Genomic DNA, 115343 nt, shown 5'->3' with positions numbered 1-115343 from the left:
TCATATCGGCAAAGGCCCGGCAGAACACGAGGCCCGAAAATGGCAGGACCGCAACAAACATGTAGGCCTTGCGGACCTCCCCGGTGACCGAATCCGTCACCGGCAGCGTATCGCCGGCCCAGTCCACCAAGAGCGCCCGGCCCGGATCGTGGTGAAGCGTCGCTACGACATCATTGGTGGCCGCAAACTCCGTGAAAAGCTGGCAAAACCTTGAATACCCGTACTTCTTCCCCTGCCCCGAGGGCACACCCAGATACATCCGCCACGCCTGCTGCAAGGTGAAATGCTTGTTGCTCTTCATCGACTTCAACGCCTGCGCGAAATCAGGCTGATCAAAGGAACCCGAGACCGTCCGGCGACCATCGGGAAACAACTCTGCCCATTGAGCCTCGCCCATCGAGGCAGCCTGCGCGGCCGTCAAGCCCTTGGCTGCCACGGTCTTCTTCACCGCCGAGATATCCCGGCGTGAACACCCCACCAAGCCCACAATCTCGTCGTAGCTACGGCCCTCGAACACCAAAGCCATAATCGCCTTGTAGCTCGCCATCAATGCCTCCTCCATCAGAAACCGGCAGCACCCAACGTGCCGCGGTTCCGTCAGAGGAACACGCAAAAACGACCGCAGTACCAACTACCGGGAAAAGCGGTACCAACTCCGTGGACTGCCCGTACCAACTACGGCTATCCGCCACGGTGGCTACGCCGGGCTGTATACGAGCATCGACGTCTCCCCGGGCGGATACGTAAGTTGCAAATTATCGAGCTCTGGAGCTTCGTGGCGATCGTCTGCTGCGTCCTTGTTTCCTTAGTCTTCGACCTTTCTGTGCCAGCTACAAACCTCCTGATAGTCCTTCCGCTGGTGGTGCTCTTGTCTGCCGTTTTCGGCATTGGCCTGCTGACCTGGAGGAATCATGAACACGCTGCAGAGATCTGGGCCGAAAACGTTCGAGGTCGAGGACTGGAAGAGGCAGGTTTTGGATGGTTTGCCGACACTGGGACGATACGCGGCCTCGGCGCGGGAAAATCGATATTTACGGCAATTATGCTTACGGGTTTAGTGGTTCAGGCTTTCTCTCATTGGACATAGGGCCAGCGCGAAGGAAATCCTGGTCCAATCCTTGCCGGTCATTCTGCGGCATCCTCACGCCAACTGGCAGCGAACAGGTTTAGCAGGTTCTCCGTGACGCGCATGAGTTCTTCCCCCGAGTCGATCGTCAGCTTGCCGCGTACTGACCAGGAGTCATGGAACGAGGGATCCTGAAGGGTGAAGGACAGCTCAATGTGGCTCCCGGTGTGGGCAGCCTCCAGCAGTAGATCACCTTCAAGGGATTTGTAGGCTCTGGTCCCGCTCCAGCCTTGCCAATGCCCGGCAAGGTCGGTGAAGAAGCCGCAAAGGTCAGCGAATCCAAGCTCGTAGTGGGCGGTGACCTCCCGACGTGCTCGAAGGTTCTCTAATTCCACGGACACGGACATGCTGAGCAATTCGCCGTCGGGTCCGCGTTGCACATCTCCGAACGTGAGCCGCTCCCGGCGCCCTATCTCAACCATGCCTGTTTCCCTCACCCCAACGGACCGTTCGGCCGCGCACCCCGCTTCAGCTCGGCAATCCGCAGCCGAAGGAAAACAATTGTCAGGACCAGAGTGTAAATTGCCAGGCCGGCTACCACGATCATGATGACTGCATAAATGGTGCTGAAAATGCCGAAAAACGGTGCCGGATTCATGGCTACCCCCAATAGTCGTTGCCCCTACGCTACGCGAGCCAGGCTGGCGCCGAACCTAGTCGTCCTCGTGGTACAGACGATTGGGTGTCTCGAAACCACTTCGCCTCGAAAGACTAGCGATGCAAGACAACTCAAGACCCGGTTGAGCGACACCAAGCGGTCACAAAACGCCGCCACGAAGCGCTGAACTCCACAGAAGTGCACTGCATGATGCCGTCGCGGCCGGTGGAGGACCGGCTTGCGGGCGCGATGATTTACCGCCATGACACTCGACCAGATCCGGCAGATTGGCCCTGACCGGAGTCGGGGCCAATCGCTCCGTCTCTAGGCCTATGCTGCCATGTGGGGTGCGCCGGCATCTCGGGCAATTCCAAAACCCGCGCGGAAAAGGGGTGCCTCAGTGTCGAACGGGACGTCCTCGCGGGACTTCTCTACAGCCTCCATGGATGAGGGGATGTCGAAAGGCAGGGTCCCGGTAAGTGACGTGCGCCCTGTGAACGCCTTGATTATGACGTGGTCGCTCGCTCCGAATTCGCCGAGGACGGTGGCGCCGAGCTCGAGGAGCGGGCCGAGGATGGCTGGCCGCTCGAGGAACACGGACACATAGAGGGGGGCTTGAGCGGCATAATTGCGCAGTCTGTCGAGTGTGCTCTGAGGGAAGGCTAGCGTGCCGCCGTGGAAGTACTCGGCGACAACGGATCCGCGGCCGACTTCGAAGGGTGCTTCGAGGCGAACGATGATCGCCTCGGCGTCTCCGACATGGGGAGTCATCGTGAGGCCTGACGGGTCTTGAATGCCCTCGACGTAGACCCTGGAGCCCTCGGGCAGGATGCCTGCCTCGTCGGTGAGCAGCACTATGGACTTGCTCTGCGCGGCGGTACCTTTCTCGAAATAGACTGGCGCGCCGCACGTGGTGCGCGCACGATCGATGTCGACATGACGTTTCTCGAACACGCCAAGCTGGAACTTTTCGCGGAGTAGCCGTCGCACTGACTGGTCGATGCGCTCCTCGGTCACCGCGCCGCTGTCGACGAGCTCCTCGATAAGGGCAGGGTTCCGGTCACCGCCGAACTGGTCGACGCCGACGTCGATGGCGATCCGGGCCCGCTCGACGGGAGACAGGTGCCCCAGGCCCCAACCATTCGGTCCAAAGGTGAGATCGCCCATCCGCTCACTCTCGAGCAGGTTCCAGTCGGTCACGACGATGCCGTCGAAATGAAGGCGCTTGCGGAGGATGTCTCGTACGACCGGGGCGTTGAACGCAAACCCGACTTCATCCCATTCTGTGCCGACGGGCTTGCCGTAGTATGTCATCACCTGGGTGGCTCCTGCGGCGAAGGCCTTCTCGAACGGCTGGATGTGCAGTTCTTGCATGCCACCGGGATACACCTGCTCTGGGTACCGCGAGTCGTGCGCGTCATCGCCGCGCAACTGTGGACCGCCTCCGGGGAAGTGCTTCACGACTGCAGCGACAGCCTCGGGGCCCAACGTTGGCCCACCGCGGAGTCCCTCGATGAAGGCGACTGTCAGTTCGGCGACGCGGGCAGGGTCTTCTCCGAATGTGCCGAACCCGCGCGACCAGCGCGGTTCGCTGAAGATATCCGCCATCGGTCCGAGGTACACACGTATGCCCATCGCCAGGAACTCGCGGCGGATGATGTCGGCATACTCTCGCGCCGTGTCCGTGTCCGTGCCCGCGATCGCTGCGATACCGGTCGTCTCGGGCCAGCGGGAGAGACTGTCGAGCGACTGCCCGGTGAAAGGATTGCTCCGGAATCCGTGGCGCGGATCGGACGACAGGGTGATGGGGATGCCGAGCCTGGTGCTCGCCGCGAGATCCTGGAGGGTGTTGTGCCATCCGGCGACTCCCGCACTGTCCCCACCGCCAAGCACGTTGAAGTGGTTGATTCCGCGTTCCACCACGTTGAGCTCGGCGTCTCGGAGCGCGTCCGCGTCGGTGAGCGAGTCGCCTCCCGGTTCGGTGGTGGGATGAAACATTAGGCCCGCCTTTTCGGCGATCGTCATCCGCGGGAGGAGGTCATCGATACGGCGCTCAAGGGGTTGAGTGGGGTCGAGATAGTCATTCATGGAAGTTTCCTAAAGAGAGGGTTGCGCAGCGCGAACCGCGCGATATCGGTGTGAGTTGAGGAGATCAGCGGGTGGCGCGTATGCCGACGAGCGGGACGATTCCCAGGAGTGTGAGCGCGCCGCCGAACAGGACCAGAGCGACGTAGTTCGACGTGCCGCCGCCGACGCTGAGGATCACGGGGGCGATGAACGGGATGATCGAGAACGGCAGGGTGATCGCGATGTTGACCACGCCGAGGTTCCTGGCTGCCGCCAGCTTGTCTCGCATCGCCGCGATGCCAAGCGCGATATAGGTGCCCAACATGAGGCCGGCCGCGACGCCGGAGACGAGCGTCACGCCGATGAGAAATTGAACAACGGTGGACGAGGTGGCGATGATGACCATGCCCGCCGCGCCAATCAAAGCGGCGAAGATCATGACTGGCTTTCGCCGACCGAGCCGGTCTCCTACCCAACCGCCGAGCGGCCCGACAACGAACGCGACGACCCCGGGGATCACGTAGGAGAGTGTGATCGCCCCACCGATCTGGTCCTCCGGTACCGCGATCATGTCTTGTAGCAAATAGACCGTGTATGTGGATACCACGCCCCACGCGGCGAACATGAGGAAGAGGGCAAGCAGCAACCATGCGAAGTCAGGCTCGCGTCGCGGGTTGATGAAGAACGATCCGAAGAATTCCTTCACGCCGAACGGCGGCAGCGGCTCGGCCGCGGGAGCATCATCATTGAAAACCGCGAGCAGCGCTACGCCGAACACAAGCCCCACCGCCACCGGCAAACCAATCTGCGCCAGGATGCTCGTTGGGAACGCCTGGATGAAGAAGATTCCGATCACCAGAGACGCTGCGGACGCTGCCCCGGAGAGCGAGCCAATGAATCCTTGCTGCGATTCGGGCACTCGGTCAGCGACGATGGCGAGAATGGCGGCGATCGCGGCATTGACGAACGCCTGCATCAGGATCCATCCCAGCAGCAGCATCGGGAACGTATCCGAGAAGCCGATGACCGCCGCGCCGACCGTGGTGCCAAGCAAGCCAATCGCGATCCAGGGCCGCCGGCGGCCGAAACGGCTGCGCGTACGGTCCGAAAGGCGCCCGAAGAAGGGATTGGCAAGGACGGCAGTCAGCGTCCCGACTCCGGCGGCAATCGAATAGCTGGTGGTCTTTCCGTCGGGATCGATCTCCGAAATCCGCAACGCCAGCGTCACGGAGGCCGGCAGGTTGATCGCCATCCAGATGCCGAACATCGCCAGCGCGTAGATGGCTATGAAGCCTGGACTGACTGGCCTAAGAGTGTTGGGGCCGACAGTGGCCGGGGTCGTGGTGGACATGAGTTCCTCGTCGTTGAGTTTGATCAGTGGAAATTGATCATCGTTTCCGGTAACGTTTCCGGAAACGATACCGCTAAGATATCGAAGAGAAATGCCACGGTCAAGAGGCAACCTTTGGGGAGGCAGTAATGACACAGCGGGTGACGCTAACCGACGTTTCCCGAGCAGCGGGCGTCGGTATCGCGACAGTGTCGCGCGCCATGGGCGATCATCCCGACGTCAGTACGGCGACGCGCGACCGGATCCGTACGATCGCCCAAGAGCTCGGCTATCGCCCGTCGGTCGCAGCGCGCGCATTGCGTCGAGGCGGCTTCCACGCCATCAGCGTGATCGTGCCGGACAACCAGTGGGGCTGGTGGGAGCCGGTCGCACACGCCTGCATCGAGACGGCCGCCGCCGCCGGCTACCAGGTGCTCGTTCATCCTGTCGGTGGAGCCGAGGGAGCGCTGGCCGACGCCATCACCGGGCTGTCGAACGTGCCGACCGAAGGTGTGATCGTCATCAGCGTTCCTGATCAAAAGTCTGTCCGGGACGCGTGCGATCGCATCGGCATACCCGGGGTCGCGATTGACGACTCGAGCGTCGACATCTACTTCCCATCAATCTCGGCGGCGAACTATGCCGGCGCACGCGAGGTGGCCGAACACCTGGTCGCGATAGGGCGTTCCCGCATCGTCTTCGTCCGCCCGCGACTCAGCGGGGGCGCGTCTGTCTGGGGCGATTCCTTCTATGTCCAGGAGCGTGAGAAGGCATACCGCGATGTGCTCGTCTCTGCGGGAATCTCGATCGACGAGCACCTCATCATCGATACAGAGTTCGACGAGTCAGCATCCGGTTGTCCAGAACTCGGCGAGCTCCTGGACCGCGAAAGCAGCGTCGATGCCGTCTTCTGTGCATTCGACCAACTCGCCCCGACCGTGCTGCGCGAACTGGCCACACGCGGTCGCCGCGTCCCCGACGACATCGCCGTCGCCGGCTTTGACGACGAGCGAACCGCCGTCCTCGTGACACCACAGCTGACCACTGCGCGGCAACCGTACGCCCAAATGGGCCGCACCGCGGCCGAACTACTCCTGCAGTCATTGTCCGAAACGCCCCCGGCGATCCAGCGCTACGAGTTCCCTACGCAACTCATCGTGCGAGCCTCTACCCGCACCCACCCGTCCTAGCCCCACAGGAGACCGGCAAGCGGGCATTTGCCTGCACGCGAAGGCGGCGTCCGCTGCATTCGCCCCACGCACCCCCCAGCTTCTGCAGCGATCATGAACCTCCCAAGACGCGTATACCCGGTAAGTGCGTGTCCAGCCCGTAGTTTGGTGAGGATGGTTGCCTGTTCGAGCCAGGCCAGGTCCGGGAGGCCCACCGCTCTACGGGAGCGATCGAGGCCTCTGTCTCATCCTGACTTCAGGCGCTCAATGGGCATGCCCGTCCTGCTCAACAGCCGCCCCGGTGAGGGATCCTCTTCGGACCGCGAACGCACGCGCCACCGAGACTTGTGCAGAGGACTTCGGACCGTCGCTGCAGGCGCGTCTTCGGAAAATGACACCAGCAGGCTGCCTCAGCCGGTTGAGTCAGGGCTTGCCGGCCACCCAGGCAGCAGCCTCGGCCAGTGACGGGTGCTGCCACTGGAAGCCGGCTGCTTCCAGGGCCACCGGTTCCATCCGCTGGCTGGGAAGGATGAGTTCATCGGCCAGCTGACCCAGGACCAGGCGCAGGGCCGGCGACGGTACGCGGAAAAATGCCGGCCGGTGGAGCGCGGATGCCAAGGCGCCCACCAACGCGTTGACGTCAGCGCTTTCGGGGGCGCAGACGTTGACCGGTCCGTGGAGCCCGGAGTCAGCGAGGAACATAAATGCTGCGGCGACGTCCGGAAGAGTGATCCACGGCCAGTACTGCCGGCCGTGGCCGAGTGGACCGCCCACCCCGAGGCGAAGCAGCGGCAGCAGCCGGCCCAGCGCGCCGCCTGTGGGGCTGAGAACAACACCGGTGCGTGGTGTGACCACGCGGACGCCGGCCGGCGCCCGATGGGCGGCGGCCTCCCACTCGACGCAGATACGTGACAGAACACCCGAGCCCGGCGACGCGTTCTCCCGGAGCTGGGCGGACCCGGAATCGCCGTAGTACCCGGACGCCGACTGGCTGATAAACGTGCGCGGCGGGTCGTCAAGCGTGGCCATGGCCGCGGTCAGGGTGCCGGTGGCTGCCAAGCGCGAAGTCATCAGCTCGTCGATCCGTCGTCTGGTCCAGGGCCTGTCCCCGATCCCGGCACCGGAGAGGTTGACCACTGCGTCCGCGCCGGCCAGCGCCGCCGGATCAAGGCGGCGCGCTGCGGGGTCCCAGCGGATTTCGGCCGCGGACGTGGGCTCGCGTCGGACGAGAGTGGTCACGTCATGGCCGGCCTCTCGCAGCGTTGCGGACAAATGGGTCCCGATCAGCCCTGAGGCCCCGGCAATGACGATGTGCATGATCCATCTCACCACGGCCCGCACGCCGTCGGTACCTCCCCGGGACCGTACCGGGAGTTGACTATGATCGAACGATGACTTCTTCGAGCTACTTCCGGTTTCCGCATGTCCACGGCGATCTGGTCACGTTTGTGGCAGAGGACGACGTGTGGATCGCGCCGCTCAGCGGCGGCCGCGCCTGGCGGGTTTCGTCACTGCAGCTGCCCGCCCGCAATCCGCGGTTTACGCCTGACGGCAAACGGCTGGTCTGGACCGTCGTCCAGGGAACCGCCCCGGAAGTGGTCTCGGCGGAGGTGGACGGCGGTGGCTACCGGCAACTGACGTATTTCGGCCACGCCACAACCAAGGTCAAAGGCTTCACGGCAGCCGGCGATGCAGTAGTGACCAGCGCGTTCCGCCAGGCTGAAAGCCGGCATACCTACGCTTACAGCGTCCCGGTCGACGGCGGGTCGGCCGAGGAGCTCCCCTTCGGACCGGTCGAATCCGTGGCCTTTGGTCCGGAAGTGGGGGACGAGCGGCCGGTTGTCCTGGCCAGTGTGCTCTCCCGTGAACCGGCCTGGTGGAAGCGGTACCGCGGCGGTACCGCGGGCAAGCTCTGGATTGACGCCGACGGAAACGGGGAGTTCGAGCGCCTCGTTCCCCACCTCGGCGGAAACCTCGCAGATCCGATGTGGGTGGACGGGCGCATCGCGTTCCTGTCAGACCACGAGGGCTACGGAAACCTGTACTCGGTGCTGCCCGGCGGCGGCGATCTTCGACGGCACACCGACCACGAGGACTTCTACGTCCGGCACGCGTCCACCGACGGCGGGCGGGTCATCTTCGAATCCGCCGGTGAGCTCTGGATCCTGCACGATCTGTCCTCTGCCGCGGTACGGCTGGACATCTCGCTGGGTTCCGCGTCGCAATCGCGTCGACCGGGCCTGCTGAAAATCTCCAAACATCTGGGCACGGTGGTGCCGGATGACAGCGGCTCCGCCAGCGCAGTGGAGGCCCATGGCACCCTTCACTGGCTCCGTCACCAGGACGGCCCCTCCCGTATCGTCGAGGCCACCCCGGGTGTCCGGGCACGGCTCCCCAGGCCGCTCGACGGCGGCCGTCTGGCTTACGTCGCCGATCACGACGGCGTGGAGGCGATCTACATCAAGGAGATTGCCGCGCAGGTCCCCGACACCGTGGTCCCTGCCGTCACGGCAGCCCCGGCTGCCGTACCCGCTGCAGCAGCCCGGGACCAGTCGGAAGCGCCACTGCCGCGTCCGGTTCCCGCGGCGGCATCGTCCGCACCGGTGATTGCCGACGTCGTTGTTCCGGTGCCCGATGACTCCCGGGCCGATGACTCCCCGGCCGACGCCGCCCACGGCCCGTCGGAAGCCGCCGCCAACGCAGGACCGTCCGGCCTGCCGACCCGCATCGCCTTCCCGACGCCGTCACGCGCCAGCGCCCTGGAAGCGAGCCCCGATGGCCGGTGGCTTGCGGTGGGTACCTCCTTCGGGGATGTCTTTGTGGCGGACACAACCACCGGTGTGCTTTCCCTCGTCACCAGCATCGGCGAGGGCAGCATCGCGGAACTCGCGTGGTCTCCTGACTCCCAGTGGCTTGCCTGGTCCGAACCTGTCACCTCGTTCGGCTCCCGGAGCCGGCTCCGGCTGGCTAATGCCGCGGACCTGGCGGGCGGCATCGTCGAGGTCACGGACGGCCGTTTCTGCGACGGGTCCCCAAGCTTCACGCCGGACGGTAAGTTCCTGGCCTTCCTGTCCAACCGCAGCTTTGATCCGGTGTACGACGGCCACTCGTTCGACCTGTCCTTCCCCAGCCCCATCAAGCCGTACCTGGTGGCACTGGCTGCCACGACGCCGTCGCCGTTTGGCCCCGAAGTTGACCTGTCCCCTGCCGCAAACACGGACAGCGCGGACACCACGGACGCAGACACCGCGGCAGGTCCCGCGGTCCACGTGGATCCGGCCGGGCTGGCCCACCGTGTCATCGGCGTTCCGGTGCCCCAGGGCAACTACACGTCACTCACGTCAACGGAGGGTGCACTGCTATGGCTGGACTGGGCCCTGGCAGGCGTCACCGGCGACGGCAAAGCCAGCCAGGAAGACAAGGACGCCCGCCCGAGCCTGGTCCGGTTCGACCTGGCCCGCCGTAAGTCCGCCACGCTGGTGGAATCCCTGGACAGCTACCGGCTCTCGGGCGATGGCAAGAAAGTAGTGCTGGTCAACGACAAGCAGGTCAGCGTGGTTCCTTCTGCTGCCAAAGCCGATGAGGAATCCGGCCAGCTGGTCAAGGTGGACCTGGGCCGCATCCGCGTGATGATGGATCCCCTCAGCGTCTGGGGCCAGGCGTTCGACGAAGCCTGGCGCCTGCAGCGCGATTTCTTCTGGGCCGAAGACATGGCAGGACAGGACTGGGAATCGATCCATAAGCGGTACCGTCCGATCGTTGACCGGTTGGGGTCCCACGACGACCTGGTGGACCTGCTCTGGGAGCTGCACGGGGAACTGGGCACCTCGCACGCCTACGTCCGGCCCGCAGCCGTCACGGAAAACGGCAGCAACGGCCAGGGACGGCTTGGCGCAGACTTCACGTTCACACCGGCAGGCTGGGAGATCACCCGCATCCTGGCCGGCGAATCCTCGGACCCGCTGGCCACCTCCCCGCTGACCCGGCCCGGCGCCGCCGCCATGGCCGGGGACGTCGTACTGGCCATCGACGGTGTGCCGCTGTCCGCCACGGTGAGCCCCGCGATGCAGCTGGTGGGCGCCGCCGGACGGGCTGTGGAGCTGACATTACGCAACGGAGCCGGGCATGGAGTCGAGGCAGGGGAGCAGCGGAGGATCGCTGTGATCCCGGTCAAGGACGAGGAGCGACTGCGCTACCAGGAGTGGGTGGCCGCGAACCGCGGGATCGTCCGGGAGGCCTCCGGCGGCCGCTTCGGGTATTTGCACATCCCGGACATGATGGCCAACGGCTGGGCGCAGCTGCACCGCGACCTGGACACCGAAACTGCCCTGGACGGGCTCATCGTGGATGTCCGCCGGAACCGTGGCGGACACACGTCCCAGCTGGTGGCGGAGCTGATTGGCCGGAAGGTCACCGGCTGGAGCATGCCCCGCGGCGAACGTCCGCGGACCTACCCGCACCACGCGCCGCGGGGTCCGGTGATCATCCTCGCCGATGAATTTGCCGGGTCCGACGGCGACATCATCACCCAGGTCTCCAAACTGCGGGGGATCGGCCCGGTGGTCGGCACGCGCACGTGGGGCGGTGTGGTGGGGATCGACAACAGGTTCTCCCTGGCCGACGGTACCGGCGTGACCCAGCCGCGGTACGCCACCTGGTTCGGTGGTGGCGTGGGCTGGTCCGTGGAAAACTACGGCGTGGATCCCGACATCGAAGTGCTTTACCCGCCCCACGCTTATGCCGCCGGCAGGGACCCCCAGCTGGAATACGGGATCGGTGCGCTCAAGGAAATGATCCAGGAGCTGCCCACGGACAAGCCCCCGGTCCGTGAAGGCTACCGTCGCCTGAAGCCGGCGCCGCTTCCGGCCCGCCGGCACGGCGACTAAGGCCGGCCCGGCGCCACAGAACAAAGAAGGCCCTGCCCCTCCCGGTTAGTCCGGGCGGGGCAGGGCCTGCTCTGTCTCAGGAGCGGTCAGCGTCCATAGCGAACGCGGAAGCCGCCGGAGCAGATTAGGATTCCAGGGACGCGTCCAGGGTGATCGCGATGCTGGCCAGCGCGCCGGAAACCGGGCAGCCGGTCTTGGCCTCGCCGGCGATCCGCTGGAACTCCTCTTCGGAGACGCCGGGGATCTTGGCGGACATGGTCAGGTGGCTCCCGGTGATGCCGGTGCCGGGGACGAACGTCACGTCGGCTTTGGTGTTGACTTCGTCTGGAGCATGTCCGGCCTGGGCGAGCATGTTGCTGAACGCCATTGAGAAGCAGCTCGCGTGTGCTGCGGCGATCAGTTCTTCCGGGCTGGTCTTGCCCTCGGCCGCTTCGGTGCGTGCCTTCCAGGTGACCTCAAATGTGCCCAGGCCGGAGCTGTCCAGCGTGGTCTGACCCGACCCCGTCATCAGGTCGCCGTTCCATACTGTGTGCGCGGTGCGTGTTGCTGCCATGTCCACTCCTCAAAGTCGGTTCGAACCGGGACCGGCCGTTGCCTGGCCCCGCCGGTTCCAATCCTAGGGATTGAGCGGCGGCCGTGCACAGGGTGTCCGCTCTCAGTGGATTGTGACTACGCAGCCCAGCCGCCTGGCGGCTGCGTGGCGGTCACCGCTTGGCCGTTAAACAGCGACGGCGCCGCACCCACAGAGGGGGAGCGGCGCCGTCGTGAGTGGTTCAGCCGGCGTTCAGTTCCACAGCGTGGCGATGGCCACGTTAAGCAGTGCAAGTCCGCCAACTCCGTGGGCCAGGCCCTTGCTGATGTCTTCGCCCTTTTTGTATTTGCGGCGGCCGATGAAAGCCAGCACGCCGACGGCCAGTGCAATCGCGAACTTGATGCCCAGCTTGAAGTAATTCGCGTCCATGTCCAGGGACGGGATCAGGCCCATCAGCACAATGCCGGTGATGAGCTGAAGAGCTGCGCCGTCGAACTGCCGGGGGTGGACCGTGGGGGTTTTCATGTTCCCGATCCAGATTCCGACGATCATAGCGGCGCCGACGATGTGCAAGAAGACCACGATGTTGTACACGATAATCATGCGACCAGTCTACGCAGGGGTTCTACATCATGTAGTAAGGCCGGCCGCAGAGTTTCTGTGTCGGCGGAGACAGCGCTGCGCCTTAAACCGCGACGGCGGTGCACGCCTTCCGGTGGTTTCCCACCGGCACGTGCACCGCCGTCGTGCGGTTCTGGCCTGGGGTTAGAGTCCCAGGTCGGCCTCGAAGGCGCCTTCTTCAAGGCGGGCCTTCAGGGTCTGGAGGAAGCGGCCCGCATCCGCGCCGTCCACCAGGCGGTGGTCGTACGTGAGGGACAGGTACATCATGGAGCGGATGGCGATCGAGTCGTCACCGTTCTCATCGGCCACCACCACGGGGCGCTTGACGATCGCGCCGGTGCCCAGGATGCCGACCTGAGGCTGGTTGATGATCGGGGTGTCGAACAGGGCGCCGACCGAACCGATGTTGGTGATGCTGAACGTTCCGCCGGACAGTTCGTCCGGGCCGATCTTGCCGTCGCGGGTGCGCCCGGCAACGTCGGCGATCTTGGCGGCCAGTCCGGCCAGGTTCAGGTTGCCGGCATCGGAGATGACCGGAACCAGGAGGCCCTTGTCGGTGTCCACTGCGATCGCCAGGTGTTCGGCGTTGTGGTACGTGATCTCCTGCTTGTCCTCGTCGTACGCAGCGTTGAGCTTGGGGTGCTGCTTGAGGGCCTCGGCCACGGCCTTGGCGATAAACGGCAGGAAGGTGAGCTTGACGCCGTTCTGGGCCAGGAAGGAGTTCTTGGCCTTCAGGCGGAGCTTGGCCACCTTGGTCATGTCCACTTCGTGCACCTGTGTGAGCTGCGTGGAGATTTCGAGGGATTCGCGCATACGGCGGGCGATGACCTGGCGGATGCGGGGTGCCTTCTGCGTGGTGCCACGCAGCGAGGAGGCAGCCGGGCCCGCCGGAGCGGCGGACGGCTTGGCCGGTGCTGCTGCAGCGGGAGCGGCCTTGGCTTCCGCAGCGGCGAGGACGTCCTGCTTGCGGATGCGCCCACCGACGCCGGTGCCGGACAGTGATGCGACGTCCACGCCGTGCTGGTTGGCCAGCTTCCGGACCAGGGGAGTCACGTAGCCGGACTCGCCGCCGGCAGCAGGCTCGGCTGCGGGTGCCGGGGCTGAAACGGGTGCCGGTGCTGCTGCGGCAGGTGCCGCCGGAGCAGGCTCTGCCTTGGGTGCTTCGGGTGCCGGTGCCGCTGCGGGCGCCGGTGCGGCAGGCGCGGCGGCGGGTGCCGGCGCTGCTGCTGGTGACGGTGCGGAGGCTGCAGGGGCTGCCGCGCCGGAGCCGATGACGGCGAGGACGGCGCCAACTTCGGCGGTTTCGTCTTCGTTGACACGGATTTCCTGCAGCGTTCCCGCGACGGGGGACGGGATTTCGGTGTCAACCTTGTCCGTGGATACCTCGAGTAGCGGTTCGTCCACTGCAACGGTGTCGCCCACGGCCTTCAGCCAGCGGGTGACGGTTCCTTCGGTGACGCTTTCGCCCAGTGCCGGGAGGGTGACGTCGTGGCTTTCGCCGTCCGAAGCGGCGGATGCTGCCGCTGCGGGAGCTTCCGCAGCCGGTGCTTCTGCGGCCGGGGCCTCTTCAGCCGGCGCCTCTGCAGCCGGTGCGGCGGGGGCTTCCACGGCCGGTGCTGCTGCTTCGGGGGCTGCGCCGCCGCCGGAGCCGTCGCCGATACGGACCAGGGGAGCGCCTACTTCGGCGGTCTCGTCTTCGGCTACGAGGATTTCCTCGATGATGCCGGCAATCGGAGAGGGGATTTCGGTGTCTACTTTGTCGGTGGAAACCTCGAGCAGCGGTTCGTCCACCTCTACCCGGTCACCTACCTGCTTGAGCCAGCGGGTGACGGTTCCTTCGGTGACGCTCTCACCGAGGGCGGGCAAGTTAACGGATTCAGACATGTCGTCCCCGTTCTCCTTATTGATCTTTTGTGCGGATGATGGCTGGCTTGTTCGAGCTTAGTGCACCCGGCGGGTCACGCCGGGTGCACCAAGCCCTGTTGTCTTGCTGTGCTGCTGGCTGTAATTAGCCGTGAAGCGGGCGACCGGCCAGGGCCATTGCGGCCTCGCCGAGTGCCTCGTTCTGCGTCGGGTGCGCGTGGATGAGTCCGGCAACATCTTCCGGGTAGGCTTCCCAGTTGACGATCAGCTGGGCTTCGCCGATCTGCTCGCCGACGCGGGTGCCGATCATGTGGACGCCAACAACCGGGCCGTCTTTTTCGCGGACGAACTTGATGATGCCGCCCGTGCCCAGAATGGCGCTCTTGCCGTTTCCGGCCAGGTTGTATTCCGTGCTTTCAACCCTGTCTTCGCCGAACTTCTCCTTGGCGGCTTTCTCGGAGTATCCCACCGAGGCAATCTCGGGATCGCAGAAGGTGACCTTGGGGACGTTGATGTCGTCGACAACCACGGGCTTCATGCCGGCGATTTCTTCGGCGACGAAGATGCCCTGCTGGAATCCGCGGTGTGCCAGCTGCACGCCGGGAACGATGTCGCCGACGGCGTAGACGTTGCCGACGCCGGTGTGGAGGCGTTCGTTGGTGATGACAAAGCCGCGGTCAATGGTGACGCCCGCTTCTTCGAATCCCAGGCCCGCCGTGGACGGTCCGCGTCCGACAGCCACGAGCAGAAGGTCCGCTTCGAACGTCTTGCCGTCCACCAGGGTGACCTTGACGCCGTCGTTGTCCTGCTCGACGCCCTGGAAGAAGGTGCCGGTGTTGAACTTGATGCCGCGCTTCTTGAAGGTGCGCTCCAGGACCTTGATGATCGAAGCGTCTTCGTTGGGAACCAGGGAAGGCAGGCCCTCAACGATGGTGACGTCCACGCCGAAGGACTTCCATACTGAAGCGAATTCGACGCCGATGACGCCGCCGCCCAGGACGATGACGCTCTTGGGCACGTAGTCCATCTTCAGGGCTTCGTCAGAGGTGATCACGCGGCCGCCGATTTCCAGGCCCGGAAGGGAGCGGGAGTAGGAGCCGGTGGCGAGGACGATGTTCTTGCCCTTGTAGGCCGTGCCGTTCACGGTGATGGTGTCCGGGGCGGTGAGCTTGCCTTCGCCCTCAATGACGGTGATGCCCTTGCCCTTGATCAGACCCTGCAGGCCCTTAAACTTACCGGCAATGATGCCGTCCTTGTAGGCGTTCACGGCGGTCATGTCGATGGACTGGAACTCCACGTTCACGCCGTACTTGGCGCCGTCGCGGGCGTGGTCGGCAACTTCTGCGGAGTGCAGCAAGGCCTTGGTGGGGATACAGCCGTTGTGCAGGCAGGTGCCGCCCAGTTTGGCCTTCTCAACCAGACCAACGGTCAAGCCAAGCTGTACGGCACGCAGGGCTGTGGCGTATCCGCCGCTGCCGCCACCTAGTACCAGGATGTCGAATTCTTGCGCAGTTGCCTGATCGGCCACTTAGACGCTCCCTCGCGTGAACGATGACGCGATCGTGCGCATCATCTGGTCTTGGAACTTGTACTGCCGTGATTATGTCAGCAGGCAGGTTCTCGTGCATTTGTGACTACCGGGGTTCACCTTAGCGAACCCCTCATCCATGCTCCACCTTGGCGCCGCCTTTGTGGGGCGCTTGTGTCGAGTGTCACGCGGCCATGTGGCCAACGGATCACGGCCGGTTCTGCGGTCGCAGGTCAAGCGGCCGCGTGACAACTCAAGAGCACAGGTCAGGGTTCCCCCGGGGTCAGGCGGCAGCCGCCAGGATGTCCTCCACGTAGGCAACCAGTGTGCGGACCGTGCAGCCCGTGCCCTGCTTGTGGGTGTAGCCGTAAGGGCTTCCGTTGTTAAAGGAGGGGCCGGCGATGTCGATGTGCGCCCAGGGGATCTGCTCCCCGTCTTTGCCCTTGCCCACAAACTCGCGCAGGAAAACAGCCGCGGTCATCATGCCGCCGTGGCGCTCACCGATATTGGCTAGGTCGGCCACCTGGGAGTCGATGCTCGGGCGCAGTTCTTCCGGCAGCGGCATCGGCCACACCAGTTCGCCCGCACGGTCGGCGGCGGCCTTGAGCGGTCCGGTGACACTGTCAGAGCCCATCACGCCGGCGGTCCTGTTGCCGAGGGCGATGAGCTGCGCACCGGTGAGGGTGGCGACGTCGATGATGGCGTCAGGGTATTCGAGGCTCGCCGCGACGATGCCGTCTGCCATGACCAGGCGGCCCTCGGCATCGGTGTTCAGCACCTCAACGGTTTTGCCGCCGAACATGGTAAGAACATCCGCCGGCCGCGAGGCCGCACCGGAGGGCATGTTTTCTGCGATGCAGAGCCAGGCGGTCGCCTTCACCGGCAGGCCAAGTCCCGCGATGGCCAGGACAGTATTAAGGACGACGGCGGCGCCCGCCATATCGCTCTTCATGTCACCCATGCCAAGGGCCGGCTTGATCGAAATTCCGCCGGTGTCGAACGTGATGCCTTTGCCGACCAGGGCGATTTTTGCGGTGGCCTTTGCGGGGGCGTATTCGACCTTCACCAGGCGGGGCTGTCGCGTGGACCCCTTGCCCACGCCCATGATGCCGCCGAAGCCTTCTTTTTCGAGGCGCTTTTCGTCCCAGACCGTGACCTTAACAGGCAGGCCCTTGGACAGTTCCTTGGCGGCCTCGGCGAAGGATTCGGGGTAGAGGTGGCTGGGCGGCTGGTTGACAAGGGACCGCGTGGCGTTGACGGCTTTGCCGATCAGGCCTGCCCGCGTCAGGGCAGAGCGCAGCGCATCATTGGCGGTAACGTCCGTATAGATCACTGCGTTGCGGACCGGATCCTTCAGCCCGTCGTTGGACGACCGGTACTCGGTGAACGCATAGGCTCCCAGGGCGGCACCTTCGGCGACTGCCGCGACGTCGGCGACTCCCGCCGTCGGGAGCGCGAGGACAACGGTGGGCAGGCCGCTGAGCTGGCGGACGGCGGAACCCGCGGCACGCCGCAGGGCCTCTTCGGTCAGCGGGCGGCCCGCGGCCACCTTGCCGACGCCGGCGAGGACCAGGACCCCCGAACCCGTTTCCGGCAGGCCGGGCAGCCGGACCACCTGGTCAGCGGCGCCGGTGACACCCAGGACCTTCAGGGAGTCTGTGAGCGCTTCAGCCGATTTTGCGGTCAGCGGATTCTCAAGCAGGACGGGGCCGTCCGATCCCTGCCCCACGCCGATGACAACGGCGTCACTGGGGGTCCTCTTCAGGTCCTTGGCGAGGGTACTAAGGTTGATTTCAGTATTCTTGACCACGGGGTAAGTCCTCAATTCTCGAAAAGGCTGTTCGCGCTGGTATGGATGTCAGGCGCTCGGCCATGGAAATCCGGCGGCCGTCCGATCGGGACGTCGCCGGGGTGCCGGTAAACCCGTCCGGCGGGCCATTCACGATCGTAGCCGCTGCGGGCCGCGGCAGCGGAATCTCCTGAGACCTGCGCCACACCCGCTGGCGGAATTCAGGGGTGCCTGGCCGCGTTGTACAAGATATTCACCCGACTCCTTGAAAGGACGACGCCGTGCTTGAACGGATTTCCGGTTCCCTGCTGGACCCCGATGCGCTCTATGCGAGCAACATCGAGCTGTTCCACAGCCCGGCGCTCCGCGGGCTGAACCTGGTGATGGGTTTCACCGGCTTTGCCGATGCCGGCCACGTGGTGAGGCAGATCAATGCGGAGCTCCTGGACACCCTCGACGCCGTGCCGGTTGCTGTGTTTGACGCCGACCAGCTCATCGACTACCGGTCGCGGAGGCCCCACATCTCCTTCGTGGAGGATCATCTGCAGGACTATCAGGAGCCGAAGCTGGCGCTGTACAAGCTGACGGACGGGCTCGGCAGCCCCTTCCTGCTGCTGGCCGGTTTTGAACCCGACCTTCAATGGGAGCGGTTCGCACGCGCCGTCGTCGGCATTGTGGAAAAGCTGGACGTGAACCTCGTGACCTGGATCCATTCCATTCCCATGCCGGTGCCGCACACGCGCCCGGTGGGTGTGACAGTCCACGGCAACCGTCCGGAACTGATCGAGGGCATTTCGGTCTGGAAGCCCACCGTTGACGTTCCGGCGGCCGTAGGGCACATTCTGGAGCTGCGGCTGATGGAAGCCGGGCGCAATGTTGCCGGCTACGTGATCCACGTTCCGCACTACCTCGCTGAGGCGGAATACCCGCCGGCCGCCGTGGCCGGACTCGAATTCCTCGGTGCCGCGACGTCCCTGATGTTGCCGGCGGACCGGCTCCGCGAAGCGGGCCGGGAAGTGGGCCGCCAGATCGCCGAGCAGGTGGCCGCCTCCGAAGATGTCCAGCAGGTGGTCACCCGGCTGGAGGAGCGGTACGACGAGAAGGCCGAGGGCACCGTCCGGCGTTCCCTCCTGGCCGATGAAAATGACGAACTGCCCAACGGGGACGAGCTGGGCGCGGCAGTGGAGGCTTACCTGGCCCGCGAGAACCCGCACCCGTAGCCGGCCCCACGGCGTCCGCCTGGCAGACGCTTGCCGTGGTCCGGGCAGCAGCCCGGGCATAATGAGGGGGTGACTGCATCCCGAGCCTGGCTGATCTGGACCATCGGCATCTTCGCCTACCTTGTGGCCGTCTCCCAGCGCACGTCATTCGGTGTGGTGGGACTTGAGGCCACCGAGCGGTTCCATGCCGGTGCGTCGGCCATCTCCTTCTTTACGGTGCTGCAATTGCTGGTCTACGCCGGCCTGCAGATCCCCGTGGGCCTGCTGGTGGACAGATTCGGCTCGCGCGCCATGATCGCCGGTGGAGCCGTCCTGATGGGTCTTGGCCAGCTCCAGTTGGCCTTCGCCGACACCATCCCCGGCGGTGTGGCGGGGCGGGTTCTGGTGGGCGCCGGGGACGCCATGACCTTTATTTCCGTGATCCGCCTGATTCCGTTGTGGTTCGCGCCGGCCAGGGTTCCCTTGGTCACCCAGCTGACGGGCATGTCAGGCCAGCTGGGGCAGCTGTTCAGTGTGCTGCCTTTCGCCTTTGTCTTGCATTCCTTTGGCTGGACCTCCGGTTTCCTGATGCTGGCGGGAATGGCGGGCGTGGCGGTTGTCCTGGTGCTGGTGCTCTTGAAGGACCACCCGCCCGGTGCGCCCGCGCCGCAGGCGCAGCAGGGGTTGAAAGCCACGGGCGCCTCGCTCGCGCGGGCCTGGCGCCAGCCGGGTACCCGGCTGGGGATGTGGAGCCACTTCACCATCCAGTTCAGCGGCACCGTCTTCGCCATGACCTGGGGATATCCGTTCCTGATCTCGGGGCAGGGCCTGGATGCCGGAACCGTGGCCGGCCTCATGACCTTGTACGTTGCAGCGGCGATGGCGGTGGGCCCCTTCATTGGGCAGTTCGTCTCCCGTCACCCGCTTCGCCGGTCAACGATGGTCCTGCTCATCGCCGGCGCCACGGCCGCTGCCTGGGCCGCGGTGCTGCTGATGCCTGGCCGTTCCCCGCTATGGCTGCTGGCGTGCCTGGTGGTCGTCCTGGCCATCGGGGGGCCAGGATCGATGATCGGGTTTGATTTCGCGCGCACGTTCAATCCGGCGCACAGGATCGGTACCGCAACGGGCATCGTGAATGTGGGTGGCTTCATCGCGGCCCTCGTGGCCATCTTCCTGATCGGCCTGGTGCTGGACGTCCTGCTGGCCATCGGCTATTCCGGCGGTGTCCTGTACGGGCTTGAACCGTTCCGGATCGCACTCAGCGTTCAGTTCCTGCTGCTGGGCTTTGGCGCCGCCATGACGATTGCCTGTCGGCGCAAAGTGCGGCGCCAGATGGCAGCGCAGGGTGTTGTGGTGCCGCCGCTCCTTCGGGCCATGGCGCAGCAGCGGCGGGCGAACCTGGCCCAGCGTCGCCAGCCTTCCGAGTCCAAGGACCGCGCGGGCAAAGACTGACACCTTTCCTGCACAGGCAGGTTATTCACATACGGTATGTTGGCGCTTCACCGCGGCTCGCGCTGCGCCAAAGCTGGAACCATGAAACCTTCAGAACACCTGACCGTCCGAGGCCCTGAAGACATCCTCGGGTTCATTCCGCATTCCCTGGGCTACTGGCCGGCCGACAGCCTGGTTGCGATGACCCTGCAGGGGAACCGGCTGGGAGCGACCCTGAGGCTGGATCTTCCAGGCCCGGAAACGCTCGCGGACCCGCGGGACTACGCCCGCACCGTGCGTGACTATCTCCAGGCTGACGAGAATGCCGACGCCGCCCTGCTGGCCTGTTTCACCAACGACGGCTGGATGGAACCCCCTGGAACCTACCGCGGGCTACTGGACGCCTTGCAGTCGGAACTGGGGGACGCGGGGATGCCGGTGCGGGACGCCTGGTATGTCGGCGACGCCTTCTGGCGTGATGCTTTTTGCACTGATCCGTCCTGCTGCCCCTCGCCGGGCCGGTCGGTTCAGGCGATCCGGGACAGCATGCTAAATGCCGAGATGGTCTTCCGCGGCAGCAGCGTCGGGCCCGCGCCGGAAGACCGGGGTCCCGCGCCCGCAGCAATGTCGGCGGAGTCCAGGGCCCGGCTGCGTGCAGCCGAGGCGGCGTGGACGGTCCCGCTGGATGTCCGCCGGGGCAGCAGGGCCCAGTTCGACGCGCTCCTGGACTCGTGGGAACCGCTGTTCCTTTCCGGCCAGTGTCCGGCCGACCCCCTCATCCAGGGCTTCTTCCGCGCATCACTCCGTGTACCTTCCTGGCGGGATGCGGTCCTGGTGATGGCTGCCGCGGGCAGGGCTGCCGCGTGTGCCGGTGCGGACCAGTTTGGGATCTTCGACGCCACATGCCAGCTGGCGCCAGTGCGGCCGCGGGGCGCTGGTGTCCTGGGAACCGGGTCCGGCACCGCGGTTGTCACGCCTGGTCCGGTCCCGGGCGCCGAGCCACCGGTGCCGGGCTACGGCGAGATCTTGCTGGGCCTGGAGCCGCCCTTGCCGGACTGGACCAGCATGAACAACCTGGACCGTGTCCTGGAGCTGTTGGCTGCCGGGGGAGGACAGGCAGCGGCAGCGGCGCTGTCTGGACGAGGCTGGATTTCGTGGTGCCGCGGACGTGGCTCGTATGCTGCAGCGCATCTGGGGCAGGCGCTTGACGAGGAACCTGGATACCGGCTGGCCGAACTCCTGCTCGAACTTGTCCAGCGTGGCACGCTCTGTGGCTGGGCTGCGCGCAAGGAAGCCGCCTGGCGTAAATTCGAACCGGATGCCGCCTGATCAGTAGCAGCCATACCAGTGGGGGACCGGGGGTGGGGCAGCCTTTAGGTCGGGTTTGGGAAAACCGTGAGACAATGGTTGCCGAGACCCGGTTGGGTCCGTGAATCAAGTGCATGTGATGAAGCCCAGTCGGGAACATTATGGCCGCCCCGGCAGTTCTACTTGTAGACTCTGCCGGCCGTGGTTGCACCTGATATTCATCACGGACTTGACAGGGTCATAGTGGTGTTGCCCGTATGGTGATTCCACAGACCGCCGCTAGAAAGGTTTTCTGTGACCCCGTCTTCCGCGAAGAAGGATCCCGCCGCCCAGGACGATTTGTCCCCTGAGGCGAAGCAGGCTGCAACTAACGCCAAGCGAGCAGCGACGCGGGCAGCCAACAAAGCCATTAAGGATGCCTCCGGTGACACCGGGTTGGACGGCAAGCCTGAGCCCAAGAAGCGCGGGCCCAAGCCCGGTGCCAAAGCCGCTGCTGAAGCAGCCGGAAAATCTGCGCGTGGCGACGATGATGAGGACGTTGAGGAGGACCTCGACGACATCAACATCGCTGATGACAGCGAGATCAACGCCGCCAAGGCCGCCTCAGCAGCAACGGGCAAGGGCTTTGTCTACTCGGATGCCGATGACGACGACGCCCCTGTCCAGCAGGTGATGTCGGCCGGCGCTACGGCTGACCCCGTCAAGGACTACCTCAAGCAGATCGGTAAGGTTGCGCTGCTCAATGCCGAGCAGGAAGTCGACCTCGCGCTCCGGATCGAAGCCGGACTCTTCGCCGAAGAGAAAATCAACGCCGACGACGGCTCGATGGACCCCAAGTTCAAGCGCGAACTTGAGTTCGTCATCCACGACGGCAAGCGCGCCAAGAACCACCTGCTCGAAGCCAACCTCCGCCTCGTGGTGTCGCTGGCCAAGCGCTACACCGGCCGCGGCATGCTGTTCCTGGACCTTATCCAGGAAGGCAACCTGGGCCTGATCCGTGCTGTCGAGAAGTTCGACTACACCAAGGGCTTCAAGTTCTCCACGTACGCCACGTGGTGGATCCGCCAGGCCATTACCCGCGCCATGGCAGACCAGGCCCGCACCATCCGCATCCCGGTGCACATGGTTGAAGTCATCAACAAGCTGGCCCGCGTGCAGCGCCAGATGCTTCAGGACCTGGGCCGCGAACCCACGCCCGAAGAGCTGGCCCTCGAACTGGACATGACTCCGGAGAAGGTCGTCGAGGTCCAGAAGTACGGCCGCGAACCGATCTCCCTGCACACCCCGCTGGGTGAAGACGGTGACTCCGAGTTCGGCGACCTTATCGAGGATTCCGAGGCTGTGGTTCCCGCCGATGCCGTGAGCTTCACGCTCCTGCAGGAACAGCTGCACTCCGTCCTGGACACCCTGTCCGAGCGCGAAGCCGGCGTGGTGGCCATGCGTTTCGGCCTGACCGACGGCCAGCCGAAGACTTTAGACGAAATCGGCAAGGTCTACGGTGTTACGCGTGAGCGCATCCGCCAGATCGAATCCAAGACCATGTCCAAGCTCCGCCACCCGTCACGGTCGCAGGTGCTGCGGGACTACCTGGACTAGATCAGGACGCAGGCAGCGCGGGTCCCCTTCCGCCCGTCATCTTCGGATCGATGGGTGGAAGGGGACCCGCGTTTTCCTGTCTGGGGCTTCATAGCAAGAGATAACGACAAAAGAGGACCCCTCCGGCTGGAGGGGTCCTCTTCGAGGTGCATCAGGTTGTGGTGCGCCTGATCAGTCGACGGACACGGGAGCCTTCTCGTGAAGCCTGCCCGTCTCGTCGTGCCAGTCTGAGCTCAACGGCCTCAGCGTAGCCTCGATTGCACGGGCATGGTGGCCGCAGAACAGCAGCTCACCGCCGGAGGACTCGAGTACAACGCGGACATATGCTTGAGCCCCGCAACGATCGCACCGGTCCAGTGCGTTGAGTGTGCGGTCTGCCACTGCTGTTGTCATGTCGGCCTCCTTAGTAGATCTGTATGTCTATATAACCAGTATTCGTACCAATCCCATCGCAAGGACGGGTCAAGTTCGCTGTCCGCGTAGCCACAAGAATGGATCAAGCCCGACGGTTTCGGTCACGGAAAGATAACGAGTGGCCTTGCCCACAGCCCGGAGGAAGTGTGGCAGCCCTCTGTCTGCCGCCGCGCCGACTAGGCTTGATGGAGCGCCCGCAGCGCCAGCTGTTCCGTCACTGAAGGAGTTCACAACCCGTGGCACCAAGTTCTGATTACACCGCCCGGCACCTTTCTGTCCTGGAGGGCCTCGAGGCCGTCCGCAAGCGCCCCGGCATGTACATCGGTTCCACCGATTCGCGCGGGCTGATGCACTGCTTGTGGGAGATCATCGACAACTCGGTGGACGAAGCGCTTGCCGGATTTGGCCACGACATCAAGATCATCCTGCACGCGGACAACTCGGTGGAAATCCACGACGACGGCCGCGGCATCCCCGTGGACATGGAACCCAAGACGGGACTCACCGGCGTCGAGGTGGTCTTCACCAAGCTCCATGCGGGCGGCAAATTCGGCGGCGGGTCCTACACGGCCTCCGGCGGCCTGCACGGCGTGGGCGCCTCCGTGGTGAACGCCCTGTCTGCGCGCCTGGACGTTGAAGTGGACCGCGGCAGCAAGACCTACAAAATGTCGTTCCGGCGCGGCGAGCCTGGGCGCTTCAAGGACCAGGGATCCAAGCTGGACCCGTCGGCGGTGTTTGCGCCGTTTGTGGACGGCTCGGTGCTCGATGTGGTGGGCAAGGCGAAGCGTGGTGTGACCGGGACCCGGATCCGCTACTGGGCGGACCGCCAGATTTTCACGCCGGACGCCAAATTCTCCTACGACGAACTGGCCGCACGGGCACGACAGACCTCTTTCCTGGTACCGGGACTCAAGCTCACCGTCCGCGATGAGCGCAGGCTGCCCGGAACCCCCGGTGAGGCAGCCGGCCACGAAGAGGTGTTCCACCACGACGGCGGCCTGTCCGAGTTCGTCGAGTTCCTCGCCGCCGATCCCGCCGTCACCGACGTCTGGCGGCTGCACGGCTCGGGAAAATTCAAGGAAACCGTGCCGGTACTCGACGAACGCGGCCACAGCCAGCTCGCCGAGGTTGAACGTGACTGCGAAGTGGACGTGGCTCTCCGGTGGGGCATCGGCTATGACAGCACCGTCCGCAGCTTCGTCAACATCATCGCCACGCCCAAAGGCGGAACCCACCAGTCGGGCTTCGAGCAGGCGCTGGTCAAGACGTTCCGGAAAGCAGTGGAGGCCAACGCCCGCAAGCTGAAAGCCGGCAACGACAAGATCGAGAAGGATGACATCTTCGCCGGCCTGACAGCTGTCCTGACGGTCCGGCTGGCCGAACCGCAGTTCGAAGGCCAGACGAAGGAAATCCTGGGCACCTCCGCCGTCCGCGCCATCGTCTCGAAGGTGGTGGAGCAGGAGATCACCGCGAAGCTGAATTCAGCCAACCGGAACGACAAAGCCCACTCCGCGCTGCTCCTGGAAAAGATCGTCAGCGAGATGAAGTCCAGGATTTCCGCTCGCGTGCACAAGGAAACCCAGCGGCGCAAGAATGCTCTGGAAACCTCGTCCATGCCTACCAAGCTTGCCGACTGCCGGACGGACGACGTCGACCGTTCCGAACTCTTCATCGTGGAAGGCGACTCCGCACTGGGAACCGCCAAGCTGGCGCGGTCCTCGGACTTCCAGGCACTGCTGCCCATCCGCGGCAAGATCCTGAACGTGCAGAAGGCGTCCGTGGGGGACATGCTGTCCAACACGGAGTGCGCCGCGCTGATCCAGGTAGTGGGCGCGGGATCCGGACGCAGCTTCGACATCAACGCGGCCCGGTACGGCAAAGTCATTCTCATGACCGACGCCGACGTCGACGGCGCCCACATCCGGACCCTGCTGCTGACACTCTTCTTCCGGTACATGCGCCCTATGATCGACGCCGGACGGGTCTATGCTGCCGTGCCGCCGCTGCACCGGGTGGAGGTCATCAACGCCGGGCAGAAAGCCAACGACATGATCTACACCTACTCGGAGGCGGAACTCCATGTGCTCCTGGCCCGGCTGGCCAAGGAAGGCAAGCGCTACAAGGAACCGATCCAGCGGTACAAGGGCCTGGGCGAGATGGACGCCGGACAGCTTGCCGAGACCACCATGGACCCGCGGCACCGGACACTGCGCAAGGTGGGGATCGAGAACGCCAAGCACGCGGAGGACACGTTCGACCTGCTGATGGGGTCCGATGTTGCCCCCCGCAAGGACTTCATCATCGCCGGCGCCTCCAGCCTGGACCGGGAGCGGATCGACGCCTGACGTCCTGTGACGGCCAGGCGGTCGTCGGCACAGCCCATGCCGGGGTTCAGTCCAGACGGCGGTCCCATCCACGACGGCGGTCCCATCCACGACGGCGGTCCCATCCACGACGGCGGTTCAGCCCAGCAGGCCCGGCACGATCAGCAGGGCGGTGGGCACGGCCAGGAGCAGGGCGCAGCCGGCAAGCACCATCCCGCGGGCAGCGGCAGACAGCTGCGGCTCAGGGGACAGCAGCCGGCTGACCCGGGAAATGGTGGTCCGGGCAGAACCTGAGACGGCGCCGGTGGGCGCCTCAAGCCCGTCCAGGGCAAGGCCGGGGTGCGCGGACGGTATGGCGGCGGCCGCCATGCTTCCCGCCATCCCCGCCGTCATACTTCCGGTGGGTCCGCTGGCCACAATGGCGATCGCCTTGATCAGCGTGGCCTTGCTTTCCGACTTCAGCGCGACGTCGTCCGCCAGCATTTCGATGAGCGAGTTCACCGCTTCCTGAGCGAGGCGGGTGGTGGGCAGCCAGGGGAGCGCCTGGCGCCACGCCGCAAACGCCCAGAGCAGGAGATGGTGGCGCTGGTTGAGGTGGGCATTCTCGTGGCTCAGGACGGCCCGCAACTCAGCCGGCTCCAGCGCGGCCATCAGGCCGTCCGAGAGTACCGTGACGGAGCGGGCCCCGCCGGGCAGGCAATAGGCGACGGGTGAATCGTGGCTGATGACCACCGTGCGGGCCGCGTCGATGGACGGGGCGGCTAACAGGGCCAGGAGTTCCCGGTGCCGACGCCGCTGCCGTTCGATCTTGTAGTAGGTCAGCAAGAGGGTGAAGACCAGGTGGGCGGTGAGCAGCGCCGCGGCGGACAGGGCGAACAGATGCCAGAAGCCCAAGGCCGTGGTGGGCGCGTTGAACAGGACCATATCCGCCAGCCCGCGAAGCCCGGAGATGAGGTTGTCACCGATCGGTTCGAGCCCGTAGACCAGCATGGCGCCGATCATGGACAGCCCACCCGCAAGTGCTATTGCCTGCCACAGCAGCATGGCCGTGAACGGAGACCGGGCAGGCCACGAGGCACGGGAAAGAAGGATAGGCACTGGCCACGCCAGGACTATCGCCAGGACCGCCAGCAGGTACGAGGTCCAGAACATGGTCCGCTAGATGTGGCCAAGCAGTTTGCGCAGTGTTTCCGCTTCACTGTCCGTCACGGAGCCGATGAACCGTGCCAGCACGGCTTCACGGTCAGGCGCCGAGCCCAGCACTTCGTGCATCAGCTCCGCCGTGTGGTCTTCCCTGCTGGAAACGGCCTGGTAGCGGTGCGGCCGCGTACCGCGTTCCCGCTCCACAAGGCCCTTCTTCTCAAGCCGTGAGAGGACGGTCAGGACCGTGGTGACGGCGAGCTCCTTGCCCTCATGCCCGGCCGCATCCCCTTTTGCCTCGGTGGTTGTTGCCAGTCTGTCGCGCAGGGTATTCGCGGTGGCTGCTTCGTGGCCCGCCCAGAGCAGATCCATCACTGCCCGTTCCAGTTCGCCAAGACTTGCCATTGCGATACATCCTTCGATTTCCCCGCACCGGGCCGTCGAGGACCGCGGTGACTGCACCAGCGCTACATATACAAAAACAAATTTACCTGTTTTTCGCCTGAGTTTCTACGTACGGTAGAACACTCGGCGCGCCGCGGCCTTGTGGGCGCCACTTCCACATGGAACTGTTGGTTTACAGTGCCCGCCGCATTGTTCTACACTCTGTAGAAGTCAAAGTTCTACGAAACGTAGAAAAGTTGCACCGCCAACCCGAGGGACTGCTGTGGAAGCTCTGGAAATCGCACGCTGGCAATTCGGCATCACCACCGTCTACCACTTCATGATGGTGCCGCTCACCATCGGACTGGGCCTGGTGGTGGCCGTGATGCAGACGCTCTGGCACCGCACCGGCAAGGCCGAATACCTCCGGATGACCAAGTTCTGGGGCAAGCTCTTCCTGATCAACTTCATCATGGGCGTGGCCACCGGCATTGTGCAGGAGTTCCAGTTCGGCATGGCCTGGAGCGAGTACAGCCGGTTTGTCGGAGACGTGTTCGGGGCGCCGCTGGCCCTGGAATCGCTGCTGGCCTTCTTCGTTGAGTCCACGTTCCTGGGCCTGTGGATCTTCGGCTGGAAGCAGCTGAAGCCGGGCATCCACCTGGCCTGCCTCTGGGTTGCAGTGGTGGGATCGGTGTTCTCCGCGTACTTCATCATTGTGGCCAACAGCTGGATGCAGCATCCGGTGGGCGCGGAGATCATTGACGGCCGGCCGGTCATGACGGACGCCTGGGCCGTGTTCACCAACAACACCGCCCTGGTGGCCTTTCCGCACACCCTGATGGGAGCCCTGGCCGTTGCCGGCGGCTTCCTCCTCGGCATTGCCTGGTACCACCTCTGGCGCAGGCGCACCGACGGTATCGACACCATCGGCGCCGACGGGAAGGTGATTCCCGGCGAAGCAGCCATCCCCGGCCGTGACCGGACCGATTACAAAGTGTGGATCCGCTCGTTGCGGATCGGGGCCGTCGTCGCCATGATCTCCTTCGCCGGCACCGCCCTGACCGGCGACCTGCAGGGCAAGCTGATGTTTGAGCAGCAGCCCATGAAGATGGCCGCGGCTGAAGCCGCCTGCCACGACGGCACCGGCTTTTCCGTGCTCAGCGTCGGGAACCTTGGCTCCAAGAACTGCGACGAGATTGTGGCCCTGATCGAGGTCCCGGGCATCCTGTCTTTCCTCGCCAAGGGCGATTTCACTACCGAAGTCAAGGGCGTCAATAGCCTCCTGGACCAGTACAAGGCCGACTACGGAACCCACCTCCCCGACAGCCCGATCTACGGCGAGCGGGCCGGCCAGGAGATCGAGTACGTCCCGGTCATGGAAGTCACCTACTGGGGCTTCCGGATGATGATCGGCTTCGGCGGCCTCGCGGCACTGGCGGCGCTCATCGCGCTCTGGGTGACGCGGAAGGGCACCGTGCCCGCGTCGCGGTGGCTGATGCGCCTGGCGGTGCTCGGCATCCTGGCCCCGTTCGGCGCCAACGCGGCCGGCTGGATCTTCACCGAGATGGGCCGGCAGCCGTTTGTGGTGGCCCCCAACCCGGACCTGAACGGCATCGACCAGGTGTTTATGTTCACCGCCGCGGCCGTCTCACCCGGAGTCTCCGCCGGTGAACTGCTGACGTCACTGATCGTCCTGACCGCCGTCTATGCCGCGCTGCTGGTGGTGGAGGTCAAGCTCCTGGTCAAGTTCATCCGGGGCGGCGTGGTATCCGCCATGCCGGAACTTGCACACACCCCCGCCGACGAAAACCGGGACGCCAGCAAGGGCCCCGGCACCGGCAAGCCTGCCGACGACGTCCTGGCATTCGCCTACTAAGAAGAGCAGAGGATACTCGAGCATGGAACTGCTTCCCACCATCTGGTTCATCGTCATCGCGGTGCTTTGGACCGGCTACCTCTTCCTTGAAGGCTTTGACCTCGGCGTCGGAATGCTGATGAAGCTGTTCGCGCGGAACAACACTGAGCGCCGGGTGCTGCTGAACACCGTCGGCCCGGTCTGGGACGGCAACGAGGTGTGGCTGATTACGGCCGGGGCCGCAACGTTTGCGGCCTTCCCGCTGTGGTACGCCTCGCTGTTTTCCGCCCTCTACCTCCCCCTGCTGGTGGTGCTGGTTGCCCTTATCTTCCGTGCCGTGGCGTTCGAATACCGCGGCAAGGGCGACACCGACACATGGCGCGCGCGCTGGGACTGGGCCATCGCCCTGGGCTCCTTTTTTGCCGCCTTCGGTGTCGGCGCCGCCCTGGCCCTGACCACCACCGGCCTGCCGCTGAACGCGAACGGTGACCGCGTCGGCGGTCCGTTCGCCTGGTTCAGCGGTTACGCCGTGCTGGGCGGGCTGGCGGTAGTGGGGTTCTCCCTGCTGCACGCGCTGGCGTTCCTTGCGTTGAAGACCGACGGCGACATCCGCCACCGTGCGCGCCGCTGGTTCGTCCGGCTGCTTCCGGTCCTGCTGCTGCCCCTGGCCGGCTGGGCACTTATCCTCCAGTTTTTGGAAGGCAAGCCGTGGACCTGGGCGGCGGTGATCGTGGCCGTGGTGGCCGCAGCAGCGGCGTGGCTCCTGGTGCGTCGGGGATCCGAAGGCAGGGCGTTTATGGCGATGGGAGTCTTCCTCGTCCTCGGGAGCGCGTCAATCTTCGGCGCAGTGTTCCCGGTGGTGCTGCCCTCCACCCTGGACCCGGCGTTTGACCTCACCATCGCCAACGCGTCGTCGTCCGATTACACGCTCGGGCTCATGAGCGTGGTGGCAGCCGTTGGCCTGCCCCTGGTGATCACTTACCAGGCGTGGACCTACTGGGTATTCCGGCGCAGGGTCAGCGCGTCCCAGATCCCCGCAGCCCACAGCTTCCTGCCGGCCATTGCCGTCCGGGCCTTCACCGCGAAGGGCTGACCGGCACGTGCGCCCGGACTTTCCGGCCGGACCGGCCACCCGTTCCGCCATCTACTGGCTTGGCCTGCTGGCGGCGCTAAAGGCGCTGTCGCTTGTTCTGATGGGGCAGGCCGTGGCTGCCATGCTGGCCGGCTTGGCCACCGGGAATGCGTCCTGGCCCGAGCAGTTGCCCTGGGGCTTGGCGGGCGTCGTCCTGAGGTCCGCCACCGTGTGGGCCCAGGGCATCGCCGCGCACCGCGCAGCGCTGGGCATCAAGGAGGAACTCCGCTCCGAACTGCTGGCCCGGGCCCTGCGGAACGGTGCGCGCAGCACCGGCCCGGCCGACGGCGGACTGGCCGTGCTGGCTACGCGCGGGTTGGACGCGCTGGACAGCTACTACACACAGTTTCTTCCCGCGCTGGTGAACTGTGCCGCGATCCCGTTGCTGCTCGGGGCGCGCATCCTGTTCACGGACTGGGTCAGCGCGGTGGTGATTGTCCTGACGGTTCCGCTGGTCCCGCTGTTTATGGTGCTGATCGGCCGGTACACCGAGGACCATGTCCGTGAGGCCCAGGAAACCCTGACCCGGCTGTCCGCCCACATGCTGGAGCTGGCCAAGGGCCTGCCCGTCCTGGTGGGACTGGGCCGTGCCACCGCGCAGCGCAAGGCCCTCGAGGAGATCTCGGAGGAATACCGCGCCAGGACCATGGGGACACTGCGAACCGCGTTCCTGTCAGCACTGGCTCTGGAACTCATCGCCACGATTTCCGTCGCAGTGGTTGCCGTGTTCATCGGCGTCCGCCTGGTGCACGGCGACATGCCGCTTGAGGCCGGCCTCCTGGCGCTGATTCTTGCGCCGGACTGCTACCTGCCGCTGCGCGAGCTGGGCACCGCCCACCACGCCAGTGATGACGGCCGGGCGGCCCTGGCCGAGACCAGGAAGGTCACTGAAGCACCCGAGCCGCAGCCGCTGCCCGCACAGGGACGCGAAGCTGCCGCGTCCGACGGCGGCAGCCGGGGTTCCGTGCCCGGGTCCGGGGGAGTGACGGTCACCGATCTCAGTGTCACGTACTCCGGACGGTCCGCTCCCGCCGTCGGGCCCTTAAGCTTCACTGCCCCGCACGGGCTGATCACCGCCCTGGACGGTCCCAGCGGCGCCGGCAAAAGCACCATCCTGGGCGTGCTGGCCGGGACCATCGGGGACGGCGGCGGAACCACAGTTTCCGGCAGCCTCTCCGGCCTGGCACGCAACGCGATCGCCTGGGTCCCGCAGCACCCGGTCATGGTGGCGGACTCCGTGCTCGAGGAGGTCATGCTGTACCTCGGTGGCGGAAGGGGCCCAGATACTCCGGCAGCGGCCGCGGATTGTCTGGCCGCTGCGGCTGCCGGGCACCTCGCCGGCCACCATCCGGCCGAACTTAGCCCGGGTGAGCTGCGGCGCGTTGCGCTGGCGCGCGGCCTGGCCCGAATCAGGTCCGGTGCCACTGTTCTGCTTCTCGACGAGCCCACCGCACACCTTGACGGCGTGTCGGCTGCGCTCGTGCAGGACTCGATCCGTGCGCTCCGGGGCCAGGTCACCGTCATCCTGGTGGCCCACGACCAGCAGACCCGCGAGCTGGCTGACCACCTGGTGCCTGTTTCCGCCCACGGCATCACGGCGCCCTCCGACGGAGCTGGGCTGTCCGGGGCCGGGCATGACGGCGCCGCCGTGGCCGTTGTGGAGGACGGACAGGCCCGGGAAACTGCACGGACCCGTCCGGCGAGGACGCAGACGCCCGCTGCCGGGGGTTCCCGGCCAGGCGGGACTTTCCGCCTCCTCACTGGCCTGCTGTCACCGGTGTCCGGGCGCTTCACCGGCGCCGCCGTGGTTGGCACTTTTGCCGCCCTTTTCGCCGTTGCCCTGTCAGGCCTCTCCGGCTGGCTCATCATCAGGGCCAGCGAACAGCCGCCCATCCTGTACCTGCTCACTGCCATCGTCGGTGTGCGGTTCTTCGGGATCGGGCGCGCCGTCCTGCGCTACTGGGAACGGCTCCTGCTGCATGACGCCGTCTTCGGCGCCCTCACCCGCCTGCGCGGCCGGCTCTGGGAATCACTGAGCCGCAAGGCACTCTCCCTCCGGCGGCTCCTGCAGGGCGGCAACGTCCTGGGTACGGTGATTGACGACGTCGACACCGTCCGGGACCTGCTGCCGCGGGTTGTCCTCCCGCCCGCCACGGCGCTCGCAGTGGCCGGTTCGGCGCTGGTGGCAACCGCCCTCGTGGCGCCGGCCGCGTTGCCGGCCGTTGCCTTGGCAGCAGCTGTCAGCCTGTTCGTGGCGCCGGCCGCCGCCCTGTGGGGGGACCGCCGCTCGGCCACAGCGGAACAAAGCCTGCGGGCAGGCGTCCTGCGGCGCACGTCCGCTGCGCTGGATGCCCGGGCGGAGCTGCACGCGAACGGCATCGCTACAACCGTCCTGGACGCGCTGCGCGCCGAGGACCGCCTGGCCACACGGGCATCGCAGCGTTCCGCCTGGGCCGAAGGCCTCGGCCAGGCCATCACCGTCGCCGCCTGCGGCACAGCCGCCTTGGCTGCTGCCGTGCTGACCGCACCCCAGGTGCTGGCAGTAACCATGGAGCCCGCCACGGCCGCGGTTGTTGTCCTGCTGCAGCTTGCACTCGTGGAACCGTACGCGGCGATGACGACGGCGGTGCGCCAGTACCCGGCGCTTCGCAGCGTTATGCGCCGGGTCGCGGAGTCAGGGGTGCTGGATGGCGGCGCCACGGAAACCGGGGCCGGCGACGGCCTGCATGCTGTCCCCGCCCGTTCCGGTGCCGCCGCGGGGGTTGAACTGGAAGGCGTCGGGGCGGCCTGGCCCGGCGGGGAACCCGTGTTCTCCGGGGTCTCCGCAACGGCCGGACCCGGCACGTGGCTGGTGGTCACCGGACCGTCCGGCGCGGGGAAGTCCACGCTGCTTGCTGTCCTGCTGGGATTCCTGCCGGCCGCCACGGGCCGGGCAAGGGTGACCGGGACGGTTGCCTGGTGCCCGCAGGAGGCGCACCTGTTCGATTCGACGCTGCGGGGCAACTTGATGCTGGGCGTCGGTGCGCCGCCTACCACTGATGCGCCGCCTACCACTGATGCGCCTGCCGCCGGCGAAGCCGAGCTGGGAGCCGCGTTGGCCGCCGTCGGCCTCAGCGCCCTGGTGTCGCGGCTGCCGGCCGGGCTGGACACCCGGATCGGGCCGGGCGGTTCCTTCCTCAGCGGCGGCGAGCGGCAACGGCTGGCCGTGGCGCGGACCCTGCTGACGGGGGCCGAGGTTATCCTGCTCGACGAGCCCACGGCTCATCTGGACGCACAGTCGGGACGGGAAATGCTGGCAGACCTCCGCGCCGGCCTGAAAGACCGCACAGTGGTCATGGTCACCCACAATCCGGCCGACATCCAGCCGGATGACGCCAGGCTGGAGCTCTTTGCGGTGTCCCGGACGGGCACGGCTGCTTCGCTGGTGGGTTGAGTCCCCTCAGCCGTCCACATCGTGGAGGTGATGGACGACGTCGTGCAGGAAGTACTGGCCCAGCGTCAGGACCGTGAATTCGGAACCGTTGCTGCGCAGGCCCCGCCGTCCCCACTCTGACTCCCGGACGCCGGCGAAGGACTCGGTAATCTGCTTGCCCTCGGCCGTCAGTTCGGCGCTGACCACGGCGGGATCGGTATTGGCGTAATCCTTGTCGACTGCCGTTTGGTCCTGGTCCCAGTTCTCAAACCGGGCGCCGTCGGCGTCGAGCATAAGGTTCAGCCGCTGGTCGAACAGCGTGAAGACGTCGCGGACGTGGCAGGCATATTCCAGCGCTGACCACGTCCTGTCATCCGGGCGTTCTGCAACGTCAGGCCGGCGGAGGACGGCCCGCCAGCGCGGGAGCATGTTTTCCACGCTGCCCGGCACCGTGGCCGGTGTGACGGTTGACGCGTCGAAGGAGCACTCGGGGCACGGCCGGGAGAGGACCCAGGTCCAGTCCTTTTCATCAGGAATGATAGGCATGGCAGCAGTCTAGGACGGATCGCTCCAGGCCATGGCCGGACCCACCGCGTCCACTGCCTGGGACAGCGGAATCCCCGAACCGTCCCGCCGGCCGTGCTCCTGCGGCAGCGACCGGGCAATACCGGCGAGCGATGAGGCCTTCGCGGGTCCGTGCCCGGCCCACGCCAGCAGCAGCGTGTCTTCGCCCTTGAGGAACCTGTGGGCGCGAACGCCGGCTGTTGCACGGCCCTTGGCAGGGTATTCGGCGAAGGCCGTCACTTTCGCCGCACCCGGAGCGGTGCCCGGCAGTGCGCCGTTCGTGCCGGCAATGGTGACCACCACGGCGTCGTCGTCGGCGGCGGTGACCGCCCCGAAGAACAGCACCTGGTCCCCGGCGCCGAGCTTGATACCCACCATGCCGCCGGCCGTCCTGCCCTGGGCCCGGACGTTGGCGGCGCTGAAACGGAGCAATTGAGCCTCACGGGTCAGGAACACCAGATCGGTCTCCTCAGACCCGGCCGGCGCCACACCCACCACCTCGTCTTTGTCCTTGAGCGCAATGACTTCCCAGTCCTCGCGGTTCAGGGGGTAATCGGGCTGGACCCGCTTGACCACACCCTGGGCGGTGCCGATGGCCAGGACTTCATCCAGCGGGGCGAACGCCACCAGCGCTTCACCCTTCAGCAGCGTGAGGAAGTCCTTGGCCGGAACACCGCCGGCCAGGTTGGGCAGGCCGGACATCGGCGGCAGCACCGGCATGTCCATGACCTGAAGCCGCAGCATCCGGCCCTGTGAGGTGACCGCCGCTATTTCCCCGCGGGCCGAGGTCTTGACCACTGAACGGAAAACGTCGTGCTTGGCCCGCGGCCCGGACTCGGCGAGGGGCTCCTGGTTGGACGTGCGCGCGATCTGGCCCGACGCCGTCAGGATGGCCCAGCAGGGATCGTCCGAGATCTCCAGGGCGAGCGGCGCGGCCTGGCCTTTGCCGTTGGGGGCGGCCGCCAGGGCTGCGGCCACGGTGGGGGAGACGGCCTCGGATTCGAGCAGGACCGTCCGCCGCGGCGTGCCGTATTTTTCGGCGATTTCGCCGAGTTCGGAGGACACAAGTCCGCGCAACCGCTCCTCGGAGCCGAGGATGGCTTCCAGTTCCGCGATCTCGCGGCGCAGCTCCTCCTGCTCCTTTTCAAGCTCGATCCGGGAGTACTTGGTCAGCTGCCGCAGCCGCAGTTCCAGGATGTAGTTGGCCTGGATCTCGGAAAGATCGTAGATGGACATCAGCCGGACCCTGGCCGCCGCCACCTCATCCGAGGAGCGGATGATCTGGATGACCTCATCGATGTCCACGATGGCGATCAGGAGGCCCTCCACCAGGTGCAGGCGGTCCTTCTTTTTACCCAGCCGGAACGACGTCCGCCGGCGCACCACATCGATCCGGTGCTCCACGTACACGGAAAGCAGCTTTACCAGGCCGAGGGTCTGCGGCTGGCCGTCCACCAGCGTCACGTTGTTGATGCCGAAGGAATCCTCCATCGGCGAGTAGCGGTAGAGCTGCTGGAGCACGGCGTTCGGGTTGAACCCGTTTTTCAGCTCGATGACCAGGCGCAGGCCATGCTGGCGGTCCGTCAGGTCAACGATGTCACTGATCCCGGTCAGTTTCTTGCCATTGACGGCGTCCTTGATCTTCTCGATCACCTTTTCGGGGCCCACCATGTAGGGAAGCTCGGTGACCACCAGGCCGGTGCGCCGGGCCGAGAGCTGCTCGATCTCCACCTTCGCCCGGGTCTTGAAGGAACCGCGTCCGGTGGCGTAGGCGTCCCGGATGCCGTCCAGGCCTACGATCCGGCCGCCTGTTGGCAGGTCCGGCCCCGGTACAAAGCGCATGAGGTCATCGAGGGTCGCGTCCGGGTGGGCGATCAGGTGCCGCGCGGCGGAGATGACCTCCACCAGGTTATGCGGGGCCATGTTCGTGGCCATCCCGACGGCGATGCCCGTGGCGCCGTTGACCAGCAGGTTGGGGAACGCGGCCGGGAGGACATCCGGCTGGGTCAGCTGGTTGTCGTAGTTGGGGACAAAGTCCACCACGTCTTCGTCGAGGTGGTCGGTCAGCGTCAGGGCTGCTGCCGCGAGCCTCGCCTCCGTGTACCGGGGGGCCGCCGGACCGTCGTCGAGGGAGCCGAAGTTGCCGTGGCCGTCAATCAGCGGCAGGCGCAGCGAGAAGTCCTGGGCCATCCGCACCATGGCGTCATAGATGGCGGTATCGCCGTGGGGGTGGAGCTTGCCCATGACCTCGCCCACCACACGGGCGCTCTTGACGTGGCCGCGGTCCGGACGCAGGCCCATCTCACTCATCATGTACAGGATCCGGCGCTGGACCGGCTTGAGCCCGTCCCGGGCATCAGGCAGGGCCCTGGAGTAGATCACCGAATACGCATACTCCAGGAAGGAGCCTTCCATCTCGGACGTGACATCGATGTCCACGATGTTCTCGACGAAATCCTGGGGTGCGTCCCCGGCAGGGGCTGGGCTTTGGCGGCGGGCCATAGGGCTGGTGGATCCTTCTGGGTTACGGGTGGTGCTGTGGTCTGGGCGCAGGTGTGGAGGATAACTCCGGGCACACGGCCTGCGCCGTCAGTTTGTGGTTAGGCTAAGCCTATGGTGGATCAGCCCGGGGACGGCGAATATCCGGAACATTGGGAAGCCGATGTCGTGCTCCGTGACGGCGGCACAGCCCATCTGAGGCCCATCCACCCCAGCGATGCGGACGCGGTCCAGGCTTTCCACACCGGGCAATCGCAGAACTCAATCTACATGCGCTTCTTCGCATTCAAGGCCCGGCTGTCCAGCAAGGAGCTCAAGCGCTTCACCGAAGTGGACTACAAGGACCGGGTTGCCCTAGTGATCACCTTCGGCGGCGAAATCCTGGGAATCGGCCGCTACGACAGGCTGGATGACCCCCTCGAAGCCGAAGTTGCGTTTAACATCGCCGACGCCCACCAGGGCCGGGGCATCGGCTCAATCCTGCTCGAACACCTTGCCACGGCCGCCCACGAAAACGGGATCCGCCGCTTCAGCGCCGAAGTGCTGCCGGAAAACCGCAAAATGCTGATGGTGTTCGCCGACGCCGGCTACGACGTCAAACGCCATTTCGACGACGGCGTGGTGAGCCTGGAGTTCAACATCGACCCCACCGAAAAGTCCCGGGCGGTGATGGAGTCACGCGAGCACCGTGCCGAGGCGAGGAGCGTCCGGGACCTGCTGGCGCCGTCGTCCATTGCAGTCATCGGCGCGAGCCGCAAGTGGGGAACCGTGGGGTACCAGCTGCTGGAACACATCATTGAAGGCGGTTTTTCCGGGCACGTCTACGCCATCAACCCGGAGGCGCTGGAGCTTGCCGGAATGCTGTCCTTCGGCCGGATTTCCGAGGTCCCGGAGCCGGTGGGGCTGGCCGTGATCGCCGTCCCGTACGAGGAAGTGGCCACCGTGGTTGACCAGTGCGCCGCGGCCGGGGTCAAGGGGCTGGTGATTGCCTCCGCGGGCTTCGCGGACGACGGCGAACGCGGCCTCACCCGCCAGCGGAACCTGGTCCGCAAGGCCCGGGCCAATGGCATGAGGGTGATCGGTCCCGCATCCCTGGGGATCGTGAATACCCATCCCGACGTGAAACTGAACGCCTCCATGGCGCCCTCACTGCCGCGGCGCGGGGGCCTGGGCCTGTTCAGCCAGTCGGCGGCGATCGGTGTTTCCCTCTACGCGGCGTCACACCGCCGCAGGCTGGGCCTGTCCACGTTCCTGTCGGCGGGCAACCGTGCGGACGTCTCCGGCAACGACATGATGCAGTTCTGGGAGGACGACGCCGATACCGCCGCGGTGGGCCTCTACCTGGAGTCGATCGGGAATCCCCGAAAATTCTCCCGGATCGCCCGGCGGCTCGCCCGCACCAAGCCCGTGGTGGTGGCCAAATCGGAAACCATGGGCCTGCGGCTGCCGCCTGGCCACGCCGTCCGGACCACCCAGGCGCCCGCCGGTGCACTGGACGCCATGATGCGCCAGGCCGGCGTCATCCGGGTAGAGACCATCGAACAGCTGATGGACATCACCCAGATAGTGTCCGGCCAGCCGCTCCCGGCGGGCCCAGGGCTGGCCATCTTCAGCAACTCCCTCGCGCTGGGCAAAGTGGTGGCGGACAGCGCCGAGGCCCACGGCCTGACCGTGGATGGCATCATCACCGACGTGGATCTCGACGCCGGCATGTCCCTGGCGCTGCCGGCCCTCCGCAGCAGTCTCCAGGACACCCTCGCGTCCGACGCCGTCCATGCCGTGGTGGCCGCGCTGCTGCCGGTGCGCGGCCTGACGGTGGACCACATCGCCGAGGTACTGGCCGAATGCTCGGCCGCCGCCGGAAAGCCGGTAGTCGCGGCCTTCACCGGCATCCTTGACCCCTCCATCTACGTGGAGGGCATGGTGGGGGCCCAACAGCGGACAGTGCCGTGCTTCTCGAACGCCGGTGCGGCTGTGGCGGCGCTCGCCGCCGTCGTGCGCTACGCGGAATGGGTGGCGCGGGACCCCGGCCACTTTGTCCAACCTGACGGCTGCGATCCGGAAGGCGCACGGATCCTGCTGGATCAGCTTCTGCGCAATGTCCACGGGGAGCAGCTCAAGACCCTCGATCCTGGGTCCGCGGCAGAGCTGCTGGCGCACTACGGCATTGCGGTGCTCCCGTCCGCCGGTTTCGACTCAGAGGACGAGGCCGTTGCTGCCGCCGACAGGCTGGGCTGGCCGGTCGCGCTGAAAACCACCGACCCGGCGCTCCGCCACCGCCTGGACCTGGGCGGAGTCCGCCTCGACGTCGAGGATCCGGATTCCCTGCGCCGCAACATCGTGCAGATGCGGCGCTCACTGGCACCCTACGGTTCGCCGGCCCTGGAGGTGCAGTCCATGGCCCCGATGGGGCAGGCATGCACGTTCCGGGCCATTGAGGATCCGCTGCTGGGGCCGGTGGTCTCCTTCGGGCTCGCCGGGGACGCGGTCAACCTGCTGGATGACTGGGCACACCGCGTTCCTCCGCTGTCCGCGGCCGACGTGAAAGACTTCATCCGCGGGCCCCGGGCCGCCCGCAAACTCTTCGGCTACCAGGGCCTTCCCGCCGTGGACATTGAAGCCCTCGAGGAAGTCGCCGGGCGGTTGGCCTGGATGAAGGACAACCATCCGGAAATAGCCCTGGTGGAATTCAACCCGGTCCTCTGCGGAACCCTGGGCGTGTCCATCCTGGCCGCAGATATCCGGATCGGCAACGCAGCCCAGCGCACTGACAGTGCCCGCCGGGCCATGCTGGGCTGACCGCGGTTAGCATGTCCCCGGCCGATCTGTGAAAATGGGGGAATGAGCTCACAGCCTTCCCCGTCGACGCCTTCCACTTCCGGCAGTGACAACCAGGCAACCCGCCCCCACAGCTCACACAGCCACACACCGCAGGGCCAGAGCCTGGACGGTGCGCTCCAGAAAGCGGGCTTCTACCCGCGCCTGGTGGCCGACGTCGTTGACGACGCCCTGGACGGCCGCGAATGCGTGGCCCACCTGGTGCACCTGGAAACCCATTTTGACCGGGCCGAAGTCCGCCGCCACATCACCGTGCTGGTCCTGACCTCGGACATGCTGGTGATCACCCACGTGGACGACCAGCAGCTCGACGACGCCGGCGAACAGATCGTGGCCCAGATTTCCACCGAATCCGTGCCCGTCGCGCAGATCCGCTCCGTAGTCCTGAGCTACATGTACTCCCAGCCGCAGGACTACAAGCCCTCGGATCCGGTCCGGGAAGTCACCCTCGCCATTGCCTGGTCCGGCGGCCAGCGGCTGGACATGGGGCCCGCCAGCTGCGGAGACCCGCAATGCGAGGCAGACCACGGCTACAGCGGCACCATTGCCCAGGAGGACATCGTCCTGCGGATCAGCGCCGAAGCCGACGGTCCGCAGGCCGTCCAGGACGCCAAACTCTTTGCCCGCGCCCTGCGGGCCGTGAACACCGGCTCCACGGCTCCCGTGCCGCACGCCGGCCAGACGCTCCAGCCCCGTCCCCGGACGGGTGTGTTCGGCAACCGGCTCAGCCGCGGGCACCAGCAGCGCTGAGATGCCGGACCAAGGGAAAGCAACAGTCTCCTCAGCCACTTCCGCGGCGGTTTCCCAAGGGGCCGCCCCGCAGCTGAGCATGCCGCCCGCGCCGGCCTTTGGCCGGCGGTCCATCGGGGATGTCCTCACCAGCGCGGCGGCCAGCCTCGGAGTAGAGGGTTTCACGAACTCCCTGGGCCTTCCGCCGGCATCGCGCGTCTGCGTGGTCCTGGCCGACGGCCTGGGCCGGAACCTGCTCAAACAGAAGTCTGCCCACACACCCTTCCTGCGCTCCGTGATGCAGTCCGGGCAGGGGGAAGTTCCCGTCTGGCTGGACTCCACGTTCCCCTCAACCACGGCCGCTGCCCTGGCCAGCTTCGGCACAGGACTCCCGCCCGGCCAGCACGGAATGGTGGGCTACGACGTCCTGGACCCGGACCAGGACAAAGTCGTCAACATGCTCGGCAACTGGGATGCCAAGGTGGACCCTGCTGAGTGGCAGCCGTTCCCTACCGTCCTCGAACGGGCCGCCGAATCAGTTAGTGTGACCACGGTCAGCCTGCCGCAGTTCGGCAACTCGCCCATGACGCAGGCGGCCCTCCGCGGCGGGAATTTCGTCTCTGCCGTGACGGCCCACGCGCGCACAGAAGCCGCCGCCGAAGCCATGGACACCACCGGCCGCTCCCTGATGTACTTCTACGTCAACGACCTGGATAAGGCCGGCCACCGGCACGGTTGCCAGTCCGAACAGTGGGAACACCAGCTCGAAGAGCTCGACGCAACCGTCAAACGGCTCAACGCGTCGCTCCCGGCCGGGACCACGGTCCTGCTCACCGCGGACCACGGGATGCTCGACGTCCCGGAACAGCAGCGGATCGACTTCGCCGCGGACGCGTCGCTTGTTGACGGCGTGCGGCATACGGCGGGGGAGCCCCGGATGGTCCATCTCTACCTTGAGGATGCGGCAGACGCCGCGGGCCGGGAGCGCTTGCTCGGCGCGTGGCGTGCCCGCTTCGGCGACAGGATCTGGGCCTTTACCCGGGAAGATGCCATCGCCGCCGGACTGTTCGGGACACTGCGCCCGGCCGTCGGGCCCCGGATTGGCGACATCATGATTGCAGCGCGGGACGCGCTGGCCCTCTACGACACCCGTCGCGGGCGCCCAGCCGCCATGGAGGTGGTGGGCCAGCATGGCTCGCTGACCAAAGCGGAACGCGAAGTTCCGCTGCTGTGCTTTAAGGCCGAAGGCAAGCCACGGCGACGCTGAGGCGTCAGTCCCGCTTGGTCCCGAAGACGATCTCGTCCCAGCTGGGAACGGTGGACCGCTTCGGTTTTGCGGGCTGCCGTTCAGGCTGGTCCGCGTCATGGTCGTGGTGCTGGCCCGATCCTGCGTCGTCGGTGCCGGCCGCGTAGGCCGCCCGGCGCGGGCTGCCGCCGCCCAGCAGTTCGTCCAGGCCCACGTTCGGCGCGGGACGCCCCGGAGCTGTCTCGCCGGGGGCACCCTGCGCTGCGGGACGAAGCGGGGACGCCACAATGGTGACTTCCCTCGTGTCGGTGCTGACGCCGTCGTGCAGTTTCAGGACGTCGTCATCCTCGGAGTCCCGGTGTGGCGGGATGAGGCTCAGCCGGGACAGCATTGACGGCCGAGCGTCACGCTTGCGGGTGAGGGGATCGGCGGCCGCGGCAGGCGCGGCGTCGTCCTGCGCGGTGGACTCGGCAGGTGCTGCCTCGCGCGTTTCGGGCTCCCGGTACTTCTGTTCCCTGGAATCCGGTTCAGGGACCACCTCAGAGGGACGTGGATGGGCAGCGGGCACGCCGTGGGTCAGCAGCAGTGCCAGGGCGTCGTCCGCGTCTTCGTCGACACCCAGACGCTGGCCGCGGCGTGAACGGAGCATATCCAGGAGACCGTCAGATTCCCTGGCCTGCGGGACGGCCTGCGGGCCGGTCGAATTTCGGGCGGCCGCTGCTTCCGCGTCGGTTTCAAAGTCAAACGGGCGGTCCGAGACGGCAGTGAGACGGCGGGCCGGAACGGGACCGTCCAGCGGTTCCAGCTCACTGAGCTGCTGGGCCCAGCGGTTGGCGTTCTGCAACGATTTGCGGACCGGGCTGAAGGTCCACTGCGCAGGCGGCTCTTCCCCGATGCCGGAGGTGCCGTCCTTTTTGGCTTCAAAACGGGCCACCACGGTCCAGTTGCCGTCCTGGCGCCGCCACGAATCCCACTCCACGGTGGAAGGTTCAATCCCGTGGGCTGAGAGCCGGTGGATGACCATGTCGTGGAGGGAAGCCGGGTGGTCGCCGAAGATGGAGCGGTACGTGTCATGACCGGGGGAAGGCGAAGCCACTTCCACCTTCCGCGCCTGTTGCGCTACGTACTCCCGCTCGGCAAGGACAGGGCCCTCATACCGCTCGACTTTTGCGAGGGGAAGCCCGGAAAGCTCAGCCACCTCCGCCGCGGTGGCACCGCTGCGGATCCGTGACTGGATGTCCCGCGGGGACATGGCAATGGGCGCAGCCGCGGAAGCCGTCTTCGCCGAAGACCGGCTGGCCGTTCGCAGTGCTTCATCGATCGGCAGCTGGAACATCTCGCCGCCGGCACCGCTCAACAGGAGATGCTCCCCGTCGTCGTGTACGCCTACAAGCCGTAGATCCTGCATACAAATCCTCCACCCTGGCATTACTATCAATCGAAACTCTGCCACTCACCGGCACCCTTTTGGGTTAGGAGCAAGGGCGCGCCGCGATATTCCGGCACTTTCGGACGCCGGTGCGGTCAGCAGCGGGGGTTTGCGCATTGCCAGCGGACCGCACCTGCGCGGAAGTCTGGATATTGCCGCGTGCATGCGGAAGGATGAGCCCACTCCGGGCACAAACATGGGGTGTCCGGCGTTATCAAGGGTGTCACCCGCTGACCGGAAAGGAACGGAGTCAAGCCGAGATGGCCACCGACTACGATGCGCCGCGAAAATCCGAAGAAGACCTCACCGAGGATTCGCTGGAAGATCTGAAAACGCGGCGATCAGATAACCCGACGGCCGCGGTTGATGTGGACGAAAGCGACCTCGCCGCAGGCTACGAGCTTCCCGGGGCGGACCTGTCCGGCGAGGAACTGCTGGTTCTGGTGGTGCCTCCACAAGCGGACGAGTTTACGTGTTCCTCGTGCTTCCTGGTCCGGCACCGTTCGCAGATTGCGCGGGAAAGGAACGGCCACTTCTACTGCAAGGAGTGCGAGGGCTGAACGGCTATTCCCCTATTTTCCCGAAAGCGCGGCAGCGAGTTCCTCGGGCCGCCTGGACGACGTCAGCCAATAGGGGGTCCGGTCAGACGGGTCCGTGATTTCGATCCGCACCACTGGGTCGATCCAGCCACGGATGCACAGGTAGGCGAGGCCATTGAGCCGGGTCCCCCGCTGGGCCGTGGCGTCCTTGCCGTGGAACGCTGCCGCGTCGCCGACGAAGCGGCGCTCAATGGTGGCGCGTCCTACCGTCAAGGCGTCGCTGGTGACCAGGATCGTCGGAGTGGACAGCACGAGCAGGACAGCCATGATCGTGAACAGGACGCCCGCCGCCGTATAGCCCGCAACCATGCTTATCGGGGCGAAAACGAGGATCCCGGCACCGGAGATCCCCGCCGCGATGATCCAGATCCAGACGTTCGGCCACAGCCTCTCCCGGAAAACTGGCGGGGTGCCGGCGGAGGGGGCGTCAGGGACGGGCGCGGTGGAGCTGGATTCGGGCATGCCACCAGCTTTCCACCTTTGGCTGGCTATTTCATCTTGGGTTCATCCGGCCCTGGCCTGCGGCGTCCCGTTGAATCTAGGACGGAACTGCGGCTGGGCGTTAGAGTGAGTGACTGTGACTGACGAACTTGCCACTGTTGAAACCGTTCCTGACAATGGGCTGGCCGGCTCCGCACCGGATGCCGCCGCAGCCTACGGGGCGCCGACGCTGCAGGTGCAGCTGAAAATGCTCGATGCCGGGCTGGAGGCACCTTCCTATGCCCACCCCGGCGATGCGGGGGCTGACCTGCGGACCCGGGAAGATGTGGTCCTGGCGCCGGGGGAGCGGAAGCTGGTGGCGACCGGTGTTTCCATCGCGCTGCCGGACGGGTTTGTAGCCCTGATCCACCCGCGCTCCGGCCTGGCCACGAAGCACGGGCTGACCATCGTCAATGCGCCGGGCACCGTGGATGCCGGTTACCGCGGGGAAATTTCCGTGACCCTGCTCAACACTGATTCCAGCAACGCCATCGAGCTGCGGCGCGGCGATAGAATTGCACAGATGGTGATCCAGCGGGTGGAATACGCCCAGTTTGTCCCTGTCAATGAATTGAGTGAATCGGTGCGGGGAGCCGGCGGATTCGGATCCACCGGCGGCTTCACCTCACCAAACGCCTGACACCCGCCGACGGCGGCAACTAATGCTGGTTGCCCGCGGCAGTAAGACTTCCGACGGAACTTCCGGGCCGGCGAGTCACTTTCACAACTAAGGAGACAGTCCCCATGGTTTTTGGGCTCGGCAGGAAATCGAAGAAGGACCAATCGGCCGACCCCGACGAATCCCAGGCAACGGCAGAAACAACGGATTCCGCTGACGACGCCACGGCGGACGCCGGGCGTCGGGTCTCGGGCCCCTTTGATGTTTCCGAGGTCTCCAGCCGCGAGGGATATGTTGACCTCGGTGCGCTCCTTATTTCCCCGAGCGAGGGGCTCCAGCTCCGGCTCGAAGTTGAGGAAGCCACCCAGCGCGTGGTCGCTGTGACCATGGACCTGAACGGCTCCAGCCTTCAGCTGCAGGCCTTTGCTGCTCCCAAGACCGAGGGACTGTGGGACGAGATCCGCGAACAGATCGGCCAGTCCGTAGGAAGCCAGGGCGGACAGGTTGAAGAAGTCCAGGGTGGCTTCGGAACCGAACTGATCGCCAAACTGCCCGCCGGTGCACAGGACGGCAGCCAGGGCTACCGGGTGGCGCGCTTCATAGGCATCGACGGGCCGCGTTGGTTCCTGCGCGGCGTCCTGGGCGGCGCGGCAGCGATGGAGCGCGAGGCTGCGGCACCGCTTGAGTCCCTTTTCCGCAAGATTGTGGTCATCCGGGGCGACAGCCCCATGCCGCCCCGGGACCTGCTTCAGCTGCGGCTGCCCAAGGATGCCAGCGTCACCCCGCCGCCAGGTGCCCCCGAATTCCATGCCCCCGAGTTCAAGGGCCCCGAACGTGGTCCGGAAACCACCCAGATTGGCTGATTCCCGCCAAGGTCCCCCGGACTCCTCCCCGGACGCGTGGATGCCGGTCAGCCGGCTGCCGGAACGGGGGAGGGTGGTGTGCCAGGGGCACATCGAATCGGTCACCTACATGCCCGCGGACCGGAACGCGGCATTCACCGCCATCGTCTCGGACCCCGACATTCGCGAGACGGGCGCCAAACCGGCACAGGGAACGGGTGGCCGCCTGCGTGTGGTCTGGCTGGGGCGGCGCAGGGTGCCGGGCATCGAGGCCGGGACCGTCGTCCGCCTTGAGGGCATGCTGTCCCAAAGCCAAGGCCTGCCCACCATGTTCAATCCACGCTATGAAATACTTTCCCGCCAGGAGAACGAATGACCTCGCCCCAGCAGCCCGAGCCGTCCAAACAGCCCGAGCCGTCCGCGGTGAAGGGACTTGCTGAGGGCTATGCAGCCAAAGCCGGCCTGCACCGCACCCATGACGGCCGGATCGATGTCCTCAAGAGCGCCGGAGGAATCCAGGGCATCGCCGAGAGCATTGTGCCCGGCCTGGTCTTCCTGATCGCCTTTACCATCACGCGGGACCTGACGCCGTCGCTGGTGGCCGCGCTGGCCTCCGCCGCGGTGTTTACGGTGGTCCGCCTCGTCCAGCGGCGCCCGCTGACCCAGGCCCTCGCCGGCGTGGTGGGGGTGGGAATCTCGGCCTGGCTCGCGAACACTACGGGCAAGGCCGAGGACTTCTACCTGCCGGGCTTTTTCACGAACACCGCCTACATCCTCGCCATGGTGATCTCCATCGCGATCAAGTGGCCGGTGGCCGGCCTGCTGTTCGGGATCATCCGCAACGAAGGGCTGGACTGGCGCAAGGATCCCGCGCGGCTTAAGGCTTACCGCCTGGGCACGTGGATCATCGTGGCGGTCCTGGTACTTCGGCTGATCGTTCAGGTTCCCCTGTACCTGATGGGCGAGGACGGACTCGCCGCACTGGCCACGACCCGCCTGATCATGGGGGCGCCGCTCTATATCCTCGGCGTCTGGATCGCGTGGCTTGTCACCCGGCCGGTACCGGCGGACGCCGACGCCCCGACGTCGGATCAGCCGCCGAAGCCGTCGTCCTCCGGCGCCTGAGTTTCGGCAGGCTGCACGCCTTCGGGCTCATGGGAGGCCTCCTCCGGCTCCTCCGCTGATTCGGGCGACAGCAGCGCACGCAACTGATCCTCGGCCGCGATAGTGGTGACGAAAAACAACTCGTCCCCGCCATCAATGACGTCATCCCGGCTGGGAGTGATGGGTGCGTGGTCCCGGAGGATTGCCACCAGCGTGGCGTCCTCGGGCCACTGGATGTCGCCCACCGTCAGGCCAATGACGTGCGAATCGTGCGGCACCGTGAACTCCACCAGCGAAGCGACGCCGGTCTGCAGCGTCAGGAGCCGGACCAGGTCACCGATCTCCACCGCTTCCTCCACCAGCGCGGTCATCAGCTGGGGGGTGTTGACGGCAACGTCCACGCCCCAGGAGTCGTTGAACATCCAGTCGTTCTTGGGGTTGTTGACCCGGCCCACCGTGCGGCCCACCCCGAATTCGGTCTTGGCCAGGAGCGAGACCACCAGGTTCACTTTGTCGTCGCCCGTGGCTGAAACAACGACGTCGGCGTCCTCCACTTTCGCTCCCTGCAGGGTGCTGAGCTCGCAGGCGTCGCCCACGAGCCAGTGCGCGCCGCGCAGCCCGCTGCGTCCGATGACCTCAGGCTTGAGGTCGATCAGCAGGATTTCGTGCTTGTGGGCCAGCAGTTCCCTGGCGATCGATGACCCGACGCTGCCGGCGCCGACGATAACAACTTTCACTACAACTCCTTGGCGGGTGCTTTGGCCAGAATCTGGGCGACCTGGGAACTGCGGTCCACCGGCAGCATGGCGTGGACTGTGTCGCCGTCCTGGTACGAAGTCCCGGTTTCCGGAAGCATGCCCTCGCCGAACCTGGTGAGGTAGGCCACCCGGATGTCGGCAGCTTTTTCGACCTCGCTGATCCGGTGGCCGATCCAGCCGGCGTCGAGGTCCACCTCGGCGAGGACCAGCCGGCCGGAAGGCTCGCGGAAATCGCCGGCGAGATGCTGTTCGGGCAGGATGCGGCGCAGGACCTGGTCTGCGCTCCACCGGACGGCGGCCACGGTGGGGATGCCGAGCCGTTGATAGATTTCTGCCCGGCCGGGATCGTAGATCCTGGCCACAACGTGGGGGACGTGGAAGGTCTCGCGCGCCACGCGGGTGGCCAGGATGTTGGAGTTGTCACCGCTGGAAACGGCCGCGAAGGCGTATGCCTCTGCCACGCCGGCCTGCTGGAGGGTGTCCCGGTCGAAGCCCACACCGGTGACTTTCCGCCCCGTGAAGCCCTGCCGAAGCCGGCGGAACGCGCGGTCGTCCTGGTCGATGATGGCGACGGAATGACCGGCGTCCTCCAGCGTGTGCGCCAGAGTGGCCCCTACCCGGCCACATCCCATGATCACGAAATGCGCCACCGTATCTCCTCAACTTCCGTAGCCTGTTGCTGCTGCTAGAACTCTACCGGCAGCGCGCGTGCTGCCGCCGCCCGGACGCCGTCATGACATGGGCGGGGAATCAGACTAGCTTTGTGGAGTGCTGACTATATTGAATGCCGTGAAACGGGTGCTGGTGGGCAGGCCCTTCAGGAATGACAGGCTCGCCCATACCTTGCTCCCCAAACGGATAGCACTCCCGGTTTTCGCTTCCGACGCACTGTCCTCGGTGGCCTACGCCCCCGATGAAATCCTGCTCACCCTGGCACTGGCCGGCGTGAGTGCGGTGGCCTTTTCGCCGTGGGTGGGCCTGGCCGTCATGGTGGTCCTCCTGACTGTGGTGGCGTCCTACCGGCAGAACGTGCACGCCTACCCTTCCGGCGGCGGAGACTACGAGATCGCCAATGAAAACCTGGGCAAGTTTTCCGGGCTGACTGTGGCCTCGGCGCTCCTGGTGGACTACGTCCTGACGGTGGCCGTCTCGATGTCCTCGGCGGCCACCTACCTCACCACGGCGGTGCCGTCCCTGCATGGGCAACAGGCCCTGTTCGCCACCATCGGCGTCGTAATCCTTGCCCTCGTGAACCTCCGCGGCATCAAGGAAGCCGGCAGCGTTTTCGCCGTCCCCACGTACATTTTTATGGCGGCGATCCTCGGCATGACAGCGGTGGGCGTCTTCCAGGCCGCGACCGGCCAGCTGGGCGAAGCACCGTCGGCGGCCTTCGAGATTGTGCCGGCTCCCGGTTTCGACGAAGGGCTGGTGGGCCTGGCCGGCGCCTTCCTCCTGCTCCGGGCGTTCTCCTCCGGCGCCGCCGCGCTGACCGGCATTGAGGCCATCAGCAACGGTGTGCCGAACTTCCAGAAACCGAAGAGCAAAAACGCGGCCACCACGCTGTTGCTGCTCGGCGTTATCGCCTCGTCCATGCTGGCCGGCATCATCTTTCTGGCCAACGCCACGAAGGTGCACATTGTGTTGGATCCGGCGACGGAATTCCTGATGAACGGCCTGCCGCTGCCGGAGGATTACATCCAGAGTCCTGCCATCAGCCAGATCGCCCAGACCATCTTCGGCCCGGGATCAATCCTGTTCTTCATCGTGGTCGCCGCCACCGGAGTGATCCTGGTGTTCGCCTCGAACACCGCGTTCAACGGGTTCCCGGTACTTGGCTCCATCCTCGCCCAGGACGGCTACCTGCCGCGCCAGCTGCGGACCAGGGGAGACCGCCTGGCGTTCAGCAACGGTGTCCTTGCCCTGGCCGCCGGAGCGTTGGTCCTGATCCTCGCGTTCAACGGCGACGTCACCAAACTGATCCAGCTCTACATCGTGGGCGTCTTTATTTCCTTTACCCTCAGCCAGCTGGGCATGATCCGGCATTGGGGGAGGCACCTCAAGCTCGCCAAGGACAAAGCCACCCGACGCCGGATGGTGAAGTCCCGCACCATCAACAGCATCGGGTTCGGCATGACGTCCCTGGTGCTGGTGATCGTGCTGATCACCAAGTTCCAGCAAGGCGCGTGGATCGCGCTGCTGGCCATGTTCATCCTGTTCCTGATCATGTGGAGCATCCGGGCACACTATGACAACGTGGCCAAGGAACTGGCCGTCGACGAGGACTCCTCGCCGCGGGCCCTGCCATCAAGGGTCCACGCGGTACTGCTGGTGTCCCACGTGCGCAAACCGGTGTTGCGTGCCCTGGCCTACGCCAGGGCGTCGAGGCCGTCGCGGCTGGACGCCATCACGGTGGACATCAACGCAGAGGAAACCGCGCACACGGTTGCCGACTGGGAAAAGCTGGAGATCCCCGTGCCGCTGACCGTCCTCGCCAGCCCGTACCGGGAAACCATCACGCCCATTATGGAATACGTCAAGAACATGCGCCGTGATTCCCCCCGCGACCTGATCGTGGTCTACATTCCCGAATACGTGGTCGGTAAATGGTGGGAACAGCTGGTTCACAACCAGACAGCACTGCGTATCAAAACCCGGCTGCACTTCGAACCTGGCGTGATGGTGGCCAGTGTCCCGTGGCAGTTGAAATCGTCCGAAGAAGCCAAAAACATGCAGGATATCCGATGAACCCCCAGACCCAGAGCCACCCCGCAACTGCCATGGCAGCCCCCACCGAACTGGTGCTCGACGTCGGCCCGGTGGCCCACGGCGGCCACTGCGTGGCCCGGCACGAGGGCAGGGTGATCTTTGTCCGGCACGGCATCCCCGGCGAAAAGGTACGCGTCCGCCTCACTGACGCGGGGGAGTCTGCCAAGTTCTGGCGCGCCGACGTTGTGGAGGTGCTGGAAGCCTCCCCGGACCGGGTGGAGCACTTCTGGCGTCCGGCGGACTCCCTCCGCGCCTGGGCCCACGGACATCCGCCGGTGGGCGGAGCCGAATTCGGCCACATCTCCCTTGCCCGACAGCGCACGCTCAAGTCGGCGGTACTGGCCGAACAGCTTCAGCGGCTCGCCGCCGTCGAACGCCTGCCCGACGGGCTGGACCTCGGAAACCTCGTGGAGGCTGTGGACGCGGGCGGGCCGGATTCCGGCCAGGAGACCGAGCCAACGTACGACGCCGGCACTGGCCTGGGGTGGCGGACGCGCGCCAGCTTCTCGGTGACTGCGGGCGGCAAACTTGGCATGCACGCGCACCGTTCCGACCACATCATTGCCGTCCGGGAGATGCCGCTCGCAACGGAGCGCATCAACCGGCTGCGCTTGTGGGACCTCGACCTGACCGGCATCGAGCGCGTGGAGGTGGCAGCGCCGTCGAACGGTTCACGCCCACTGGTGCTGCTGGCTCCTGCACCCGGCACCAAGCCCAAGCGGCTCAGTGCCATCGCGGCCCAGCTTCCGGACGACGTTTCCGTGGCCACGTTCGACCCCCTGACCGGGGAAGTCGCGCAGCTGCGTGGCCGGACCTGGGTCCAGGAGTCGGCAGCCGGCCACGACTACAGGGTTACGGGCGCCGGTTTCTGGCAGATCCACCGCGACGCGCCCGGGACGCTTGTGGGGGCCATCACAGAATTCCTCCACAATGGCGGATTCCTGGCGCCGGGTTCCGTGGTGGCCGACCTCTACGCCGGGGCCGGGCTGTTCACGGCTCCCTTGGCTGACGCGGTGGGGGAGACCGGGTCCGTGCTCTCGGTGGAAGGTGCTCCGGGAACCAGCCGGGACGCCCGCAAGAACCTTCACGGTGCTCCGCAGGTGGAGATCGAACACGGCCGGGTGGAACGAGTCCTCCGCCAAAAGCCGCGGAATTTCGACGCCATTGTGCTGGACCCGCCACGGGCGGGCGCCGGGAAGCCCGTGGTCAGCCAGCTGATCGCTGCCGGGCCCCGCGCCATCGCCTACGTCTCCTGCGACCCCGCATCATTTGCCCGGGATGTTGGGTACTTCCAGCAGGCTGGCTGGTCCCTGGCGGGCCTGCGGGCCTTCGATCTCTATCCGCACACGCACCACCTGGAGACGGTGGCATTGCTGACGCCGGGTCCGTGATGCTACTAGGATGGCGGTAGTAATCCCACGTCGCGCCCCGTATTCACGGCTGACCTCCTGCAATTGTGTGGCCAGCACTAATTAGGCCTGCCTAACTAGCAAGCGGTCTACCGCGCGACAAAGATGAAACTGTTGCGAGAGGAGTCCTGCGATGAGCACTGTGGACAGCTTCGGTTCAAAAGGCAAACTTAATGTAGCCGGAACCGAATACGAAATTTTCCGGTTGAACTCCGTTGAAGGTGCAGAAAACCTTCCGTTCAGCCTCAAGGTATTGCTTGAAAACCTGTTGAGGACCGAGGACGGCGCGAACATCACGGCCGATCACGTGCGTGCCTTGGCCGGCTGGGATCCTAATGCCCAGCCCGATACAGAAATCCAGTTCACGCCTGCCCGCGTGATCATGCAGGACTTCACCGGCGTCCCCTGTGTGGTGGACCTGGCGACAATGCGTGAAGCGGTCAAGGAACTCGGCGGCGACCCCAAGCGGGTCAACCCCCTCGCTCCTGCGGAAATGGTCATTGACCACTCCGTGCAGATCGACGCTTTCGGCAACTCCGGCGCACTGGAGCGCAACATGGAGATCGAATACCAGCGCAACGGCGAGCGTTACCAGTTCCTGCGCTGGGGCCAGACCGCATTCGATGACTTCAAGGTTGTTCCCCCGGGAACCGGCATTGTGCACCAGGTCAACATCGAATACCTGGCCCGCACCGTCATGACCCGCGAAATCGACGGCGTCCTCCGGGCCTACCCGGACACCTGCGTCGGCACCGACTCGCACACCACCATGGTCAACGGCCTGGGTGTCCTGGGCTGGGGCGTTGGCGGCATCGAAGCCGAAGCGGCCATGCTGGGACAGCCTGTCTCGATGCTCATCCCGCGTGTTGTTGGCTTCAAGCTGACCGGGTCCATTCCGGCCGGCGCCACCGCCACGGACGTGGTGCTGACCATCACCGAGCAGCTGCGCAAGCACGGTGTTGTGGGCAAGTTCGTGGAATTCTACGGCGAAGGTGTTGCGGCAGTGCCGCTGGCCAACCGCGCCACCATCGGCAACATGAGCCCGGAATTCGGCTCCACCGCCGCAATGTTCCCCATCGACGACGTCACATTGGACTACCTGCGCCTCACCGGGCGCTCGGACGAAAATGTGGCACTCGTGGAGTCCTACGCTAAGGAGCAGGGCCTCTGGCACGATGCTTCCCGCGAGATCAAGTTCTCCGAGTACCTCGAGCTGGACCTGTCCACGGTTGTTCCCTCCATCTCCGGCCCCAAGCGTCCCCAGGACCGCATTGAGCTGACGGATGCCAAGGAACAGTTCCGCAAGGACATCCACAACTACGTCGCCATCGAAGACGGCAGCGTGGACGAGTCCCTGGACGAATCCTTCCCCGCATCGGACGCGCCGTCGTTCACGCACGCCGACTCGCACACCACCGAGACCAGCCGTGTTGTCTCCGCAGCGAACGGCGCCCACGGGCGTCCCTCCAACCCGGTGCACATCAAGACTGAAGACGGCCGCGAATTCGAACTGGACCACGGAGCGGTATCCATCGCCTCGATCACGTCCTGCACGAACACGTCCAACCCCTCGGTGATGCTGGCCGCAGCCCTGCTGGCCCGCAACGCCGTCGACAAGGGCCTGACCTCGAAGCCGTGGGTCAAGACCTCCGTGGCTCCCGGGTCCAAGGTTGTCACCGACTACTACAACAAGTCGGGCCTCACCCCGTACCTGGAGAAGCTCGGCTTCTACATCGTGGGCTACGGCTGCGCGACGTGCATCGGCAACTCCGGCCCGCTGGACGCCGAAATCTCCGAGGCCATCCAGGCCAACGACCTCTCCGTCACAGCGGTGCTTTCCGGTAACCGCAACTTCGAAGGCCGGATCAACCCGGACGTGAAGATGAACTACCTGGCCTCCCCGCCGCTGGTCATCGCTTACGCCCTGGCCGGTTCCATGGACTTCGACTTCGATACCGATTCCCTGGGCACCGACTCCGAAGGCAACGAGGTCTTCCTGAAGGACATCTGGCCCAACCCGGTCGAGGTCCAGCAGGTTATCGATTCCTCGATCGACAAGGACATGTTCGCCCGCGGCTACGAAGGCGTCTTTGACGGCGACGCGCGCTGGAAGGCGCTCGACACCCCGGCCGGCGACACCTTCGCCTGGGATCCGAACTCCACCTACGTCCGGAAGCCCCCGTACTTCGATGGCATCAAGGCGCAGCCGGAACCCGTCCAGGACATCTCCGGCGCCCGCGTGCTGCTGAAGCTGGGCGATTCGGTCACCACCGACCACATCTCCCCGGCCGGTTCCTTCAAGTCGGACACCCCCGCCGGCCAGTACCTGCTGGCCAACGGTGTGGAGCGCAAGGACTTCAACTCCTACGGCTCACGCCGTGGCAACCACGAAGTCATGATCCGCGGCACGTTCGCGAACATCCGCATCAAGAACCAGATCCTGGACGGCGTCGAAGGTGGCTTCACCCGCGACTTCACCCAGGCTGACGGCCCGCAGGCATATGTCTACGACGCCGCGCAGAACTACCAGGCAGCCGGCACCCCGCTGGTGGTCCTGGCGGGCAAGGAATACGGTTCCGGATCCTCGCGTGACTGGGCAGCGAAGGGCACCGCCCTGCTGGGCGTCAAGGCCGTCGTCGCCGAGAGCTACGAGCGTATCCACCGCTCCAACCTGATCGGCATGGGCGTCCTGCCCCTGCAGTTCCCGGCTGGAGAGTCCGCAGCCACCCTGGGCCTGACCGGCACGGAAACCTTCTCGGTTGAGGGCGTCATTGCCCTGAACGAAGGGACCACGCCCAAGACCCTCAAGGTCACCGCCACCGCAGAAGACGGCTCCGCCAAGTCCTTCGATGCAGTACTCCGCATCGATACCCCGGGCGAAGCCGACTACTACCGCAACGGCGGCATCCTGCAGTACGTCCTGCGCCAGATCTCGGCCAACTAGCCGGAATCTGAACCCACGCAGTACTCTTTCGAAGCCCCGGCCGGTCACCGACCAGCCGGGGCTTCGGCTTTGCATTTTCCGCGAGGCGTTAGAGTTAACAGGCACGTCTACCACCCGAAGGAGGGGTCATTGGGAATCTTGGACACCATCCGGAATCCGCAGGACCTGAACCAGCTGTCTCAAGGGCAGCTCGAAGAGCTGGCCGCTGAGGTCAGGAGTTTCCTGATCACCAACGTCTCCCAGACAGGTGGACACCTCGGACCGAACCTCGGCGTTGTGGAACTGACCCTGGCCGTGCACCGCATCTTCGATTCGCCCCGGGACAGCATTGTGTTCGACACGGGCCACCAGTCCTATGTGCACAAGCTCCTCACCGGCCGCCAGGACTTCAGTACCCTGCGCCAGCAGGGCGGCATGTCCGGCTACCCGTCCCGCGCCGAGTCCGAGCATGACATTGTGGAAAGCTCGCATGCTTCCTCCTCCCTGTCCTGGGCGGACGGCATATCCCGTGCCAGGCAGCTCACCGGCGAGTCGGACCGCTACACCGTCGCGGTTGTGGGCGACGGGGCGCTGACCGGCGGCATGGCCTGGGAAGCCATCAACAACATTGCGGCGGACAAGCGCCGCCGCGTGGTGATCGTGGTCAACGACAACGGCCGCTCGTATGCCCCGACGGTGGGCGGCTTCGCGGACTACCTCGCCTCACTGCGCCCCACCATCGACTCGTTCCGCGCCGCCCCTGCCTATGAGGGCACGCTGGACTGGTGGAAGAAGAAGCTCCAGAGCAGCGGCCCCGTAGGCCAGTTCACCTACAAGAGCCTGCATGCCATGAAAAAGGGCATCAAGGACTGGTGGGCGCCGCAGGGGATGTTCGAAGACCTCGGCATGAAGTACATCGGCCCGGTAGACGGCCACAACCTGCAGGCCATGGAGCACGCCCTGTCCACGGCCAGGAACTACGCCGGCCCGGTGATTGTCCACGCCATGACCGAAAAGGGCCACGGCTACGCCCCGGCCCGGGCCCATGAAGCGGACCAGTTCCACGCCGTCGGCATTATCGATCCGGAGACGGGTGAGCCGACGGGAGTTTCCGGGGCACAGTCCTGGACGTCTGTTTTTGCTGACGAGATCGCGAAGATCGCCGACGAACGCCCCGACATTGTGGGCATCACCGGGGCCATGCTCATTCCCGTGGGCCTGCACAAGTTTGCGGCCAAGCACCCGGACCGCGTGATCGATGTCGGCATCGCCGAGCAGCATGCGCTGACGTCCGCCGCCGGCATGGCTTTCGGCGGGCTCCACCCCGTGGTGGCCGTGTATGCCACCTTCCTGAACCGTGCCTTTGACCAGCTCCTCATGGACGTGGCATTGCACAAAGCCGGCGTCACCATCGTCCTGGACCGGGCCGGTGTCACCGGCCCGGACGGGGCCAGCCATCACGGCATGTGGGACATGGCAATGGTCCAGATCGTTCCCGGACTCCACCTGGCCGCGCCGCGCGACGCCTCCCGGCTGCGGGAAGAGCTGCGCGAGGCCGTGGCCATCAACGACGCCCCCACGGTGGTGCGTTTCTCCAAGGGCACCGTGGGCTCCGAAGTGGAAGCCATCGAACGCCTGGGCGACGGTGTTGACGTGCTGGCCCGCCGGCCGGCCGGCTCCACCGAAAACGACGTCCTGATCGTCAGTGTCGGAGCGATGTCCGAACTGGCCCTGGACGTGTCCAACCGCCTGGGCGCCCAAGGCATCAGCACCACCGTGGTGGACCCGCGCTGGGTGTTGCCGGTGCGGCGTTCCATCATTGCGCTGGCCTCCCACCACCGGCTGGTCATCTGCATCGAGGACGGTGTCAGGGCAGGCGGCGTCGGATCGCGGATCCGGCAGGAAATGCGCGCCGCCGGCGTGGACACCGCCCTGAACGAGGTGGGGCTCCCTGCGGAGTTCCTGGACCACGGCACACGCAGCCAGGTGCTGGAGCGCGTGGGGCTGACGGCCCAGCAGATCACGCACGACGTCGTCGCCCAGGTTCTGGGCACAAAGGTCCCCTTCGCGCGCCCCCTGCCAGGCCAGGAACACCCCACCACCGGCAGCCTGCCGATCCTGTGAGGGAAGAAGACGCACTGAAGTATCCGGCCGCCGTCGGGGATTCAAGCCCGGCGAGGCACACCAGCACCACCCGCGTTCCCGCGGGACTGCAGCCAGGCCAGCTGGTGGTGGCCCGGAACCGGAAATGGAACGGAAAAGCCCACTGGGTGGTCCCGGGGCGGTACCTCGGCGAGGACCGGCACGGCTGGTGGATCTTCCAGGGAACCAACGAGTTCTGTTCGCGCCCGGGCGCTGCCTTTTACACAGCATCCGACGCCGTGCTCCTGGTGCCGCGGTCCGGAGACTGGGTGGCCACGTTCTACGACGACGCCCACCCCAGCGGCGTCAGGGTCTACGTGGACCTCGCCGTCTCCCACGAGTGGACGGACATCCGGCCCGCGGTCACCGAGTTCCATGTGATCGACATGGACTTGGACGTGATCCGCATGGCCGGCCGGGGCGTCTTCATCGATGACCAGGACGAGTTCGCCGAGCACCGTGTCGCCATGAATTACCCGGACCTGCTGGTGAATGACATCCAGGCCGCCGCGGATGAGCTTTATCAGGCCGTCAAGGCACAGCACGCACCATTCGACGGAACAGATGCCGAATGGTTCACGAAGGGACGGTCATGAGCGGAATCATAAGGGTCTACAAACGGGACGACGAGGGAGTACTGCACTTCCGTGAAGGCTGGTTCGACGAGGACTACAGCCAGTTTGTGATGAACTACGGCGTAGTTGGGCACCAGAGCAAAACCGAAGAGACCGATGTGGCTGATGCCGCTGCGGTGGAGGGCCTGATGGATGCCTTTGCCGTGCAGTGCGCGGAGGACGGCTTCGCCGAAATCCCCGACGAGGACCAGTTCTGGGTGGTGGCGCAGTTCGCCCTGAAAACCAAGGAGGGCACCGACCGTGATCGCTACCTTGAGGAAAAGGCGAAGGACGCGCTCATCAGCCACCTGGCCTGGCGCGGCCTGGGAACCGTGGAACGCTCGGAGTTCAGTGACTACAAACTGAACATCTTCTGCCTCTGCCCCGACATGAACAAGGCCGTCAGCGCCATCAAGGTGTGCAGCCGCGGCGAAGACCTCGACTTCACCAAACTGAGCATCGGCGCCGCCCCCTTCAGCGAACCGGACAACTTCAAGCTCAAGCACTCCGCGAAGCCTGCCAACACCTTCAGCCTCTAGAGGGGAAATCCATGCCTGACTACCGACGCCTGGGAAACTCAGGGCTGACCGTCTCCGTGGTGGGGCTCGGCTGCAACAACCTGGGGCGTGCCAACACGGCGACCGAATCGCAGGCGGGGACTGACGCCGTCGTCCATGCCGCCCTCGACGCCGGCGTGACGCTATTCGATGTTGCTGACAACTACGGGCGGGAGCCCGGACTCAGCGAGACGATGCTGGGCAAGGCCCTGGCCGGCAAGCGGGATGATGCGGTGGTAGCCACCAAGTTCGGCATGGATGTCCGCGGCGCCAATGGCAACGACTTTGGGGCCCGGGGGTCCCGGCGTTACATTGTCCGGGCGGTGGAGGCGTCGCTTCGGCGGCTTGGCACGGACTGGATCGACCTTTACCAGTTCCACACGCCTGACCCGCAGACTCCCATCGAGGAGACGCTGGGCGCCCTGGACGACCTGGTGAGCAGCGGCAAGGTCCGCTACATCGGACACTCAAACCGCGCCGGCTGGCAGATCGCCGAGGCGGAATTTGTGGCCCGGGCCGCCGGCGGCACACGTTTCATTTCGACGCAGAACCACTACAACCTCCTGGACCGGCGGGCAGAACTCGAGGTCACCCCGGCGGCAGAAGCCTACGGCCTGGGTGTCCTGCCCTACTTCCCGCTGGCCAACGGCCTGCTGACGGGCAAATATTCGCCGGGCTCGGCTCCGGCGGGGTCGCGGCTGAGCCATACGCGGACCAGCATGGTGCACGACGCTGACTGGGACCAGCTCCAGCGTTTCAGTTCCTTCGCGGCAGTCCGCGGCCTGACCGAGATCCAGGTGGCCTTCTCCTGGCTCGCGGCCCAGCCTGCCGTCAGCAGCGTGATCGCCGGCGCCACCAGGCCGGAGCAGGTCCGCGAAAATGCGGCCGCTGCCTCTTGGGTGCCGTCGCCGGCGGAGCTCGCGGAACTGGATGCGATCTTCCCGAAGGTCCCCAAAGCCGCGCTCTTCTAAGGACACCGCCGATGACCAAGCTACTACTGGACGTTGACACCGGGATTGACGATGCCTTGGCGCTGGCCTACCTGGCCTCGCTGCCCGACATGGAGTTTGTGGCCGTGACGGCGTCGCCCGGGAACGTGGACGCACACCAGGTGGCGCGAAACACCCTCGCCATGCTGGAACTGTGCGGACGCACAGGGGTGGAGGTCGCCGTCGGGGCATTCGCTCCGCTGAGCATTCCGCTGGTGACCACGCCGGAAACCCATGGACCCCAGGGCATTGGCCACGCCGTCCTGCCGCCGCCGTCCGGGACGGTCTCGGCGCGGCACGCCGCCGACGTTTGGGTGGAGGCGGCCCGTGCACATCCGGGGGAGCTCACGGCCCTGATCACGGCGCCGCTGACGAACTTCGCGCTGGCCATCCGCCGCGAACCTCGGCTGCCCGAACTGCTGGGCAAGGTAGTGATCATGGGCGGCAGCTTCTACCACCAGGGGAACACCACTCCCACCGCCGAATGGAATACGCACGTTGATCCGCAGGCGGCCAAGGAAGTTTATGCGGCCTACCGCGGCCTGCCGGTGGACCGGCTGCCCATTGTCTGTTCACTGGACACCACGGAGCGGATCGAGCTGCGGCCGGAGCATGTGTTGCGGCTCGCGGAGGCGGCCGGCTGCAGCGAGCGGGAGCTGGTCCTGCCGAAGCAGCCTGAAGGGCTCAGGAGCACGGCCGACAGTCCGCTGGTGCGGCACCTGTCCGATGCCCTGCGCTTCTACTTTGAGTTCCACCGTCTCTACGGACAGGGCTACCTGGCGCACGTCCACGACTACTTCGCTGCCGGCGTGGCCGCCGGAACGCTCGACTACGCAACCCGCCTGGCCACCGTGGACGTCGAGGTTGAATCGCCCCTGCTGATGGGGACCACCGTGGCCGATTACCGGAACCTGTGGAATCACCCGCCAAATGCCCGGATCGTCTCGAACAACAACCCTGAGCAGGCCTTCGGGGAATTGATACGGTCCGTCGGCGGCCTCGCGGCGCGGCTGCGCTGAACGTTCGCCCTACAGCGGCGCGTTTTCAGGCAAGTCCACGTCCAGCGCGAGCAGGGCGTTCTCCACCACTTCCATGAGGGCCGGATGGATCCAGTACGGTCCCCGCGCGAGCTGGTGGACCGATACGTCGGTGGCCATCGCCTGGATCAGCGGCTGGATCAGGAGCGAGGCCTCATGGCCCATGATGTGCGCGCCGAGCAGGCGGCCGGTGGACCGCTCGGCCACAAGCTTGACCACCCCTTCCTCGTCTTCCATGGCCCAGCCGTAGGCAGTGGAGCCGTAGTCCTGGACGGCGGTCACAACGTCTGTCCCGGCTGTTGCCTGGGACCGGGCTTCCTCCTCGGTCAGGCCCACGGAGGCCACCTGCGGATTGCTGAATACCGCAAAAGGCACAGCGGTGTAGTCGATGCTCCGGAGCCGGTCCGGATGTTCCAGGTTGTGCGCCACCACCCTGGCCTCCCGGTTGGCGACGTGCTTGAGCTGGTAGCTGTTGGCGATGTCGCCCAGGGCATAGACACCCTCAACGGGTTTGCCGCCGGCGAGGACCCGGAGGTTCGCGTCCACTGACAGGGTATGGTCCTCATCCAGGTCAAAGCCCGCGGCGCCCACACCCAGCCGGTCGGTGTTCGGCACCCGCCCGGTGGCCATCAGGACGATGTCCGCCGCGACCCGCAGCGGTATGCCGTCGTCGTCGGCGAACACCACGGTGACGCTGCCGTCGCCGTTGTCCTCCACCGCCTGGAGCGAGTAGCCGAGTTTGAGCTTCCAGCGGCCGGCCGCCGCCGCGGCGAAGCGCCCGGCGATTTCGGCGTCGTTCCCGCGAAGCAGCCGCTGCGAACGGTTCACCTGGGTCACCTCGGCCCCGAAACCGTGGAACACGGCAGCGAACTCGGCGGCGATGTACCCGCCGCCAACCACCACCACCCGCTCGGGCGGACCGTCGATCCGCATCACGGTGTCCGAGGTGTGCACCTGCGGCAGGCCGATCCCCGGCACGTCGGGGAGCGCGGCCCTTGAACCGGCGGCAATGACCACCAGGTCCGCTGTGATCTCGACCCCGGAATCAGTGGCGAGCGTCCGCGGACCGGTGAACCGGACGTGCTCCTGGAACAGGTCCACATTCTTCAATTCCTCCGCGCGGTACCGGCGGCCGGACTCGGAAATCGCATCAATCCGGCCAAAGATCCGGTCCCGCAGCTCATTCCACCGCACCTTGTCCAGGCTCAGGTCCACTCCCAGGCGGGCGGCATCCCTGGGCGCGACCGCCAAGGTGGCCGGGTACACAAACATCTTCGTCGGGATGCAGCCGACGTTCAGGCAGGTGCCGCCGAACACGCCACCGTCGATCATGGCTACCTTTTTGTCATCCCAGAACGGGGTGATCAGCGAATTGCCGGATCCGGATCCGATGATGGCCAGGTCGTAATGGGGCATTTGTGCCTTTCGGAAAGGTCAGGACGGCAAGTGTGACTGTTAGCCAGGAGTGGCGGCTAATTGCAGCTTAGTTTGGCGGGTTCCAGGTTCCGTCAACCGGTCCGCTTCCGGGACACGTTGTGAGGTCCCCGCGTTACACATCGTCCGGGTCCCGCAGAATCAGTTGAAGCCTGCGAACGCACTCCTGCGCGAAGTCCGGCCAGGTGGACCAGTAGTACGGAACCCCCGACAGTGCGATGGCCAACGCCCAGGCACGTGCGCGCAGCCGCGTGCTTTTGTCGAGGCCCAGTTCCTCGGCGTACGCATGTCTGGCTTCGGCCGGGAGATCCCAGACCGCGGCGTGCTCGCAGGTCGGATCACCGACCGAGAGACCGCCGAAATCGACCACCCCCACCAGCACGCTGTTTCGGACCAGGAGGTTGGAGGGCTTGAGGTCGGTGTGCATCCAGGTGTGCGCCAACCGTGGCTGATCGAGTTCCAACGCCGCTTGCCAGATGGACTGCAGGCCGTCGAGATCCAACTGGAGTCCCTGTTGTATGCCGCGGCAGGCGTCGAGGTTCGCTGACGTCCCGGTGGAGAGATCCCGCAGACTGCCGCCACGGTACGACAACAGTGGCTCCTCCCGCCGTGCGCCCAAGAGGTCGATGCTGTGGAGGGCGCGGACAAAGCCAGCCAGGTCCCGGCCGAGCCGGGACAGATCCTGCTCACTTTCCGGGTTCAGCTCTGTACCGTCGACCCACCGGTACACCGACCACGGAAACGGGTAGCTTTCATCCGGCCTGCCGATTGCCACAGGCTCGGGAATGCTGAGCGGAAGGTGCGGTGCAAGGCGCGGCAGCCATGTCTGTTCCTTGGCCACATCGGCCGCGGTGCCCGACGTCCGCGGCAACCTCACCACGAGATCATCGCCCAGGCGCAACATGCGATTGTCTGTGCCTTCCCCGGCAGGCGAGAGGGCCAGGTGCTCCCAGGCAGGGAACTGGTGATTGATGAGTCGACGGACTGTCTTCTCCTCGAGGTTAACTTCGTCCGTATGCAGGGAGGCCATGTCTCTAACTCAAACACAGGTCAGCAGTTCGCGGGGAACCTCTCTGGTCACACCGACATGCAACGCCCGGCTTGCCGGGTCCCGGGACCGGTAGACTGATGCCGGATCCGGGCCGGCGCAGACGCCCCCGGCTGCCGCCGAGGTGACATAGGCAGCGTTCCGCACCGCCCGGGCCATCCGGGCGACACAGCCTGCATCCCAGAAGGAACGCCATGTCATCGCCCTCCCTCACCCTGCCGTTTCAGACGCCGGCCACCACCCGGAACCGCCGCCTGCTGGAAACCCTCGGCGCGTTGGCCATCACCGGCACGTACATCTACCTGGTACTGAACCAGCCCGCGGACATCACCGGCGGCCCCGGCAGAGCGTCGGCCCTGATCGCCCTGTCCGGCTTCCTCGTGGGGGCGGTGCTGCTGATAATCGGCGTACTGCCCACACTGCCCGTGTCCACGCTGGTGCTGATTCCGGTGGCACTGGTCCTGAACATTGTCCTGGGCCAGTTTGTGGGCAGCACCTTGGTGCCCTTCTACCTCGACGCCATCGGCACCGTCCTGATCGCCGTCCTGGCCGGACCCGCCGCCGGAGCAGCCACGGGCGCCCTGAGCAGCATTGTCTGGTCCTTCTTCAACCCCACCGTCCTGCCGTTCGCCGCAGGCGCCGCCCTGATCGGCTTCCTGGCTGGCGTCGCCGCACGCCACGGGCTGTTCCGGCGCTTCTACCTGGCACCGGTGGCAGGGTTCCTGGCCGGCATCATCGGCGGTGTGGTCTCCGCTCCCGTTGCAGCGTTCGTCTTCGGCGGCACCTCCGGCCTGGCTACCGGCGCCATCGTCAGCGCCTTCCGCTCCATGGGTGACACCCTCCTGGCGGCCATCACCAAGCAGGCCCTGATCTCGGACCCTATGGACAAGGCCATCGTCTTCACCTTGGTGGCCGTCCTGGTGTACGCCCTGCCGCGCCGCACCCGCCTGCAGTTCCCGTTTGTCCGGCGGTTCCGCGTACTTGCGGGCAATTCCACCGCCGAGCCCACCGTCCAGTCCGCCACCAGCCAGGACGCCTGACCCCCTCCTGATGCGCCTTCACCCCTTCACGTCGCTGGCGGCTGCCGGCAGCACAGCAGTTATTACGACGGCGGCTGCCAGCTGGCCGCTGTCCCTCGCCGTCATCGCCGCAGTGTCGGGCTTGTCGGTCGCCGGGGGAGCCGCCCGCCGGATGCTGCCCGCGGTGGCGGTCATCCTGGTTCCGCTGGTCCTGTCACTGCTGGCCATGCACGGATTGTTCTTTCCCGAAGGCACCACCGTGCTGGCGCAGTGGGGCCCGGCGCGGGTCACCATGGAAGGGCTTCATTTTGCCCTCGAGCGGGCTGCACAGCTTTCCGCGGCGGTGCTGGTGCTGCTGCTATGTTCCTTCACCATCAGCGTCCCGGACCTGGTGGCTGCACTGTCCGCGCGCGGCGTGCGCTCGCGGTTCGCGTTTGTGCTCGCGTCAACGCTGACGTTGCTGCCGGCCATCGGCTCACGGCTGGGCCGGATCCGGCAGGCCCAGGAGGCGCGCGGCCTGGTGATCCGGCCTGGAATTGTCGGGCGCGCAGGCGCGTTCCGGTGGCAGGCGGTTCCCCTGGTGCTGTCCCTCGTGGAGGAAGCCGGCACCCGCGCGGCAGCTTTACAGGCCCGCGGGTTCGGCAGTTCCGGGCCATGCACGAGCTACCGGGAAGTTCCAGACCCTCCGGCCCAACGGTGCGTACGTGTTGTTCTGCTGCTCGCTGCAGTGGCGGCCATCGCCGCCCGCCTCTGGCAGCCGACGGCGGGTGCTTCTTAGTGGCGCAAAGCTCACCTCAGGCTCTTGCGGCGAGTATTGAAAAATTTGTGTTCCCCGGCGAGCAGGACCCGGTTCTGGCGGGGCTTGACGTGGCCTTCGCCGCTGGATCGCTGACAGCTGTGCTCGGCGGATCCGGCAGCGGCAAGTCAACACTGGGACGCCTGCTCGCCGGCTGGTTGCTGCCCGGCGATGGCGGGACACTCGCGGGCTTTCTGGAGCTTACCGGCACACGTCTCCGGTTCACCGGCAAAGCCGCCGATCCGCGGATCGATCCCGGGAACTGGGGCCGCCAGGTGGGCTTTGTGCCGCAGGATCCCGCCGCCGCCCTGTCCACGGTCCGTGCCACGGTGGCCGAGGAGCTGGCGTTCGGGCTGGAAAACGCGGGGATTGACCGTGCAACGATGTCCGGCGCCGTCCGGCACACCGCAGCCCTGACCGGCCTGACCCGGCTGCTGGACCGGGATCCGGCCACGCTTTCCGGTGGCCAGCTGCGCCGCCTGGCCATCGGCTGCGCGGTCATTTCCCGCCCCGCGGTTCTCATCATGGATGAACCCTTCGCCTCCCTCGACACGGACGGAGCCGAAGACCTCGCTGCCCTGGTGCGGAACCTCGTCCAGGACGGCACCGCAGTCGTAGTCCTGAGCCAGCGGGCCGACGCCTTCCTGCACAACGCCGACACGTGGCTGGTCCTTGCCGGCGGTACCGTGGCCGCGGCTGGCACGCCGGGAGAAGTCGTGGCTGCCGGGGCGCTGGAACTGGCGGGCGTGGTTTTCCCCCGCCCGCACGCAGGTCTCCGGCCGCTCGCAGAAGCAGGCAATCCATCCGCTGTCGAGGGTCCGCCGGCATTGGAACTGCGTGACGTCTCGTTCAGATACCGGGGGACGCAGCGCAGAGGCTGGTTCAGGGCACAACCGGGACCGCCTGCTGACCCGGTCCTGCACCGACTGAGCCTGACCGTCAGTGCGGGCGAGATCCTGGCTGTGGCAGGTCCCAACGGCGCCGGAAAGTCCACGCTGCTGAGGCACCTCAACGGCTTGCTCCAACCAACGGCAGGCAGCGTGCTGGTCAGGGGACGGAACATCGGTGGACAGCCCGCAGGACGCGTGGCCGCCGACGTCGGGCTCCTCTTCCAGCAGCCCAGGGACCAGCTGTTTGAGCGGACCGTGGAACGGGAAGTCCGCTTCGGCCTCGGGCGCGGGCAGCCGGCGGCTGACCAGGCGGTGCAGCAGGCCCTCGCCGCCGTTGGCCTGGAGCACCTTGCCGGGCGGCACCCGGCCGAACTGCCCGCGTCCCAGCAGCGGCTTCTGGCACTGGCCACAGTGCTGGCCCGGCGTCCCTCAGTCCTTGCACTGGACGAACCGACCGTTTCCCTGGACGGCCATGGGCTGGCCGCGCTGGACCGGGTGGTGCGCAGCACGACGGCGGAGGGCACCGCCGTCGTGCTGGTCACCCACGACCTGGACTACGCCCGGTCCATCGCGCACCGGCTGGTGCGCATCGAGGCCGGCCGCCTGCTACCCGCGGACTGATTCCGGGGTGGCTGCATCCGGGCTGACTGATCCGGAGGACTGATCCGTGAGGCCCGACGCCACGCCTGGCGCCAGGAAGCGCCGGCCGTTGACCCGTTCGGAGGCACCAACACGGTCCAGGTATGGCGTGATGCCGCCCAGGAACATCGGCCAGCCAGCGCCCAGGATCATGCAGAGGTCGATGTCTTCAGGACCGGCCACTACGCCCTCATCCAACATCAGCCCGATCTCCTCGGCGAGGGCGTCCTGGACACGGCGCAGCACGTCGTCCCCGGTGGACGGCGACTTGCCGAAGGACATCAACGACAGGGTGGAGTCCGGGATCTCCTGGGAGCCGTCGGCTGCCGGAGCCCAGAGCGATTTCACGCCGTTCTCGATCAGTTTCTGCAGGTTCGTGGACACGGCAAAGCGGTCTCCGAAGGCGGCGTGCAGGGACTCCTGGACGTGCTGGGCCACCGGCAGGCCCACCATGGCCCCCAGCGTGAACGGCGTCATCGGCAGGCCCATGGGACGCAGCGCAGTGTCGGCCACCTCGGCGGGGGTGCCTTCGTCGAACGCGGCCGTCACTTCGCCCATCAGCCGCAGCAGGATCCTGTTGACTACAAAGGCTGGTGCATCCTTGACCAGGACAGCGGTCTTCTTCAGGCCCTTGGCCAGCTCAAAAGCGGTCGCCAGCACGGCGTCGTCGGTCTTGGGCGCGCGCACGATTTCGAGCAGCGGCATCACGGCCACCGGGTTGAAGAAGTGGAAGCCCACCAGCCGTTCCGGGTGCGCGAGGTCTCCGGCCATGGCCGTGACGGACAGCGAGGACGTGTTGGTGGCGAGGATGCAGTCCGGCGAGACGATTGCCTCCACCTCGGCGAAGACCTGCTTCTTGACGTTCAGCTCTTCGAAGACAGCCTCAATGACAAAGTCGGCGTCCGCGAACGCTTCCTTGGAGACTGATCCCGTGACCAGCGCCTTGGTGCGGTTGGCTGCGTCCTGGCTGATCCGTTTTTTGCCGAGGAGCTTGTCCACCTCGGCATGGACGTAGCCCACGCCCTTGTCCACACGGGCCTGGTCGATGTCCGTCATCACCACGGGGACCTTGAGCTGGCGGGCGAACAAAAGGGCCAGCTGGCTGGCCATGAGGCCCGCGCCTACAACGCCGACCTTGGTGACCGGACGGGCGAGCCTACGGTCCGGTGCGCCGGCCGGCCGCTTGGAACGCTTCTGGACCAAATCCAGGAACGCGTAGACCGTGGCGCGGAACTCGTCGGTCTGCATCAGGCCGGCGAGGGTTTCGCACTCGAGGGCGGCCGATTCGGCCCGGGACATGGTCCGGTTGGCGTCGAGGATGTCCAGGACCTTGGCCGGCGCAGGCGAGGCATTGGACGTCTTGGACTCCACGAACGACCGGCCGGCGGCAACGGCTGCAGACCAGCGCCCGGCAACGGCGGGATCAGCGGGATCCACGGCGTTGGCCCGTGCCGGGACCACCTCGCCGGTGATGACGGTGGCCGCCCAGGCGAGGGACTGTTCCAGGAAGTCTGCCGGTTCGAACAGGGCGTCGGCGATACCAAGCTGGAAGGCCTGCGGCCCGTTGAGCGTCCGGTTGTTGCTGAGCGGGTTCTCGATCATCACCTTGACCGCGTTCTCGGGTCCGATCAGGCGCGGCAGGATGTAGACGCCGCCCCAGCCGGGGACCAGGCCGATAAAGGCCTCGGGAAGCGCTAGTGCGCCGGCGCCGGTGGACACCGTGCGGTAGGTGGACTGCAGGGCGATCTCCAGGCCGCCGCCCAGGGCAACCCCGTTGATGAACGCGAAGCTGGGGACGCCGAGGTTGGCCAGCGTGGCATAAACGTCATGCCCGAGCTGTGCCATCCACAGGCCATGATCCCGGTTCTCGAGCGACTTCACCGCGGACAGGTCGGCACCGGCCACGAGGAAGTAGGGTTTGCCCGTCACGCCCACACCCACGATTTCGCCGCGGGCCGCACGCACTTTCAGGCCCTCCAGGACCGTGCCAAGTTCCACCAGGGTATTGGGTCCCAGCGTGGTGGGCTTGGAGTGGTCCAGGCCGTTATCCAGGGTAATCAGCGCAAAAACTCCGGGGCTTTGCTGGCCCGGGCCGGCAGGCAGCTTGATGTCCTGGACGTACGAGTGGGTCACGGTTTCGTCGGGGAAGAGCTCTGCAAGCTTGGTGAAATCGGCGGCGCTCATGCGGCGGCTCCTTCGGTGGTGGCTACTGAGTTTGCTTCGTGGACGACTGCTGCGACGGTGCCGCTGTAATCTGTGTATTTCGAGTGATGCGGGTTTTCCCAGATGACGGTGGCGCCCATGCCCAAGCCTATGCACATGGTGGTGATCCCGTACCGGACCGAGGGATCTTCTTCAAACTGCCGGGCGAGCTGGTTCATTAGCCTGACCCCGGAGGACGCGAGGGGGTGGCCCACCGCGATGGCGCCGCCGTACCGGTTTACCCGGGGATCGTCGTCGGAAATTCCAAAGTGGTCCAGGAAGCTGAGGACCTGCACGGCAAAGGCTTCATTGACCTCGAAGAGTCCGATGTCCTCAATGCTGAGGCCGGCGTTCTTCAGGGCCTTTTCGGTGGCGGGCACGGGGCCGATGCCCATGACCTCCGGTTCGACGCCGGCGTAGGCGTAGCTGACCAGCCGCATTTTGACCGGCAGGCCCAGTTCCGCGGCGGCTTCCGAGGAGGCCAGGACGGCGGCGGTGGCGCCGTCGTTCAGGCCGGCGGCGTTGCCCGCCGTCACCCGGCCGTGGGCGCGGAAGGGAGTCCGCAGGGCCGCCAGGTCCTCAAGCGTGGTTCCCGGGCGGGGCGGCTCATCAACACTGTTCACCGTCCAGCCCTGACCCGGCTTGAGGGTAGCGACCGGAACGAGGTCCGGCTGGATCTGGCCCTTGGCGTAGGCGGCCTCGAGTTTGTCCTGGGAGGCAACCGCGTAGGCGTCTGTGCGTGCCTTGGTGATGGCGGGGAAACGGTCGTGCAGGTTTTCGGCAGTGTTGCCCATGTTCAGGGCGGCGGGATCCACCAGACGCTCGGACATAAAGCGCGGGTTCGGGTCGGCGCCGGAGCCCATCGGATGGTTGCCCATGTGCTCCACACCGCCGGCGATCACGACGTCGTAGGCGCCGAAGCCGATGCCGCTCGCCGTTGTGGTGACTGCAGTCATGGCGCCGGCGCACATGCGGTCGATGGCGAAGCCGGGGACGGAGCGGGGGAGCCCTGCCAGGAGGGCGGCTGTGCGGCCCAGGGTCAGGCCCTGGTCGCCGGTCTGGGTGGTGGCTGCGACTGCGACTTCGTCGATCCGGGCCGCTGGCAGCGTGGGGTTGCGGCGCAGCAGTTCGCGGATGCACTTCACCATCAGGTCATCGGCGCGGGTGCCGGCGTAGATGCCTTTCTCGCCGGCCCGGCCGAAGGGTGTGCGGACGCCGTCAACAAAAACGACGTCGCGGACAGTTCGCGGGGATCCGCTGCTTCCGTGGTGGCTCACGTTTACTCCTCATCGAGACGTTGGCGCCGTCCGGAGGCCAAAGGGCAGCGCTCGGCGGGACGGCAGTGCAGACTATGTTACTCGTCAGTAACATAGTGTGCAAGGCCCGGTGAGGTGCGTTTACTCGGGGACTGCGGTTGCCTTGGTTTCCTTGGCCGGCAGCGGCTGCGGGTTGAGGAACGCGTCCGTGAGAAGCGGTGCCACCACACCGATCTGCCACTCGCGGGCACCGAGGGCACGCAGCTCGGCGGCCACTGTTTCTTCGGTAATGCCCGACGGCGGACGCCACGCCACGCGGCGCAGGTAGTCCGGCGTCAGCAGGTTCTCCACGGGAAGGTTCAGTTCCTCCGCCTTCTCCTGCAGGAGCGGACGGGCGGTGGACAGGCGTGCGGCGGCCTCGGGGTCCCGATCGGACCACACCCGCGGCGGCGGCGGTGCGTTGGTAGGCAGGTGCAGAGGCGGAAGATCCTCAAGATCGCGGGCAGCGGCGATGCACCGGAGCCAGCGGGGTGCCTCACGCTGAGCCGCACGGCCGTGGAAGCCCTTGGTGCCGAGCAGCTGGGGAACGGTGGACGGCATGGCCTTGGCGGCGGACACCAGTGCGGAATCTGGGATCAGCCGTCCCGGCGCAACATCGCGCTTCTGCGCCAGGAAATCGCGCTCCAGCCACATTTCTCGGACAGCGGCCAGCTGGCGCCGGTCGCGGATCTGGTGCAGGCCCGACGTCTTGCGCCAGGGGTCAACCCGGGGAGGGGCGACTCCGGCGGCCAGGATCGCGGCAAATTCCTGCTCCGCGTATTCCAGCTTGCCGTCGGCCTGCAGCAGCTCGATGAGTTCTTCGCGCAGCTCGGTCAGGACTTCCACGTCCAGGGCGGCGTAGCGCAGCCACGGCTCGGGCAGCGGCCGGGTGGACCAGTCGGCAGCGGAATGTTCCTTCGCCAGGCCAAACCCGAGCAGCTGTTCGATGACGGCGGCCAGGCCAACGCGTGGCAGGCCGGCCAGCCGTGCGGCGAGCTCCGTATCAAAGAGCTTGTCCGGCCACATGCCCAGCTCCAGCAGGCAGGGCAGGTCCTGGCTGGCTGCATGCAGGATCCATTCCACGCCCTGGAGCGCATCGTTGATGATGGACAGGTTCTCGAACGGTTCCGGGTCGATCAGCCAGGTACCGGAGCCTTCGCGCCGGATCTGCACCAGGAACGCGCGCTGGCCGTACCGGAATCCTGAGGCCCGTTCCGCATCAACCCCTGCGGGCCCTGTTCCGGCGGCGATGGCCGCCGCGCACCGCTCCAGCCCGGACTGTGATTCGATAACCAGCGGCACGCCGTCGCGCGGTGCATCGAGGTCAATGACTACGGGGACCTGGCTGTCGAAGCCTTCCACCGTGATGTGGGGAGTGGTATCAGCAGCCGGAGCGCCGGCCGTGGTGTTTTCCGGAATATGAGGGGTCATGATGCCTTCAGTTTACCGACAAGGGGCAGTCCTAGTTCCGGCGCCGGCGCGGAAGGGCCGTGACGCCGTCGGGTAGAGGGGGGAGGCCGGCGAACGTGCAGACCATGTCGGACCACGCCTCCAGATGGGCAGTGACGTCCGAGGACGCCGGAGTCCAGGAGGCGCGCAGCTCGATATCGATCGACCCGGGCCGGTCGGAAAGTGTTCCAAAGCTCTCCGACAGGACGCGCGTGGCGGTCCCGCCGGCCGCCCGGTAGGGGGCCTTGTGGTTCTCCAGCGCCTCGACCAGCCAGGTCCAGGCGACGGTGCCCAGCATTTCGTCGTTGCCCATCTCGGGCTCAAGCTGGGCCCGGATGTAGGTGACAATCCGGAATTCGCCGTCCCAGACTGCTGAGCCTTCGGGGTCGTGGAGCAGGATGAAGCGGCCCGTGGCCAGCTCGGTGTCGTCGTCGTCCGCGGTGCCGGACGCCGCCGCCAGGGCCATGGCGGCGGGCCCGTGGACCGGTGTGGTGCCGCTGCCCGGCCCGGGCGCCATGACTTCGGCCCCGAGTGCCACGGCGAACGGTGCCAGGCGCGCCGGGGCGGGAATTTCCGCCAGGCGCAGTTCACCGCGGCATTGGGCCTTCCTGAGGGTTCCCAGGGCGTGGAGAAATTCCGGGGGAACCTGGGCTAGTGCGTTCACCTTCGCAGATTACGCAACAGCAGGGGGCGGGCAGCGCAGGCTCGCCGTCGGCCGGTCCAAGCTATCCGGCTTCCGTGCCCGCGTGGTGGGCCGCAAGTTCCCGTCGGATCGCGGCCACAAAGGCGTCGACGTCGTCCTCGCTGGTGTCGAAGGAGCACATCCAGCGGACCTCGCGGGCGGCTTCATCCCAGTCGTAGAACCGGAAGGACTCCCGCAGCCGGTCAGCTATGCCGGCCGGCAGGACGGCGAACACGCCGTTGGACTCCGTCTTCTGTGTGGGCTCGACGCCCTCGATCGTGTCCACCGCGGCGCGGAGGCGGGCGGCCATGGCGTTGGCGTGCGACGCCGAACGGAGCCACAGGTCGCCTTCCAGCAGGGCGATGAACTGGGCGGACAGGAAGCGCATTTTCGAGGCCAGCTGCATGTTCATCTTGCGCAGGAACTTCAGGCCGTGGGCGGCTTCGGGGTTCAGGGCCACCACCACTTCGCCGTACAGCAGCCCGTTTTTGGTGCCGCCGAAGGAGAGGATGTCCACGCCGGCGTCGCGCGTGAAAGCCCGCAGCGGCACGTCCAGGTGCGCGGCGGCGTTGGCCAGCCGCGCGCCGTCCATGTGGAGTTTCATGCCCTTGGCGTGGGCATGATCGGCGATGGCCCGGACCTCATCCGGGGTGTAGCAGGTGCCGAGCTCGGTGGTCTGCGTGATGGACACTGCCAGCGGCTGTGCCCGGTGTTCATCGCCCCAACCCCACGCCTCGCGGTCAATCAGCTCCGGCGTCAGCTTGCCGTCGGGGGTGGGGACATGCAGGAGTTTGATCCCGCCGATCCGTTCCGGAGCGCCGTTTTCGTCCATGTTGATGTGCGCCGTCGAAGCGCACACCACAGCACCCCAGCGCGGGAGCAGCGACTGCAGGGATAGCACGTTGGCCCCCGTGCCGTTGAACACCGGGAAGCATTCGATGCCGGCGCCGAAGTGATCCTCCATCAGCCCCTGCAGCCGTGCCGTGTAGTCGTCCTCTCCGTAGGACACCTGGTGCCCTTCGTTGGCCGCCGCGAGGGCGGCCAGCACCTCGGGGTGCACGCCGGAGTAGTTGTCCGAGGCGAAACCGCGGATGGACGCGTCATGCAGCCGGGCGGCGGGATTTTCAAGCCGGGGGGCGGCATCTGCCGTAGTTGTCATTGCTTTGCTCACGTTCTCAGTCTAGGGAGGTCGGGTCCGGCCGGTCAGGGGTCAGTATGCCAGGGGAGGTTGCGGTCAGGGATTTGCGGTCAGGGGGCCAGGAGCAGGCGCCGGCCGTTCAGTTCGGCTGCCGGGCGGCTGAACAGACCGACGACGGCGGCGGCCAGGTCCTCGACGTCGGTGGCGCCTGGGAATGTCCGTTCCGGGTGCGCCTTCCGGAGTTCGTCGTCCACCAGGGCTTTCACCACGAGGACGACGGCGGCGCCGCGCAAGGCGGCGCCCTCATCCGCGGCCGTGCGGGCCAGCCCCTCCGCCATGGCCAGTGTCCAGGTCTCGGCGGCAGCCTTTGCCGCCACGTAGCTGGCCGTCGCCGCCGTGGGCTTGTCCACCGCGATGGAGGACACCATGGCAAACCGTCCGGTTCCGGCGGCGGCCAGGTCGCCGTAAAAGACCCGGGACACATTCCGGAGCGTGGTGATGGCGCCGCGCTCCAGGAAGTCCCAATCGGCGTCGCTTTGGTCCGTGATGCCCTTGGCGCCGCGCCAGCCGCCGACGAGGTGGATGACCCCGTCCATCAGACCTGCCGTGCCCGTCAGGGTCTTCCGGAGGGCCTGGACGTCAGCGAGATCCGCAAGGTCGCACACCAGGGGAGTGACGCCGTCGCCCGCCTGCCTCGCAGCAGCGTGGATGCGCGTCGTGTCCGAGCCGACCGTGAAGACCCGGAACCCCGCCTGGTACAATGCCCGGGCCACCGCGATCCCGGACGGTCCGCTGCCGCCGGTGACCAGGACGTTCAGCCCGAGGGCATTATCCGGAACAGGTACAACGTGCGGGGCGCCGGGTTCGCTCACAGCGCGGACGCTCCGGTGATGCCGGCGGTGGATTCGATGACCGGACGCATTTTCTTCTCCAAGGCTTCGTAGAACATGGACAGCGGAAATTCGTCGTCCAGCACCTGGTCCGTGAGGCCGCGGGGCGGACCGGCAACGGGAAGCGCGTCCGGGCCTTTGGCCCACACGGATGCGGGGTTGGGCGTGACCGTGTTGGAGATCAGCTGGTACGCGGCAAGCCAATGGGCCATTTTCGGCCGGTCAATGGAGCGCCAGTAGAGCTCGTCGATCGAGGCGCCGAGGGCGATCACCGCGTCCGCCACCTGGTCCCAGTCGATGCTGAGCCGGCTGTCGGTCCAGTGCAGGACGTGGTGCTGGTGCAGCCAGGCAAAGAGCAGCTGTCCGCCAAGGCCGTCGTAGTTGCGCACCCGGTTGCCGGTGATCGCGAAGCGGAAGATCCGGTCGAAGATGATGGCGTACTGCACCAGTTTCGCGTGCCGGCGTGCGTCCGGCCCGGCGTCTTCGTCCTGTTCGATCCGGACGGATTCCCGGAAGGCGGTGAGGTCGCAGCGCAGCTCTTCCAGCGAATACAGGAAGTAGGGCATCCGCTGCTTGATCATGAACGGGTCAAAGGGCAGGTCGCCGCGCATGTGGGTGCGGTCATGGATCAGGTCCCACATCACAAACGTGGCCTCGGTCAGCTCCTGGTCGGCCAGGAGTTCCTCGGCGCCCGCGGGCAGATCCAGGGAGGTGATGTCTGCGGCCGCGCGCAGGACCCGGCGGAACCGGGCAGCTTCGCGGTCCGCAAAAATCGCGCCCCAGGTGAAGGTGGGTGTCGCCCGGACAGCAACGGTTTCGGGGAACAGTACCGCCGAGTTGGTGTTGTAGCCGTGGGTGAAGTCCAGGAACCGGATGGGCACAAAGAGCTTGTTGGAATAGTCCCCGGCCTCAAGGCCGGCCACAAAATCGGGCCAGATGACTTCGATCAGAACGGCTTCCACCAGCCGGCTGCTGCTTCCGTTCTGGGTGTACATGGGGAAGATGACAACATGCTGCAGGCCATCCTGGCGCTGCAGCTGGGGCTGGAACGCCAGCAGCGATGCGAGGAAGTCCGGGACGGCGAATCCAGCCGTGGCCCACGCCTGGAAATCAGCGACGACGGCGTCAAGGTAGGTCGCGTCGTGCGGGAACAGCGGTGCCAGTTCGGCAAGCGACTCCGTGATGGCGGCAACCTGCAGGGTTGCCTCGGCGTGATGGCCGGCATCAGGCACGGAGCCGTCCTGGACCTGCAGTGCCTGCAGGGATTCGGCGGCGCTCCTGAGGCGGAGCCAGGCGGGATTTTCGGCGGTGATCCTCGTAGGGGCCACGGTCACGGTGACGGTCATGGTGCGACTGCCTTTCTCATTGCTTGGGGCATCTACGGCGAGCGTAGCAAGCAACCAGAGTCTCTAACTCAAATCGAGCCTGAGCATAAGATACTCTCGGGCTCGAGGCGCCTCGAGGCTCCGCCAGATGTAGGCGGAGCCACGGCTGGCGGACTCAGGACTCCGTGGGTTCGTCCCCCGCCGCGCCGCGCGGCACCAGTTTCAGGGACACCGAATTGATGCAGAAGCGCTGGTCCGTGGGCGTGCCGTAGCCTTCACCCTCAAATACGTGGCCCAGGTGTGAATCACAGTGCGCGCACCGTACCTCCACCCGCTTCATGCCGAGCGTCCGGTCGTGGATGTAACGGACGGTGCCTTCGGCGAGCGGTGCCCAGAAGGACGGCCAGCCACAATGCGAGTCGAATTTTTCGTTGCTCCGGAAGAGCTCGGTGCCACAGGCGCGGCATTGGTAGACACCCTCCGTATGGGTGTCCACGTACTCGCCGGTGAAGGGGCGCTCCGTGCCCGCCTGCCGCAGCACGTGGTATTCCTCCGGTGTGAGTTCCTGCCGCCACTCGGCGTCGGATTTCCGGTAGACGGGTTCCGCAGCGGCGGCGTCGGCGGCCGGACCGGGGACGGAATCCGTGGCCTTGTTCTCGAAGATGCTCTTACCAAAGATGCTCATAGTCAGCTCAACGCTCAGGAGTCGCCGATAAATCCCGAACCGGCATACAGGTGGAGCACGGGGAGCCCCAACTGGTCCTGGGCTTTGTTGGCCCAGTCCGTGTGGAACGTATCCGCAACTGCGTGAGGACGCGTGATCACCACTGCCTGGGCTGCGCCGAGTTCCTTGACCTTGGCAACGAGGCCGTTGACCGCCCCGCCGTCCACAACCTCGCCCGATACCCCAGCGCCCAGCCCCTCCAAGGCGGCCAGCGAGACGGCCAGCGTCTCTGCGGCCTCGGCCCGTTCAACGGTGGGGTCCGGGGCGTGGGCGGTCAGTTCGCGGAACGCCTTAGCAACGTCCAGCAGGGAGAGATTCTCAAGGAAATCCACCAGCAGATGCCGTTCGGTGTTCCCTGGAACCAGCAGGACAAGGGGAGTGTCCTGGCCGTCCACCAGGCGTTCTATGTTGACGCGGTCGTCCGCGCCCAGGGGTTCTTCGGTCAGGATGACGATTGGATCACTCATGGCATCAGCCTAGTCGTGCGCACCGGCGCCTGCATCCATTTGGGCCGCACAGCGGTTGCGGTGTCATGCGCGCGGCGTCCCCGGAGCCGGCAGAATTCCGATGCCACGTGCCGGACGGAATATGGTCAACGCGTCTGCGGCAGTAAGAATGGTTCCATGGCACCTTCCACGCGCACCTCCACGTTGACGGCGGCAGTTCCGACCCAGGCCGATGGCCGCATGTCGCTGCGCGCCAAATGGGCGCTCGGCGGCGTCATTGGCGGCGGGGCCCTTGCAGGCCTGCTGGCCACCGGCTCCTCCGCGCTGGCGCTTTATTTTGCCCGGCGTGTGATCACTCCCGTCCGGCAGCGGACGGCGGACCAGGAAGTCCTCGCCGTGCTCCGGGAAGGAGGCGGCCGCCAGGTCATCCTGACAGCCACTCCGGAGACGACTGTGGAGGGCGTCTATGGGTTGTTTTTCGACGGCGGGAAGGGGCACGCCCGGATCGGGCGGATCGTGTCCTATTCGCCGGCGGACGGCACGGTCCTGCGCGAAGTGGAAGCCGTCTATACCGGCGATCTTGATACGGCCCGCCGCGGATGGTGGAGCGGTGCGCTCTACCCGGATCCCGCCACCGCCGGCTTTGCGGCGGAGGACGTGCACATAGACGTCGACGGCGGCACAGCACCGGCGTGGCTGGTCCGGGCCGGCGGACCTGCCCGTACCTGGGCAGTCATGGTTCACGGCCGCGGGGCCACCCGCCAGGAGGCCCTCCGTGCCGTAGGCCCCGCCCTCGAACTGGGGCTCACCAGCCTGCTGGTCTCTTACCGCAATGACGGGTTGGCGCCGTCGGCCGAGGATGGCCGGTACGGCCTGGGATCCACGGAATGGCATGACGTGGAGGCGGCCATCGAGTTCGCCCTGGCCCACGGCGCCGAGGAAATTGTCCTCTTCGGCTGGTCCATGGGCGGCGCCATCTGCCTGCAGACGGCCGATCTCTCGCCTCACCGTCAACTGATCCGGGCCATGGTCCTGGACGCGCCCGTTATCAACTGGGTCAATGTGCTGGCCCACCATGCGCAGATCAATCGCATTCCGTCCCTCGTGGGCCGCTACGGGCAGCTGATGCTGGGCCACCCCGTGGGCCGGAGGCTCACCGGCCTTGCCGCGCCCGTGGACCTCAAGGCCATGGACTGGGTGGCGCGCGCCGTCGAAGTCCGGACGCCCACGCTGATCATCCACAGCGTTGATGACGAGTACGTTCCCTATGAACCCTCCGCGCTCCTGGCGGAGCGGAATCCAGACATGGTCACATTCGAAACGTTCAACCACGCCAGGCATACCAAGGAGTGGAATGTCGATCCCGAGCGCTGGGAGAACCTGATCAAGGCGTGGCTTCGGCCCCAGTTGGCTCCGCGTCTTAATCCGGGGCAGAACCGCTAAGGCGTGCGGGTGCCGATGGCGGCTGTCACCGCGGACGTCAGCCGGATGAGGTCGGCCGGCGCAAGCTCAACGTCCAGGCCGCGTTTGCCACCGGAAACCAGCATCGTTCCCAGATTGAGGGCGCTGCTGTCCACCACCGTGGGTGATGACTGGCGCTGGCCCAGCGGCGAGATCCCGCCCAGGACGTAGCCCGTGCGGCGTTCAGCAGCCGCAGGATCTGCCATCGAAGCCTTCCTGGCGCCCAGGGCGGCCGCGAATGCCTTCAGGTCAAGGTTTCCGCTGACCGGCACAACCCCCACGGCCAGCCGGCCCTCCACTTCCACCATGAGGGTCTTGAAGACCGTCTCCGGAGCGATGCCCAGGGCTCCGGCGGCTTCCGTGCCGTAGCTGGCCGCTGAAGGATCGTGGGCATACGGATGCAGCACAAAAGGAACGCCGGCTGCAGCCAGTGCGGCTGTGGCCGGCGTTCCGTTTGAAGAACTTTTGTGTCCCAAGGCGTTCAGTTTCCGATCCGGAGTCAGGAGATCAGGGGATCAGGACGCGGACCGGGACGTTGCGGCGACCTTGCGCTTGATCCGTCCCAGCATCGCCGTCATGCCGCGCATCCGCAAGGGTGTGATGGCCCGCGTCAACCCCAGCAGCTCTGGCATGTCGTCCGGCACCGCCAGGATTTCAGCGGCGCTGAGTCCGTCGAGGCCCTCGTGGAGCACACCGGCGAAACCCCGCGTGGTGGGGGCTTCCGGTGGCGCTTTGAAGTAGAGCCGAACGGCGTCGGCAGGTCCGGCGTCGTTCCTTTCCGTCTCGATGGCCAGGAACAGCGGCGACTGGCATTCCACCACCTGCTCCAGGAGCTCGGGGTGGTCCTTCAGCCGGTCAGGCAACTCCGGCAGTTCGCGCGAGAACTCAAGCAGCAACTGAAGCCGATCGGGTTCGGTCAGGGCCTGGAAGTCATCCACGATTTCCGCCAAGGCGGCAGGCAGGTCATGTGTACTCATCTGTTCCAGTTTACGCCGGGACCGTGCCGCGTTCCGTACCCTTGGCGATGGGAACCCGGACGGCGTTGCCCCACTCTGTCCAGGAGCCGTCGTAGTTCCGGACAGTGTCAAAGCCCAGCAGGTACTTGAGCGCGAACCAGGTGTGGCTGGAACGCTCGCCGATGCGGCAGTAGGCCACCACGTCATCGCCTGCGGTCAGCCCGGCCTCGCCCAGGTAGAGGGCCTCGAGCTCTTCCCGGCTGCGGTACGTTCCGTCCGGCGCAGCGGCACGCGCCCAGGGGATGGATGCTGCCGTGGGAATGTGTCCGCCGCGGAGCGCACCTTCCTCCGGGTAGGCCGGCATGTGGGTCCGCTGGCCGGTGTATTCCTCGGGGGAGCGGACGTCAATGAGCGGCTTGCCGAAGTGTGCCAGCACATCTTCCTTGAACGCGCGGATGGGGGCGTCGTTGCGCTCCACCACCGGATAGTCGCCGGGCGCCGGGGTGGTCCGCTCCGTGGTCAGGTCACGGCCTTCGGCGATCCACTTGTCCCGGCCGCCGTCGAGCAGCCGGACGTCCTCGTGGCCGAACAGGGTAAAGACCCAGAGCGCATAGGCGGCCCACCAGTTGGACTTGTCCCCGTAGATGACCACCGTGGTGTCACGGGAGATGCCCTTGGCAGCGGCCAGGGCGGAGAACGCCTCACCGTTCACGTAATCGCGGGTCACATCATCGTTAAGGTCCGTGTGCCAGTCGATTTTGACTGATCCGGGGATATGGCCGGTCTCGTAAAGGAGGACATCCTCGTCGGACTCGACCACCACCAACTTTCCGTCCGCCAAGGCGCCGCCTTGGAGGGCGGCTGCGAGCCATTCGGTGGACACCAGACGCTCCGGGCTGGCGTAGGCGGCGAACTTCTCGTTCTGTTCAACTGCGTAGGACATGGTGATGGCCTTTCACTGAGACACACGGCGGATGCTGTAGAAGGAAAACCTGCCTCCAACACTAGCCACGGCCGGCCGCCCTGTCCGCCTCCTTGTTAACAGTGGGAAATATGGCCTTCGTCACGCCGCGGCCCTGGCCGGCGCCACCGCGGGGGAGGCCAGGGCCATTGCCGGTATTCTTTCTGGGGACAACCACCAGCAGAACGGACCACCTTGGTACAGATCGAACAGCTTGCCGCCCGAACACCGGCGGTTTCGGTGGATGAACTCCTCAAAGGTTTCTATCCGTCCCCACGGTTCGGCCAGGTCTCTTTTGCAAGCTACCGGCCGGACCTGAACCAGCCGTCCCAGGCGGCGGCGGTCAAGGCGCTGGAAGGGTTCGCCGGGGGAGTTGGAGCCGGCGACGGCGACGGCCTGTTCAAGAAGCTCTTCACCAAGAAGGTCGCTACCAGGGCGGGGATCTATCTCGACGGAGGATTCGGCGTCGGCAAAACCCACCTGCTGGCCTCGCTGTGGCATGCCGCCCCGGGCCCCAAGGCCTTCGGTACGTTTGTGGAATACACCAACCTCGTGGGGGCCCTTTCGTTCCGCAAAACCGTCGAGGCGCTGAGCCACTACAAGCTGGTGTGCATCGATGAGTTCGAGCTGGATGATCCGGGTGACACCGTGCTGATGTCCCGTTTGATGCGTGAACTGGCCGACGCCGGCGTGAAGCTGGCTGCCACGTCCAACACCCTGCCGGGTTCGCTGGGCGACGGCCGCTTTGCCGCCGTCGACTTTGCCCGTGAAATCCAGGTCCTGGCGGACCAGTTCGACGTCATCAGGATCGACGGCGAGGACTTCCGCCACCGTGGGTTGCCCGCCGCCCCGGCACCACTGAAGAACAGCCAGCTCGCCGCGCAGATGAGGGCTGAGTTCGACGGCAAGACCGTGGCAGAGGACGAATTCAGTTCACTGATCGGCCACCTGGCCGGTGTCCACCCGAGCCGCTACCGGCAGCTCATCGACGGCATCGACGGCGTGGTGTGGCGCAACGTGGAGACGATCACCGAACAGGCCGTGGCGCTTCGGTTTGTTGTGTTGGCGGACCGCCTGTACGACAAGGATGTGCCCATCCTGGCCAGCGGCGTCCCGTTCGACAAGCTCTTCACGGACGAGATGATGCACGGCGGGTACACGAAGAAGTATTTCCGTGCTGTGTCCCGCCTGACGGCGCTGGCCCGCGAGGGCCAGAACCACGAGCCGTCCTAGGCATCGGCCGGGGAAGCCGGACCGTCAGTTAAACGCCAAAGGCGCGGGTGCCACCTCCCGGCGGGACCCGCGCCCCCTTGACGTGCTAGGGCAGTGCCCTGGCCAAATCCTTGTTACGGAGCCTTGTCAACCGGCGGAACCGGGTTGACTGGCGGAGTCTGCTCGGTGGCAGGCGCTACGCCGGGTGTTCCGTCGTTCTTGTCAACGAGCTTGGAAGCGCCCTCCTGGACTTTGTCCACGTGACCGGCGTACTTACCGCCGGTCTTTGAGTCGACGAAATCGCCGGCTTTCGTGATGCCGTCCTTGATGGCCTGCTCGTTGCCGCGGATGAGACCCTGAGCCTTGCCCTTAAGATCGTCAATCAGTCCCACGAGCACCTCCCTTCAATCGCGGAGCCAGTTCGCTCCTCCGCAACCGATCCTAGCCCTGTCTGCCGGGTGTGCCAAGGTGCTGTGACAAATGTTGTAAAGTCCGTGCGGCGTATCCGGGCAATAAAAAAGCAGCTCACGGGGAGCTGCTGTGTGTGGGCGATACTGGGATCGAACCAGTGACCTCTTCCGTGTCAGGGAAGCGCGCTACCGCTGCGCCAATCGCCCGGAACCGGAAGGCCGGCCATTTCGGATTTATTACTGGGGTAGAGAGCGGACGACGAGATTCGAACTCGCGACATCCACCTTGGCAAGGTGGTGCTCTACCAGCTGAGCTACGTCCGCGTATGAAGTACACCCTGGCCGGTGGCCAGGCGTACTGCATGAAGCAAGTTTCCTTGCTTGGTGGGCGATACTGGGATCGAACCAGTGACCTCTTCCGTGTCAGGGAAGCGCGCTACCGCTGCGCCAATCGCCCATTTCGTCCGGCGTGAACCGGAATCCATGGTTTTCACCGAGGTGGGTACGGGATTCGAACCCGTGTGAACGGCTTTGCAGGCCGCTGCCTCGCCTCTCGGCCAACCCACCGTGTAAGCTCCGATTCCGAAAAACCTTAGCCGTGACAGTGTCCTGCGAGCGGACGACGAGATTCGAACTCGCGACATCCACCTTGGCAAGGTGGTGCTCTACCAGCTGAGCTACGTCCGCATTTGGGCCGCTGAATCCGTGCCGTTTCGGGCATTTCCTCGCGTTCCAACGAGTAAGAACTCTATAGGAGGTTCAGGGAATCTCCAAATCGAACGTGCTTCAACGGCGGCAATGCCCCTGGATCCCTGCAATCTAGGGGATTTTTCTAATTACAGGCGTGTAATTCGATCGGCGTCCCGTCTCGATTTCCATAAACCCCGCCCGGTCGGCTAGCATTCAAAGGCATCGGGGCGATTGGCGCAGTGGTAGCGCGCTTCGTTCACACCGAAGAGGTCACTGGTTCGAACCCAGTATCGCCCACCGAGGAATCTGGTCCGTTTCCGCTCAGCCGAGCGGAAACGGACCTTTTTTGTGCCCGCCATTCTGTCAGCCCCTTGTGAAAGAGTCTTTGTATGACTGATCCACTCCTTGCCCACGCCACGGAATACGGCCGCATGTATGCCCGGTCAACCTCCGAACAGTTCTCCGTTCCGTCAATCACCACCGTCATCGGCCAGCAGCCGCACGGCCTGGACGGCTGGTTTGGTTACATGGGCGCCAGCAGCCTGGCGAAGGATCCGCTGCTGGCCGATTGCCTGGGCAGCCCGGCGAAAATCCGGCAAGCCGTCAACCGGGCCTCAAAAGCAGCAGAACTCTACCGCGACGAGGCCGCCAAACGCGGCGACCGCGTCCATAATTACTGCGAGCAGGTTGCGCTCCGCGCCCTGGGCCGGCCCCACGCCATGAAGGAAACCCGCGAGGCGTTGGCGGCCAACGGCGAGGAAGGCTTTGCCCTGCGGTTCGATGAGTGGTGGGACCTCTACGGCGTAGAGCCCATCGCACCGGAAATCACCGTCTGGAACAAGTCAGTGGGCTACGCCGGGACGCTGGACCTCGTGGCCAAAATCAACGGCCGGATCTGCGTCATTGATTACAAGACCAAGGGCACCACGCGGGACGGCACTGTCAAGCCGCTGGACGACAAGGTGGTTATGCAACTGGTGGCCGGCATGAAGGCCGAAGAAAGCCTCGTGGATGCCGTGGCAGGGGAATGGGAGCCCTGGAAGTACGGTGAGAACCCGCTACTGCTGGCGGTGGCTATCGGCGAGACCGAAGTCCGTCCGGTCCGCGCCAACCCCGACGTCCTCAAGCACCACTGGTGGAAGTTCTGCGCCCTGCGCCGGGTCTGGGAACTGTCCGCCGATACACTCGCCGCCGGGTCTGCGCTTCTTCCGGTGGCTCCGCCCGTCTCCTCACAGGTCCGCAGCGCCTAGCGGAGCACGCCTGCCGGAACTTCGCATGCCTGGAGTCCGGCTGCCCGGAGTCCCGGGACCGGTGCCCCTGCGCCTAAACTGGACAGGTTCGCCAATAACCCCCACCGTGAGGAAAGACAGCACATGGCCATTCTGAATATCCGCATTATCGGTGATCCTGTGCTCCGCACAGTGGCCGATCCCGTGACGGAATTCGGTCCTGAGCTCGCCAGACTGGTTGCGGACATGACGGAAACCATGGAGGACGTGGACGGCGCCGGCCTCGCGGCCCCCCAGATTGGCGTCAGCCAGCGGGTCTTCACCTACCGGATCGACGGCGTGGAGGGCCACATCATCAATCCGGTCCTGGAAAACAGCGAGGACTTCCAGGCGGACCAGGTTGAGGGTTGCCTGTCCATTCCGGGCCTGGCGTTCCCGGTCCGCCGCTTCCGCGCCACACTCGCCACCGGTGTTGACCTGAACGGGAATCCTGTCGCGGTGGAGGGGGAAGGCCTGCTGGCCCGTTGTTTCCAGCACGAGACGGACCACCTGGACGGCATCCTCTACACCGACAGGCTGGAAGGCGAGGACCGGAAAACGGCCCTGCGTTCCATCCGCAATGCCAACTATGACGCCATTACGGAACGCACGACGACGAAGCGTGCCAAGACGGTCGGGTCCAGTTTCGGGGGCGCGAGCTTTGGGGGCACAAGCACCGGGGGCGCCAGCTTCGGCGGCGGCGCCACCACATGAGGGTACTTTTTGCCGGCACCCCCGCCGTGGCCGTCCCGTCCCTTGATGCACTGATTGCGGCAGGCTTTGAAATCGTTGCGGTCCTGACCCGTCCCGACGCGCCGATAGGGCGCAAACGGGTGCTGACGCCGTCGCCCGTTGCCGCCCGCGCCGCCGAGCTGGGAATCGACATCATCCACGCCACCCGTGTGGACGACGCCGTGACGGCGAAAATCGCCGCGACCAAGCCGGACGTGGCCGCCATCGTGGCCTACGGTGGACTGATTCCGCGCCCCGCCCTGGATGTTCCCCCGCACGGGTGGATCAACCTGCACTTTTCCCTGCTTCCCGCGTGGCGTGGCGCTGCCCCCGTGCAGCGGGCCGTAATGGCAGGCGACGACGTCACCGGGGCAGTCACCTTCCTGTTGGAAGAAGGTCTGGACACCGGCCCGGTCTTCGGAACGCTGACCGAGGGTGTTGCCCCGGAGGACACCGCCGGAGCGCTGCTGGAGCGGCTGTCCCACAGCGGAGCCGTGCTCCTTGCCCAGACGCTGTCCGCCGTTGAAGCCGGGAGGGCAGCTGCACAGCCGCAGGTCGGCGACGTTTCACTGGCCCCGAAGCTGACCATCGATGACGGCCGGCTCGACTGGAAGCAGCCCGCCCTGGCGATCGGCAGGCGCGCCCGCGGCGTAACTCCCGAGCCCGGAGCCTGGACCACCCTGGACGGACAGCGCGTCAAACTCGAACCTGTCCGGCTCCGGCCAGGTGACACCGACCTGCGGCCCGGCGCGGTATTCCTCGACGGGAAGAGCGTCCTGGTGGGCACCGGATCCCACTCTGTGGAGCTGACGAGGATCCAGCCTTCGGGCAAAAAGATGATGGCCGCCGCTGACTGGGCGCGTGGCATGGCAACACTGGAAAGCGTGGTCTTCGAATGAGCGAATCCGGCGGTAATGCAGGCGGCACGGGCGGCAGCGGAGGCGGCGCCCCGGGCGGCGGACGGGGCAACAGCGGACGGGGCAAGGGCGGGCCGCGGGATTCCAGCCAGCGGAACGCCCAGGGCCGCGAACGCAACCGCCCCTCCCAGCGGAGCTTCACCGAAAACGCTCCTGCGCAGCGGACCCGCCGGGCGGACCCCGCGCGGCTGGTGGCTTTTGAAGTCCTGCGCGCGGTAGCCGCCGAGGACGCCTACGCCAACCTAGTGCTCCCGTCCCGCATCCGCCATCACGGCCTGGACAAGCGCGACGCCGGCTTCGCCACCGAGCTTAGCTATGGCGCCTTGCGTGGCCAGGGCACGTACGATGCCATCCTGGCCCGCTGCGTTGACCGGCCGCTGGACCAGCTTGACCCTGCCATTCTCGACGCCCTGCGAATCGGCACGCATCAGCTGCTGGCCATGCGCGTCCCGGCCCACGCCGCCCTGGATCAGACCGTGGGCCTGGCCCGCGCCGTCATCGGCGCCGGACCCTCCGCCCTGATCAACGCAGTATTGCGGAAAGTCACGGCGCACACCCTGGAGGAGTGGCTTGAAATCCTCGTTGCCGGTGAAAGCGACGAAACCACCATCGCGTCCCTCCGGTACGCCCACCCCGAATGGATTGTTCGGGCGATGCGCCAGTCCCTGGTGGCCCACGGGCGGTCAGCCGCCGAAATCAACGACCTGCTGGAAGCCGATAACGAAGCTCCGGTGGTTAACCTCGTGGCCCTGCCCGGCCTGGGCAGCCTGGATGAAGCCCTGGAGGGCGGGGCAACCCCCGGTGAACTGGTGGAAGGCTCGGCACTCTCCAGCGGCGGAGACCTGGGCCGCCTCGCCTCCATCCGGGAAGGCAGCACGCGTGTCCAGGACGTCGGCTCCCAGCTGGTGGCCCGCGCCATGGCGGCAGTCGAGCTGGATCCCACCGGAAGCCCCGGAGCAGAGCGGCCGCACGAAACCTGGCTGGACCTGTGCGCCGGCCCCGGAGGCAAGGCGGCCCTCCTTGGCGCTCTGGCCAACGCCCAGGGTGCCACACTGCTCGCGAATGAACCGGCCCCGCACCGTGCCAAACTCGTCAGCCAGGCCCTGTCCGCCGTGCCCCGGGACGTCTGGCGCGTCCGGACCGGCGATGGCCGCGACGTGGGCACTGAGCAGCCGGAATCCTTTGACCGTGTCTTGGTGGACGTCCCCTGCAGCGGGCTTGGTGCGCTGCGCCGCAGGCCGGAGTCCCGCTGGCGCCGCACCCCCAAGGACCTTGCGGACCTGGGGCCGCTGCAGCGTGCCCTGTTGAAATCGGCGCTGGAGGCCGTCCGCCCCGGCGGAGTGGTTGCCTATGTCACCTGTTCACCCCACCCGGCCGAAACCACGGCAGTGGTCAGCGATGCCCTCCGGAAGCGGGATGACTTGGAGCTGCTGGACGCCGGTGCCGTGCTGGACAGCGTGAGCCTGACCGGGAACCTGGGCGCAGGCCACGATTCCACGGCGCAACTCTGGCCGCACATCCACAGCACCGATGCCATGTTCCTGGCCCTCATCCGGAAGAAAGCCTGACCCGTGAAAGGTTCCCCCATGCCGCAGTGCTGCATCAACCCCAGCATCCTGTCCGCCGACTTCGTCAACCTCGAAGCCGAACTGCAGCGCATCAGCAACGCTGACGCCGTGCACGTGGACGTGATGGACAACCACTTTGTTCCCAACCTCACCCTGGGCTTGCCCGTGGTCCAGCGGATCCAGGCGGTCAGCCCCGTTCCGCTGGACGCCCACCTGATGATCTCCGACGCCGACCGCTGGGCGCCGGGGTTCGCCGACGCAGGCCTGGCCTCCGTGACCTTCCATGCCGAGGCCTCGATTGCACCGGTCAAACTGGCCCGCGAACTGCGGGCCCGGGGCTCCAAGGCCGGCATGGCGCTGCGCCCTGCGACGGCTGTGGAACCCTACCTGGACATGCTCGAGGAACTGGACATGCTCCTGATCATGACCGTGGAGCCGGGCTTCGGCGGCCAGGCGTTCCTGGACTTCACCCTGCCCAAGATCCGCAAGGCCCGGGCAGCCATTGACGGCTCCGGAATCAATGTCGCCCTCCAGGTGGACGGTGGCATCACCGAGGAAACCATTCTGCGGGCGGCCGAAGCAGGAGCCAACGTCTTTGTGGCGGGTTCGGCTGTTTACGGCGCGGAGGACCCGGCTGCAGCCATTGGACGGCTCCGCGAAGCCGGCAGCATAAAGTTACGTGCTGCGTCCGCGGAATAGTCTGGGCCACCTTGTGGTTATGGCACAATAGCAACACACAATACGTGCTCCGGGGTCGGTGTAAGTCCGAACCGGCGGTGATAGTCCGCGACCCGCGAGCCGGTCCTTTCCCCTTCAGGGAAGGAACCGGCGGACGGTTGAACTGGTGAAATTCCGGTACCGACAGTTAAAGTCTGGATGAGAGAAGCACGTACAGCTGTATCTGTGGCGCCCTATGCGCTGCAGCCTTCTGCTGTCGTATACCCCCGGAGCCATCGCGGTTCTAGAGGGAAGGAACGACAACACACATGAACCCCTTGCGATGGCTCTTTGAAGCCAGGATTTCCCATGCTCCGGGAACCGAAGCCACCGGACCGGTGGCTGCCCCATGACACGGTTCGAAAACGTCACGGCGTTCAGCGCCGCCGAAACCGCCGCCATGGACGCAGCGCTGAAAGCAGCCCTGCAGGGCCCGCGGGGAGCGAATCCGCTGGTGGGCGCCGTCGTGATCGATGCGGCCGGCCGCCAGTTGGTGACCGGGTACCACCGCGGCGCCGGCACAGCCCACGCTGAAGCCGATGCGATCACCCAGGCTGAGGCCGCCGGGCTGGACCTGAGCGGCTGCACGATGGTGATCACCCTGGAACCCTGTGACCACAGAGGCCGCACCGGGCCCTGCACGCAGGCGATCATTCGTGCCGGAATCACGGACGTGGTCTACGCCGTCGACGACCCTCACGACCCCGCGGCGGGCGGCGCAGCCACCCTCCGGAACGCCGGCGTGCAGGTCCGCAGCGGGCTCGCGGCGGTCGAGTCGTTCGAGCTGAACCGTCAGTGGTTCCTGGGAGTTGCCGCACAGCGCCCGTTCGTGACGCTGCACATCGCCCAGACCCTGGACAGCCGGATCGCCGCTGAGGATGGCACAAGCCAGTGGATCTCCTCGCCGGAGTCGCTCGCCGACAACCACGGGCTCAGGCGGCGGATCGACGCCATCCTCGTGGGCACGCAGACCGTGCTGGTGGATAACCCCCGGCTGACAGCCCGCGACGCGTCCGGAGCGACATCCGGCAAACAGCCGCTGCGCGCCGTGATGGGCCTGCGGGACATCCCGGCAGACGCCGCCGTCCGCGGTGACGACGGCAACGTGCTCCACCTCGCCACGCGGGATCCGCGGGAGGCGCTCTCGCTCCTCTACGCGGAGGGAGTCCGCCACGTCATGGTCGAAGGCGGCTCACGCATCCTCAGCTCATTCCTGGCCGCCGGGCTTGTGGACGAACTCATTGTCTACCTTGCCCCCACCCTGCTGGGCTCCGGAACCCCCGCCCTCAACGGGCTGGGAATCACCACCCTCGCGGATGCCCGGCACTGGGACTGGGACCCCTCCGACGGCGGTGCCGTCCGGACCCTGGGCCGGGACCTGAGGCTGCACCTCCGTCCAGAACCAACCGAAGCTTTTGAACCACACCTATCCCGCACTGCCGCGGAACCAGCCATGGGAGGCTACTGATGTTTACCGGAATTATTGCCGAACAGGGACAGGTTCTGTCCGTGGAGCGGGACGGCGATGCCAGCGCAACGCTCCGCCTCCGCGCGCCCGGCACCACCGAAGGGCTCGGACTGGGCGGGTCCATCGCCGTCAACGGGGTCTGCCTGACGGCCACCGCCATCGAGGGCAAAGAGTTCAGCGTTGATGTGATGGGCGAAACCCTCGTCCGCAGCACCATCGGCGAACTTGCCGCCGGTGACTCGGTGAACCTTGAGCGCTGCGTCCCCGCCGGCGGCCGGCTGGACGGCCACGTCGTCCAGGGCCACGTCGACGGCGTCGGGCAGCTGCTGGAGCGCGAGGCGCTCGGCAACTGGGAACGCCTCCGGTTCGGTGTACCGGCCAACCTCGCCCGCTATATCGCGGAGAAGGGCTCCATCGCGATCGACGGCGTCTCGCTCACCGTCACGGTGGTCAGCCCCGCCGCGGAGCCGGAGCCCTGGTTCGAAGTGGGGCTGATCCCCACCACGTTGGCCGAGACCGGCCTGGGGGCCAAGGAAACCGGCAGCAGGGTCAACCTCGAAGTGGACGTGCTCGCGAAATACACCGAACGGCTGCTGGCATTCAGCACCGGCGCAACCACCGGGCGCGAACGATGAACGCCGCCGTCCGGCTGGAGCCGGCCGCGTCCGCCGGCCCGGTGCCCAATGCAGCCTTCGGACTTGACCCCGTGGAAGATGCCATCCGCGCCATGGCCGCCGGCCGGCCCGTCCTGGTGGTGGACAACGAGGACCGCGAAAACGAGGGCGACATCATCTTCGCCGCACAGCATGCCACCCCTGCCCTCATGGGATGGACCATCCGCTACAGCTCCGGCGTCATCTGCGTCCCCCTGAGCGGGGAGCGCGCCGATGCCCTGGCACTGCCGCCGATGGTGGCAGTGAACGAGGACGCGAAGGGTACGGCGTACACCGTTTCCTGCGATGCGGCCTTGGGTGTCAGCACGGGAATCTCCGCCACGGACCGGGCACTTACGGCCCGCGTCCTTGCCGACCCCGGCGCCGGACCGGCGGCCGTGACCCGGCCCGGGCATATTTTCCCGCTCCGGGCAGTTAACGGAGGAGTGCGTGAACGCCCCGGCCATACCGAAGCGGCCGTGGACCTCTGCCGGCTCGCCGGACTGGAGCCAGTGGGCGTGATCGCCGAGGTTGTGTACGACGACGGTGAAATGATGCGGCTCGACGGGCTGCGGGGATTTGCTGCTGAACACGGGTGCCCCCTGATCTCGATTGAGGATCTGGTGGCCTACCTTGAAGCAGGAGCCGGGACACCCGCCGACAGTGACACCGGGCCGGACGCCCGGGCGAAGTAGAGGAGTAATGATGACGGCTTCCGGAGTATCGGACCACAGCCACCAGAACGGCCACCATCAGGGGGCGCCCGGCAATGGCCGGTCCCACCACCCCGTGAGCGGCGGTCCCATTGTGCAGCTGCCCACGGCATTTGGCGATTTCATTACCCAGGCGTGGACAGACCTGGTCACGGGCGCCGAGCACCTGGCGGTGAGCTCACCCAACCCGCCCAGGGAGGGCGTTGCCCCGCTGGTCAGGCTGCATTCCGAGTGCCTGACCGGCGACGTCTTCGGCTCCTACCGTTGTGACTGCGGCGAACAGCTGGCGTATGCCCTGGAGCTGATCAACGAGTTCGGCGGCACGCTGCTGTACCTGCGCGGGCAGGAAGGCCGGGGGATCGGGCTGGCCAACAAGATCAAGGCCTATGCCCTCCAGGAAGCGGGCTTTGACACCGTGGAGGCCAACGAACAGCTGGGACTGCCGGTGGACGCCCGCTGCTACAAGGCGGCCGCCCAGATCCTGGCCGAGATGGGCCTCCACGAGATCCGGCTCCTGAGCAACAACCCGGACAAAAAGAACAGGCTCGCCAAAGCCGGCGTGAAGGTGGTGGAAATGGTGCCCACCGAGGTGCCCTCCCGCGACCAGAACATCCGCTACCTGCAGACCAAAAAGGACCGCATGGAGCACCGGCTGACGCTGGACACCCACATTGTCACGGTGCCAAGCGGCGCCGCCGACGACTTCGACCACGACCAAAACTGAACGGACCAGATTCACGCATGAGCGGACACGGCGCACCAGATATTGACCTCACCACCCTCAACCCGGCGGAAACGTCGCAGTTGCGGCTGGCCATTGTGGCAGCCAGCTGGCACACCCAGATCATGGACGGACTCCTGGACGGTGCCCTGCGCGCCGCCAAGGACGCGGGCATCAGCGAACCCACCGTACTACGCGTTCCGGGCGCCTTCGAGCTTCCTGTCGCCGCCGCGCGGCTGGCACCGCACTTTGACGCAGTGGTGGCCCTCGGCGTCGTGATCCGTGGCGGCACCCCGCACTTTGAATACGTCTGCCAGGCGGCGACGTCGGGACTGACGGACGTCAGTGTCTCCACCGGCGTGCCGGTGGGCTTCGGCGTGCTGACCTGCGATACGGAGCAGCAGGGACTGGACCGTGCGGGCCTGCCGGGCTCCAGCGAGGACAAGGGCCACGAAGCAGTGACGGCAGCCCTGGCCACCGCAGTGCTCCTCAAGCAGTACAAGTAGCAGTCGATAATGGCAGCAAGCTGCCGGGCGCGGTGTGTGTTCGCTCACATCGCGCCCGTCATGCAGCGGCCCGAAAGGCGCCCCCGGGCCGGCAGCAAGTAGGCTGTAGGGCGTGAAGAATTTCGAGACGCTGTTCGCTGAACTGAGTGAGAAGGCAGCCACCCGCCCGGCAGGCTCCCGCACCGTCGCTGAATTGGAGTCCGGAGTCCACGGCATTGGCAAGAAAGTCGTGGAGGAAGCAGCCGAAGTCTGGATGGCCGCTGAGTACGAATCCGATGAGGCCACGGCCGAGGAAATCTCCCAGCTGCTCTACCACCTGCAGGTTCTGATGCTCGCTAAAGGCCTGACCCTGGAAGACGTCTACAAGCATCTGTAGCCACTGCGGCACCCGGCGGTCAACACATGCCCGCCCGTGCCCTGCGTGGCCCGTTTGCCTGATCCACAGACCTCCCAACCAAGAAAGACCCCCATGCTGCGAGTAGCCGTCCCCAACAAGGGCTCCCTGTCCGAAGCCGCCTCCGCCATGCTGTCCGAAGCGGGCTACCGCCAGCGCCGCGACACACGCGAGCTGGTCATGATGGACCCGGACAACGACATCGAGTTCTTCTTCCTCCGCCCCCGCGACATCGCCGTGTATGTCGGCCGCGGAACGCTCGACGTCGGCATCACCGGCCGCGATCTGCTGCTGGACGCCGAGGTGGAGGCCGAGGAACTGCTGCCCCTGGGCTTCGCTGCGTCCACGTTCCGCTTCGCCGGACCGGTGGGCGACTTCGCCACAGCAGAAGAGCTTGAAGGAAAACGCCTCGCCACCAGCTACGACGGACTGCTCCGCGGCTACCTCGCCGAGCGGGGCATCAACGCCAAGGTGGTCCGGCTCGACGGTGCCGTGGAGTCTTCGGTGCGCCTCGGCGTAGCGGACGCCATCGCCGACGTCGTGGAAACGGGCAACACCCTCAAGGCCGCCGGGATGGAGATCTTCGGCGAGCCGATCCTCAAATCGGAAGCGGTCCTGATCCGCCGCACCGGCGAAGGTGGAGCCGCGAACGGCACCGCCAAGGAGATTGAAGTCCTGATCCGCCGCCTGCAGGGTGTTCTTGTGGCGCGCCAGTACGTGCTGATGGATTACGACATCCGCAAGGAACTCGTGGAACAGGCCGCCGCACTGACTCCCGGCCTGGAATCACCCACCGTCTCACCGTTGCGCGACTCCGACTGGGTGGCCGTCCGGTCCATGGTTCCGAAGAAAGAAACCAACCGGATCATGGATGAGCTCTACGACCTCGGCGCCCGCGCCATCCTGGTCAGCAGCATCCACGCCTGCCGTATCTGAGCGTCCCGCCCGGTTCACGCCGCGCCGCAGAACCCACCCGAGAATTCCAGGAGTCCCCATGGCTGTAGCTGTACGAGTCATCCCCTGCCTCGACGTCGACGCCGGGCGCGTTGTGAAGGGCATCAACTTCGAGGGGCTCCGCGACGCGGGTGACCCGGTGGAGCTGGCGCACCGCTACGACAATGCGGGCGCCGACGAACTGACGTTCCTGGACGTCACCGCGTCCTCGGGCAACCGCGAAACCACCTTCGACGTGGTCCGCCGCACGGCCGAGGAAGTCTTCATCCCGCTGACCGTGGGCGGCGGTGTCCGCGGTGTTGCCGAGGTGGACAAGCTCCTGCGTTTCGGCGCGGACAAGGCTTCGATCAACACGGCCGCCGTTGCCCGGCCGGACGTCATCAACGAAATCAGCCGGCATTTCGGTTCGCAGGTGCTGGTCCTGTCCGTGGACGCCCGCCGGACCCGCCCCGGGTCCCAGCCCACGCCGTCGGGCTTTGAAGTGACCACCCATGGCGGCCGCACCGGTACCGGGATCGACGCCATCGAGTGGGCCAGGGAAGCTGCCGACCGCGGCATCGGCGAAATCCTGCTCAACTCCATCGATGCCGACGGCACCAAGGACGGCTTCGACCTGGAACTGATCCGGCTGGTCCGGGCAGCCGTGAAAGTGCCGATCATCGCCTCAGGCGGGGCCGGGGAACCGGCTCATTTCCCGCCGGCCGTGACCGCCGGTGCGGACGCCGTGCTGGCAGCCTCGATCTTCCACTGGGGCCCCGACAACATGATGTCCCAGGTCAAGCAGGCAATCCGCGACGCAGGTTTCGAGGTCCGCTAGTCCCCAACGCAAAAGAACGCGGGGCCCCTTCAAGGGGCCCCGCGTTCTTTGTAAAAGCGGTGTTCGCTACAGGCCGACTTCAGCCGACTGGAGCAGGGCGACGGCGTCGGGCTGGCCTTCGAACGTGACCAGGGCGTGGCGGGTCCGGCCGTGGGCGTGCATCAGCAGTTCGCCCGGCTCACCAACGATCGCCACCGAAACCGGTGCCCGCTTGGCGACGTGCCGCGGCCCGGACGGGCGCACCAGCACAATGCCAAGGTCGACGCCACGGTAAAGGATGGCTGCCCGTTTGATCAGTTCGTCCCAGAGGGCGTCCGAGTAGGCCTCGTCGAGGGCCCGCGGCGCCCAGCGGTCCACGGCCCGGCGGATGTCCTCGGTGTGGACGAAATATTCGATCAGGTTGGAGCTCTCGTCCAAGGCCTTGATGTTCATGGGAGACAGCGCCGGCGGGCCACCACGGAAGGTGTTCACGAGGCCGGTGTAGTCGTCAGCGGTTTTCAGCTTCGCCGCGAGCTTGGCGGTGGCCTTGTCCGAAGCCTTGGACAGCCGCTTGATGATGAGGCCAAGCCCTACGGCGGCCTTGCGTTCGCGAAGGTAAAGGTGCGCGGCAAGGTCCCTGGTGCGCCAGCCTCTGCAGAGGGTGGGGGCATCAGGGCCGGCCGCCAGCAGGGTTTCGGCCAGGACTTCTCGGGACGGTTCGACGAAATGCATCACTTGTGAAACTAGCACGAGAGCAGCGAAGTTGGGCAGCAGAACCGCCAGCCGATAGGTGCCCTTGTTCACACACTGTTTGTATGCCCGTTGGTGCATATTCGGGGGCCGCTGATGAGGCACTAGACTTGGTCTGATGTCTGAGCAGCCCGCCTCCGCCCCCGTAATTGTCCCGGCCGCCGCCACAAGCCCGCTTGCGCCCGAAGTCGCCGCCGCGCTGAAGCGTGACGGCGCCGGGCTGGTTGCCGCGGTGGTCCAGCAGTTCGACACCCAAGAAGTGCTGATGCTGGGCTGGATGGACGATGAAGCCCTGCACCGCACCATGACCAGCGGCCGGGTCACCTTCTACTCCCGCTCCCGCCAGGAATACTGGCGCAAGGGGGACACCTCCGGCCACGTCCAGTGGGTCAAATCGGTTGCCCTGGACTGCGACGGCGATGCCCTCCTGATCCGCGTGGACCAAGTCGGCGCCGCGTGCCACACCGGCACCCGGACCTGCTTCGAGGGCAGGGACCTGGATGTCCAGACCGGCGAGGCAGTCTGACCCACGGCCCCGGGGCGGATGTTCTGCCCGCAGGCACACACTTTTGGCAGCATAAGACTGGCGCCGTTCCACACCCGGCGACATTCACGAGGCGACACACAAGAACAGGCGGCGAAGCATAGCCATGCAGGACCTTGGAATCATCAGCCCGGGCCTCGAGGAGTTCCGCGAACTCGCCGGCAGCAGCCGGGTCATCCCCGTCACGCTCAAAGTGCTGGCGGACGCGGAGACCCCTATCGGCCTCTACCGGAAGCTGGCCCAGGGCCAGCCCGGCACGTTCCTGATGGAGTCCGCGGCGGTGGGCGGCACGTGGTCGCGGTACTCCTTTATTGGCGCGAAGTCCCGGGCAACCCTGACCACCAAGGACGGCCAGGCGCACTGGCTGGGCCAGCCCCCTGCCGGCGTGCCCCTGGACGGCAATCCCGTGGACGCCATCCGCGACACCATCGAAGCACTGCGGACGAGCAGGTTTGACGGACTGCCGCCGTTCACCTCCGGCCTCGTCGGCTTCCTGGGCTGGGAGACGGTCCGCCACTGGGAACGGCTGACCAGCCCACCGGAGGATGACCTTCACCTGCCCGAGATGGCACTGAATCTGGTGACGGACATGGCAGTGCACGACAACCATGACGGCACAGTGCTGCTGATCGCGAACGCCATCAACTTCGATGGCAGCTCCGACCGCGTGGACGAGGCCTGGGAAGATGCCGTGGCACGGGTCAAGGCCCTCCTGACCACGATCAGCACGCCCGTGGCCCAGCCGGTTTCCGTGCTGGAACCCGCCGCCCTCGATTTTGCCTCAAGCGTCGAAGAACGGTGGGACGAACCCTCCTACCTGGCCGCGCTGGACCGCGGCAAGGAAGCCATCGTGGACGGCGAAGTGTTCCAGGTGGTGATTTCACGCCGCTTCGAAATGGAGTGCGGAGCCTCGCCCCTTGACGTGTACCGCGTCCTGCGCAACACCAACCCCAGCCCGTACATGTACATCTTCAGCCTTGAGGACGCCGACGGCCGGGAGTACTCGATCGTCGGGTCCTCACCCGAAGCCCTGGTGACGGTGACCGGTGAGGAAGTCATCACCCATCCCATCGCCGGCTCGCGTCCCCGCGGCAAGACGGTGGAGGGAGACAAGGCCCTCGCCGAGGAGCTGCTGGCCGACCAGAAGGAACGCGCCGAACACCTGATGCTCGTGGACCTCTCCCGCAACGATCTGTCCAAGGTCTGCGTAGCGGGAACCGTGGACGTCACGCAGTTCATGGAGGTGGAGCGGTTCAGCCACATCATGCACCTGGTCTCCACCGTGGTGGGCAAGCTGTCCCCGGACGCCAACGCCTACGACGTCCTGAAAGCGACCTTCCCCGCGGGCACCCTGTCCGGTGCCCCGAAGCCCCGGGCTCTGCGCCTGCTGGACGAGCTTGAACCGCACCGCCGCGGCATCTACGGCGGCGTGGTGGGTTACCTCGACTTCGCCGGCGACATGGACATGGCCATTGCCATCCGCTCGGCCCTTCTCCGCGAAGGACGCGCCTACGTCCAGGCCGGCGGAGGCATCGTGGCGGATTCCGTGAACCCCACAGAAGCCCTGGAGACCGTGAACAAGGCGGCCGCTCCGCTCCGGGCCGTGCACACCGCCGGATCGCTGCACAACATTGCGGCGGAATCGCTCCCTGGCACTTCTCACACCAGCGACGCCGGCATCGCCGGGGAAAGCCAGGGCGCCGAATGACGCCGGCCTGGGCCAGGAAATCCACACTGGTACTGCTGATCGCCGTCCTTGCGCTGGCCGTCTTCGCCGCCACCACCCAGACGTGGATCACCGTCAGCCTGGACGCCAACCAAATGGGCCAGGCCGCGGGGGACCAGAACACCCTGCCGGTCCAGGGCAGCAAGGCCGCCACCGCGGTGACGGCCCTGGCCGTTGTGGCCCTGGCGGGCGGACTGGCAGCATCCATCGCAGGAAAGTTCGCGCGGTGGGTCATCACCGCCCTCATCATGTTGGCCTCCGTCGGCATCATTGCCGCGGCTGCCACGGTGCTGGCTGACCCGCTGGGCGCCGCGCAGGGCTCCATCGCCGCTGCCACCGGGGTCACCGGCGGGAACGCGGAAGTGGCTGTTACTGCCTTCCCGGTCCTCGCCGTCGTCGCCGGTGCCCTGCTGGCGCTGGCCGCGTTGCTGATCATCCCCGCTGGCCGGCACTGGAAGTCGCGGACCAAATATGACGCAGCCACATACGGGGGGGCCCGCCGGCAGTACGGCGGCCGCCACCGGTCCTGTGGACGAGATCGACAGCTGGGACCGGCTCTCGCGCGGCGACGATCCCACCTGAACCCCGCTCGCAGCCAAACGCGAGCAGCCCGCTGGAACCTGAGCCGCGTCTGCCGATAGGCAGGTCACGGCCAAAAAATGGCAGAATGTAAGCAGTATTCATCCCGAGGAGATTCACATGAGCAAAGCACCCGCTTCCGTATCGAAATCAGGCACCCGGACCGTTGCCCCCGGCGTCGTTGACCACAGCCAGGAACTTGGCCACGGCAACAGCCCCGCGGCCTGGACCTGCGTGATCGTTATGCTGGTCGGCGCCCTCATCGCGTCCATCGCCTTTGTCATCGCCAACACCCCCATCTTCATCGCCGGCGCAGCCGTGATGGTCCTCGGCCTGATTCTTGGCTACATCATGCGCAAGGCGGGCTACGGCGTCGAAGGCAGCAAGCTGAAGAGCTCCGGCCACTGATGGCGACTGTTCTCGACGACATCAATGCCGGTGTCTGGGAGGATATGGAGGCCCGGAAGCGTTTCGTTTCGCTGGCGGAACTGAAGGACCTGGCGGCGGCCGCGGCACCCACCCGGGACGCCTGGTCGGCCCTAGGCGGCACCGCGGTGCAGCGGGACCAGCTGAAGGTCATCGCGGAAATCAAGCGACGGAGCCCGTCCAAGGGAGACCTCGCCAGCATCGTGGATCCGGCAGCGCTGGCGGAGCAGTATGCCGACGGCGGCGCAGCCGTGATCAGCGTCCTCACCGAACAGCGGCGCTTCAGGGGGTCCCTTGCGGACCTGGACGCCGTCCGTGCCCGCGTGGACGTTCCGCTGCTCCGCAAGGATTTCACGCTCGATGAGTACCAGATCTGGGAGGCCCGCGCCCACGGCGCGGACCTGATCCTGCTCATCGTGGCATCGCTCTCCGACAGCCAGCTCCGGGAGTTCAGCGCCCTCAGCCGCGAACTCGGCATGAACGTGCTCGTGGAGACGCATACCGAAGAGGAAATCGAACGTGCAGTGGCGGCTGAGGCGCGCATCATCGGCGTCAACGTGCGCAACCTGAAGACGCTCGACGTCGACCGTTCAGTTTTCGCCTCCCTCGCCGGACTGATTCCGGCCCAAGCACTGGTCATCGCCGAATCCGGTGTGCGCGGCGTGGACGACGTGACGCATTACGCCGCCAACGGCGCCAATGCCATCCTGGTGGGCGAGGCCCTGGTCAGCGACGCAACGCCGCGTGACCGGATCGCCGAATTCACGGCGGCCGGCGCTGCCGCCATCGCCGCCCGGGCCTAGTCCGGGCACCCGTCGGGCCTGGCGCCGGCGGCACAACACTTCCGAACGACCAACTTGAACAGGACGGGACTGATGGCTGAATCCTCAGACAACGCTGACAACAACGCTGCGGACGCTTTCCTGCAGGGCGGCTCGCTGAAGCACGCCCCGGGGCCATACTTCGGCGGCTACGGCGGGCGTTGGATGCCTGAATCGCTGATCGCCGCCCTGGACGAGCTCGAAGACACCTTTGAAAAGGCCAAGGCAGATCCCGAATTCCTGGCCCAGCTCTCCGATCTGAACAAGAACTACTCCGGCCGTCCCTCGCTGCTGACCGAAGCCAAGCGGTTCTCCGAGCACGCCGGCGGCGCCCGGATTTTCCTCAAGCGCGAGGACCTCAACCACACCGGATCCCACAAGATCAACAACGTCCTGGGCCAGGCCCTGCTGGCCAAGCGCATGGGGAAAACCCGCGTCATCGCCGAGACCGGCGCCGGGCAGCACGGTGTTGCCAGCGCCACCGCCGCCGCGCTCCTCGGCCTGGAATGCGTTGTCTACATGGGCGCCGAAGACTGCCGCCGTCAGGCACTGAACGTCGCCCGGATGCAGCTGCTCGGCGCCACCGTGGTGCCCGTAGTGAACGGTTCCCAGACCCTCAAGGACGCCATCAACGACGCCCTCCGGGACTGGGTCAGCAACGTCGACAACACCCACTACCTGCTGGGCACCGCCGCCGGGGCGCACCCGTTCCCGGCCATGGTCCGCTTCTTCCACGAGGTCATCGGCGAGGAAGCCCGCGCCCAGATCCTGGAGCAGACCGGCAAACTGCCCGACGCCGTCTGCGCCTGCATCGGCGGCGGTTCCAACGCGATCGGCATCTTCCATGGATTCCTGGATGATCCGTCCGTGAAGATCTACGGTTTTGAAGCCGGCGGCGACGGCGTGGAAACCGGCCGGCACGCAGCCACCATCACCCTCGGCAAGCCGGGCGTCCTGCACGGCGCACGTTCCTATCTCATGCAGGACAACGACGGGCAGACCATCGAGTCGCACTCGATTTCCGCAGGCCTGGACTACCCGGGCGTTGGCCCGGAGCACGCGTACCTGGCCGATATCGGCCGCGTCAGCTACGAACCCATCACCGACAGCGAAGCAATGGATGCGTTCAAGCTGCTGTGCCGGACGGAGGGGATCATCCCCGCCATCGAATCCTCACACGCCCTCGCAGGTGCCATCAAGGTCGGGAAGCGCCTCACCGAAGGCAGTGCCGACCCGTCCGAAACGGTGATCATTGTGAACCTTTCCGGCCGCGGCGACAAGGACGTGGAAACCGCCGCGGAATGGTTCGACATGCTCGACGAGGAGGGCAAGGTCAAGGGCACCAACCTGTCCACCCGCAAGCCCAAGGGCCCTGCCGACAGGGCAGCGGACAACAACGAGGACCAGAACTGATGACTGAACAGACGGCCAGCAAGTCCGCCGCCGCCATCGACCGTGCGCGGGACGCCGGGCGCTCAGCGCTCGTGTGCTACCTGCCTGCCGGGTACCCGGACGTCCAGGCCACCATTGACGCCGGCATCGCCATGGCGAAGAACGGTGCCGACCTGATCGAAATCGGCATTCCCTACTCGGATCCGGTCATGGACGGCCCCGTCATCCAGGCCGCCACCACCGAGGCGATCGCCAACGGATTCCGGGTCGAGAGCGTCTTTGACGTTGTCGCCGGCATCACCGCAGCCACCGACGTCGCCGTGCTGGTGATGACCTACTGGAACCCCGTGGTCCGGATGGGTGTGGACGAGTTCTCCCGCCGGCTGGCCGAGGCCGGGGGAGCAGGGCTCATCACGCCTGACCTCATCCCGGACGAAGCATCGGAATGGTTCGCCGCCTCGGACAAGTACGGACTGGACCGCGTGTTCCTCGTGGCGCCGTCCTCCACCCCGGAGCGCCTGGCCATGACGGTCAAGGCAAGCCGCGGCTTTGTGTATGCCGTCTCCATCATGGGCGTGACGGGTACCCGCCAGGCTGTCAGCAGCAGCGCGGAGAAGCTCGTTGCGGACACGCACGCCGCCGGTGCCGAACGCGTCTGCGTGGGACTCGGTGTCTCCAACGCCAGCCACGTCCGCGAGATCGCAGCGTACGCAGACGGTGTCATCGTTGGCACCGCGCTTGTTGCCGCCATCCGTGACGGGGGAGTCCCCGCCGTCGCAGACCTCACCCGGGACCTGAGCGCAGGACTCGTCAGGGAAGAAGCCTAACCACCATGCAGATCCTCCTTCAGGCCGCCGCCCTGGTGCCGGCCAGCATCCCCAGCCCGGACTGGTCCGGCTTCGACATCCCGCTGCCGTGGGGGACTCTGCGGATCCACGCCTATGCCCTGTGCATCCTCGCCGGGATCATCGTGGGCCTGTGGCTCACGTCCGTCAGGTGGGCCCGCCGCGGCGCGCCCGAAGGCAGCGTCTGGGACATCGTCATCTGGGCGATTCCCTTCGGCATCATCGGCGGCCGGCTTTACCACGTGGTTTCGTCCCCGGACGCCTACTTCGGGCCCGGCTTCGACGGGACCGGGGACCTGTGGCTCATCCCGCAGATCCAGCGTGGCGGACTGGGCATCTGGGGTGCCGTGGTTCTGGGCGTCCTGGGCGCCTGGATCGGCTGCCGCCGGTCCGGTGTGAAACTCACCGCCTTCCTGGACGCCGCGGCGCCCGGACTGCTGTTGGCGCAGGCCGTTGGCCGCTGGGGTAACTACTTCAACCAGGAGCTCTTCGGCGGGCCCACCACCCTGCCGTGGGGCCTGCAGATTGATGCGGACAACCCCAACTTCCCGGCCGGCATGCCGGTGGATACGCTCTTCCACCCCACGTTCCTGTATGAGTCGATCTGGAACATCGCCGGCGTGCTCATCCTGCTGGCCCTGGACCGCCGATTCCACTTCCGCCGCGCCCGGCTCTTCTGGCTCTACGCCATGTATTACACGCTGGGCCGGGTCTGGATCGAAGCAATGCGGATCGACGACGCCGAACAGATCAACCTGTTCGGGATCACCACCAGGCTCAACGTCTGGACCAGCATCTTTGTCTTTGTGGCAGCACTCATCGTGTTCGTCCTCCTGGGATTGAAGGGCCGCCCGGAACCGGACACTCCCTTCCTGGCGGGCCGCGAGCCGGGTGCAGACGATGCCATTGACGCTTCGGGAGAAGAAAAGGCACCGGTCCGCGATGCGGACTCTTCTGTCTCGGATAGTGAATCGCGTGATAATCTCCCAAATAACCAAAATGGTGCCCGGATCCCTTCCACCCCAACGGAAGAGGAACCGGCATTCCGGGACGGCGACAAGCCCGTAACGGAGTCGCCGGTAACCGGAAGTTCCCGCCACAAGGCAACGGAATCCGCGCCGGAGGCTGGCACGAACAAGTAGTACGCCAGCACGGCAGGGTAGCAGAGTCAACACTCGGAGCGCCCACACACCACAGCGTCGTGGCAACAGGGCCCATCCGGCCAGCAGACAGCAGCTGGCCGGTCAAGTCCGGGTCACGGGCCTGCGTAACTCTTCGTTCAGCAGACCGGTCTGGCCTACAATTTCCAGTAAATAACACTTTGTTGTGCCCATCACATCGGCGCTTACAAGGCGGGCCAACGGTGTCCCTTCCATACGCACGATCTCGAGGAAGGACGTCTTCAATGACCCATCTTCATAGCCCACGTTGGTCCGAAAAAATAGGATCGCAGGGCCCCGTCTCCCCGTTCAAGCGCTTTGCCGCGCTGCCCGAGGCCCGGGGTCTGTACAACCCAGAGAACGAAAAAGACGCCTGTGGCCTGGCGATCATCGCCACGCTCCGCGGCGAGCCCGGCTACGACATTGTCGACGCGGCCCTGACCGCGCTCCGCAACCTGGAGCACCGCGGTGCTGTGGGCGCCGACGAGGGAACCGGTGACGGTGCCGGCCTGCTGATGCAGATCCCGGACGAGTTCTTCCGCGCCGTCACTGAATTCGAGCTCCCCGCACCGGGCCAGTTTGTTGCCGGTACCGCCTTCCTCCCTGCCGAGCAGCGCGAAGCCGACGCCGCCAAGGCCGGCATCGAAGGCCTTGCCGCCGATGAAGGCCTGACTGTGCTCGGCTGGCGCGAAGTGCCCATCGTCGCAGACCTCGTGGGCGCCATGGCCCGCGCCTGCATGCCCTACTTCTCACAGCCCTTCCTTGCCTCGGCCACCGGCGAGGAACTGGACCGCAACGAGCTCGACTCACGCGCCTGGCGGATCCGCAAGCGTGCCCAGAACAAGTTCGGCGTGTACTTCCCGTCGCTGTCCTCGCGCACCATCGTCTACAAGGGCATGCTCACCACGGCCCAGCTGGAGCCGTTCTACCCCGATCTTTCGGACAAGCGTTTCAAGACCAAGCTGGCGATCGTCCACTCGCGCTTCTCCACCAACACGTTCCCGTCCTGGCCGCTGGCCCAGCCGTTCCGCACCATCGCCCACAACGGTGAAATCAACACCGTCAAGGGCAACCGGAACTGGATGCGCGCCCGCCAGTCCCAGCTCGCCAACCCGCTTCTGGGTGACTCCCCGGAAGAGCTGTACCCCATCTGCACCCCCGGTGCGTCAGACTCCGCGTCCTTCGACGAAGTCGCCGAGCTGCTCTGGCTCTCCGGCCGCCCCATCACGCACTCGATCATGATGATGATCCCCGAGGCCTGGGAAAACCACGCCACCATGGATCCGGCACGGCGGGCGTTCTACGAATACCACTCCCTGCTCATGGAACCGTGGGACGGCCCCGCCGCCGTCTCCTTCACCGACGGCAACCTCGTCGGCGCCACCCTGGACCGCAACGGCCTGCGCCCCGGACGCTACTGGATCACCGAAGACGGGCTGATCATCTTCGCCTCCGAGGTGGGCGTGATCGACGTCGAACCCTCCAAGGTGGTCAAGAAGGGCCGGGTTTCGCCGGGCAAAATGTTCCTCGTGGACACCGACGCTGGCCGCATCATCGACGATGAAGAGGTCAAGGCCGAGGTCGCTGCCGCGAACCCCTGGGCCGAGTGGGTCAAGGACAACCTGATTGATCTCAAGGACCTCCCCGAGCGCGAGCACGTGGTCCACACGGCCGCGTCCGTCAACATCCGCCAGCGGACCTTCGGGTACACCACCGAAGAGCTCAAGATCCTGCTCGGCCCGATGGCCCGCACCGGCGCCGAGCCGCTGGGTGCCATGGGTTCGGACACCCCGATCGCAGTGCTGTCCAAGCGTCCCCGGCTGCTGTTCGACTACTTTGTGCAGTCCTTCGCGCAGGTCACCAACCCACCGCTGGACGCCATCCGTGAAGAGCTGGTCACGTCGCTGACCTGCGCCATCGGCCCGAACGGCAACCTGCTGGACACCAAGCAGGTCCGCCAGCCGCAGGTCATGCTGCCGTTCCCCGTGATCAACAACGACCAACTCGCCAAGATCGCCAACATCGAAACGCCCGACGGCGACCGCGTGGCCATGAAGGTCCGTGGGCTCTACCGCCCCGAAGGCGGCGAGAACGCGCTGCGTGCCCGGCTCACCGAGATCTGCGAGCAGGTGTCCGGCGCGATCAACCGCGGCGTGCAGTACGTTGTGCTGTCCGACCGCGACTCGAACGCGCAGTGGGCGCCGATTCCTTCGCTGCTCCTGGTCAGCGCCGTGCACCACCACCTGCTGCGCAGCGCCAACCGCACCAAGACCGCCCTGGTGGTCGAGGCCGGCGACGTCCGCGAGACGCACCACGTGGCTGTCCTGATCGGCTACGGCGCCTCCGCCGTGAACCCGTACCTCGCCATGGAATCCGTGGAGCAGCTCATCACCGCCGGTGACGTTGTTGGGGTCACCCCGCAGGACGGCGTCTACAACCTGATCAAGGGCCTCGGCAAAGGTGTCCTCAAGATCATGTCCAAGATGGGCATCTCCACAGTTGCGTCCTACACGGGTGCGCAGACGTTCGAGGCCCTGGGCCTCGGCCAGGAACTGGTGGACGAGTTCTTCGCCGGCACTCACTCCCAGCTGGGCGGCGTGGGCCTGGACGTCATCGCCGCCGAAGTTTCGGCGCGGCACCAGATGGCCTACCCCGAAGGCGGCATCGAACTGCCGCACCGCCCGCTCCTGGGCGGCGGCGAATACCAGTGGCGCCGCGACGGCGAGCCGCACCTGTTCAACCCGGAGACCGTCTTCCGCCTCCAGCACGCCACACGTGAGCGCCGCTACGACATTTTCAAGGCGTACACCAAGGGCGTGGATGACCAGTCCGAGAACCTGATGACCCTGCGCGGGCTGCTCAAGTTCAAGAACGACCGTCCCGCTGTTCCGTTGGAGGAAGTGGAGCCCGTCTCCAGCGTTGTGAAGCGCTTCTCCACCGGCGCCATGAGCTACGGGTCCATCTCGAAGGAAGCCCACGAGACCCTCGCGATCGCCATGAACCAGCTGGGCGGAAAGTCCAACACCGGTGAAGGCGGCGAGGACGTGGACCGCCTGCTGGATCCGAAGCGCCGCTCTGCTGTCAAGCAGATCGCGTCGGGGCGGTTCGGCGTCACCAGCCTGTACCTGACCAACGCTGACGACATCCAGATCAAGATGGCCCAGGGTGCCAAGCCCGGCGAAGGCGGCCAGCTGATGGCGCAGAAGGTGTACCCCTGGGTTGCCCGGACGCGCCACTCGACGCCCGGCGTCGGCCTGATTTCACCGCCCCCGCACCACGACATCTACTCCATCGAGGACCTCGCGCAGCTCATCTACGATGCGAAGCGCGCCAACCCCTCGGCCCGGGTGCACGTCAAGCTCGTCTCCGAAGTGGGGATCGGCACTGTGGCGTCGGGTGTCACCAAAGCGAAGGCCGACGTCGTACTGGTCTCCGGCCACGACGGCGGAACCGGCGCGTCCCCGCTGAACTCGCTCAAGCACGCGGGTGTGCCGTGGGAGCTGGGGCTCGCTGAGACCCAGCAGACGCTGATGCTCAACGGCCTGCGCGACCGTGTGGTGGTCCAAGTGGACGGCCAGCTCAAGACCGGCCGCGACGTTGTTATCGCCGCGCTGCTCGGCGGCGAGGAATTCGGTTTCGCCACCGCCCCGCTGGTGGTGGAAGGCTGCATCATGATGCGTGTCTGCCACCTGGACACCTGCCCGGTGGGCGTCGCAACGCAGAACCCTGAACTGCGGGCCCGCTTCACCGGCAAGCCCGAATTTGTGGTCAACTTCTTCGAATTCCTGGCCGAGGAAGTCCGCGAGATCCTCGCGGAACTCGGCTTCCGGAGCATCGAAGAGGCGATCGGCCACGCCGAGGTGCTGGACGCCCGCGAAGCGATCAACCACTGGAAGGCCGACGGCCTGGACCTGGACCCGATCCTGCACGGGCTCGAGTTCGACGACGACGCTCCGCTGCGCAACATGACCTCGCAGAACCACGAGCTGGACAAGCACTTCGACCAGCGGCTGATCACCATGGCCACGGAGGCCCTGACTGACCGCAGCCCGGTGAAGATCGCGGTGGACGTGATCAACACGGACCGCTCGGTGGGCACCATGCTGGGCCACACGGTGACCAAGACGTTCAGCACGGACGTGCTGGCGCCGGACACCATCGACATCACCCTGACCGGTACCGCGGGACAGTCGCTGGGCGCCTTCCTGCCGGCCGGCATCACGCTGCGCCTCTTCGGTGACTCGAACGACTACGTGGGCAAGGGCCTTTCCGGCGGGCGGATCATTGTCCGGCCGGACCGCACCAACGTGTTCAAGGCCGAAAGCAACGTCATTGCCGGTAACGTGATCGGCTACGGCGCCACCAGCGGCGAGATGTTCCTGCGCGGCCAGGTGGGCGAGCGCTTCCTGGTCCGCAACTCCGGGGCCACCGCAGTTGTTGAAGGCATCGGCGACCACGGCTGCGAGTACATGACCGGCGGGCAGACGCTGATCATCGGCCGCACCGGACGCAACTTCGGCGCCGGAATGTCCGGCGGCACCGCCTATGTGCTGGACCTGCAGACCACGCAGGTCAACAAGGACGCCCTGCAGTCCGGCGAACTCCAGCTCGTTGAACTCGACGCCGAGGACCGGGACATTGTCCACGGCCTGCTGGTGAAGCATGTCGAGGAAACGGAATCGCTCCACGCGGCGCGGTTGCTGGAGAACTTCGACGATACTGCTGCCCGCATTACCAAAGTGCTGCCGCGCGATTACGCGGCAGTCCTGCAAACCCGGCTGGACGCCATCGAAGAGGGCCTTGACCCTGATGGCGAAGAAGTATGGGCTCGAATCCTGGAGGTGACCGGTGGCTGATCCACGCGGATTTCTTAAAGTACGCCAGCGTGAAACGCAGCCGCGCCGCCCCGTTCCGGTCCGCATCATGGACTGGAAGGAAGTCTATGAGGCCCAGGAAAAGGGTGTCCTGAAGGCCCAGGCCGGCCGCTGCATGGACTGCGGCGTGCCGTTCTGCCACCAGGGCTGCCCGCTGGGCAACCTCATCCCCGAGTGGAACGACCTCGCGTGGCGGGACAAGGGCGAGGAAGCGATTGAGCGGCTGCACGCCACCAACAACTTCCCCGAGTGGACCGGCCGGCTTTGCCCGGCGCCGTGCGAGGCGTCCTGTGTGCTGGGAATCAACCAGCCCGCAGTCACCATCAAGCAGGTTGAAGTGTCCATCATCGACGAAGCTTGGGACAGCGGCTGGGTCAACCCGCTGCCTCCGACGCGCCTGACCGGCAAGACCGTTGCCGTCGTCGGCTCCGGCCCTGCTGGCTTGGCCGTGGCGCAGCAGCTGACGAGGGTTGGCCACACCGTGGCGGTGTACGAACGTGACGACAAGATTGGCGGGCTCCTCCGCTACGGCATCCCCGACTTCAAGATGGAGAAGGAGCAGGTGGACCGCCGCATCGAGCAGATGAAGACGGAAGGCACCCGCTTCCGCACCGGAGTTGCTGTGGGCACTGACGTGACGTGGGAGCAGCTGCGCCGCCGGTATGACGCCGTTGTGATTGCCACCGGCGCCACCGTGCCGCGTGACCTGCCCATCCCGGGCCGTGACTTTGACGGCGTGCACTTTGCCATGGATTACCTGGTCCCGGCCAACCGTGTTGTCGCGGGGGAAACGGTGGAGAACCAGATCCATGCCAAGGGCAAGCACGTGGTGATCCTGGGCGGCGGCGATACCGGTGCTGACTGCCTCGGTACCGCGCACCGCCATGGAGCCGCATCCGTGACCACCCTGGCCATCGGCAAACAGCCGCCGGCGGAACGCGCCGGGCACCAGCCCTGGCCCACGTTCCCCACCCTGTTCGAAATGGCCAGCGCCCATGAGGAAGGCGGCGAACGCACGTACCTCGCCTCCACCGTGGAGTTTGTCGGCGAGAACGGCAAGCTCACCGGCGTCAAGGTCGCCGAAACGGAATTCGTTGACGGCAAGCGCCTCCCGAAGGCCGGCACCGAACGGATCATCCCGGCGGACCTGGTCTTCCTGTCGCTGGGCTTCACTGGAGCCGAGCCTGCGGGCATCACCGAGCAGGTCAGCGCCGAATTCGACGGGCGCGGCAACGTGACCCGCGACGGGTACTACATGACCAACACGGAGGGCATCTTCGTGGCCGGCGACGCCGGACGCGGGCAGTCGCTTATCGTATGGGCCATCGCTGAAGGCCGGGCCTGTGCCGCCGCCGTGGACAAGTTCCTCATGGGCAGCACCATCCTGCCGGCGCCGGTGGCTCCGACGGACCGGGCCATCGCGGTTCTCTGACAGCCGTCAGTTCGCCGCGGATTAACCTCCACAACAACTTAACCAATGCAGGACACTACTAGGGTAGGTATATGAGACGCGCTAAGATTGTGGCCACTTTTGGCCCGGCAATTGCCAGCTTTGAGAACACCCTCGCGGTGTTGGAAGCCGGTGTGGATGTTGCCCGGATGAACATGAGTCATGGTGACTACACCGTGCACGACAACACGTACGAGAATGTCCGCAAGGCAGCAGCCCAGCTGAGCAAGCCTGTGGCAGTCATGGCTGACCTGCAGGGCCCCAAGATCCGTCTTGGGCGCTTTGTGGACGGCCCCCACGCCCTGGCCGAGGGTGACATCTTCACCATCACCACCGAGGACGTTCCGGGCACCAAGGACATCTGCTCCACGACGCTGAAGAGCCTCACCGAGGATGTCAACGTGGGGGATGCCCTGCTGATCGACGACGGCAAGGTTGCCCTGCGGGCGATTGAGGTCGACGACGTCAAGGTCGTTACAGAGGTAACCGTCGGCGGGATGGTGTCCAACAACAAGGGCATCAACCTTCCCGGCGTTGCGGTCAACGTGCCGGCGCTGAGCGAAAAAGACGAGGACGATCTGCGCTGGGCCATGCGCCGCGGCGTAGACATGGTTGCGCTGTCGTTCGTGCGTGACGCCTCCGACATCACCCGCGTGCACGAGATCATGGACGAAGAAGGCCGCCGTGTGCCGGTCATCGCCAAGATCGAAAAGCCGCAGGCAGTGGACCAGCTGCACGAAATCATCGACGCCTTCGACGCCATCATGGTGGCCCGTGGCGACCTCGGTGTGGAACTTCCGCTCGAGGAAGTGCCGATCGTGCAGAAGCGCGCCATCGAACTGGCACGCCGCTGGGCGAAGCCGGTCATCGTGGCCACGCAGGTCCTCGAATCCATGATCGACAACCCGCGCCCCACCCGTGCGGAGGCCTCCGACTGCGCCAACGCCGTTCTTGACGGTGCAGACGCCGTTATGCTCTCCGGCGAGACCAGCGTGGGTAAGTACCCGATCGAGACCGTCAAGGTCATGGCAAGGATCATTGAATCCACTGAGGTCCATGGCCTGGAACGCGTTCCGCCGCTGGGCACCAAGCCCAAGACCCGTGGTGGCGCCATCACCCGCGCCGCCGTCGAAATCGCTGACCAGCTGGATGCAAAGTACATCTGTACCTTCACCCAGTCCGGCGACTCCGCGCGCCGCCTGTCGCGTCTGCGCCCCGTCAGGCCGGTATTCGCGTTCACTCCGTTGGAGCACGTGTGGAACCAGCTGGCGCTGACCTGGGGCATCCAGCCGGTGCTGGTTCCCATGGTGGGCCATACTGACGAGATGACCGCGCAGGTTGACCGCAGCCTGCTGGAATTGAAAGTAGTGGACGACGGCGACCTGGTGGTCATAGCCGCCGGTTCGCCTCCCGGAAAGGCCGGTTCCACGAACATGTTGAAGGTTCACCGGGTCGGAGACCTGGGCGACGCCGGAAGCCTAGGCGGCGAAGCTGGTGCGCCCAGGGAAAAGCTCGGTCCCTGGCCGACGGCATAGCAACCTAAAAGGAAGGACCCCTGCCGGCTGGCAGGGGTCCTTTTCTTTGGTCTCCGGGTGATTGAGCTTTCCGGTGATTGAGCTTTTCGAAATCCCCGGTGTCGCCTCTTGTGCTAGTTGACCTGGTTGATGATGGTCTCGGCGACTTCGCGCATGCTGAGGCGGCGGTCCATGGAGGTCTTCTGGATCCAGCGGAAAGCCTCCGGCTCCGTCAGGCCCATCTTGGTGGTCAGCAGGCTCTTGGCGCGCTCGACGAGCTTGCGCGTGGCGAACTGCTCCTGGAGGTCCGACACTTCGCTTTCGAGGGCCTTGATTTCCTCGTGGCGGGAGAGCGCGATTTCCAGTGCCGGGATGAGGTCCGCAGGGGTGAAGGGCTTGACCACGTAGGCCATGGCACCGGCGTCGCGGGCGCGCTCCACAAGTTCCTTCTGGCTGAAAGCCGTCAAAAGGACCACGGGGGCGATGCGGGCCTTGACGATCTTCTCGGCTGCGGTGATGCCATCCATAATCGGCATCTTGACGTCCATCAGGACGAGGTCGGGCTTGAGTTCCTCGGCGAGCTGCACGGCCTTCTCGCCGTTGTCTGCTTCGCCTACCACGTCATAGCCTTCGCCGCGCAGGATCTCGATGATGTCGAGTCGGATGAGGGTTTCATCCTCGGCCACAATGACGCGGCGCGCCGGCTGGGACGTGGGTTTTGACTCCGTTTGTTCAGTCACGGGATCTCCTTGGAAAGGTACGGCGGGAACATCACCATCTTAGGTGCGCCCGCGGCCGTAGATTGATCTGCATGGTCTATTGCGGCGTCAGCGGCGCGATTCTGGAATTCAGCCTATCTGCATGTAGAGTAATTCCGCGTACGTGAAGCGATCGCGTTGCTCACAATCAGCTGTGGGCGTACCGGTTTGCACAGCGTATTCCGCGCCCGAGTGGCGGAATTGGCAGACGCGCCGCACTCAAAATGCGGTATCGAAAGGTGTGTGGGTTCGAGTCCCACCTCGGGCACAGTGTTTCCGCAGGTCACAGGCTTTTTGGTTTTTTACTGTTGACAAAGCTTGACAAATCAAAAGACTTGGCCGGAGACCCCTTCCTTGAAGGGCTCGTCCACTGCGCGCCGTCAGCTTCACAAGTCCGGAAGCGTTTCTCCTGAGCGGCTGCAAAAAGTAACCAGGACAGCTCTCAAGCAGGGCATTGCGACATCACGAACACGGACGGTTCGCTCATCGACCTGGCCACCCGAGCAGCGGGCATGACGCCACGCCCGCGTCGAGGGGCGGCAGCCAAAGCCGAGCAGGAAGCCAAGGAGATGGGGAGTTGCGCGCATGCCCATTCAACTCGAAGGTCCTAAAGAAGCCGAGACTTCCGCATCGTTGGTTGCCATCGACACTTACCGGCAGCAGCTGGGGGTCCAGAAGGCCTGACGTATGCCCGTTTGAAAGGGTGGGCCTAGGTGCTCAAGGCTTCTAACGACTCTTTGTCGGGGGTCGCGGCTAAGTTTCATTTGAACGAATAGGAGCTTGCCGAACTTGAACCGTCAGATGAATATGCCGCAGTCCACTTTCCGCCGTCCAACATTGGCCCGATATGGCAGAAGGACGAGCAGGGCAACTGGCTGCTTCCCGACAACACGCTGGGCTATGAGGTCCTGGGTTGGGTCGCCGAATGGTTAACATTTTCCGATGGGCGTCCATTCATATCGCCAATGAGGCCCTGGCTGTGCACACGCCCATCCCCACGCCGGACGGCTGGACAACGATGGGCGAGCTGCAGGCGGGGGACATGATTTACGGCACCACCGGCAGGCCGGTGACGGTGGCCGAAGCATTTTCTGTCCAAGTGGGCCGCGACTGCTTCCGCGTCACCTTCTTGGATGGAACCTCCGTCATCGCTTCCGACGGCCACTTGTGGAAGGCCAAGCCCTCCGGTTGGCCAAAGCAGTACAACCGGGTATGGACTTCCCGCCAGATGTACGAGCACAAGGCAAAGCGCTGGGCCACCCCCATCCAGGTCCGCAGGAGCGCCCCGAGCGCGATCTGCCCATGGATCCCTACCTGCTCGGCTACTGGTTGGGTGACGGGAGTACCGCTGGCTGCAACATCACCGTCGGGGATGAGGACCTGGAAGCGTTCACTGCCAACATGACTGACATCGGCGTGACCGTCCGCCCGGTCGGTACGAAGAAGGGCGCCGCCAACCGCATGACCTTCTCGGACAAAACCGGCTTCGGCGCTAACATGGGCGGCGAACAGGCTAGGGCGCTCCGCCAGCTGTCGTGCTGGCGCGACAAGCACATCCCTGAGGAATACTTCCTGGGCTCCATCGAGCAGTGCATCGCTCTCCTGCAAGGCCTGCTCGACTCCGACGGCTGTGCAGCCAAGACCGGCATCATCTTCGTCGGCAGGGAACGGCTCTCCCGCGATGTATTCCGGCTCCTGTCCTCACTGGGTGAGCGCCCCACCATGGCGTACAGTGCCGACACTCGGTCCAGAGATGGCGGGACCTGGCGGGTATCGTTCAATCCGAGGTATGTCACCAAATGCTTCCGGCTGGCCCGGAAGCAGGCAAAGGTCGTCAGGGCCACGCGTACTGAAACATACATTGCTTCCATTGAGCCGGTCGAGTCCGTGCCGGTGCGCTGCATCCGCGTCGATGCCGAAGACTCACTGTTCCAGGCCGGCGAATCATGCCAGCTGACCCACAATACTCACCACCGGACTCCGGGCCAGCACGGACCCGCGTTCCACGAGCTCACCAACAGCCCGAGCAAGGGTCCAGGGACGACTGCTGTGCATGAAGGCGAGCACGGTCGATGAGCTGCGCGGGTACGCGTACTTGGACAGGCCCCGAGCATGACAGCTGAATTCTCAGGCGAAAGCTAACGGGTGGTCTGCTGCGTCATTTCTTCCTCGTAGCCTTTGACGCGTACGGCCGCTATGCCTGCCTGCTTCGCCCGGTAGACCATCCCGTAGTCGGTGGTAATCATCCGGATCCCGCTGACGTACGGTGCGACTGCTCCTGCTCGCTCGATGATCTCCAGATCTCCATCTGGTATAGGCGATTGGTCAAGAGGCTGCTCTAGGACTGACAGATAGACCGTCTGAGTAGGGGGCGCACTTGCCAGGCTCCCTTCCTGGAGCTTTACGCGCTCACCCGGCACGACTCCTTGGGCTTCGAGATACTTCAGGGCTAACCCTGCCCGAAAGCGGATCGACTTGCCTCCCTTTGGAGCATCGACGCGGTTCCGTTTGCTGCCGTCGAGCTCATCCACAACCTTCATTGGGACGGTGATGACCAAGGGGACATGGGGACGCTCGTCGAGCAGTTCACGCCATTCGTCATAGTTCATCGGATCATCGAAATACTTCAGCCACGCTCCGGTATCGAGAACGACTGCCACAGCCTTGCCGTTGTCCCACAGCTGCACATCGGTTTCGATCCTTCGCTTAGCCTCCTCGAGGGCACGAACGCGCTGCTGCACTTCGCCATCCACCAGCTGCGCAAGGGCGCTGAACGGGATGGTAGAGACATCAAGGGCGAGCAGTGACCAGTAACGCCGTGAGGTGATTAGCGCGTCGACTTCATCAGGGTGCAGGTAATGGGCGAGCAGATTGCCATTCCGGGACGCCCACTCAACGTAGCTGTTGTACCGGTCGCTGGCGTAGCCGGCGCTCGATACGGTGGCAGTCTCGTTAACTGCGGTAGCTAGCATCTTGAGCGTGGTGTCTGGGGAAGCACCAGGAAGCAATCTGATCATGGGATTTAGTGTATTTGCGCGGGTCGATGGGCCATGGGGCTGATTCCTGCGCGAAGCTTGCTAGAGTCCGACCATGACGACTGAGTTCGCCGCGGAGTCGGAACGGCTGACCGAAGCGTGCCGGACGATTTTCGGCGACCCAGCCACTTGGATAACGGCCAATGGCTATCCGAATAGCCTGGCTCTGTGCGTCATCGACTCGCTATGGTCCACGGGGCCGACGTATGGGGCCGTAGAGAACGTTGTAGCGCGCTATGCAGCTCATCGCCGACTCAATCGTGAGGATGCTCACCAAGACGGCACGGAAGAGCTCCTGCGCGTTTTCAAGGATGAAGGCGGCAGCGATGGCTTTGCCGACCTGGTCAAGAACCACAATCGTGCTTACTCAGACAAGAGAGCTCCGTTGAAGGCCGAGGTGGTCTACCAGGCTGCTTTGGCACTCCACGGCTGTTAACGCCAGCCGAAAATAGGGCCAGGAACGCCAACTGAAAATAGGGCCACCGACCATTATGGAAGGTGATCAATTTGGATGATTGGGCGGAGATACGCCACCTGTTCTCGACAGGCAAGCACTCGAAGCGGGAGATCGGCAGGATCGTGGGGGTTTCCCGCGGAACGGTGGACCGGGCGCTGGAGTCGGACCGGGCACCGAAGTATCAGCGGGCATCCGGGGTATCGAGTTTTGATGCGTTTGCTCCCAGGGTGCGGGAGCTTTTGGTGAAGACGCCGACGATGCCGGCCGCGACGCTGGCGGAGCGGGTGGGCTGGTCAGGTTCCGCGTCGTTGTTCCGGGCCAAGGTCGCCGCGATCCGGCCGGAATACGCCCCGCCGGACCCGGCCGACCGTTTGGTCCACGAGCCGGGGTTCCAGGTCCAGTGCGATCTTTGGTTCCCGCACGAGCCGCTGCCGGTCGGTGCGGGCCAGTCCGACACGCCGCCGGTGCTGGTGATGACCTCGGCGTTCTCGGGATTCATCCAGGCACGGATGCTGCCGTCGCGGACGACGCCGGATCTTTTGGGCGGAATGTGGACGCTGCTGCAGGACGCGCAGGCGGTCCCCTCGCGGCTCTTGTGGGACAACGAGTCCGGCATCGGCAGGCGCCGGCCCACGGAGCCCGTGGCCGCGTTCGCAGGCTCCCTGGGGTTGGAGATCAAGCTGCTTCCGCCGCGGGACCCGGAGTCCAAGGGCATGGTCGAGCGGATGAACAGGTTCTTCCGGCAACGCTTCATGCCGGGCCGGGACTTCCGCTCACCAGCGGACTTCAACGGCCAGCTGGAGGACTGGCTACCCAAGGCCAATCACCGGTATTCGCGGTCCCGCCACGGCCGCCCGGACGAGCTGATCGTCCTGGACCGGGAAAGGATGCGGGAACTGCCGCCGGTGAGCCCGGAGTCGGTGTTCCGGAACGCGGTGCGCCTGCCGCGGGATTACTACGTGCGGGTGTTCTCCAACGACTATTCCGTGGACCCTTCATTCATTGGGCGGATCGTGGATATCGTCGCTGATCTGGACACCGTGTGGGTCACGCACGAGGGTGTCATCATTGCCACGCACGTCCGTGCTTGGGCCCGGCATCTTGTAGTGACCGATCCGGTCCATGTGGCCCGCGCTGCGGTGATGCGCCGGGACTTCCGGACCCAAAGAGTCCACCGCCCCGAACCCGAAGAAGCGGTCCAGGTGCGGGATCTGGCCGCCTACGACGAGATCTTCGGCATCGACCTCGGCCCGCAGCCGGATCTGGTCCTGGAGGTGGCCTCATGACCGGGACTCCGTCACAGATCGAGTACTACGCCCGGGCCCTGCGCGCACCGCGGATCAGCGATGGGTTCCGCCGGCTCGGGGACCAGGCCCGGGACGCCGGCTGGTCCCATGAGGAGTACCTGGCCGCGGTCCTCTCCCGGGAAGTCTCCGAACGTGAAGCTTCGGGAGCGGCGACACGGATCAAGGCCGCACGGTTCCCGGCCCACAAGGACCTCGAAGAGTTCAACTTCGACCATCAGCCCTCCGCGGACCGGAACCTCATCGCGCACCTGGGCACCGGGGTGTTCCTCTCCGAAGCCAAAAACGTGGTCCTGCTCGGACCTCCCGGCACGGGCAAAACCCATCTCGCGGTCGGCATCGGCATCAAGGCAGCCAAGGCCGGGCACCGGGTCCTCTTCGACTCCGCCACTGGCTGGGTCGCCCGGCTCCAGGAGGCCCACTCCCGCGGGAAACTCGCCCAGGAACTGGTCAAACTCCGCCGCTACAGTCTCCTGGTGGTCGACGAAGTCGGCTATATCCCGTTCGATCAGGACGCGGCGAACCTGTTCTTCCAGCTCGTCTCCAGCCGCTACGAACACGCGTCCATGATTCTGACGTCGAACCTCCCGTTCGCCCGCTGGGGCGACGTCTTCGGAGACCTGACCATCGCCTCGGCCATGATCGACCGGATCGTCCACCACGCCGAGGTCATCAGCCTCAAAGGCAACAGCTACCGGCTCAAGAAACACCAACCCGCCGCCAGTACGGCACAATAGAACCACAACCCCGTGGCCCCGTTTTCAATTGGCACTAATGGCCCTATTT

General features: G+C 65.9%; 100 protein-coding genes, 7 tRNA genes and 1 riboswitch (1 of these 108 running past the window's edge). Of the genes, 63 read left to right on the top strand and 44 right to left on the bottom strand.

Features of this window, described 5'->3' with window-relative positions; translation table 11 throughout:
- A protein-coding gene (gene istA, locus MUN23_RS00535; protein WP_248761602.1) for an IS21 family transposase crosses the window boundary here: on the bottom strand, positions 1 to 547 show its 5' portion. 1034 nt of this gene lie to the left of the window's left edge; only the first 547 of its 1581 coding nucleotides appear in the window; the start codon lies at positions 545 to 547; the stop codon falls past the left edge of the window.
- A gap of 201 nt (positions 548 to 748) precedes the next feature.
- Between istA (MUN23_RS00535) and MUN23_RS00530 the strand changes: the two genes are divergently transcribed.
- Positions 749 to 1087, top strand: coding sequence for a hypothetical protein (locus tag MUN23_RS00530; protein ID WP_248761601.1), 339 nt, complete (start codon positions 749 to 751; stop codon positions 1085 to 1087).
- A 38-nt stretch (positions 1088 to 1125) separates the two neighbouring features.
- On the opposite strand, the gene MUN23_RS00525 is transcribed toward MUN23_RS00530, so the two are convergent.
- The 4 genes from MUN23_RS00525 to MUN23_RS00510 all read right to left on the bottom strand — a co-directional run bounded on the left by MUN23_RS00525 (position 1126) and on the right by MUN23_RS00510 (position 5142).
- Entirely contained in the window at positions 1126 to 1548 is a 423-nt protein-coding gene (locus MUN23_RS00525) for a DUF6228 family protein (protein ID WP_248761600.1), read from the bottom strand.
- A gap of 11 nt (positions 1549 to 1559) precedes the next feature.
- Positions 1560 to 1724: a hypothetical protein gene (locus MUN23_RS00520; RefSeq protein WP_248761599.1), complete on the bottom strand. Its 165-nt coding sequence runs from the start codon at positions 1722 to 1724 to the stop codon at positions 1560 to 1562.
- A gap of 330 nt (positions 1725 to 2054) precedes the next feature.
- On the bottom strand, positions 2055 to 3812 hold the full coding sequence (locus MUN23_RS00515; RefSeq protein ID WP_248761597.1) for a glycoside hydrolase family 3 protein: 1758 nt from the start codon (positions 3810 to 3812) through the stop codon (positions 2055 to 2057).
- Positions 3813 to 3876: 64 nt separating this feature from the next.
- Complete coding sequence (locus MUN23_RS00510) at positions 3877 to 5142, bottom strand: MFS transporter (RefSeq protein ID WP_248761595.1); 1266 nt, start codon at positions 5140 to 5142, stop codon at positions 3877 to 3879.
- A gap of 128 nt (positions 5143 to 5270) precedes the next feature.
- Between MUN23_RS00510 and MUN23_RS00505 the strand changes: the two genes are divergently transcribed.
- Entirely contained in the window at positions 5271 to 6311 is a 1041-nt protein-coding gene (locus MUN23_RS00505; protein WP_248761593.1) for a LacI family DNA-binding transcriptional regulator, read from the top strand.
- A gap of 402 nt (positions 6312 to 6713) precedes the next feature.
- Here the strand turns inward: MUN23_RS00505 and MUN23_RS00500 are convergent, their stop codons facing one another.
- Positions 6714 to 7607 (bottom strand): TIGR01777 family oxidoreductase, encoded by an 894-nt coding sequence (locus MUN23_RS00500; RefSeq protein WP_248761592.1) that lies wholly within the window; start codon positions 7605 to 7607, stop codon positions 6714 to 6716.
- A 74-nt stretch (positions 7608 to 7681) separates the two neighbouring features.
- Here MUN23_RS00500 and MUN23_RS00495 point away from each other — a divergent pair, with 74 nt between their 5' ends.
- Entirely contained in the window at positions 7682 to 11176 is a 3495-nt protein-coding gene (locus MUN23_RS00495; protein ID WP_248761591.1) for a S41 family peptidase, read from the top strand.
- 124 nt (positions 11177 to 11300) lie between these two features.
- Here the strand turns inward: MUN23_RS00495 and MUN23_RS00490 are convergent, their stop codons facing one another.
- From MUN23_RS00490 to MUN23_RS00470, 5 genes are all read right to left on the bottom strand, one after another.
- Entirely contained in the window at positions 11301 to 11729 is a 429-nt protein-coding gene (locus MUN23_RS00490; protein WP_248761590.1) for an OsmC family protein, read from the bottom strand.
- A gap of 231 nt (positions 11730 to 11960) precedes the next feature.
- Entirely contained in the window at positions 11961 to 12311 is a 351-nt protein-coding gene (locus tag MUN23_RS00485) for a hypothetical protein (RefSeq protein WP_056345294.1), read from the bottom strand.
- Between the two features lie 162 nt (positions 12312 to 12473).
- On the bottom strand, positions 12474 to 14213 hold the full coding sequence (gene sucB / locus MUN23_RS00480) for a 2-oxoglutarate dehydrogenase, E2 component, dihydrolipoamide succinyltransferase (protein ID WP_248761589.1): 1740 nt from the start codon (positions 14211 to 14213) through the stop codon (positions 12474 to 12476).
- A gap of 124 nt (positions 14214 to 14337) precedes the next feature.
- Positions 14338 to 15720, bottom strand: coding sequence for a dihydrolipoyl dehydrogenase (lpdA, locus tag MUN23_RS00475; RefSeq protein WP_248761587.1), 1383 nt, complete (start codon positions 15718 to 15720; stop codon positions 14338 to 14340).
- A 283-nt stretch (positions 15721 to 16003) separates the two neighbouring features.
- A complete protein-coding gene (locus MUN23_RS00470; protein WP_248761586.1) occupies positions 16004 to 17530 on the bottom strand; it encodes a leucyl aminopeptidase in 1527 nt (508 codons plus the stop codon).
- Positions 17531 to 17790: 260 nt separating this feature from the next.
- Between MUN23_RS00470 and MUN23_RS00465 the strand changes: the two genes are divergently transcribed.
- From MUN23_RS00465 to MUN23_RS00450, 4 genes are all read left to right on the top strand, one after another.
- The gene (locus tag MUN23_RS00465; protein WP_248761584.1) at positions 17791 to 18729 is read left to right on the top strand and encodes a proteasome assembly chaperone family protein; all 939 of its coding nucleotides are present in this window, start codon (positions 17791 to 17793) and stop codon (positions 18727 to 18729) included.
- A 69-nt stretch (positions 18730 to 18798) separates the two neighbouring features.
- Positions 18799 to 20160, top strand: coding sequence for a nitrate/nitrite transporter (locus MUN23_RS00460; protein ID WP_248761582.1), 1362 nt, complete (start codon positions 18799 to 18801; stop codon positions 20158 to 20160).
- Between the two features lie 81 nt (positions 20161 to 20241).
- Positions 20242 to 21468, top strand: a complete 1227-nt coding sequence (locus tag MUN23_RS00455; RefSeq protein ID WP_248761580.1) for a DUF4192 domain-containing protein — start codon at positions 20242 to 20244, stop codon at positions 21466 to 21468.
- Between the two features lie 273 nt (positions 21469 to 21741).
- Positions 21742 to 23043 carry an RNA polymerase sigma factor gene (locus MUN23_RS00450; protein WP_248761578.1) on the top strand — a complete coding sequence of 434 codons (1302 nt, stop codon included), beginning with the start codon at positions 21742 to 21744 and terminating at the stop codon, positions 23041 to 23043.
- Between the two features lie 171 nt (positions 23044 to 23214).
- On the opposite strand, the gene MUN23_RS00445 is transcribed toward MUN23_RS00450, so the two are convergent.
- A complete protein-coding gene (locus MUN23_RS00445) occupies positions 23215 to 23436 on the bottom strand; it encodes a hypothetical protein (RefSeq protein WP_056345317.1) in 222 nt (73 codons plus the stop codon).
- Between the two features lie 257 nt (positions 23437 to 23693).
- Here MUN23_RS00445 and MUN23_RS00440 point away from each other — a divergent pair, with 257 nt between their 5' ends.
- Positions 23694 to 25802: a type IIA DNA topoisomerase subunit B gene (locus MUN23_RS00440; RefSeq protein WP_248761576.1), complete on the top strand. Its 2109-nt coding sequence runs from the start codon at positions 23694 to 23696 to the stop codon at positions 25800 to 25802.
- Positions 25803 to 25919: 117 nt separating this feature from the next.
- Here the strand turns inward: MUN23_RS00440 and MUN23_RS00435 are convergent, their stop codons facing one another.
- Positions 25920 to 26933, bottom strand: coding sequence for a M56 family metallopeptidase (locus MUN23_RS00435; RefSeq protein WP_248761574.1), 1014 nt, complete (start codon positions 26931 to 26933; stop codon positions 25920 to 25922).
- Positions 26934 to 26939: 6 nt separating this feature from the next.
- Entirely contained in the window at positions 26940 to 27326 is a 387-nt protein-coding gene (locus tag MUN23_RS00430; protein WP_058929341.1) for a BlaI/MecI/CopY family transcriptional regulator, read from the bottom strand.
- A gap of 262 nt (positions 27327 to 27588) precedes the next feature.
- Here MUN23_RS00430 and MUN23_RS00425 point away from each other — a divergent pair, with 262 nt between their 5' ends.
- From MUN23_RS00425 to cydD, 3 genes are read left to right on the top strand one after another with little or no spacing between them, the layout of a single operon-like run.
- On the top strand, positions 27589 to 29181 hold the full coding sequence (locus tag MUN23_RS00425) for a cytochrome ubiquinol oxidase subunit I (protein ID WP_248761572.1): 1593 nt from the start codon (positions 27589 to 27591) through the stop codon (positions 29179 to 29181).
- A gap of 22 nt (positions 29182 to 29203) precedes the next feature.
- Complete coding sequence (gene cydB, locus MUN23_RS00420) at positions 29204 to 30253, top strand: cytochrome d ubiquinol oxidase subunit II (protein ID WP_248761571.1); 1050 nt, start codon at positions 29204 to 29206, stop codon at positions 30251 to 30253.
- 7 nt (positions 30254 to 30260) lie between these two features.
- A complete protein-coding gene (gene cydD, locus MUN23_RS00415) occupies positions 30261 to 33725 on the top strand; it encodes a thiol reductant ABC exporter subunit CydD (protein ID WP_248761570.1) in 3465 nt (1154 codons plus the stop codon).
- A gap of 6 nt (positions 33726 to 33731) precedes the next feature.
- Here the strand turns inward: cydD and MUN23_RS00410 are convergent, their stop codons facing one another.
- Positions 33732 to 34250: a DinB family protein gene (locus MUN23_RS00410; RefSeq protein WP_248761569.1), complete on the bottom strand. Its 519-nt coding sequence runs from the start codon at positions 34248 to 34250 to the stop codon at positions 33732 to 33734.
- A gap of 9 nt (positions 34251 to 34259) precedes the next feature.
- Positions 34260 to 36770, bottom strand: a complete 2511-nt coding sequence (locus MUN23_RS00405) for a DNA topoisomerase (ATP-hydrolyzing) subunit A (protein ID WP_248761568.1) — start codon at positions 36768 to 36770, stop codon at positions 34260 to 34262.
- Positions 36771 to 36881: 111 nt separating this feature from the next.
- On the opposite strand from MUN23_RS00405, the gene MUN23_RS00400 reads away from it, so the two are divergent.
- From MUN23_RS00400 to MUN23_RS00390, 3 genes are read left to right on the top strand one after another with little or no spacing between them, the layout of a single operon-like run.
- Positions 36882 to 39566 carry a bifunctional GNAT family N-acetyltransferase/acetate--CoA ligase family protein gene (locus MUN23_RS00400; protein WP_248761567.1) on the top strand — a complete coding sequence of 895 codons (2685 nt, stop codon included), beginning with the start codon at positions 36882 to 36884 and terminating at the stop codon, positions 39564 to 39566.
- A gap of 42 nt (positions 39567 to 39608) precedes the next feature.
- Positions 39609 to 40355, top strand: a complete 747-nt coding sequence (locus tag MUN23_RS00395; RefSeq protein ID WP_248761566.1) for a DUF5998 family protein — start codon at positions 39609 to 39611, stop codon at positions 40353 to 40355.
- Position 40356: 1 nt separating this feature from the next.
- Positions 40357 to 41601, top strand: a complete 1245-nt coding sequence (locus MUN23_RS00390; protein ID WP_371875958.1) for an alkaline phosphatase family protein — start codon at positions 40357 to 40359, stop codon at positions 41599 to 41601.
- A 4-nt stretch (positions 41602 to 41605) separates the two neighbouring features.
- Here the strand turns inward: MUN23_RS00390 and sepH are convergent, their stop codons facing one another.
- On the bottom strand, positions 41606 to 42988 hold the full coding sequence (sepH, locus tag MUN23_RS00385) for a septation protein SepH (protein ID WP_248761565.1): 1383 nt from the start codon (positions 42986 to 42988) through the stop codon (positions 41606 to 41608).
- Positions 42989 to 43269: 281 nt separating this feature from the next.
- Between sepH and MUN23_RS00380 the strand changes: the two genes are divergently transcribed.
- Positions 43270 to 43569, top strand: a complete 300-nt coding sequence (locus MUN23_RS00380; RefSeq protein ID WP_248761563.1) for a DUF4193 domain-containing protein — start codon at positions 43270 to 43272, stop codon at positions 43567 to 43569.
- A gap of 12 nt (positions 43570 to 43581) precedes the next feature.
- Here MUN23_RS00380 and MUN23_RS00375 read toward each other — a convergent pair whose 3' ends face one another.
- A complete protein-coding gene (locus MUN23_RS00375; protein ID WP_248761561.1) occupies positions 43582 to 44070 on the bottom strand; it encodes a DUF3093 domain-containing protein in 489 nt (162 codons plus the stop codon).
- A 115-nt stretch (positions 44071 to 44185) separates the two neighbouring features.
- Between MUN23_RS00375 and dut the strand changes: the two genes are divergently transcribed.
- The 4 genes from dut (at position 44186) to MUN23_RS00355 (ending at position 46674) form a co-directional block, all read left to right on the top strand.
- Positions 44186 to 44728: a dUTP diphosphatase gene (dut, locus tag MUN23_RS00370; RefSeq protein ID WP_248761560.1), complete on the top strand. Its 543-nt coding sequence runs from the start codon at positions 44186 to 44188 to the stop codon at positions 44726 to 44728.
- 104 nt (positions 44729 to 44832) lie between these two features.
- Positions 44833 to 45570, top strand: a complete 738-nt coding sequence (locus tag MUN23_RS00365) for a DUF3710 domain-containing protein (RefSeq protein WP_248761559.1) — start codon at positions 44833 to 44835, stop codon at positions 45568 to 45570.
- Complete coding sequence (locus MUN23_RS00360) at positions 45563 to 45925, top strand: hypothetical protein (RefSeq protein ID WP_371875957.1); 363 nt, start codon at positions 45563 to 45565, stop codon at positions 45923 to 45925. Before MUN23_RS00365 ends, MUN23_RS00360 begins: the two co-directional genes overlap by 8 nt.
- A complete protein-coding gene (locus tag MUN23_RS00355; RefSeq protein ID WP_248761558.1) occupies positions 45922 to 46674 on the top strand; it encodes a DUF3159 domain-containing protein in 753 nt (250 codons plus the stop codon). Before MUN23_RS00360 ends, MUN23_RS00355 begins: the two co-directional genes overlap by 4 nt.
- Here the strand turns inward: MUN23_RS00355 and MUN23_RS00350 are convergent.
- Together MUN23_RS00350 and MUN23_RS00345 are read right to left on the bottom strand one after the other, a co-directional pair.
- On the bottom strand, positions 46641 to 47390 hold the full coding sequence (locus MUN23_RS00350; protein ID WP_248761557.1) for a TrkA family potassium uptake protein: 750 nt from the start codon (positions 47388 to 47390) through the stop codon (positions 46641 to 46643). The genes MUN23_RS00355 and MUN23_RS00350 overlap by 34 nt on opposite strands.
- Positions 47390 to 48061 (bottom strand): TrkA family potassium uptake protein, encoded by a 672-nt coding sequence (locus MUN23_RS00345; RefSeq protein ID WP_056345371.1) that lies wholly within the window; start codon positions 48059 to 48061, stop codon positions 47390 to 47392. The genes MUN23_RS00350 and MUN23_RS00345 overlap by 1 nt, the downstream gene beginning before the upstream one ends.
- Positions 48062 to 48179: 118 nt before the next feature.
- Here MUN23_RS00345 and MUN23_RS00340 point away from each other — a divergent pair, with 118 nt between their 5' ends.
- The 8 genes from MUN23_RS00340 to MUN23_RS00305 all read left to right on the top strand — a co-directional run bounded on the left by MUN23_RS00340 (position 48180) and on the right by MUN23_RS00305 (position 59830).
- A complete protein-coding gene (locus MUN23_RS00340) occupies positions 48180 to 50156 on the top strand; it encodes an APC family permease (RefSeq protein WP_058929324.1) in 1977 nt (658 codons plus the stop codon).
- Positions 50153 to 51568 (top strand): class I SAM-dependent RNA methyltransferase, encoded by a 1416-nt coding sequence (locus tag MUN23_RS00335; protein ID WP_248761556.1) that lies wholly within the window; start codon positions 50153 to 50155, stop codon positions 51566 to 51568. Before MUN23_RS00340 ends, MUN23_RS00335 begins: the two co-directional genes overlap by 4 nt.
- Before the next feature lie 151 nt (positions 51569 to 51719).
- On the top strand, positions 51720 to 54530 hold the full coding sequence (gene acnA / locus MUN23_RS00330) for an aconitate hydratase AcnA (RefSeq protein WP_248761555.1): 2811 nt from the start codon (positions 51720 to 51722) through the stop codon (positions 54528 to 54530).
- A gap of 129 nt (positions 54531 to 54659) precedes the next feature.
- Positions 54660 to 56633: a 1-deoxy-D-xylulose-5-phosphate synthase gene (dxs, locus tag MUN23_RS00325; protein WP_248761554.1), complete on the top strand. Its 1974-nt coding sequence runs from the start codon at positions 54660 to 54662 to the stop codon at positions 56631 to 56633.
- Positions 56630 to 57247, top strand: coding sequence for a DUF402 domain-containing protein (locus MUN23_RS00320; protein WP_248761552.1), 618 nt, complete (start codon positions 56630 to 56632; stop codon positions 57245 to 57247). Before dxs ends, MUN23_RS00320 begins: the two co-directional genes overlap by 4 nt.
- Positions 57244 to 57804, top strand: coding sequence for a hypothetical protein (locus tag MUN23_RS00315; protein WP_248761550.1), 561 nt, complete (start codon positions 57244 to 57246; stop codon positions 57802 to 57804). The genes MUN23_RS00320 and MUN23_RS00315 overlap by 4 nt, the downstream gene beginning before the upstream one ends.
- Positions 57805 to 57815: 11 nt before the next feature.
- Positions 57816 to 58793: an aldo/keto reductase gene (locus MUN23_RS00310; RefSeq protein ID WP_248761549.1), complete on the top strand. Its 978-nt coding sequence runs from the start codon at positions 57816 to 57818 to the stop codon at positions 58791 to 58793.
- Positions 58794 to 58804: 11 nt separating this feature from the next.
- Positions 58805 to 59830 carry a nucleoside hydrolase gene (locus MUN23_RS00305; protein ID WP_248761547.1) on the top strand — a complete coding sequence of 342 codons (1026 nt, stop codon included), beginning with the start codon at positions 58805 to 58807 and terminating at the stop codon, positions 59828 to 59830.
- A gap of 9 nt (positions 59831 to 59839) precedes the next feature.
- Here MUN23_RS00305 and MUN23_RS00300 read toward each other — a convergent pair whose 3' ends face one another.
- The 3 genes from MUN23_RS00300 to MUN23_RS00290 form a co-directional block, all read right to left on the bottom strand.
- A complete protein-coding gene (locus tag MUN23_RS00300; protein WP_248761545.1) occupies positions 59840 to 61264 on the bottom strand; it encodes a mycothione reductase in 1425 nt (474 codons plus the stop codon).
- Positions 61265 to 61397: 133 nt separating this feature from the next.
- A complete protein-coding gene (locus MUN23_RS00295; protein ID WP_248761544.1) occupies positions 61398 to 62312 on the bottom strand; it encodes an aminoglycoside phosphotransferase family protein in 915 nt (304 codons plus the stop codon).
- Positions 62313 to 62321: 9 nt separating this feature from the next.
- A complete protein-coding gene (locus tag MUN23_RS00290) occupies positions 62322 to 62531 on the bottom strand; it encodes a hypothetical protein (RefSeq protein ID WP_248761542.1) in 210 nt (69 codons plus the stop codon).
- On the opposite strand from MUN23_RS00290, the gene MUN23_RS00285 reads away from it, so the two are divergent.
- From MUN23_RS00285 to MUN23_RS00275, 3 genes are read left to right on the top strand one after another with little or no spacing between them, the layout of a single operon-like run.
- The gene (locus MUN23_RS00285) at positions 62525 to 63370 is read left to right on the top strand and encodes an ECF transporter S component (protein WP_248761540.1); all 846 of its coding nucleotides are present in this window, start codon (positions 62525 to 62527) and stop codon (positions 63368 to 63370) included. The genes MUN23_RS00290 and MUN23_RS00285 overlap by 7 nt on opposite strands.
- 10 nt (positions 63371 to 63380) lie before the next feature.
- Positions 63381 to 64127, top strand: coding sequence for an energy-coupling factor transporter transmembrane component T (locus MUN23_RS00280; RefSeq protein WP_248761538.1), 747 nt, complete (start codon positions 63381 to 63383; stop codon positions 64125 to 64127).
- A gap of 47 nt (positions 64128 to 64174) precedes the next feature.
- Positions 64175 to 65656 (top strand): ABC transporter ATP-binding protein, encoded by a 1482-nt coding sequence (locus MUN23_RS00275; RefSeq protein ID WP_248761536.1) that lies wholly within the window; start codon positions 64175 to 64177, stop codon positions 65654 to 65656.
- On the opposite strand, the gene MUN23_RS00270 is transcribed toward MUN23_RS00275, so the two are convergent.
- The 9 genes from MUN23_RS00270 to MUN23_RS00230 form a co-directional block, all read right to left on the bottom strand.
- Positions 65642 to 67858, bottom strand: coding sequence for a 3-hydroxyacyl-CoA dehydrogenase NAD-binding domain-containing protein (locus MUN23_RS00270; RefSeq protein WP_248761534.1), 2217 nt, complete (start codon positions 67856 to 67858; stop codon positions 65642 to 65644). The genes MUN23_RS00275 and MUN23_RS00270 overlap by 15 nt on opposite strands.
- Positions 67855 to 69153, bottom strand: coding sequence for a thiolase family protein (locus MUN23_RS00265; protein WP_248761532.1), 1299 nt, complete (start codon positions 69151 to 69153; stop codon positions 67855 to 67857). Before MUN23_RS00265 ends, MUN23_RS00270 begins: the two co-directional genes overlap by 4 nt.
- Before the next feature lie 120 nt (positions 69154 to 69273).
- Entirely contained in the window at positions 69274 to 70602 is a 1329-nt protein-coding gene (locus tag MUN23_RS00260; protein WP_248761530.1) for an HRDC domain-containing protein, read from the bottom strand.
- A 31-nt stretch (positions 70603 to 70633) separates the two neighbouring features.
- Positions 70634 to 71284, bottom strand: coding sequence for a DUF3000 domain-containing protein (locus MUN23_RS00255; RefSeq protein ID WP_248761529.1), 651 nt, complete (start codon positions 71282 to 71284; stop codon positions 70634 to 70636).
- 61 nt (positions 71285 to 71345) lie between these two features.
- The gene (locus MUN23_RS00250; protein ID WP_248763947.1) at positions 71346 to 72461 is read right to left on the bottom strand and encodes a low specificity L-threonine aldolase; all 1116 of its coding nucleotides are present in this window, start codon (positions 72459 to 72461) and stop codon (positions 71346 to 71348) included.
- 89 nt (positions 72462 to 72550) lie between these two features.
- On the bottom strand, positions 72551 to 73312 hold the full coding sequence (locus MUN23_RS00245; RefSeq protein WP_248761527.1) for an SDR family oxidoreductase: 762 nt from the start codon (positions 73310 to 73312) through the stop codon (positions 72551 to 72553).
- Positions 73309 to 74676: a DUF6421 family protein gene (locus MUN23_RS00240; protein ID WP_248761525.1), complete on the bottom strand. Its 1368-nt coding sequence runs from the start codon at positions 74674 to 74676 to the stop codon at positions 73309 to 73311. Before MUN23_RS00240 ends, MUN23_RS00245 begins: the two co-directional genes overlap by 4 nt.
- Before the next feature lie 154 nt (positions 74677 to 74830).
- Positions 74831 to 75340, bottom strand: a complete 510-nt coding sequence (gene msrB / locus MUN23_RS00235; RefSeq protein ID WP_248761524.1) for a peptide-methionine (R)-S-oxide reductase MsrB — start codon at positions 75338 to 75340, stop codon at positions 74831 to 74833.
- 14 nt (positions 75341 to 75354) lie between these two features.
- Complete coding sequence (locus MUN23_RS00230; protein WP_248761523.1) at positions 75355 to 75846, bottom strand: hypothetical protein; 492 nt, start codon at positions 75844 to 75846, stop codon at positions 75355 to 75357.
- Between the two features lie 219 nt (positions 75847 to 76065).
- Here MUN23_RS00230 and MUN23_RS00225 point away from each other — a divergent pair, with 219 nt between their 5' ends.
- The gene (locus tag MUN23_RS00225) at positions 76066 to 77268 is read left to right on the top strand and encodes a S9 family peptidase (protein WP_248763946.1); all 1203 of its coding nucleotides are present in this window, start codon (positions 76066 to 76068) and stop codon (positions 77266 to 77268) included.
- On the opposite strand, the gene ybaK is transcribed toward MUN23_RS00225, so the two are convergent.
- From ybaK to MUN23_RS00210, 3 genes are read right to left on the bottom strand one after another with little or no spacing between them, the layout of a single operon-like run.
- Complete coding sequence (ybaK, locus tag MUN23_RS00220) at positions 77265 to 77762, bottom strand: Cys-tRNA(Pro) deacylase (protein ID WP_248761522.1); 498 nt, start codon at positions 77760 to 77762, stop codon at positions 77265 to 77267. The two genes, MUN23_RS00225 and ybaK, sit on opposite strands and share 4 nt — an antisense overlap.
- Positions 77763 to 77801: 39 nt before the next feature.
- Positions 77802 to 78263, bottom strand: coding sequence for a SufE family protein (locus MUN23_RS00215; RefSeq protein ID WP_248761521.1), 462 nt, complete (start codon positions 78261 to 78263; stop codon positions 77802 to 77804).
- A gap of 10 nt (positions 78264 to 78273) precedes the next feature.
- Positions 78274 to 79185, bottom strand: coding sequence for a sulfurtransferase (locus MUN23_RS00210; protein ID WP_248761520.1), 912 nt, complete (start codon positions 79183 to 79185; stop codon positions 78274 to 78276).
- Positions 79186 to 79398: 213 nt separating this feature from the next.
- On the opposite strand from MUN23_RS00210, the gene zapE reads away from it, so the two are divergent.
- Positions 79399 to 80436, top strand: a complete 1038-nt coding sequence (gene zapE, locus MUN23_RS00205; protein ID WP_248761518.1) for a cell division protein ZapE — start codon at positions 79399 to 79401, stop codon at positions 80434 to 80436.
- A 113-nt stretch (positions 80437 to 80549) separates the two neighbouring features.
- On the opposite strand, the gene MUN23_RS00200 is transcribed toward zapE, so the two are convergent.
- The 6 genes from MUN23_RS00200 to MUN23_RS00175 form a co-directional block, all read right to left on the bottom strand.
- Positions 80550 to 80807, bottom strand: coding sequence for an antitoxin (locus MUN23_RS00200; protein ID WP_248761516.1), 258 nt, complete (start codon positions 80805 to 80807; stop codon positions 80550 to 80552).
- A 153-nt stretch (positions 80808 to 80960) separates the two neighbouring features.
- Positions 80961 to 81032 (bottom strand) — tRNA-Val (locus MUN23_RS00195).
- Between the two features lie 44 nt (positions 81033 to 81076).
- Positions 81077 to 81149, bottom strand: a tRNA-Gly gene (locus MUN23_RS00190).
- A 58-nt stretch (positions 81150 to 81207) separates the two neighbouring features.
- Positions 81208 to 81282 (bottom strand) — tRNA-Val (locus MUN23_RS00185).
- A 39-nt stretch (positions 81283 to 81321) separates the two neighbouring features.
- Positions 81322 to 81392, bottom strand: a tRNA-Cys gene (locus tag MUN23_RS00180).
- Between the two features lie 47 nt (positions 81393 to 81439).
- A tRNA-Gly gene (locus MUN23_RS00175) sits at positions 81440 to 81512 on the bottom strand.
- 228 nt (positions 81513 to 81740) lie between these two features.
- On the opposite strand from MUN23_RS00175, the gene MUN23_RS00170 reads away from it, so the two are divergent.
- The 14 genes from MUN23_RS00170 (at position 81741) to hisF (ending at position 92943) form a co-directional block, all read left to right on the top strand.
- Positions 81741 to 81812, top strand: a tRNA-Val gene (locus MUN23_RS00170).
- Between the two features lie 92 nt (positions 81813 to 81904).
- The gene (locus MUN23_RS00165) at positions 81905 to 82765 is read left to right on the top strand and encodes a cytochrome (protein ID WP_248761514.1); all 861 of its coding nucleotides are present in this window, start codon (positions 81905 to 81907) and stop codon (positions 82763 to 82765) included.
- Positions 82766 to 82888: 123 nt separating this feature from the next.
- Complete coding sequence (gene def, locus MUN23_RS00160) at positions 82889 to 83497, top strand: peptide deformylase (protein ID WP_248761513.1); 609 nt, start codon at positions 82889 to 82891, stop codon at positions 83495 to 83497.
- Positions 83494 to 84414: a methionyl-tRNA formyltransferase gene (gene fmt / locus MUN23_RS00155; RefSeq protein WP_248761511.1), complete on the top strand. Its 921-nt coding sequence runs from the start codon at positions 83494 to 83496 to the stop codon at positions 84412 to 84414. The genes def and fmt overlap by 4 nt, the downstream gene beginning before the upstream one ends.
- Entirely contained in the window at positions 84411 to 86000 is a 1590-nt protein-coding gene (locus MUN23_RS00150; protein ID WP_248761509.1) for an RsmB/NOP family class I SAM-dependent RNA methyltransferase, read from the top strand. Before fmt ends, MUN23_RS00150 begins: the two co-directional genes overlap by 4 nt.
- An 18-nt stretch (positions 86001 to 86018) precedes the next feature.
- Entirely contained in the window at positions 86019 to 86699 is a 681-nt protein-coding gene (rpe, locus tag MUN23_RS00145) for a ribulose-phosphate 3-epimerase (RefSeq protein ID WP_248763945.1), read from the top strand.
- Between the two features lie 40 nt (positions 86700 to 86739).
- Positions 86740 to 86893: riboswitch (FMN riboswitch) on the top strand.
- A 173-nt stretch (positions 86894 to 87066) separates the two neighbouring features.
- On the top strand, positions 87067 to 88185 hold the full coding sequence (gene ribD, locus MUN23_RS00140; RefSeq protein WP_248761507.1) for a bifunctional diaminohydroxyphosphoribosylaminopyrimidine deaminase/5-amino-6-(5-phosphoribosylamino)uracil reductase RibD: 1119 nt from the start codon (positions 87067 to 87069) through the stop codon (positions 88183 to 88185).
- Positions 88185 to 88820 (top strand): riboflavin synthase, encoded by a 636-nt coding sequence (locus MUN23_RS00135; RefSeq protein WP_248761506.1) that lies wholly within the window; start codon positions 88185 to 88187, stop codon positions 88818 to 88820. Before ribD ends, MUN23_RS00135 begins: the two co-directional genes overlap by 1 nt.
- Positions 88817 to 89533 carry a 3,4-dihydroxy-2-butanone-4-phosphate synthase gene (ribB, locus tag MUN23_RS00130; protein ID WP_248761505.1) on the top strand — a complete coding sequence of 239 codons (717 nt, stop codon included), beginning with the start codon at positions 88817 to 88819 and terminating at the stop codon, positions 89531 to 89533. Before MUN23_RS00135 ends, ribB begins: the two co-directional genes overlap by 4 nt.
- Before the next feature lie 10 nt (positions 89534 to 89543).
- Entirely contained in the window at positions 89544 to 90275 is a 732-nt protein-coding gene (gene ribA, locus MUN23_RS00125) for a GTP cyclohydrolase II (RefSeq protein ID WP_248764186.1), read from the top strand.
- Positions 90276 to 90292: 17 nt separating this feature from the next.
- The gene (ribH, locus tag MUN23_RS00120; protein ID WP_160670188.1) at positions 90293 to 90778 is read left to right on the top strand and encodes a 6,7-dimethyl-8-ribityllumazine synthase; all 486 of its coding nucleotides are present in this window, start codon (positions 90293 to 90295) and stop codon (positions 90776 to 90778) included.
- A 112-nt stretch (positions 90779 to 90890) separates the two neighbouring features.
- Positions 90891 to 91154, top strand: a complete 264-nt coding sequence (locus MUN23_RS00115; protein WP_056345618.1) for a phosphoribosyl-ATP diphosphatase — start codon at positions 90891 to 90893, stop codon at positions 91152 to 91154.
- Between the two features lie 93 nt (positions 91155 to 91247).
- Complete coding sequence (gene hisG, locus MUN23_RS00110) at positions 91248 to 92108, top strand: ATP phosphoribosyltransferase (RefSeq protein WP_248761504.1); 861 nt, start codon at positions 91248 to 91250, stop codon at positions 92106 to 92108.
- Positions 92109 to 92166: 58 nt separating this feature from the next.
- The gene (gene hisF, locus MUN23_RS00105) at positions 92167 to 92943 is read left to right on the top strand and encodes an imidazole glycerol phosphate synthase subunit HisF (RefSeq protein WP_248761503.1); all 777 of its coding nucleotides are present in this window, start codon (positions 92167 to 92169) and stop codon (positions 92941 to 92943) included.
- Positions 92944 to 93009: 66 nt separating this feature from the next.
- On the opposite strand, the gene MUN23_RS00100 is transcribed toward hisF, so the two are convergent.
- Positions 93010 to 93654, bottom strand: a complete 645-nt coding sequence (locus MUN23_RS00100; protein WP_058932697.1) for a TIGR03085 family metal-binding protein — start codon at positions 93652 to 93654, stop codon at positions 93010 to 93012.
- Between the two features lie 136 nt (positions 93655 to 93790).
- On the opposite strand from MUN23_RS00100, the gene hisI reads away from it, so the two are divergent.
- From hisI to pyk, 11 genes are all read left to right on the top strand, one after another.
- Positions 93791 to 94198, top strand: a complete 408-nt coding sequence (hisI, locus tag MUN23_RS00095; RefSeq protein ID WP_248761502.1) for a phosphoribosyl-AMP cyclohydrolase — start codon at positions 93791 to 93793, stop codon at positions 94196 to 94198.
- Between the two features lie 124 nt (positions 94199 to 94322).
- Positions 94323 to 95924 (top strand): anthranilate synthase component I, encoded by a 1602-nt coding sequence (locus MUN23_RS00090; protein WP_248761501.1) that lies wholly within the window; start codon positions 94323 to 94325, stop codon positions 95922 to 95924.
- On the top strand, positions 95921 to 96583 hold the full coding sequence (locus MUN23_RS00085) for a Trp biosynthesis-associated membrane protein (RefSeq protein WP_248761499.1): 663 nt from the start codon (positions 95921 to 95923) through the stop codon (positions 96581 to 96583). Before MUN23_RS00090 ends, MUN23_RS00085 begins: the two co-directional genes overlap by 4 nt.
- 58 nt (positions 96584 to 96641) lie before the next feature.
- Positions 96642 to 96929: an HGxxPAAW family protein gene (locus MUN23_RS00080; RefSeq protein ID WP_056345635.1), complete on the top strand. Its 288-nt coding sequence runs from the start codon at positions 96642 to 96644 to the stop codon at positions 96927 to 96929.
- Positions 96929 to 97750: an indole-3-glycerol phosphate synthase TrpC gene (gene trpC / locus MUN23_RS00075; RefSeq protein ID WP_248761498.1), complete on the top strand. Its 822-nt coding sequence runs from the start codon at positions 96929 to 96931 to the stop codon at positions 97748 to 97750. Before MUN23_RS00080 ends, trpC begins: the two co-directional genes overlap by 1 nt.
- A gap of 72 nt (positions 97751 to 97822) precedes the next feature.
- Positions 97823 to 99181, top strand: coding sequence for a tryptophan synthase subunit beta (trpB, locus tag MUN23_RS00070; protein WP_248761497.1), 1359 nt, complete (start codon positions 97823 to 97825; stop codon positions 99179 to 99181).
- Positions 99181 to 99987, top strand: coding sequence for a tryptophan synthase subunit alpha (gene trpA, locus MUN23_RS00065; RefSeq protein ID WP_056345641.1), 807 nt, complete (start codon positions 99181 to 99183; stop codon positions 99985 to 99987). The genes trpB and trpA overlap by 1 nt, the downstream gene beginning before the upstream one ends.
- Positions 99988 to 99992: 5 nt before the next feature.
- Positions 99993 to 101147 (top strand): prolipoprotein diacylglyceryl transferase, encoded by a 1155-nt coding sequence (gene lgt, locus MUN23_RS00060; protein ID WP_248761496.1) that lies wholly within the window; start codon positions 99993 to 99995, stop codon positions 101145 to 101147.
- Positions 101148 to 101410: 263 nt separating this feature from the next.
- Positions 101411 to 106021, top strand: a complete 4611-nt coding sequence (gltB, locus tag MUN23_RS00055) for a glutamate synthase large subunit (RefSeq protein ID WP_248761495.1) — start codon at positions 101411 to 101413, stop codon at positions 106019 to 106021.
- Positions 106014 to 107471, top strand: a complete 1458-nt coding sequence (locus tag MUN23_RS00050) for a glutamate synthase subunit beta (protein WP_248761493.1) — start codon at positions 106014 to 106016, stop codon at positions 107469 to 107471. The genes gltB and MUN23_RS00050 overlap by 8 nt, the downstream gene beginning before the upstream one ends.
- 71 nt (positions 107472 to 107542) lie before the next feature.
- On the top strand, positions 107543 to 109024 hold the full coding sequence (gene pyk, locus MUN23_RS00045) for a pyruvate kinase (RefSeq protein WP_248761492.1): 1482 nt from the start codon (positions 107543 to 107545) through the stop codon (positions 109022 to 109024).
- A gap of 113 nt (positions 109025 to 109137) precedes the next feature.
- On the opposite strand, the gene MUN23_RS00040 is transcribed toward pyk, so the two are convergent.
- Positions 109138 to 109743, bottom strand: a complete 606-nt coding sequence (locus MUN23_RS00040; protein WP_056345656.1) for an ANTAR domain-containing response regulator — start codon at positions 109741 to 109743, stop codon at positions 109138 to 109140.
- A gap of 204 nt (positions 109744 to 109947) precedes the next feature.
- Between MUN23_RS00040 and MUN23_RS00035 the strand changes: the two genes are divergently transcribed.
- The 3 genes from MUN23_RS00035 to MUN23_RS00025 all read left to right on the top strand — a co-directional run bounded on the left by MUN23_RS00035 (position 109948) and on the right by MUN23_RS00025 (position 111837).
- Positions 109948 to 110029, top strand: a tRNA-Leu gene (locus tag MUN23_RS00035).
- Positions 110030 to 110686: 657 nt separating this feature from the next.
- Complete coding sequence (locus MUN23_RS00030) at positions 110687 to 111166, top strand: hypothetical protein (RefSeq protein ID WP_248761491.1); 480 nt, start codon at positions 110687 to 110689, stop codon at positions 111164 to 111166.
- Entirely contained in the window at positions 111163 to 111837 is a 675-nt protein-coding gene (locus tag MUN23_RS00025; RefSeq protein ID WP_248761490.1) for a hypothetical protein, read from the top strand. Before MUN23_RS00030 ends, MUN23_RS00025 begins: the two co-directional genes overlap by 4 nt.
- A gap of 62 nt (positions 111838 to 111899) precedes the next feature.
- Here the strand turns inward: MUN23_RS00025 and MUN23_RS00020 are convergent, their stop codons facing one another.
- On the bottom strand, positions 111900 to 112778 hold the full coding sequence (locus MUN23_RS00020) for a PIN domain-containing protein (RefSeq protein WP_248761489.1): 879 nt from the start codon (positions 112776 to 112778) through the stop codon (positions 111900 to 111902).
- A gap of 73 nt (positions 112779 to 112851) precedes the next feature.
- Between MUN23_RS00020 and MUN23_RS00015 the strand changes: the two genes are divergently transcribed.
- From MUN23_RS00015 to istB, 3 genes are all read left to right on the top strand, one after another.
- Entirely contained in the window at positions 112852 to 113232 is a 381-nt protein-coding gene (locus MUN23_RS00015) for a hypothetical protein (protein WP_248761488.1), read from the top strand.
- Positions 113233 to 113294: 62 nt separating this feature from the next.
- On the top strand, positions 113295 to 114539 hold the full coding sequence (gene istA, locus MUN23_RS00010) for an IS21 family transposase (protein WP_248761487.1): 1245 nt from the start codon (positions 113295 to 113297) through the stop codon (positions 114537 to 114539).
- A complete protein-coding gene (gene istB, locus MUN23_RS00005; protein WP_248761486.1) occupies positions 114536 to 115294 on the top strand; it encodes an IS21-like element helper ATPase IstB in 759 nt (252 codons plus the stop codon). Before istA (MUN23_RS00010) ends, istB begins: the two co-directional genes overlap by 4 nt.
- Positions 115295 to 115343 lie beyond the last annotated feature (49 nt).

Origin of the sequence: Pseudarthrobacter sp. SSS035 (assembly GCF_023273875.1) — a bacterium.
Lineage (GTDB): Bacteria > Actinomycetota > Actinomycetes > Actinomycetales > Micrococcaceae > Arthrobacter.
The sequence above is the reverse complement of the archived record's forward strand: the minus strand, read 5'-3'. Positions and strand labels throughout refer to the sequence as shown.

Excerpts from the sequence above, each read along its gene's own strand:
- trpB (WP_248761497.1), top strand. The coding sequence starts at position 97,823 with ATGGCTGAATCCTCAGACAACGCTGACAACAACGCTGCGGACGCTTTC.
- MUN23_RS00015 (WP_248761488.1), top strand. The coding sequence starts at position 112,852 with ATGACGACTGAGTTCGCCGCGGAGTCGGAACGGCTGACCGAAGCGTGC.
- MUN23_RS00515 (WP_248761597.1), bottom strand. The coding sequence starts at position 3,812 with ATGAATGACTATCTCGACCCCACTCAACCCCTTGAGCGCCGTATCGAT.
- trpC (WP_248761498.1), top strand. The coding sequence starts at position 96,929 with ATGGCGACTGTTCTCGACGACATCAATGCCGGTGTCTGGGAGGATATG.
- fmt (WP_248761511.1), top strand. The coding sequence starts at position 83,494 with ATGAGGGTACTTTTTGCCGGCACCCCCGCCGTGGCCGTCCCGTCCCTT.
- MUN23_RS00410 (WP_248761569.1), bottom strand. The coding sequence starts at position 34,250 with ATGCCTATCATTCCTGATGAAAAGGACTGGACCTGGGTCCTCTCCCGG.
- ribB (WP_248761505.1), top strand. The coding sequence starts at position 88,817 with ATGAACGCCGCCGTCCGGCTGGAGCCGGCCGCGTCCGCCGGCCCGGTG.
- MUN23_RS00445 (WP_056345317.1), bottom strand. The coding sequence starts at position 23,436 with ATGACAACAGCAGTGGCAGACCGCACACTCAACGCACTGGACCGGTGC.
- MUN23_RS00100 (WP_058932697.1), bottom strand. The coding sequence starts at position 93,654 with ATGCATTTCGTCGAACCGTCCCGAGAAGTCCTGGCCGAAACCCTGCTG.
- MUN23_RS00270 (WP_248761534.1), bottom strand. The coding sequence starts at position 67,858 with ATGAGCGCCGCCGATTTCACCAAGCTTGCAGAGCTCTTCCCCGACGAA.
- MUN23_RS00500 (WP_248761592.1), bottom strand. The coding sequence starts at position 7,607 with ATGCACATCGTCATTGCCGGGGCCTCAGGGCTGATCGGGACCCATTTG.
- MUN23_RS00505 (WP_248761593.1), top strand. The coding sequence starts at position 5,271 with ATGACACAGCGGGTGACGCTAACCGACGTTTCCCGAGCAGCGGGCGTC.
- MUN23_RS00295 (WP_248761544.1), bottom strand. The coding sequence starts at position 62,312 with ATGGCCTCCCTGCATACGGACGAAGTTAACCTCGAGGAGAAGACAGTC.
- MUN23_RS00020 (WP_248761489.1), bottom strand. The coding sequence starts at position 112,778 with ATGATCAGATTGCTTCCTGGTGCTTCCCCAGACACCACGCTCAAGATG.
- MUN23_RS00520 (WP_248761599.1), bottom strand. The coding sequence starts at position 1,724 with ATGAATCCGGCACCGTTTTTCGGCATTTTCAGCACCATTTATGCAGTC.
- MUN23_RS00225 (WP_248763946.1), top strand. The coding sequence starts at position 76,066 with ATGTCGCTGCGCGCCAAATGGGCGCTCGGCGGCGTCATTGGCGGCGGG.
- pyk (WP_248761492.1), top strand. The coding sequence starts at position 107,543 with ATGAGACGCGCTAAGATTGTGGCCACTTTTGGCCCGGCAATTGCCAGC.
- MUN23_RS00490 (WP_248761590.1), bottom strand. The coding sequence starts at position 11,729 with ATGGCAGCAACACGCACCGCGCACACAGTATGGAACGGCGACCTGATG.
- MUN23_RS00455 (WP_248761580.1), top strand. The coding sequence starts at position 20,242 with ATGAAACCTTCAGAACACCTGACCGTCCGAGGCCCTGAAGACATCCTC.
- MUN23_RS00090 (WP_248761501.1), top strand. The coding sequence starts at position 94,323 with ATGCAGGACCTTGGAATCATCAGCCCGGGCCTCGAGGAGTTCCGCGAA.
- MUN23_RS00315 (WP_248761550.1), top strand. The coding sequence starts at position 57,244 with ATGAGCGGAATCATAAGGGTCTACAAACGGGACGACGAGGGAGTACTG.
- MUN23_RS00135 (WP_248761506.1), top strand. The coding sequence starts at position 88,185 with ATGTTTACCGGAATTATTGCCGAACAGGGACAGGTTCTGTCCGTGGAG.
- MUN23_RS00230 (WP_248761523.1), bottom strand. The coding sequence starts at position 75,846 with ATGAGTGATCCAATCGTCATCCTGACCGAAGAACCCCTGGGCGCGGAC.
- ribA (WP_248764186.1), top strand. The coding sequence starts at position 89,544 with ATGACGGCTTCCGGAGTATCGGACCACAGCCACCAGAACGGCCACCAT.
- acnA (WP_248761555.1), top strand. The coding sequence starts at position 51,720 with ATGAGCACTGTGGACAGCTTCGGTTCAAAAGGCAAACTTAATGTAGCC.
- trpA (WP_056345641.1), top strand. The coding sequence starts at position 99,181 with ATGACTGAACAGACGGCCAGCAAGTCCGCCGCCGCCATCGACCGTGCG.
- MUN23_RS00365 (WP_248761559.1), top strand. The coding sequence starts at position 44,833 with ATGGTTTTTGGGCTCGGCAGGAAATCGAAGAAGGACCAATCGGCCGAC.
- hisI (WP_248761502.1), top strand. The coding sequence starts at position 93,791 with ATGTCTGAGCAGCCCGCCTCCGCCCCCGTAATTGTCCCGGCCGCCGCC.
- MUN23_RS00085 (WP_248761499.1), top strand. The coding sequence starts at position 95,921 with ATGACGCCGGCCTGGGCCAGGAAATCCACACTGGTACTGCTGATCGCC.
- MUN23_RS00285 (WP_248761540.1), top strand. The coding sequence starts at position 62,525 with ATGTCATCGCCCTCCCTCACCCTGCCGTTTCAGACGCCGGCCACCACC.
- istB (WP_248761486.1), top strand. The coding sequence starts at position 114,536 with ATGACCGGGACTCCGTCACAGATCGAGTACTACGCCCGGGCCCTGCGC.
- MUN23_RS00165 (WP_248761514.1), top strand. The coding sequence starts at position 81,905 with ATGACTGATCCACTCCTTGCCCACGCCACGGAATACGGCCGCATGTAT.
- MUN23_RS00280 (WP_248761538.1), top strand. The coding sequence starts at position 63,381 with ATGCGCCTTCACCCCTTCACGTCGCTGGCGGCTGCCGGCAGCACAGCA.
- MUN23_RS00510 (WP_248761595.1), bottom strand. The coding sequence starts at position 5,142 with ATGTCCACCACGACCCCGGCCACTGTCGGCCCCAACACTCTTAGGCCA.
- MUN23_RS00305 (WP_248761547.1), top strand. The coding sequence starts at position 58,805 with ATGACCAAGCTACTACTGGACGTTGACACCGGGATTGACGATGCCTTG.
- MUN23_RS00030 (WP_248761491.1), top strand. The coding sequence starts at position 110,687 with ATGGTTAACATTTTCCGATGGGCGTCCATTCATATCGCCAATGAGGCC.
- rpe (WP_248763945.1), top strand. The coding sequence starts at position 86,019 with ATGCCGCAGTGCTGCATCAACCCCAGCATCCTGTCCGCCGACTTCGTC.
- MUN23_RS00240 (WP_248761525.1), bottom strand. The coding sequence starts at position 74,676 with ATGACCGTCACCGTGACCGTGGCCCCTACGAGGATCACCGCCGAAAAT.
- MUN23_RS00210 (WP_248761520.1), bottom strand. The coding sequence starts at position 79,185 with ATGTCCTACGCAGTTGAACAGAACGAGAAGTTCGCCGCCTACGCCAGC.
- MUN23_RS00375 (WP_248761561.1), bottom strand. The coding sequence starts at position 44,070 with ATGCCCGAATCCAGCTCCACCGCGCCCGTCCCTGACGCCCCCTCCGCC.
- MUN23_RS00300 (WP_248761545.1), bottom strand. The coding sequence starts at position 61,264 with ATGCCCCATTACGACCTGGCCATCATCGGATCCGGATCCGGCAATTCG.
- hisG (WP_248761504.1), top strand. The coding sequence starts at position 91,248 with ATGCTGCGAGTAGCCGTCCCCAACAAGGGCTCCCTGTCCGAAGCCGCC.
- cydB (WP_248761571.1), top strand. The coding sequence starts at position 29,204 with ATGGAACTGCTTCCCACCATCTGGTTCATCGTCATCGCGGTGCTTTGG.
- MUN23_RS00335 (WP_248761556.1), top strand. The coding sequence starts at position 50,153 with ATGAACCCCCAGACCCAGAGCCACCCCGCAACTGCCATGGCAGCCCCC.
- MUN23_RS00150 (WP_248761509.1), top strand. The coding sequence starts at position 84,411 with ATGAGCGAATCCGGCGGTAATGCAGGCGGCACGGGCGGCAGCGGAGGC.
- MUN23_RS00525 (WP_248761600.1), bottom strand. The coding sequence starts at position 1,548 with ATGGTTGAGATAGGGCGCCGGGAGCGGCTCACGTTCGGAGATGTGCAA.
- MUN23_RS00430 (WP_058929341.1), bottom strand. The coding sequence starts at position 27,326 with ATGGCAAGTCTTGGCGAACTGGAACGGGCAGTGATGGATCTGCTCTGG.
- def (WP_248761513.1), top strand. The coding sequence starts at position 82,889 with ATGGCCATTCTGAATATCCGCATTATCGGTGATCCTGTGCTCCGCACA.
- hisF (WP_248761503.1), top strand. The coding sequence starts at position 92,167 with ATGGCTGTAGCTGTACGAGTCATCCCCTGCCTCGACGTCGACGCCGGG.
- ribH (WP_160670188.1), top strand. The coding sequence starts at position 90,293 with ATGAGCGGACACGGCGCACCAGATATTGACCTCACCACCCTCAACCCG.
- msrB (WP_248761524.1), bottom strand. The coding sequence starts at position 75,340 with ATGAGCATCTTTGGTAAGAGCATCTTCGAGAACAAGGCCACGGATTCC.
- MUN23_RS00080 (WP_056345635.1), top strand. The coding sequence starts at position 96,642 with ATGAGCAAAGCACCCGCTTCCGTATCGAAATCAGGCACCCGGACCGTT.
- MUN23_RS00250 (WP_248763947.1), bottom strand. The coding sequence starts at position 72,461 with ATGACAACTACGGCAGATGCCGCCCCCCGGCTTGAAAATCCCGCCGCC.
- MUN23_RS00355 (WP_248761558.1), top strand. The coding sequence starts at position 45,922 with ATGACCTCGCCCCAGCAGCCCGAGCCGTCCAAACAGCCCGAGCCGTCC.
- MUN23_RS00260 (WP_248761530.1), bottom strand. The coding sequence starts at position 70,602 with ATGACCCCTCATATTCCGGAAAACACCACGGCCGGCGCTCCGGCTGCT.
- MUN23_RS00310 (WP_248761549.1), top strand. The coding sequence starts at position 57,816 with ATGCCTGACTACCGACGCCTGGGAAACTCAGGGCTGACCGTCTCCGTG.
- MUN23_RS00495 (WP_248761591.1), top strand. The coding sequence starts at position 7,682 with ATGACTTCTTCGAGCTACTTCCGGTTTCCGCATGTCCACGGCGATCTG.
- MUN23_RS00400 (WP_248761567.1), top strand. The coding sequence starts at position 36,882 with ATGGTGGATCAGCCCGGGGACGGCGAATATCCGGAACATTGGGAAGCC.
- ribD (WP_248761507.1), top strand. The coding sequence starts at position 87,067 with ATGACACGGTTCGAAAACGTCACGGCGTTCAGCGCCGCCGAAACCGCC.
- MUN23_RS00290 (WP_248761542.1), bottom strand. The coding sequence starts at position 62,531 with ATGACATGGCGTTCCTTCTGGGATGCAGGCTGTGTCGCCCGGATGGCC.
- sucB (WP_248761589.1), bottom strand. The coding sequence starts at position 14,213 with ATGTCTGAATCCGTTAACTTGCCCGCCCTCGGTGAGAGCGTCACCGAA.
- MUN23_RS00215 (WP_248761521.1), bottom strand. The coding sequence starts at position 78,263 with ATGAGTACACATGACCTGCCTGCCGCCTTGGCGGAAATCGTGGATGAC.
- MUN23_RS00395 (WP_248761566.1), top strand. The coding sequence starts at position 39,609 with ATGAGCTCACAGCCTTCCCCGTCGACGCCTTCCACTTCCGGCAGTGAC.
- gltB (WP_248761495.1), top strand. The coding sequence starts at position 101,411 with ATGACCCATCTTCATAGCCCACGTTGGTCCGAAAAAATAGGATCGCAG.
- MUN23_RS00380 (WP_248761563.1), top strand. The coding sequence starts at position 43,270 with ATGGCCACCGACTACGATGCGCCGCGAAAATCCGAAGAAGACCTCACC.
- MUN23_RS00435 (WP_248761574.1), bottom strand. The coding sequence starts at position 26,933 with ATGTTCTGGACCTCGTACCTGCTGGCGGTCCTGGCGATAGTCCTGGCG.
- MUN23_RS00485 (WP_056345294.1), bottom strand. The coding sequence starts at position 12,311 with ATGATTATCGTGTACAACATCGTGGTCTTCTTGCACATCGTCGGCGCC.
- MUN23_RS00025 (WP_248761490.1), top strand. The coding sequence starts at position 111,163 with ATGACTGACATCGGCGTGACCGTCCGCCCGGTCGGTACGAAGAAGGGC.
- MUN23_RS00405 (WP_248761568.1), bottom strand. The coding sequence starts at position 36,770 with ATGGCCCGCCGCCAAAGCCCAGCCCCTGCCGGGGACGCACCCCAGGAT.
- sepH (WP_248761565.1), bottom strand. The coding sequence starts at position 42,988 with ATGCAGGATCTACGGCTTGTAGGCGTACACGACGACGGGGAGCATCTC.
- lgt (WP_248761496.1), top strand. The coding sequence starts at position 99,993 with ATGCAGATCCTCCTTCAGGCCGCCGCCCTGGTGCCGGCCAGCATCCCC.
- MUN23_RS00390 (WP_371875958.1), top strand. The coding sequence starts at position 40,357 with ATGCCGGACCAAGGGAAAGCAACAGTCTCCTCAGCCACTTCCGCGGCG.